The organism is Halomonas garicola, from assembly GCF_031935715.1.
GTDB lineage: Bacteria > Pseudomonadota > Gammaproteobacteria > Pseudomonadales > Halomonadaceae > Vreelandella > Vreelandella garicola.
The window spans coordinates 1-112429 of the sequence record NZ_JASSZF010000004.1 but is presented as its reverse complement, the minus strand read 5'-3'; the positions used below and the strand labels follow the sequence as shown (position 1 = coordinate 112429).

The window sequence follows — 112429 nt, the reverse complement described above, 5'->3', positions numbered from 1 at the left end:
GAGCGTCAAAAACGGTATAACAACACGTTTGTGTCTATCACTCCCTATAAAGAAACAAACGTTTCATACCCAATCATAGCCGCGCTCTCAGCGCGGGTCAACACGGCTGTGCCATGCTTCTTATTTCAGGTACAGTCGTGCTGAAACCGCGTGCCGCCATCAGCACGCCCGCCTTTTATCCACCCGGCCAACCCAACCCCATGACGCCCAGCACCGATAACGACCTGACCGCCGAAGACCGCCTGAGCGAGGTGTCCCGCCGCCTGGCGGATGCCTGCCCCGGCCTTAGCCCCCAGCTGCGCCAGGCGGCGGGCTACGTGCTCGATCACCCGGGCGAAGTGGCCTTCCAGTCGGTGCGCGGCTCGGCCAGCGCCGCCGGGGTCACGCCCTCCACTCTGGTACGGCTGGCGCAAAAGCTGGGCTTTGGCAGCTACGAGCCCTTCCGCCAGGTGTTCCAGGCCGCGCTGCAGGCAGGCTCAAGCGAGCTCTCCGGCCGCGCCACCCGGCTCAAGCACCGCCCCCAAACGCGCCCCGGCAGCGTCTTCGGCGACATCGGCGACTCCGCCCTGGCCAACCTCGGCGCGCTGCTCACCGCGGACAACCAGGCCCGGGTGGAAGCCGCCGCCAAGCGCCTGCTGGGCGCCCGGCGCGTTGCCGCCATCGGCTTTCGCGATACCTTTGCCTGCGCCTACCACTTTGCCTATGTGGGGCGTATTGCCATGCCGCACATCGAGCTGATCCGCGGGCTTGAGGGCGGCCTGCTCACCGAGCTTGCCCCCTTCGGCGATGAGGATATCGCCGTGGTGTTCGGCTTTGCCCCCTACTGCGCCGACACCCTCCGCGCCCTGGACGTGGTCCGCCAGAGCGGCGCCGGCATCGTCGTGATCACCGATACCCTGAGCTCGCCGCTGGTGCCGGGAGCCGACCTGGTGTTCAACCTGGCAAGCGACACCCCGCACTTTTTCCCCTCGATCCTTGCCGCCATCACCCTGATCGAGGCCATACTCGCCGAGTGCGTGGCCCGGGGGCCGGCCGAGCTGGTGGATAACGTCACCCGCTTTGAGCAGCGCATGCGCGAACTGGGTGCCTACGTCGAATGAGTCCTGTCGCAGCGCACCCCGCCGCTGCCCTGCCGCCGGTAATCGGCCATCGGGGCTACAGCCGGCGTGCCCCGGAAAACACCCTGGCCGCGGTGCGCGAAGCCCACCGCGCCGGCATTGGCTGGGTCGAGCTCGACGTCCAGCTGCTGGGCGACGGCACGCCGGTGATCTGGCACGACCGCGACGTCAACCGCTGCTCCAACGGTCGCTCCCGGCTTACCCGGCTGGATCGCGAAAGCGCCGCCCGGCTCGACGCCGGCGCCTGGTTCGGCGAGGCCTTTCACGGCGAGCCCGTCGCCACCCTCACCGACATGCTTACCCTGCTGGCACGCCTGAGCATGGGGCTGAACCTTGAGCTCAAGGTCAACCGCGGCCACGACCCCGTCGCGCTTGCCCGGCAGGCCGTGCCCGCCGCGCTTGCCGCACTGCCACCCGAACGCCTGCTGGTGTCATCGTTCAGCCAGCCGGCGCTGGCCGCCGCGCGCGAGATCGCCCCGCCCGAAGCGCTGGCGCTGGGCATGCTGTATAAGCGGCTGCCCGCCGCCTGGGCCAGGCAATGCGCGGCGGTGGAGGCCTTCAGCGTGCATCTGGACTGGCGCTACGCCACCCGGAGCCAGTTCGGCGCGATCCGCCGGGCGGGCTACGCCGTGCTGTGCTATACCGCCAACGACCCGGCGGCGTTTGCCCCCTTCTGGCAGTGGGGCGCGCGCAGCGTGATCAGCGACGACCCGGCGGCCTTTTCGCCGCCCCGATAAGCCGTTAGCCTTGCCTTAGGCGCCTTCTCCGCAGGGCAATCGCAGTTGGAGCCGGGAACAGGTCGAAGAGGGGGTTCTACGCCAAGGATGGCGTAGGTAGCGTCCAGGGATGGATTCATAGCGCCCCCTCGCAGACCTGTTGACGGCTCAATCCGGATGACTGGGGCTAATAACTGCAATAGCCCTGGCCTTCCCCGCCCTTTCTTTGCCGCGCTTCGCGCTTCGCCGTACAATAGCCGCATACCCGACTGCCGGCGCTCCGCCGGCAGCGTTTTTTGCGCTTTTTGTGAATCGTCTGCCCAGCTTTAAGGATCGTTGTCCCCATGCGCGCCAGCCAACTGTTGATTGCCACCCTGAAAGAAACCCCGGCGGATGCCGACGTCATCAGCCATCAGCTGATGCTGCGCGCGGGGATGATCCGCCGGCTGACCTCGGGCCTTTACACCTGGCTTCCGCTGGGGCTCAAGACCCTGCGCAAGGTCGAAGCCGTGGTGCGCGAGGAAATGAACCGCGCCGGCGCTCAGGAGGTGCTGATGCCCGCGGTGCAGCCCGCCGAGCTGTGGGAAGAATCCGGCCGCTGGGAGGAATATGGCCCCGAGCTTCTGCGCCTGAAGGATCGCCACTCCCGGGACTACTGCGTCGGCCCCACCCACGAGGAAGTGATTACCGACCTTGTGCGCAAGGAAATCGCCAGCTACAAGCAGCTGCCGATGAACTTCTACCAGATCCAAACCAAGTTTCGCGACGAGATCCGCCCGCGCTTCGGTGTGATGCGCTCTCGGGAGTTCATCATGAAGGACGCCTACTCCTTCCACGTCGATGAGGCCTCCCTCAAGGACAGCTACCAGGTCATGTACGACGCCTACACGCGCATTTTCACCCGGTTGGGGCTGGAGTTCCGCCCGGTGATTGCCGACAACGGCTCCATCGGCGGCACCGGCTCCCACGAGTTCCACGTGCTGGCCGACTCCGGCGAGGACGATATCGTCTTCTCCACCGGCTCCGACTACGCCGCCAACATGGAAAAGGCCGAAGCGCTGGCCGCGCCCCTGGGCAGCGACCCCGCCCGGGCCACCCCCGCCGAAGCGCTGCGCCTGGTCGACACGCCCAACGTCAAGACCATTGCCGACCTGGTCGAGCAGTTTGATCTGCCCATCGAGAAAACCGTCAAGACGCTAATGGTCCACGGCGCCGACGGCGGGCTCGTCGCCCTGATCATCCGCGGCGACCATACTCTGAACGACGTCAAGGCGGAAAACCTGCCCCAGGTCGCCACTCCGCTGACGCTTGCCGGCGAAGACGAAATTCGCGCCGCGGTGAACGCAGGCCCGGGCTCGCTGGGGCCGGTCAACCTTGATCTGCCGCTCATCATCGACCGCAGCGTGGCGCTGATGAGCGACTTTGCCGCCGGTGCCAACGTGGAAGACAAGCACTACTTCGGCATCTGCTGGGAGCGCGACGCCGCCCTGCCCGAAGTCGCCGACCTGCGCAACGTCGTGGAAGGCGACCCCTCGCCGGACGGCCACGGCACCCTTGCCATCAAGCGCGGCATCGAAGTGGGCCACGTCTTCCAGCTGGGACAGAAGTACTCCGAGGCCATGAACGCCACGGTGCTCGGCGAGAACGGCAAGACCAGCCACCCGTGGATGGGCTGCTACGGCATCGGCATCACCCGGGTGGTGGCCGCCGCCATCGAGCAGAACCACGACGCCGCCGGCATCATCTGGCCCGACGCCATCGCCCCCTTCCAGGTAGCGCTGGTGCCGATGAACGCGCACAAGTCCCAGCGCGTGCGCGAAGAAGCCGAGCGGCTGTATCAGCAGCTCAGCGCCGCCGGCTTCGACGTGCTGCTGGACGATCGCGACACCCGGCCGGGGGTGAAGTTTGCCGACCTGGAGCTGATGGGCATTCCCCACCGCATCGTCATCGGCGACCGCGGCCTGGACAGGGGCGAGCTTGAGTACAAGGGCCGCCGGGACAGCGACGTGACCATGACGCCGGCTGACCGGATCGTGGCGTTTCTGGAAGAAAAGACGGTCTAGCGCCATGCCCCGACCCGCGCGGAGACGACACTCGCAGCGGCGAGGGCCGCGCCTGGCGAAGCGCCTGAGCGGCGCTTTGTGCGGGCTCGCTTTCGGGGCTGGTGTCGCCTTCGCCGAGGTTCAGCCCACTTTCGATGCCGCCAGGCCCGATGCCCAACGGCAGCAGGGGCAGCGGCGCTTTCATGCCGCCATGGACGGCCGGCTGGCGGCGTTCATGGGCGACGTAAAAGCCCGCGAAACGCTGCTGGCGCGCCTTTATCGCGAAGCCCGGCTCGCGGGGCTTCCGCCGTCGCTGGTGCTGGCGCTGATCGAGGTGGAAAGCGCGTTTCGCCCCGGGGCGGTATCGCCTGCCGGCGCGGTGGGGCTGATGCAGATCATGCCGTTCTGGATCGACGAGCTGGGCCTGGCCGCCGACGACCTGAAGGCGCCCGAGCGCAACCTGCGCTACGGCTGCACGATTCTTGCCTACTACCTGGCACAGGAAAACGGCGACTTCACCCGGGCGCTGGCACGCTACAACGGCAGTCTGGGCCGCACCCGCTACCCCGAGCGCGTGCTGAATACCTGGCAGAGGCGCTGGCAGCTGGACTCCCCTTGAGCGTTGCCCGCCCCTTAACAGACTCGCGCCCTGCTCGTACATGCCAAAGCGTACGAGCAGGGCGCGAGGCTATTTGACGCTGCCCCTGGCAAACCCTGCACCTGATTTACCTGGGTACCGGGTACTCCATAGGCGATGACGTCATCGGCGTCCCGTCACCAGCGACACCACGAACAGAATCAGGAAAATGACAAACAGCACCTTGGCAATCGTCGCGGCGACGCCGGCCACGCCACCAAAGCCGAAAAAGGCGGCGACGATGGCGATGATCAAGAAAAGCACAGCGTTGTTCAGCATGGGCAGCTCCTTTGGGTGAGCGCTCGCGTGCGCCCAGATTTGGTTGTATTGTTACTATTAACCGCATTAGTGAACGCTTGTCAATTCTGCCGACGGCCATTGTCCGTCCGCGCATAAAAAAAGCCGGCTCCGAAGAACCGGCGACTGAAAGCCTCGGGATTCTCCCTCGGCCTTCCCCCTGACGACTGGTAGCACCCAGTAACGCTTTTCTTTTTCTCCCCTGTTGCCCCTGACTTACCGCTTTGTTTGCTTAGTTTGTTTGCTTAGCGTTTCCGGCGGTGGTCGCGCACGATGAAAACGACCCACCCAACCATGAAAGCGATCATCATACCGACAGTGATCAGGCCGAAAATGACGGCATCATCCCAATACATAGCCTTGCTCCCGCCGCGATGTGTTGGCTCCATACTAGGCAGGAAACGGCGAACAAAAACTGACGTGGATCAATTACCCCGGCATCGTCATCGCGCTGCGGCGGGGGGAGTTGATCCACGTCATCTTTACTCTTAGCGGGCTACGTTAATCGCCCCGGAGCCAACCGCGCTAGAGCACCTTGCTATCCTCGACGCTTGAGGCGTCGACGTCGGGCGCCAGGGGGTGACCCTTGGCCAGCTCCGCCCGGGTGGCGTCGCGCACGCCCACAATGCGCACGTCGTAGCGCAGGGTGCGGCCGGCCAGCGGGTGGTTGGTATCCACCGTTACCTTATTGCCGTCAACGGCCAGCACGGTAACGACCTGGGGGCCGGCCTCGCCTTCGGTTTGAAAACGGCTGCCCGGCGTCGGCTCGGCGGCGCCAAACGCCTCGCGCCCCACCTCGCGCACCAGCGCTTCGTCGCGCTCACCGTAGGCCTCGGCGGGTGACAGCGTCACGCTCGTCTCGTCGCCCGCCCGATGGCCAGCAAGCGCACGCTCGAGCCCGGGCACGATATTGTCGTGGCCGTGCAGATACTCAAGGGGCTGGTTCCGCGCGGCGGAATCGTCAAGCACCCGGGGGTCCTTGAGAACGTCCGTAAGAACATAGTGCAGGGTGACCACAAGGTGCGCGGCAATCGACATGGAAAACTCCTCTCCGGTAAGCTGTCGGGCGGTTTTGAGCGCCGCGGCAGTATAACATCGGTGCGGCTTGTTCAGCCGTTAGCGATTTCCGTTAAGGAGCCCTATTTCCATGCCCACTCCCGACGCCCGGCGCAGCTGGCGCGAATCCCTGGCCGTTTACGCCCGCGCGCCGGTCGTCGCCATGCTGTTTCTGGGCTTTTCCGCCGGTCTGCCGTTTTTGCTGGTGTTCTCGACGCTCTCGGCCTGGCTGCGAAGCGCTGGGGTGGAGGTCGCGGCCATCGGCTTTTTCGCCTGGATCGGCATGCTCTATTCGATCAAGTTCTTCTGGGCGCCGGTGGTGGACCGCGTGACGCTGCCGCTGCTGACCCGGCTGCTGGGCCAGCGGCGCAGCTGGATGCTGCTCGCCCAGGCGACGATCGCCGCCGGTCTTGTCGGCCTTGCCGCCACGCCGCCGGTGGGCAACCTCGGCTGGGTGGCAGGCTTTGCCCTGCTGGTGGCCTTTGGCTCGGCCACCCAGGACATCGCCATCGACGCCTTTCGCATCGAGTCGGCAAGCGATGACATGCAGGCGGCCATGGCCTCGACCTACATCATCGGCTACCGCGGGGGGCTTCTGGCCGCCGGCGCCGGCGCGCTGTACGTGGCCTCGGCGGTCTCCTGGCACGCCGCCTACCTGACCATGGCAGCGCTTACGGGCGTGGGCATGGTGACGGTGCTGATGCGCCCCGAGCCCCAGCGCCTGGCCGCCGGCAACAAGCCCGTGCTCGAGCCCCGGGTGCGCGCCTTCCTGCGTAAAACCCGCGGCCAGCCGCGAATTTGGCGGCACGTCGGGGCCTGGGTCATCGGCGCGCTGGTGTGTCCGTTTACCGACTTTTTTGTCCGCCACGGCGTGAAGGCGCTGGCGCTGCTGGCGTTTATTGCGGTGTTTCGCATTAGCGACCTGGCCATGGCCTCCATGGCCAACCCGCTTTACATCGACCTGGGCTTTTCCCTGGCGACCATCGCCAACGTCACCAATATTTTCGGCATTGCCATGAGCATCGGCGGCGGCGTGCTCGGGGGGCTTTTGGTGGTGCGCTACGGCATCGGACGGATGCTGGTGGCCGGGGCGCTCATGACCATGCTGACCAACCTTTTATTTGTCGCCCTGGCGCTGATAGGCGACAGGCTGCCCATGCTGGTGGTCACCATCGTCGGCGACAACCTGGCCAACGGCCTGGCAAGCGCGGTATTCATTGCGTTTCTGTCGAGCCTCACGTCCCGGGCCTATACCGCCACCCAGTACGCGCTTTTTTCCTCGCTGATGACGCTGCCCGGCAAGTTTTTAAGCGGCTTTGGCGGGCTGGTGGTCGAGGCCCAGGGCTACGCCAGCTTTTTTACCCTGGCTTCGCTGCTGGGCATCCCCGCGGTGCTGCTGGCCGTCTGGGTCAGCCGCGGCATGCCCCGGCGTCCCGGCGCCTAGCGGTGCTCGCCGAGCCACTCGAGCGCCCCGGCAGTGGTGCGCCACTGGTCGCGCATTAGCGTGCGGTACTGCCAGGCCTCGGCCTTGGTGCCGGGGTCGATGCGCCCGGCCTTGTCCGGCAGCGCCGGGCGCGGACTTTCGGCGCAGAGCATGTCCAGCGCGTAGCGGCTGTGGCGCTTGACCTCTGCAAGCGCCGCTTCAGCCTGCTCCCAGCGCTCCAGGCGATACAGCGCCAGAGTGCGCCCCATGAGGATATTGAGCCACAGCGACCCGTCGTCTTCGGCGTTCTCGGCCAGAGCCAGGGCTTCGCGGTTGCGCTCGTCGCGCAGCAGCTGGTCGAGCACCAGCTCGCGCAGCCCGAGGCTATCCTCCTGGTTGATGGCGAGAAGCTGCTCGGCCAGCCGGCGCGAGTGCTCCCGGGCGCCGCGCTCCATGCCCACCACCAGCGCCAGCCCGGTGCGCAGCAGAAAGGCGTTGTCGCCGTCGTCCCAGCACAGGCTGCCCTCGCCTTCGGCCCGGGCCTGCTCCAGCCAGCGCGAGAGCCTTTGCGCCAGCGGCTCAAGCAGGCTCGGCGCCATCCACGGCAGGCTGCCGAAACGGCTGGTCAGCGCAAGCGTCAGATCCTGCACCACCTGGGGACAGTCCAGCCACTCGGGGTTGGCGCAGAGCTCGGACATCCACTCGACGGCGTTGCCCCAGGGGTCGTCGCGAAAGCCCAGCGCCACGTCCTCGTCGACCATGACCTGAAAGGCCGCGTGCCAGGCGGCAAAGAGCGTGCTCTCCCGGGCGCTTTCGCGGTAGACAATGCGCCGGGTATCGGCATCGACGTCAAACGCCAGCTTGGGCGCCACGGGCAGCGCGGCGAGCAGCGACTGCAGGCTGATCAGCGGCGTGGCCAGGTCTTCTTCGGCGCTCAGCAGCTGGTCGGCCAGGGTGGCGCCGGGGTTGTCGGCCAGGGCGGCGAGAAAGTCGAGCTGGTCTTCGTCCAGCTCGCCCTGGCGCAAAAGTCGACGGTACCAGAAGTCCGCTCGCTCCCGGGCCTCTTCCTCGTAGCCTTCGTGGAGCAGCAGCATGGCCTCGATGTAGGCAAGCGTCGGCGAGTCCGGCAGCGCCTGCTGGGCGCGGACAAAGGCGGCCCGGGCACTGTCCAGGTCGTCGTTGTCCAGGTGCGCCAGGCACAGGCGCTCGAGGGCCACGCCGCGCAGAAACAGCGGCCCGCGCTCGAGCACCTCGTCCAAAAGCTCGGTGCGCTTGCGGGTAAAGCCGCGCTCCTGGAAAAGATCGAGCAGGATCTCGAACGCCGGCTCGGCCTGTTCCGGCAGGCGCGACCAGTCCCGGCGGTCGAACAGCGACTCGAGCACCTGCATGGCGCGGCCGGTCTGGCCGCTTTCCGCGGCCACCAGGCCGGCTTCCAGCAGCGCCTGGGCCGGGGCCTCGCCGCTGTCAAGCGCGGCCTTGAGCGTGGCCCCTTTCCACTCGCGCAGCGAGAGCATCCACATCATCTGCTCGGGGATTTCGGTCAGAAACTCCACCCGGGCGCAGCACTGCTTGTACTTGCGCCCGGAGTCGCACCAGCAGGGTTCGCTGGGCCCCGGCTTGGCCAGCGGCTCGCTGGCAAAGCCCCGGCGCTCCAAAGGCGTCTGGGACCATAGCACCGGCGCCAGCGCCTGCGCCGTGGCCACGTCGCCGTTGAAATAGTCGCCGCCCTCGGCGCGCACCCAGATCATGAAGTCCGGGTAATGCTCTTTTTGCCTGATTGCCGCGAGCGCCGCCGAGGCAAAACCCAGCAGCTGATCGACCCATACCGCCAGCATTGCCGTCTCCATTGTCTGTCACCGGCGCAAAAAGCGCGCGGAATAAAGCGCCGTAGTCTAGCATGTCCGCGCGCGGCTACGCAGGTGGCGATGCAGGCGGCGATCGCCGCGGCGCGCCCGGGGCGGCGTGCGCCCACGCCAGCAGCGGCTCGCAGCGTTGGTGCATGCCCAGCCGGGCGCCCAGGCGCACCATGTTCCAGTAGTGGCCGTTGAGCGCCCGGGACAGCAGCAGCGTATCCGCCGGGGGCTGCAGGCGGTCCATGGCTGCCCACACCCGGGGCGAGAGCTCGCGCAGCCGGCGGTGCACGCGCACGTCGGCAAAGTCCTGCTCTCCCGGGGCAAAGAGCGGCGCTACGGCCTCGGCGGCTTCGCGATACAGCGCCAGCGGCGCGCCCTGCCCCTGGCGCCCGCCCAGGGCCAGCATGGCCTCGTCCATGGCCATGGGATCGCCGACAAGGGTGGCCTCCAGCAGCGCCATCATGGTGACGAGGCGGGCTTCGGGCACCGCTATCACCGCGCCGAAGTCGTAGATGATCAGCCGCGACTCGGCGTCCACGGCAAAGTTGCCGGCGTGGGGGTCGGCGTGGAGCTCGCCGTAGGTAAAAAGCTCCTCGGTCAGCCAGTCGGCAAGAGTAGCGGCCACCTGCTGGCGCAGGGCGTCGTCGGCCGCGGTTACTTCGTCAAGGGGCGTGCCCGCCAGGTAGCGCATGGCCAGCACGCGCTCGCCGCACAGCGACTCGATCGGCTCGGGGATGCGCAGCCGCGGCTCGTGGCGGTAGCGCTCCCGGTAGCGGGCCAGGGTTTCCGCCTCGGCGCGGTAGTCCAGCTCGTCGCGAAGCCCGGCGGCCAACTCCTCGAACAGCGCGTCCAGCCGCGCCGGGGAGACGTTGAACCAGCGGCCCAGCCGCATCATCCGCTTGACCTGGCGCAGATCGCCTTCCAGGGCGTCGGCAAGGCCCGGGTACTGCACCTTGAGCACCAGCGTCTCGCCGTCTCGGGTGACGGCCCGGTGCACCTGGCCCATGGAGGCGCTGGCAAAGGGCGCCTCTTCGATATGGCGAAACCGGGCCTCCAGGTCGCCGTACTCGGCCTGAAGCGTCTCGCGGATGCGCGGCCAGGGCATGGGCTCGGCCTGGCGCTGCAGGCGGGCCAGCTGGTCGGCAAGCTCCGGCGGCAGCACGTCGTCCCACTGGGCCACGATCTGCGCCAGCTTCATCGCCGGGCCGCGCAGCTCAGAGAGGCCGTCAAACAGCGCCTCGCCCAGGGAGTCCCAGTTGGCGCTGCCGCCCATGCGGTTTTTCAGCATCGCGCCGCCGGTGCGCGCGCCGAGTCCGAAAAGCCGCCGCGTTCTGCCACGTTCACGCATCGATGAATCCTCTGCACGGAGATATCGTACAAAAGCTATACGAAATTCAACAAAAAGCAAAGCATGGTCAATAGACCGCCGCCGCAGACGGGCCGCCCGGCGGCGCCGGCTCTGCTACCATAACGTTTCGCTTTTTATCCGAGTGCGCCCGATGCGTTTGATCATTGCCGAAAAGCCCAGCCTCGCCCGGGCCATTGCCGATGCGCTACCCGAGCGACCCCGCCGGGACGAAGGCGCGCTGTACGCCGGCGACACCGTGGTGACCTGGTGCTTGGGCCACCTGCTCGAGCAGGCCCCGCCCGAGGCCTACGACGCCGCGGATAAACAATGGCGGCTCGACCGCCTGCCCATTGTGCCCGCGGCGTTCAAGCACGTGCCCAGGCCCAGGGCACGCGGCCAGCTGGCGGTGATCCGCCGGCTGCTGAAAAAGGCCGATACGGTGGTCCACGCCGGCGACCCGGACCGCGAAGGCCAGCTTCTGGTGCAGGAAGTGATCGAGTATCTGGGCTACCGGGGGCCGGTCAAGCGCCTGCTGATCAACGACCTTAACCGGCCGGCGGTGACAAAGGCGCTTGGCCAGCTTGCCGACAACGCCGACTTCGCGCCACTGTACCGCGCCGCCCGGGCACGCTCCCGGGCCGACTGGCTGTACGGCATCAACCTCACCCGGGCGTGGACGCTGCTGGGCCGCCGGGCCGGGCACGACGGCGTGCTTTCCGTGGGCCGGGTGCAAACGCCGGTGCTGGGGCTGATCGTCCGCCGGGACGCGGCTATTCGCGACTTTGTCCCCCGGCCGTTCTATCCGCTGTGGGTGGACGTCCGCGTGGCCGATGGTGAGCTGCGTGCCTGGTGGGTGCCCGGGCCGCCGCACCCGCTGGATGACAAAGGCCGGCTGCTGGACCGCACCCCGGCGGATGCCCTGGCCGAGACCCTGCCCGGCCGCGAAGGCCAGGTAGTTAAACTTAATCAGCAGGAAAAGCGCCAGGCGCCGCCGCTGCCCTATTCGCTGTCGGCGCTGCAGGTCGACGCCGCGAGGCGCTACGGGCTTTCCGCCAAGGCGGTGCTGGACACCTGCCAGGCGCTTTACGAGCGCCACCGGCTGATTACCTACCCGCGCTCGGACTGCCGCTACCTGCCAAAGGCACACCTGGCAGAGGCCCAGCAGACGCTTGCCGGCGCCTGCCGGTCGGACGCCACCCTCAAAGGGTGGTTCGACGACGCCGACTTCGGCCTGCGCTCGAAAGCCTGGAACGATAGCAAGGTTGGCGCCCACCACGCCCTGGCACCCAGCGGCAAGACGCCGAGCTTTGATCAGCTGTCCGCCACTGAGGGCAAGGTGTTTCGGCTGATTGCGCGCAACTTTCTCGCCCAGTTCTACCCGCCGCTTGTCACCTTCGAGACCAAGGCCGAGCTAGCTATCGCCAATGAGGCCTTTCGCGCCGGCGGCCAGCAGGTGCTCGACCCGGGCTGGAAGCCGCTTTTCACCACCCGGGAAGAGGCCCCGCCGCTGCCGGCCATGACCGAGGGCGAGGCGTGCCGGGCGCTTGCCGCCGGCGTGGAGGCGCGCGAAACCCGCCCGCCTGAGCCGTTCACCGACGCCAGCCTGATCAAGGCGATGATGAATATCGGCCGCTACGTCGAGAATCCGGACGTCAAACGCACCCTGCGCGATACCGACGGCCTGGGCACCGAAGCCACCCGGGCGGGCATCATCGAAACCCTGGTCGCTCGCGGCTATCTGGTGCGCCGGCAAAAGGCCCTGCGCGCCACCCGGCTGGGCGCGGCGCTGATCGGCGCGCTGCCCGAGGCCGTGGCCACCCCGGAGCGCACCGCTCTCTGGGAGCAGCGCCTAAGCGCCATCGCCGAGCGTCAGGACGACGACGGCGCCTTTCAACAGGCGCTGCTCGAGGACCTGCGCGGGCTGCTGGCCCAAAGCGACGCCGGCCGGCTGCACCAGAGCCTGCAAAGCGCGCAGGGCGAAGCCGCGCCCGCCCCATCCGCCAGGCCCGGACGGGCGCGCAAGAAGGCCGCCAAGCGGGGGCGCACCGGGTCGCGCCCACCCAAACGCCCCTGACACTGCCCTGCTCTCAGCCATTAACGCCGCGGCAGCGACGCATCGCGGTTGCATCGGGCAGCCCCGCTCCGGCATCCTTGGTGGGTCATCCCGACCCGATACTCGCCAGAGCGGGACGTTGCGTATTGCCCCGGCGTCAGGCACCGTGCCGGCTATTCAGCGCTACCGGCGTCTCTTCCAGGGAAATAAAAAGGACAGGAGAACTTGCTTCATGTTTGATCAACTTGCGTTACGCCTACGCACCGCCGGCCTGCTGGGCCTGCTGGGCCTGATGGCCCTGTCGCCGACGGCGTTCGCCCAGGATGCCGGCCCGGCCATGGACACCGAGACCTTTAAGGACTGGGACGTCAACTGCCCGGTCAATTCAAGCGAAGGCAACTGCGCCATGACCCAGATGATCGAGGACGCAAGCGGCGAGCCGGTGCTGCGCGTGGTCGTCGGCAATCCGCCCCAGCTGGACAGCGCCGCCATGACCATCCTCACGCCGCTGGGCGTGCGCCTCGCCGCCGGCCTGCAGCTCCAGGTCGACAGCAACGAGCCGGTGGGTATGCCCTACCAGGTCTGCCTGCCCCAGGGCTGCCGCGCCGACCTGCCTCTCCCCGCGGAGCTTGTGTCCCAGCTGCGCGGCGGCAGCACGGCAACGATCAGCATGATCGATCCCGACGACCAGCGCGTGGATCTGGACGTCTCGCTGATGGGCTTCACTTCCGCCAAGCAGTACCTCGACCAACATTAAGGCGCATCACGTCATCGTCGGCCCCGGCGCGCTGGGGCGCACGCTCGCCCACACGCTGGCCGGGGCCTTCCCGGTCACGCTGATCGCCCGCCGCTCCCTGCCTGCCCGCCAGGCGCTCACCACCCCCGAGGGAGAGACCGTCACGCGGCGGCTGCCCGCCGCCGGCATGGCGGCGCTTGACGCCACCACCCCGGCGTTTCTCCATCTGACGACCAAAGCCTACGCCGCCGAAGCGGCGGCCGAGGCCGCGGCGGAGCGTATCGCCCCCGGCACGCCGCTGGTGCTGTGGCAAAACGGCTTTGCCGTGCAGCCGCGCCTGACCGCGCGCTGGCCGGGGCCGGTGCTCTGCGCCTCGACCACTGAGGGGGCGTACGTCATTGACGATGCCACCACGGTGCACGCCGGGCGCGGCGCCAGCGTCATCGGCGATCTGGCGGGCCGCCACGCGGGCCTTGCCCGGGCCCTGGCCCGGGCGCTTGACCGAGCTGGCCTGGCGGCAAGCGCTGTGGACGACATCGAGACCCGGCTGTGGCAGAAACTGGCGGTGAACGCCGCCATCAACCCGCTGGCAGCGCTTTACGAAGTGCCCAACGGCGCGCTTGCCGAGGCGCGCTTTGCCGCCGAGCGCGAGGCCGTTATCGCCGAGGTCGCGGCCATCCTTGCCGCCGACGGCGTGCCCCCGCCGAAAGGTGAGGGCAAGGACGGCTGGCGGGACCTGGTGGAAGGGGTAATGAAGACGACCGCCGGCAACCGCGCCTCCATGCTCCAGGACATCGACGCCGGGCGACCCACCGAGCGCGACGCCATTCTGGCACCGCTCATCCGCCGGGCCGACCATCACCGCCTGCCCTGCCCCGAGATTGGCGCGCTGAACGCCCGGCTGGCCGAGAAAGAAGCCCGCTAGTCAAGATCGGCCAGCGGACTTTCCTCCCAGAGATCGGCCAGCATGGTCTCGACAAAGGCCGGCTCCACGTCGGCCAGGCGGGCATAGCGAAACTGCGGATCGCGGTCTTTATCCACCAGCAGCGCGCGCACCCCCTCGGCGAGATCACCCAGACGGCAGCACTGCACCGAGAGCGCCAGCTCCGAGCGCAGCACCTGGGCCAGCGACATGTACCGGGTGCGGGACAGCTGAGCATCGATCAGCTTGATCGACAGCGGGCTGCCGTTGGCCAGCGTCTGCCGGGCACGGGCAAGCCAGTCGGCGTCGCTTTCGTCGTCAAGAATCGCGGCCACCTGCTGCTCCACGGTGTCGTGATCCATCAGCTTGCGCACCCGCTCGGCGTGCTCCGCCGTGGGCGTGGGCATGGCGTCAAAGAGGCCTGCCTCGTCGGCTTCGCGCTCCAGACCGCGGAGCACGTTGCTGACCACGCCGTGAGCGTCGCGCGCCGCCGCGGGCCAGTCGGCGTCAGCCAGCTCCCGAAGCAGCGCCTCCCGGCTATCGCTTGCCAAAAGCCGGTCGGCAAACCCCAGCCGGCGGGCGTCCCGGGCGTTGAGCTGGCTGCCGGTGAGCGCCAGAAAGCGCCCCATGTTCCCCGGGAGAGGGTTAAGAAACCAGCTGGCGGCGACGTCGGGGTAGAGGCCGATGGTCACCTCGGGCATGGCAAGCCGCGTGGTTTCGGTGACCACGCGGTGGCTGCCGCCGCTGAGCAGGCCCATGCCGCCGCCCATGACGATGCCGCTACCCCAGACGATCACCGGCTTGGCATAGGTGTGCAGGGTGTAGTCCAGGCGATACTCCCGGGCAAAGTAGCGCTCGGCGAAGTCCGGCGCCCCCTGCAGCGCCTCGGCGGGCACCTCGTCCGGCGCGGTGATCCCGCGGTACAGCGCCACCACGTCGGCCCCGGCGCACAGGGCCTTGTCGCCGGCGCCGCCGAGCACCACGGCGGCAAGGCCGGGATCGTCTTCCCAGGCCGCCAGCCGCGCCAGCATGGCCTCGATCATCTCAAGCGTCAGGGCGTTGAGCGAGCGCTCGGCGTTGAGCCGAATCTCGCCAATGCGGTAACCATCGCGCGCGGGATGTTCGATAAAATCAACGCTGCTCATTGTGCAACTGCCTCTTTGAAACCGGTGAAAGAATAGATCCTCCGGCCGCTTCTAGCCGGTGTTGCGCAGGCCGGCGGAGATTCCCGCCATGGTTACCATCAGCGCTCGGGAGAGATCCGCGCTGATCGCGCCGTCGGCGTCGCGGTTGCGCTGCAGAAGCTCGGCCTGAAGCCCGTGCAGCGGATCAATATAGGGGTTGCGCACGGCGATGGCCTGGCGGATCAGCGGCGTTTTTTCCAGCAGCTCGTCCTGCTCTAAAAGCGTCAGCACGCTGCCTTCCAGGCGCTCGAAGCGCTCGCGCAGCTTGCGCCCCAGCGTCTTCAGCGACGGCTCGTCCACCAGGCGGTGCTCGTAGTAGGCGGCGATGCCCACGTCGGCCTTGGCCAGCAGCATCTCCAGCATGTCGAGATAGGTGCCGAAAAACGGCCAGCTGTCGCGCATTTCCTTGAGTACCTCAAGCCCGCCGGGCTGCGCCAGGCGCCCGCTGAAGGCCTGTTCGCTGCCAAGCCAGGCGGGCAGCATCAGCCGGGTCTGGGTCCAGGCGAAAATCCACGGAATCGCCCGCAGGGTTTCCACGCCGCCGTCCTGGCGCCGCTTGGTGGGCCGCGAGCCCAGCGGCAGCCGGCCAAGCACGCTCTCCGGGGTCACCGCGCGGAAATACGGCACAAATTCCGGGTCGTCGCGCACCACCTTGGCGTAGACCTCGTGGGAGGTCTGCGCCAGCCGGTCCATTTCCTCGCGCCAGCGGGGCTCGGGCGCCGGCGGCGGCAGCAGCGTGGCCTCGAGCACCGCGCAGGCGTAGATCTCCATGGAGCGCAGGGCGATATCCGGCTGGCCGAACTTGAAGCGAATCATTTCGCCCTGCTCGGTGACTCTGAGGCTGCCGTCCACCGAGCCCGGCGGCTGGGACAGGATCGCCGCGTGGGCCGGGCCGCCGCCGCGCCCTACGGCGCCGCCGCGGCCGTGGAACAGCCGCAGCTTGACGCGGTGGCGGCGGCAGATCTCGACCAGCGCTTCCTGGGCGCGGTACTGAGCCCAGGCGGCGGCCAGCTGGCCGGCGTCCTTGGCCGAGTCGGAGTAGCCGATCATCACTTCCTGGCGGCCCTGCATCAGCTCGCGGTACTGCGGCAGCGCCAGCAGCTGATCGATCACCTCGCCGGCGCGGTTGAGGTCGTTGAGCGTTTCAAACAGCGGCACGATGGGCAGCGACACCCGGCCGCCGACTTCCTGCAGCAAAAGCGCCACGGTAAGCACGTCGGAGGGCTCGGCCGCCATGGAAATGACGTAGCTGCCAAGCGCCTCGGGGTGCTCTTCGGCCACCACGCGGAAGGTTTCCAGCACCTCCCGGGTTTCCGCCGAGCACTGCCAGCGCAGCGGAATCAGCGGCCGGCTGGACTTGAGCTCGGTAAGCAGAAAGGCCTGACGCTCGTCCTCGCTCCAGTCCTGATAGCGGCCCAGGGCCAGCTCGTTGGTGATCTCCTCGAGCACCTGGGCGTGGCGGCTGGCTTCCTGGCGCAGGTCGAGCTTGGTCAACGTGACGCCGAACACTGCCACCCGGCGCAGGGTATCCAGCAGCGCGCCGTTAGCGATGGTCTCAAGCCCGGAGTCGCACAGCGAGCGGTAGCAGGACAGCAGCGGCGCGTAGAGCTGATCCCGGGTGTCGATGATCGGCCCGCCGTCGAAGCTGCGCCCCTCGAGCCGGGCCTCGGCCCAGTCCCGGGTGGCTTCCATCCGCGTGATAATGCGCTTGACCAGCTCGCGGTAAGGCTCGGCCACCTCGCCCACTTCGGCTTTCAGGGCGCTGTTGGCCTTCCACATGGAGAGCTCGTTTTTCAGCTGCTCCAGATCGCGCAGATAGAGATCCGCCGCCATCCAGCGGCCCAGCAGCAGCACTTCCCGAGTGACGCTGGCGGTGACGTTGGGGTTGCCGTCGCGGTCGCCGCCCATCCAGGAGGCGTAGCGGATCGGCGCGGCGTCCAGCGGCAGGCGCTCGCCGGCGGTGTTCAGCAGCAGGTTGTCCAGGTCGCGGTGAAAGTCGGGCACGGCCTGCCACAGCGAGTTTTCGATTACCGCAAAGCCCCACTTGGCCTCGTCTACCGGCGTGGGGCGCTCGTGGCGAATCTCGTCGGTATGCCAGGCCTGGCTGATGAGCTCGGCAAGCCGCCCTCGGGCCCGGGCGGCGCGCTCTTCGCCGGCGTTTGCGTCCTCAATGGCGCCCAGGCAGTCGTCGATGGCGTCGTACTTCTGGATCAGAGTGCGGCGGATGATTTCCGTGGGGTGCGCGGTGAGCACCAGCTCCACGCGCATGTCGGCGAGGGTCTTGACCAGCTCCCGGGGCGAGCGGCCCGAGTCCCGGGCGCGCTGCAGCAGCTCGTCGAGGGTGGGCTGGGTGCCCGGCTTGTAGTCTTCCACGTAGCGAAACCGCGCGCGGTAGTGCTGCTCGGCAATGTTGGAGAGGTTGAGAAACTGGTTGAACGCCCGGGTCACCGGCAGCAGATCCTCGTCGGGCAGGTTGCGCAGGTAGTCGATCAGCTCGCGCTGCTCGAGCGTATCCTGCCGGCGCCCCTGCTTGGCCCGGGAGCGAATGGCTTCGATCTTGTCGACAAACTCCTGCCCCAGGTCGTCGGCAATGGTGTGCCCAAGGTTATCGCCCAGGATGCGAACGTTGTCGCGCAGGGATTCGTGCAGGTCGTGACTCATGTCATGGCCTCCTGAGGACCCGGCCGGCCACCGGATCGCGGCTAATGTTTATCGCTTGCGCGACTCGAGACGTTTGGCCGCCTGCCAGCAGCGCTCCATCTCCTCGGCCGACGCCCGGTGCAGGCGCCGTTCGCCGTCGCCCAGGCGCTGCTCGACGTGGCGAAAGCGAGACTCGAAGCGGGCGCTGGTGGCGCGCAGCGCCTGCTCGGGGTCGGCCTTGAGCCGGCGTGCCAGGTTAGTGACGGCGAACAGCAGATCGCCCACTTCTTCCCCGGCCCGGTCGCTATCGCCCTGGGCAAGCGCCTCCTCCACCTCGGCGAGCTCCTCGTGAATCTTGTCCATGACGCCCCGGGTATCGGCAAAGTCAAAACCCACGCCGGCCGCGCGCTTGCCAAGCTTGGCCGCCCGGGAGAGCGCCGGCAGCGCCCGCGGCACGTCATCCAGCACCGAGGCCGGCGCTCGGGCGCGCTGCTCGCGCTCGGCCGCCTTGAGCGCTTCCCAGTTGTGTTTGACGTGGCGCTGCTCCAGGGCGTCCGGATCCGCTCCCGGCGGGCGGCGCGACCCCAGCGTGCCGGCGGGGAAGACGTGGGGGTGGCGCCTTAGCATCTTGGCGGTCAGGGTGTGAACCACGTCGGCAAAGTCGAAGCGTCCTTCTTCCTCGCCAAAGCGGGCGTAGTACACCACCTGAAACAGCAGGTCGCCGAGCTCGCCGGGCAGCTCGTTAAAAGCGCGCCGCTCGATGGCGTCGGCGACCTCGTAGGCCTCTTCCAGAGTGTGCGGCACGATGCTGTTCCAGTCCTGGCGGATATCCCAGGGACAGCCCTGATCCGGATCGCGCAGTACGGCCATCAGCGTCAGCAGGTCATCCATAGTATAGCGCATCAGGCGCCTCCCTTGCCCGCGACGGTCGGCGCGGCGTTTCGCAGCCGGCGCACTTCGATCACGTTTTGCAGCTGCTGGATGCGCGAGAACAGCCGTCCCAGGGTTTCCAGACCGTCCACTTCCAGGGTAATGCGCAGCCGCGCGGTGCCCTCATCCGTGTCGGTGGCGGTGTTGACCGCCAGCACGTTGACTTTCTCGTGGCTCAAAAGGCCGGTGACGTCGCGCAGCAGACCGGAGCGATCCCAGGCCTGGATCTCGACGGTCACCGGATAGCGGGTCTGTTCGCGCTCGCCCCATTCGGCCTCGATAATGCGCTGGGGCTCCTCGGCGCGCAGCTGCAGAAGGTTGGGGCAGTCCTGGCGGTGAACGGTCACCCCGCGCCCCTGGGTGATGAAGCCGGCAATGGGCTCGCCGGGCACCGGGCGGCAGCAGTTGGCCATGCTGGTCTTTAGGTTACCCACCCCCAGCACGGTGATGTCGTTCTGGGCCTTCTGGCTCGACTGGCGCCGGGGCTTGGCCAGCAGCCGGTTGAGCTTTTCCTGATCGTCGTTTTCGCCGAACAGATGCTGGGCCTGGTTAAGCACCTGGCCGATGCGCAGGTCGCCGGCCCCCAGGGCGGCGTACATGTCGTCGGCACCGGCGTAGTTGACCGCAGCGGCCAGCCGGGAAAGGTCAAGGCCTTCCACCGCCAGGCGCCGCATTTCCCGGTCGAACAGCGCGCGCCCTTCTTCCAGGTTCTGATCGCGCGCCTGAAACTTGAACCAGGCCTGGATCTTGGCCCGGGCCCTCGAGGTGCACACGTAGCCCAGGCTCGGGTTCAGCCAGTCGCGGCTGGGGCCGCCCTTGCTGGCGGTCAGGATTTCAACCTGCTGGCTGGTCCTGAGCCGGTAGGTCAGCGGCACGATGCGCCCGTCGACCTTGGCGCCCCGGCAGCGGTGGCCGACCTCGGTGTGCACCCGGTAGGCAAAGTCGATGGGCGTGGAAACGCTTGGCAGGTCAATGACGTGCCCTTCCGGGGTGAAGACGTAAATGCGGTCGGGGGCGACGTCGCTTGCCAGGCCTTCGCGCAGATCGCCCAGGTCGCCGACTTCGTCCTGCCACTCGAGCACGTGGCGCAGCCAGGCGATCTTTTCTTCGTAGCCGCGGCTCTTGCCCCGGGAGTCGTGGCCCTTGTAGCGCCAGTGGGCACAGACGCCAAGCTCGGCTTCGTCGTGCATGGCAAAGGTGCGAATCTGGATCTCCAGCACCTTGTTTTCCGGCCCGAGCACCGCGGTGTGCAGCGACTGATAGCCGTTCTGCTTGGGATTGGCGATGTAGTCGTCAAACTCGTCGGGCACGTGGTGCCAGCGCGAATGGACAATGCCCAGCACGGTGTAGCAGTCGGCCACGTTGGGCACCAGGATGCGCACCGCGCGGATGTCGTTAACCTGGGAAAAATCGATCCCCTTGCGCTTCATCTTGCGCCAGATGGAATAGATGTGCTTGGCCCGGCCGCTGACGTCATAGTCGCGGATGCCCTGATCGCTCATCAGGTACTTGAGCGTCTCGACCACGTCGCTGATGTAGCGGGTGCGATCCAAGCGCTTTTCCGCCAGCTGTTTGGCAATGGCCTTATAGTCGTCGGCGTGCCGGTAGCGAAACGCCAGGTCCTCAAGCTCCCACTTGACCTGGCCGATGCCCAGCCGGTGGGCCAGCGGGGCATAGATCTCGGCCACTTCGTTGGCCACTTCCAGGCATTTTTCCCGGGGCGCATCGCGCACCTGTCGCAGCGCGCAGGTGCGCTCGGCAATCTTGATCAGCGCCACGCGCACGTCGTCGACCATGTTGACCAGCATCTTGCGCAGGTTTTCCTGCTGGTTGTGCTGGCCCATGTCCTGGTGCGGCGCGTGGGGATGGCTGATGGCGGCCATTTGCAGCACGCCGTCGATCAGCCCCGCCACTTCGTCGCCGAAGCGTTTGGCAACGGCCTCCAGCGTCATCAGCCGTTCGCGCACTGAGCGATAGAGCACGGCCGCTTCCAGCGCCGCCTGGTCAAGCTTGAGCTCGCCGAGGATGTCCGCCATCTCAAGCCCCATGCGAAAGCTCGAGCCCGGCGTCAGAAAGCCGCGCGGCGCGTCGGGGGATTCCCACTCCAGCCTGTCGGCAAGCTCGCAGGCCTCGCGCAAGCGCTCGGCGTCGTCAAGGCGCACGTCCTGCTGCAGGCGCTTGAGCCATTGAGGTATGTCGACCCTGCCGTCGGGCGTCAGCGGTTGGTCTTCACGCACTTTGACCATGTCGTTCACTTATCCTTCGGCCGCTGCCGCCAGCCTCTGCTCGTGACGGCCCTGCGCCGGTAGTTGCCTTTGCCTTGCCGCCCTGACCGGGCGGCTCAAACGATCCTTCAAGCCCTGTGACCACGCCTTAGCTGGCGCCGGGCTCCCGGGTATCCTCCAGCAGCATCAGCGTTTCCATATGGGCAGTGTGCACAAACATGTCGGCGACGGCCACTTGGCCGATGCGATAGCCGCCGGCCGTGAGCAGCGCGACGTCTCGGGCAAGCGTCGCCGGGTCGCAGGACACGTAGGCCAGCCGCCCGGGGCGCCGGGCGGCGTCGGCAAGCGCCCGGCAGGCGGCCTCGGCCCCGGCTCGGGGCGGGTCAAGAATCAGGGTATCGGCCGCGGTCTCGTCGAGCAGCGCAGCCGCGCTACCCGGGGCGTTGAGATCAACCCGGGTGGCGCGCACTTCAAGGCCGTTACGCCGGGCGTTGGCCGCCAGGCGCTCGACCATGGCCGGGTGGCCTTCGACCGCGGTGACGCTGGCGCCGGCCGCCGCGGCGGGGAGGCTGAAGTTGCCGATACCGGCGAAGAGGTCGAGGTAGCGCTCGCCGGGCGCCGGCTTAAGCCACGCCATGACTCGGGCCACCATCTGCGCGTTGACCGCGGCGTTGGCCTGGAGAAAGTCACCCGACGCCGCCCCCAGCGTCAGCGGCGCAAGGCCCGGCAGCGCCAGCGTGTCGGCCAGAGCCGGCGGCTCGCTCAGCCACTCGAGCCGCGGGGTATCGCGGCCCTCGAGCAGGCCAAGCGCCACTCGGTGCTCGGCGAGCCGGTGAGCAAAGGCCCGCCAGCGCTCGGCATCCCGGGCGTGGGGCTTTAGCTGGCGCACCGTGATCGCGCTGCCGCCGGCGGTGGCGACCAGCTCGACGTGGCCCACCTGGCGCGGCGCTTCAAGCGTGCCGATTACCTCGCGCAGCGGCGCCAGCAGCGCGGCAAGCTCGGGCACTAGCACGTAGCAGCGCTCGATATCCACCAGCCGCTGGCTGCCCGCCGCGCGAAAACCCACCAGCACGCGCCCCTGGCCGTCGACGTTGACACCCAGCCGCGCCCGGCGGCGGTAGTCTTCTGCCGGAGTGGCGAGCATGGCGATATCGTCGGGAAGCTCAAGGCCCTGGCGGGCGAACAGCTCGCGCACGACCGCGATCTTGTGCTCGCGCTGGGCGTTAAGGGTCATGTGCTGCAGGTCGCAGCCGCCGCAGCGGCCGAAATACGCGCAGGGCGGGGTGACCCGCTTGGGCGAGTCGCTCAGCCGCTGCCTGACGTGCGCTTCGTCAAAGCGCTTGCGGGTGCGGTGCACCGCGACCTCGACCTCTTCACCGGGTAGCGCGCGCTCCACAAACAGGGTCTTGCCCGCGGCGGAGCGCGCCACGCCGCGCCCGTCGTGGGCCAGCCGCTCGACGGTCACGGTAGGTGCATCGGTATCGGCCGGCGCTTTCTCGCCGTGCGGCGCCCGCGCCAGCCCCGAGACGCCGGATTTGCGGCGCGGCGGGCGCTTTTTGCCCAGCATGGCCATCTACACCTCCGGGGCGTAAAGGCCGGTGGACAGGTAGCGGTCGCCGCGGTCGCAGACGATAAACACGATCACCGCGTTTTCCACCCGCTCGGCGATGCGCAGCGCCCCGGCGAGGCTGCCGCCGGAGGAAACGCCGGCAAAAATGCCCTCTTCCCGGGCCAGCCGGCGCATGTGCTCTTCGGCTTCGAACTGGCCGATATCCAGGGTGGTATCCACCCGCGAGGCGTCGAATATCGACGGCAGGTAGGCCTCGGGCCAGCGGCGAATGCCGGCAATGCTGGCGCCGTCCTCGGGCTGCAGGCCGACGATTTCCACCTCGGGATTGCGCTCCTTGAGGTAGCGCGACACGCCCATGATGGTGCCGGTGGTGCCCATGGAGCTGACGAAATGCGTTACCTCACCGCCGGTCTGCTCCCAGATTTCCGCGCCGGTGGTGCGGTAGTGGGAGAGCGGGTTATCCGGGTTGGCGAACTGGTCCAGGGGCTTGCCTTCGCCCCGGGCAATCATCGCCTCGGCAATATCCCGGGCCTCTTCCATGCCGCCCTCCTTGCTTGCCGAAATCAGCGTCGCGCCGTAGGCCGCCATGGCGTGCTTGCGCTCTTCGGAGGCGCTTTCCGGCATTACCAGCACCATGCGGTAGCCAAGGATCGCCGCGGCCATGGCCAGCGCAATGCCGGTGTTGCCCGAGGTGGCTTCGACCAGGGTATCGCCGGGGGCAATGTCACCGCGCTTTTGCGCCTCGGCGAGCATCGCCATGGCCGGCCGGTCCTTGACCGAGCCCGCCGGGTTGTCGCCTTCAAGCTTGGCAAGCAGGGTGTTGTTGCGCCCGGCGCCGATACGCTTCAGGCGCACCAGCGGCGTGTTGCCAACGGTATCTTCCAGGGTCGGGTATTCCATGGTGCCTTCCTTCTTGTCATCGTTAGCCGGCATTGTATCGCGGCAAGTGCGGACGAGACAGGTACGCCGCTGGGCCGATTAGCGCTCCAGCACCACAAAGGCCAGGGCGTATTCGGCCTCGTCGCTTAGCGTGAGGTGGCTGAGCTGCACGCCGGCCGTTTGCGCCACCGCCTCTGCCTGGCCGCTCAGGGCGAGCTCGGGCTTGCCCAGCGAGTCGTTGAGCACCTGGATATCGTGCAGCTGAATCCCCCAGCGAAAGCCGGTACCCAGCGCCTTGACGAAGGCCTCCTTGGCGGCAAAGTGCTTGGCCAGAAACGCCGCCGGAAAAGCATGGCGCGTAAAGCGCCAGTACTCGTCGTCGCCCAGCAGGCGCCGAGGAAAGCGCTCGCCGTGGCGCTCGAGCGCCGCCTCGAAGCGGGGCACCCGGGCAATGTCCGAACCGATGCCGATGATCACCTCAGCGCTCCCGGCCGTGATCGTGATCGCCGTGGTCGTGGGCGTCCAGCGCCGCCATGAGCCCGGCTTCCTGGCCGGCGATGATCAGGCGCTTCATCTCGCCCACCGCGTCCTTCAGCCCGGTAAACAGCGCCCGGGCGATAATCGCGTGGCCGATGTTGAGCTCGTTGATGCCGGGAAGCGCGGCCACGGCCTCGGCGTTGTGGTAGTGCAGGCCGTGGCCGGCGTTGACGGTAAGCCCCTGCTCGCCTGCGTGCACGGCGGCGGCGGTGAGGCGCTGGTATTCGGCGTTGGCGGCGGCGCTTCCGGGTGCCGCCTCGGCAAAGCCGCCGGTGTGCAGCTCGACGGTCGAGGCGCCGGCGCGCACGGCGGCGTCGATCTGGGTGAACTCGGGGTCGATGAACAGCGATACGTCGCTGCCGGCGGCGGCCAGGCGGCGGCAGGCGCTGGCGCAGGCGTCAAACCCGCCGGCGACGTCGAGCCCGCCTTCGGTGGTCAGCTCTTCGCGCTTTTCCGGCACCAGGCAAGCGTGGGCCGGGCGGACCTCTTCGGCCAGCGCCAGCATCTCCTCGGTAATCGCCATTTCCAGGTTCATCCGGGTGTTGAGCACCTGGGCGATCAGGCGCACGTCCCGGGGCTGGATGTGGCGGCGGTCTTCGCGCGGGTGGACGGTAATGCCGTCCGCGCCGGCCTCCTCGGCCAGCAGCGCGGCCTGCACCGGGTCAGGATAGCGCGTGCCGCGCGCCTGGCGCAGCGTGGCCACGTGGTCGATATTGACACCCAACAGGATACGCGGGGGATGCATAAAACCTCCAAAACGTGACAAGAGCGCCGCGCCTCAGTCGGTACCGCGGGCGCGGCGGCGATGAATCAGATCCTGCAGCAGGCGCCGGGAGCGAAGCTCGGTATGGCCGAGATGCGGCGCCAGAGCCTGGCGCATCAGCGCCTTGAGGGCCCCGGCAAGCCCCGGCTGGTGCCACCCGCCCCGGGCCAGGTAACGCAGGGCACGGCCGTCGATACCGCCGGCGGCGGGGATAAAGGCGCCGCTTGGCGCATCAAAGGCGTAGCGCGTCTGCCCGTCGAGTGCCGCCCCGTCCGGGGTGGCAAAGCGCGGCGTGGCGCCCAGCGCCTCAAGCAGCGCCCACTCGTAGCGGCGCAGCGCCAGCATGCGCTCGGCCGGGCGCGGCAACGCGTCCAGCAGCGCAGTATAGAACGCAAATACCTCGGCGGCGGGCATTTCCGGCGGCAGTAGCCGGGTCGCCAGCTCGTTGGCATAAAGCCCGCACAAAAGCCCTTCCCCGGCCAAAAGCGCCACCTGCCCGCGAGTCTCCATGAGCCTCAGGCGCTTGAGCTCGCGCTCGCCCCGCCAGGTCACAAACAGCGGCGCAAACGGCTGCAGGCGCTGGCGGGACTTCGCGCCCGGGCGCTGAACGCCCCGGGCCACGGCGCGTATGCGGCCGTGGTCAAGGGTCAGCAGATCCACCAGCGCGCTGGTTTCGCGATACGGCCGGCGGTGGAGCAGAAAAGCCGGCTCGGGCGACATCTGCCGGGTTACCAAGCGCGTCAGTCCAGGTCGTAGCCAAGGCTCTTGAGCGCTCGGCTATCGTCGGACCAGCCGCGCTTGATCTTGACCCAGAGGTTGAGCATCACCTTGCCGTCGAGCACGCGTTCGATATCCAGCCGGGCATCGCGGCCGATGCTCTTGATGCGCTCGCCGCGATCGCCGATGAGGATGACCTTCTGCCCCTGGCGCTCGACCAGAATCAGCGCGCTGATGTGGGTGACATTGCCGGCTTCGCGAAACTCTTCGATTTCCACGGTCATCTGGTACGGCAGCTCGTCGCCGAGCTGGCGGGTGATCTTTTCGCGCACCAGCTCCGCGGCCATGAAGCGCAGGCTGCGATCGGTGACCTGGTCGTCGGGGAAATAGTGCACGCTTTCCGGCAGCCGGGACATCACCTCGCCTTCCAGCGCCGCCACGTTGGTGCCGTGCTTGGCGGAGATCGGCACAATGGCGGCAAACTCGCGCCGGGCGCCCACGGATTCGAGCCAGGGCAGAAGCTCGCTCTTGTCCTGGAGGCGATCCACCTTGTTGACCGCCAGAATCACCGGGGCGGTGACGTGCTCCAGACGCTCGAGCACGGCCTGGTCTTCATCACTCCAGCGGGTGCGGTCAATGATGAACACCACGCAGTCCACGTCGCGCAGAGCCCGGCCTGCCGCCTGGTTCATGAAGCGGTTGATGGCCTTGTTGCGATCCTTGGACATGATGTGCATGCCCGGCGTGTCCACGTAGATGCACTGGGCCTCGTCCTGGGTCTTGATGCCCATGACCTGGTGGCGCGTCGTCTGGGGGCGGCGCGACGTGATCGACACTTTCTGCCCCAGAATGCGGTTCATCAGCGTGGACTTGCCCACGTTGGGGCGCCCGACAATGGCCGCGAATCCACAGGTTTGGGTCATGCGTTTTCTCCAGGGCGTTTTTCCAGGTAGCCAAGGGCGTCGCCGGCCGCCTGCTGTTCGGCGTGACGGCGGCTGGCGCCCTTGCCGGTAGTGTGCTGCTCAAGCAGCTCGACGTGACACTCCACGGTAAAGGTCTGGGCGTGGGCTTCGCCTTTGACCGACACCACCTCGTAGTGCGGCAGCGCCGCCTGGCGGGACTGCAGGAACTCCTGCAGGCGGGTCTTGGGGTCTTTTTGCGTATCCTGCAGGGAGATGTTGGCCAGGCGCTCGCTGAACCAGGCAAGAATGCGCTCGCTGACCGCGGCCATGCCGGTGTCCAGATAGATCGCCCCGATCACCGCCTCGACGGCGTCGGCGAGGATCGAGTCGCGCCGGTGGCCGCCGCTTTTCATCTCGCCGGATCCCAGCCGCAAACACTCGCCAAAGCTCATTTCGCGGGCCAGCTCGGCCAGGGTCTGGCCTTTTACCAGCCGCGCCCGGAGCCTGGAAAGCTGGCCCTCCCGGGCCTCGGGAAAGCGCTCGAAAAGCGCCTGGGCGATGACAAAATTGACGATCGAGTCACCCAAAAACTCCAGGCGCTCGTTGTTGCGACCGCCGTAGCTGCGATGCGTCATGGCAAGCTCCAGCAGCGCCGTATCGTTGAATTCGTAGCCGATACGTCGGCTAAAGGCGTTCAGGGTCTGACTCACGGGACTCCCAGGTCACAGACGTTGATGCGTGAATGAGGCATAGGCGATGTGTAAAACGTTGAGCACACGCTTACTCGATGTGCCTGATACTGGTAAAGCTCGGCAGTCCGCCGTCCCAGTGCATCCATACGGCAAAGGCGCGGCCGACGATGTTCTCCTCCGGCACAAAGCCCCAGTAGCGGCTGTCGTTGGAGTGGTCGCGGTTATCGCCCATCATGAAATAGTGGCCTTCGGGCACCTCGACTTCGCGCACCTGGGGGCCGGGGTCCAGCGGATTATTATAGATGTCGTGACGGGTTTCGCCCAGCGTTTCGCCCAGCAGCAGCTGGCGGGGCGAGGCCTCGGGCCCCTTTTCTACCAGCGTTTTGGCCACCGCTTCGCCGTTGACGTAAAGCTGCTTGCCCTCGTAGCGGATCCGGTCGCCGGGAAGCCCAATTACGCGCTTGATGAAGTTGACCGACGGCTCTTCGGGGTAGCGAAACACCATCACATCGCCGCGCTCGGGATCCGCCACGTCGAGAAACTTGGTGTTGATTACCGGCAGGCGCAGGCCGTAGGCGTACTTGTTGACCAGGATGAAATCCCCGACCTTGAGCGTGGGGCGCATGGAGCCCGAGGGAATCTGGAACGGCTCGATGATAAAGCTGCGCACCACCAGCACCACCAGCAGCACGGGGAAAAAAGACCGCGCATAGTCGACGGGCCAGGGCTCCTTGTAGAGCTTCGCGCGCTCGGCCGCGCCCAGCCCGCCATCGCTTGTCGCCTCGGCGCGGGCCGCTCGGGCGCGGCGGCGCGGACGCCAGATGACAATGTCCAGCAAACAGATCACGCCGGACAGCGCTACGGCCAGAACCAGCAGTAAGGAAAAATTCATGGGTAGCGTCTGTCCTAGTCGTTGACTCTGAGCACGGCGAGAAAGGCATCCTGAGGAATCTCCACGCGCCCTACCTGCTTCATGCGTTTTTTACCGGCCTTCTGCTTTTCCAGCAGCTTTTTCTTACGCGTAATGTCGCCGCCGTAGCACTTGGCGGTAACGTTCTTGCGCAGCGCCTTGACCGTGGAACGCGCCACCACCTGGCCGCCGATGGCGGCCTGGATCGCCACGTCAAACATCTGTCGGGGGATAAGCTCTTTCATCTTCTCCACCAGCGCCCGCCCCCGAGGGTGGGCCTGATCGCGGTGAATGATCACCGCCAAGGCGTCGACCTTGTCACCGTTGATCAGCACGTCCAGGCGCACCAGCTTCGCCGCCTCGAAGCGCTCGAAGTTGTACTCAAGCGACGCATAGCCCTTGGACAGCGACTTGAGACGGTCAAAGAAGTCCATGACTACCTCGGACATGGGCAGCTCGTAGGTGAGCTGGATCTGGTTGCCGAGAAACTGCATGTCGAGCTGGCTGCCCCGGCGCTGCTCGCACTCGGCAATGACGTTGCCGACAAACTCCTGGGGCACAAGGATGCTCGCGCGCACGATGGGCTCGCGCATTTCTTCCACGTCCGCAAGATCGGGCAGCTTCGACGGGTTGGACACGTAGCGCACGTCGCCGTCTTCCATCATCAGCTCGTAAATCACCGTGGGGGCCGTGGTCAGCAGGTCGAGATCGTATTCGCGCTCCAGGCGTTCCTGGACGATCTCCATGTGCAGGGTACCGAGGAAGCCGACGCGAAAGCCAAAACCCAGCGCATCGGAGTTTTCCGGCTCGTAGGCCAGCGACGCGTCGTTGAGCGAGAGCTTTTCCAGGGCGTCGCGAAAACCCTCGTAGTCGTCGGCGCTCACCGGGAACATCCCCGCATAAACCTGGGGCTTGACCTGCTGGAAGCCCGGCAGCCGGGGCACATCGGGCGTCTTGCTGTGGGTGATGGTGTCGCCCACCGGCGCGCCCTGGATATCCTTGATGCCGGCCACCAGAAACCCCACCTCGCCGGCGCGCAGCACGTCGGTCTGCTTGCGCAGCGGGGTAAAAATGCCCACCTCGGTGGACACCCAGTCGCCGCCGGTGGATGAGATCCGTACTTTATCGCCCTTGCGCAGGGTGCCGTCAAAAAGCCGCACCAGCGACACCACGCCCAGGTAGTTGTCGAACCAGGAGTCGATGATCAGCGCCTGCAGCGGCGCCTCGACGTCGCCTTTGGGCGGCGGCACGTCGCGCACCAGGCGCTCCAGCAGCTCTTCGATACCCAGGCCGCTCTTGGCCGAGACCTGGCAGGCATCGGCGGCGTCGATGCCGATGATTTCCTCGATCTCCTGGGCCACGCTGTCCGGGTCGGCCTGGGGCAGATCGATTTTATTGAGCACCGGCAGCACTTCCAGGTCCTGCTCCACCGCGGTATAGCAGTTGGCCACAGACTGGGCCTCGACGCCCTGGGCGGCGTCCACCACCAGCAGCGCGCCCTCGCAGGCGTAGAGCGAGCGCGACACTTCGTAGGAAAAATCCACGTGGCCGGGGGTGTCGATGAAGTTGAGCTGATAGACCTCGCCGTCGGCGGCCCGATAATCCAGGGTGACCGACTGCGCCTTGATGGTGATACCGCGCTCGCGCTCGATATCCATGGAGTCCAGCACCTGCTCTTTCAGCTCGCGGTCGGTGAGCCCGCCGCAGACCTGGATCAGCCGATCCGACAGCGTAGATTTGCCGTGGTCGATGTGCGCGATGATGGAGAAATTTCGTATATGATTGATAGTGCTTCGTTTTTTATCTGTCATCAGGTGCCACAATCCGATTCATGGTCACGCCCTTGGCGACATTTAGCGCAGCGTGCGTAAATAATGACGGTCATTGTACCGCTCCCGGATGCGCCGTGCTATGGCAGGTCGGGGCCGGCAGGTGCAATAAAAAAGCCCGGCGCGAAGCCGGGCATCAGATACACGGGCTCGGGCGTTTAGTCCAGGCGCAAAGCCACGAACAGCGAGCGGCCGTCCCGGTAGAGCCGCAGCGGAATCGCGCGGTCGTCGGGCAGCGCCTCGACCCGCTCGCTGAGCTCTTTGGCTGTGGATACGCTCTGGTGGTCGATGCTGACCAGGATATCGCCGGGGCGAATGCCCGCGCGGGCGGCAGCGCTGCCCGGTTCGACGTCGCGCACTTCCACGCCGCCGTCGACGTTGAGCCGCTCGCGCAGGGCGTCGTCGATTTCACCGACTTCCACACCTAGGCGGGCCTGGCTGTCGTTTCGGCTCTGATCGCGGGACGGCTGATCGCTGTCGGGCCAGCTGCCTAACGCCACCTTTTCGGTCATTTTCTCCCCGTCGCGCATCAGCGAGAGCTCGACCGTTTCATCCGGCGCCACCCGGCCAATCAGACGCGGCAGCGTGCTCGAGCGCGTCACTTCCTGATCGTTCACCGCGAGGATAATATCGCCGGCCTGCAGGCCACCTTTGGCCGCCGGGCCGTCGGGATCAAGGTCGGCAATCAGCGCGCCGCCGGGCTTGTCCATGCCGAAGGACTCGGCCAGATCCCGGGACACCGGCTGGATCATCACCCCGAGCCAGCCGCGGTCGACGCGGCCCTCGTCGCGCAGCTGATCGGCCACGTCCATGGCCACGTTGATGGGAATGGCGAACGACAGCCCCATGAAGCCGCCGCTGCGGGTGAATATCTGCGAGTTGATGCCGATCACCTCGCCGTCCAGGTTGAACAGCGGGCCGCCGGAGTTGCCCGGGTTGATGGCCACGTCGGTCTGGATGAACGGCACGTAGGCGTCCCGCGGCAGGGTGCGGTTCATCGCGCTGATGATGCCCGACGTCACCGAATGGTCGAAGCCGAAGGGCGAGCCGATGGCGGCCACCCAGGCGCCGACTTCAAGCGCGTCGGAATCGCCGAGCGTAAGCGTCGGCAGATCGTCGGCGTCGACGCTCAGCAGCGCAATATCGGTCTTGGGGTCGCTGCCAACGACTTCCGCTGCCATCTCGCGGCGGTCGTTGAAGCGCACCAGGATTTCATCGGCGTCTTCCACCACGTGGGCGTTGGTGAGGATGTAGCCGTCTTCGCTGATGACAAACCCGGAGCCCAGCGACTGGCGCTCCTGGCTGCGACCGCGCCCACCGCCGTGCCCCGGCGGCACCGGCGAACGGTCGCCGAAGAAATGGCGAAAGATTTCCGGAATGTCCTGGCCTTCAAAGCCGTGCAGCGGCGAGCCGCCCCGCCGCTCGATCGTGCGGCTGGTGGCGATGTTCACCACCCCCGGCGCGGCGTCCTTGACCAGCTGGGTGAAGTCCGGCAGGTCCCGCGCCTGAGCGGCGCTGCCGGCGGTAACCACGAACAGCAAACATAGCCACAGCGTGGCCGGGAGGATCAAGCGCTTCATGCAAGAACTCCTTGGGTGATGGGACATCTTTCTTCCTACGCCGGGCCATCGGCGTCCGAGCTTTCGGTATCCGCCTCGGTGCGCGTTACCGAACGGGCGATGCGGCCAAGCAGCTTGGGCGGCACTTCGCCGATGGCAATGACCTGCCAGGAATCAGCGGTATCATGGCGCTCCACGGCAATCGCCGAGGCGCCCAGCCGGTGCACGCCGGTGGCAAGGGCCGTGGTGGCCGCGGGCGCTTCGACAAACACGCTGACGGTGGAGAGCCCGTCGCTGTAAAGCCGCCGGGTGCGGCCTTCGTGTTCTTCTTTCACCGTATCGGGCTGCTCTACCATACCTTCGGGCAGCCAGCCGGTTTGCCAGTCCGGCCCTTCATCGCGCTGGGGCGGCGCTACCGTCACATCGCGGGTGTAGCGCTTGGGCGTTTTCAGCCGGGTAATCTGGAAGGTCTCCAAAATGGCGTCGTCGTTATCGCGCAGCACGTGCTTGAGCAAAAGCCCGGTGTCCCGGTCAAGCCACCACTGGTGGCGGTAACGATCGCCGCTTTTGGGGGTAAAGGTCAGCGCCACCGCATCGCGGCCGGCTACGCGCTTGTCCGCGTCGAGCGTTATGTCGTAAACCGAGGCTACGTGCTCGGCCCAGCGCCTGGGCATGGGGGCGGGGTTATCAGCGCTGTCGGCGCCCTCGCCGGGGCTGCTTGCGTCGTCTGCCGGCGCCGGACGGCCGCCGGGCCAGCCCCAAAGGCCGGCCCGGGCGTGGCGCTCGACGTTGACTGACGGCCCGTCGAGGTGCTGAATCACCTGCTGGCGGACGCCGTCCTGAATGCGGTGGGAAAGCGCCAGGGTGCGCACGTTGAGCGCGTCGATCGCCACGGCCCGGGCCTGAAAGCTGTAGCAGTGGCTCGCCTGCAGGCTTTCGGTGAGCCACGCCACCGGCGTTTGCGGCCTGTTATCGTCCAGCGCCTCGCAGCGAAGCGTCGCCTCGCCTGTCGGGTCGTCGGCGTCTTCCGCCGCGGCCGGCGCTGCGATCAAGGCACCGCACACTATCAGCAGCCCCAGGGCGGCACCCCGGCCGCTGCGCCGCCGGGAAGGAAGCGAGCGGCAGGTAAGGGCTTCAGGCACGGCGGAAAACGAGTTGCGTGGTGTACGGCGCATCGGCAGTTAGCGCCCCAGCGCGTCAGACATGGCCGATGAGCGCGAAAGCGGCAGCCAGCTATCGCTGTTGCTGTAGGCCGCGCCGTGGGCGTGCTCCTGAAGGTAGGACTGCAGCAGGTGGATCTGCTCGCTGTCGACCTGGGCGGCCGCCCGGGACGCGCTAGCCTGACCGGCCGATGCGGCCATGCTGCCGCCGTCGCTTACGGTCATTAGCCCCTGGCGGCGACTTTCCTGGCTCAGCTGGAACGGCGTGGGCTCAAACATCGGCGTGCCGCTGCCTGTTCCGGAGGCAGCCAGGTTAACCGGCTGGGGAACGGCACGGGCGCCTTCATCCGAGCTCGCCATGGGCTCGTCGGCAGGCTCGGGCGTGCCGGCGATATTGCTGCCGCTATTGCCGAAATACTGCACGCCGGTAATCACCATCAGCGACACGGCGGCGGCGACGCCGGCACCGCGCATCAGCGAAACCCGGGACGACGCCCTCGCAGCGGGAGCAGCCGAGGCGGCAGGCGCCTCGACCACCGGCGCCGGTTCGTCCTGCAGCCGAGCCATGATGCCCGCCGACAGGTCGGCGCCGGTATCCACGCCGTGGTCGCGCTGCATCAGGCTGCGCGCCAGGTGGTAGCGCCGCCAGGCATCCGCCGCGCCGGCATCGTCGGGCAGTGCTTTCAGCACCCGCCGCAGTTCCAGTTCGTCACCTTCGCCGTCCATTAACGCCGAAAGAGTTTCCCGTGTGTCTTGACTCATGCTTCACACCCTCACACTGATTGGAGAAAGCCGACGCCAGTTCGGCTTTAGCTGAGGCGTTTGCCGGCTTCCCTGCGGCGCCTGTCTGACCCTATGACGCGAGCAGGCGCCAACAGTTCAGAAATCGGGGAAAAACAGTAACGTTTTGTTGGCCAAACGCTGCTTCGCCACTCATCTATGACCGCTAATCTTCGCGACTGTTCCGCGTCGTTGCCATCAGCGGCCGGATGTGTTCGTCCACGGCCTCCCGGGCGCGGAAGATGCGCGAACGCACGGTGCCCACCGGACACTGCATGATGTGGGCGATATCCTCATAGGCCAGGCCGTCGAACTCGCGCAGGGTAATCGCCGTGCGCAGGTCGTCGGGGAGCTTATCGATGGCCTCGAACACCGCCGCTTCCAGCTGGTCCCGGGCAATCGCCGCTTCCGGCGACTCGCTGTCGGCCAGGCGCCCGCTCTGGTCGACGATTTCCGCATCGACGATGTCGACGTCGCTGCCCGGCGGGCGGCGGCCCCGGGACACCAGGTGGTTCTTGGCCGTGTTGATGGCGATTCGGTACATCCAGGTATAAAACGCGCTTTCGGCACGAAAGTTACCCAGCGCCCGGTAGGCCTTGATGAAGGCCTCCTGTGCTACGTCCTGCACTTCGGCGTGGTCGTGCACGTAGCGGCCGATCAGACCGATGATCTTGTGCTGATACTTTTTTACCAGCAGATCAAACGCGCTGTTATCGCCGTTGCGGGCCCGCTCCACCAGCTGCTGATCCGTTTCCCGAGTGCCCATTTACACGCTCCTCACGCCCGCACAACCGGCGTGGCGACCTACTATATCAAGCCCCCTGGTACGGGTGGCATTCACGGCAAAACGCATAGTGTCCCTTGGGCAGTTTTCATTTCACATTCACATCGAGCACCCTGTGCCGCTACGCGCCCCGCGCATCCGGCAGCCTTCAGGCACGCCGCATCCTGACAGCCCGCACCGGCAAAAGCACGCCAGTGTTGCGCGTTCCACCGCGCGCATCAAGCACCTGGCTCTCTCCGTGGGCGCCGGCAAGGCCGCCTTGCCAGCGGTAAAGCGATTGATTTTTACCGCGCCGGCGGGCGATAGTAGACGCACTGACGATACACGCAACACGTTTTCGAATCCCCGCGCATGCACAGGTAGCAAGATGCCCGAACAACAGGTCAATAACCTCAACGTCCTCGCTCAGGACGTGCTTACCAACCCGGACGATCTCAAGCAGGCGGTTCCGCTTACGGCCAAGGCCGAACGCACCGTCATCGACGGCCGCCATACCATCCAGAACATCCTCGACGGCAAGGACCCGCGCCTTTTGGTCGTGGTAGGCCCGTGCTCGATTCACGACGTCGACGCCGCCATTGACTACGCCAAGCGCCTGCGCGAGCTGGCCGACAAGGTCAGCGACAGCCTCTATATCGTGATGCGCGTCTACTTCGAGAAGCCCCGCACCACCACAGGCTGGAAAGGCCTGATCAACGATCCGCGCCTGAACGGCTCGTTTGAAATCGAGGAAGGCCTACACAAGGCCCGCCGGCTGCTGGTGGAGCTTTCCGAAATCGGCCTGCCGCTGGCAACCGAGGCGCTTGACCCGATTTCGCCCCAGTACATCCAGGACTGCATCAGCTGGTCTGCCGTAGGCGCACGCACCACCGAGTCCCAGACCCACCGCGAAATGGCCTCGGGCCTGTCCGGCCCCGTGGGCTTTAAAAACGGCACCGACGGCAGCCTTGACGTGGCCATCAACGCGCTCAAGTCGGTCGCAAGCCCGCACAACTTCCTCGGCATCAACCACGCCGGCCAGGTCGCGATCATCCGCACCCGGGGCAACGCCTACGGCCACGTGGTGCTGCGCGGCGGCAACGGCAAGCCCAACTACGACAGCGTAAGCGTCGCCCTTGCCGAGCAGGAGCTCGCCAGCGCCGGGCTCTCGGCCAACATCATGATCGACTGCTCCCACGCCAACTCCAACAAGGATGCCGGGCTGCAGCCGCTGGTGCTGGAAAACGTCACCAACCAGATTCTCGACGGCAACACCTCGATCATCGGGCTGATGGTGGAATCCAACATCGGCTGGGGCAATCAAAAGGTGCCCGAGGACCTCAGCCAGCTGGAATACGGCGTGTCAATCACCGATGCCTGCATCGACTGGAACACTACCCTCGATTCTTTCGTCCGCATGAACGAGCAGCTGGCCTCTGCCCTGGCCAAACGCAGCGCCGCCTGATCGGCCCAGCGGCCTCGCTTACGCCCCGGCACCTGCCGGGGCGTTTTTGTTTCCGAGTGCCCCGCTCAGGCGATCTCCCGGGTAAACGGCGGCAGCGCGTCCAGCAGCGCCTGGCCGTAGCGCCGGGTCAGCACCCGCCGGTCCAGCAGCGTAATGCGCCCAGTATCGCTTTCCTTGCGAATCAGCCGCCCGCAGGCCTGCACCAGCTTCACCGAGGCATCGGGGACGCTGATGCGCATAAAAGGGTTGCCGCCCTGGCTTTCGATCCACTCGGCAAGGGTGGCGCCCACCGGGTCATCGGGCACGGCGAAGGGCAGCCGGGTAATCACCACGTGGGTGAGGTAGTCGCCGGGGAGATCGATCCCTTCGGCGAAGCTTGCCAGGCCGAAGATCACGCTGCCCTCGCCGCGATCCACCGCGGCGCGGTGGCGCTTCAATAGCTCCGCCTTGGGCATCGCGTCCTGGGCCAGCAGGCGCTGCTCCACCGCCGCCGGCAACGCCTTGCGCACCGCGCGCAGCTGGGCCCGGGAGGAGAACAGCACCAGCGCCGCCTCCTTTGCCGCCAGGGCGCTGATAAAGGCCACAATGGCGCGCTCGTGCCCTTCCCGATCGGCCGGGTCGGCGGCCTCCGCCGGCACGCTGAGCACGGCGCTGGCGTAGTCGAAGGGGCTGGGCAGCGCTTGATAGCGGTAGCGCCCGGCAAGACCGGCCCGCTCCTGAATGCGCTCGAAGCGCCCAAGGGCGGTGAGCGTAGCCGAAGTCACCACCGCGCCGTGGCAGCGCCCCCAGAGGTTTTTGGCCAGAGTATGCGCCGCCGACACCGGGCTTGCGGAAAACTCGATTTCGGCCTCGTCCCCCGCGCGGGAAAGCGTCAGCCAGCGCGCCTGGGGCGGCGCGCCCGGCGGATCCTCGGCGGCAAACGCCTGCCACAGCGCATGGGCCTCGAGCGCCCGGCCGTGAAGCAGCGCCACCAGCGGCAGCCAGGCCTCGGCCTGCTCGCGCTCAAGGCCGGTCTGTTTGTCCGGGTCGAGGCTTTCGCGCAGGATATCGCTGATGCTTTCGAGGCTGCGCGAGAGCTCGGCGAACATGATCAGAAGCTGCCCGGCCTGTTCGCGCAGCGCCTCCGGCACCGCGCCCTTGGCAAAGCGCTGCTGGTAGGTGGTTTCGCCGTCGCCAAGCCCGTTGGGCCGCTCGGCCAGCTGATGGCCGCTGGTGAACACTTCCTTGAGCGCCGGCTCCACGGCCTGCAGGGTTTGCGGCAGCCCGGCCAAAAGCCGCGCGACGGCGGGCTGGGCGCCCAGCGCCTGGTGAAGCTCGGTCAGGCTCGTGCGCAGGGTGTTCAGCCAGCGCAAACAGCCGTGCACGGCAAAGCGGTGGGCGAAGTGGGACAGCGCCTTGTCCGGCAGGTGGTGGCCTTCGTCAAAGATGAAAACGCACTCTTCCGGGTCGGGCAGGATCGCCCCGCCGCCCAGCGCCAGATCGGCCAGCACCAGGTCATGGTTGGCGACGATAACGTCGGCGTTTTCCAGCTCCCGACGGGAGCGGAAAAACGCGCAGGCGGAGAAGTGCCCGCAGCGCCGGCCGGTGCACTGGCGGTGATCCACGGTCAGCCGCCGCCAGGTGGCGTCGTCGATGGTGTCCGGCCAGCTGTCGCGGTCGCCCTCCCAGTCGCCGCGGCCGTAAGCCTCGGCCATGTCGGTTGCCAGGCGGGTAAAGTCGCCGCTTTTGGCGATCAGGTCCTGCTCAAACAGCGACTGGGTAGGGTTGGGCTCGCTGTCGCCCATGGCGTCGTCCAGCCGGGCCACGCAGACGTAGCGCCCGCGGCCTTTGGCCAGCGCGTAGCGAAACCCCAGGCCGCTATGGGCAGAAAGCGACGGCAGATCCTGGTGGAGCACCTGCTCCTGCAGCGCCACGGTGGCGGTAGAAACCACCAGCCGCTTGCCCCGGGCCCTGGCCACCGGCAGCGCCGCCACCAGATAGGCCAGCGTCTTGCCGGTGCCGGTGCCGGCTTCGAGCACGCAGACGTGGGTGTCGTTCTGGCGCTTGCCGGCCTCGTCGACTTCAATACCGCCAAGCGTACGGGCAATTTCGGCGATCATCAGCCGCTGGCCGTAGCGCGGCGTCAGCGAAAGCGCTTCGACCATGTGCCGGTACGCGGTCTGGATTTCGCCCTTGAGCGCATTGTCGAGCATAACGGCTAGAGCAGGCCTTCCGGCGGGCGCTCGCAGGGCAGCTTGTCGCCGGTGTAGCGTTCGATTTCGGGCAGCGAAAAGGCGTCCTCTTCGCCGACAAGGCTGACAATGCCTTTGCCACCGGCGCGGCCGATACGCCCGAGGCGATGAACGTAGTCCTCGGGGTCTTCCGGCAGGGTGTAGTTGACCACGTGGCTGACGTCGTCAATCTGCATGCCGCGCCCGGCCACGTCGGTGGCCACCAGCACCTGGAGCTTGCCTTCGCGAAACTGCTCGAGGGTGGCGATCCGCTCGGCCTGGGGCACGTCGCCGGAAAGGGGCGCCGCGCTGATGCCGGCCTGCCTGAGCTCGCCCTCGAGCTTGCGCACCAGGTCCCGGCGGTTGCCGAAGACGATGACCCGCTCAAAGCCTTCCTGCTGCAGAAGCTTCACCAGCAGCCGCGGTTTGTCGGCGTCTGCGACCCGATAGGCCAGCTGGTCGACATCCGCCTGGCCGTCGGCGCTGCCCTGGAGGCTTACCCGGGCCGGGGACTGCGCCCACTGGTCGGCAAGGGTCAGAACGTCGTCGCTGAAGGCGGTCGAAAACAGCCAGGTCTGGCGCTCGTCACGGGCCGGCATGTGCTGAATGATGCGCTTGACGTCGGGAATGAAGCCCATGGACAGCATGCGCTCGGCCTCGTCCAGCACCAGCACTTCGGTCTGGGACAGATCAAGCTCGCCCTTCTGCTGGAAATCCAGCAGGCGCCCTGGGGTTGCAACCAGCAGGTCGACGTTTTTATCCAGCTGCTCGCGCTGCTGCTGGTAGTCAATGCCGCTGACCGCACTGGTTATGCTCAGATGAGTATAGCGGGCTAGTCCCTTGGCATCCTTTTCGATCTGCAGCGTAAGCTCCCGGGTGGGCGCGACCACCAGGGCTCGGGGCGCCCGCTTTTTCTGCCCGTCCGGCGCCTTTTCTTCCAGAAAATAGGCCAGAATCGAAATCAGGAAAGCCGCCGTCTTGCCGGTGCCGGTCTGCGCCTTGCCCAGGATATCGCCGCCCAGCAGCGTATGGCGCAGGGTTTCCGCCTGGATCGGCGTGCAGTACTCAAAGCCCTGGGCCTGAATGCCGCGCATCAGGGGCAGCGGCAGGTCAAAATCATGGAAGCGCCACTTGCCGGCAACGGCGGGCACCTTGAACTGGCGAAGATCCCAGCCCGACTGGCGACGACGCGGCTTGCGGCGACGGCGCTTGGGCTTGCGCGCCGCGGCCTCTTGTGTGGTCTTTTCCGACTCGCTCATAGGCTTTCTATCTATCCGTTACGGTGGATGAGTGACATCACGACAGGCGTCGCGTACCCGCCAACGCGCGTACACGAACTCCCTAGTGTAACAGGGCTTGGCGCCCGAGGCGCGACGTTGCTGTATGCCCGGCGTTGGCGCCTGTTAGAATACCCCACAACGTAAGGCTACAGGTTAATCAGGAGCGCCCCCATGACGCGTCGCAAAAAGACCCGCTCGCTTGCCGACAAGGTATCCATCCGCACCGGCCGGCGTAAGGATTACAAACAATGGCGCCACGAGAACCCCGATCAGGTGGGGCAGTCGAAGCGCTTTGCCGCTAAAAAAGAGAAGCAGCGCAAGCTGCAGGCGCAACGCCGCCTGGCGCGCCAGCAAAGTGCGCCGGACATCGAGATTCATCCCGCCACGAAAGACTCGCCCAACACCGGGGAGACGCGCTGATGCGGCTGGTTTCGTTCAACGTCAACGGCATCCGCGCGCGGCCCCACCAGCTGCAAGCGCTCGTCGACACCCATCGGCCAGACGTCATCGGCCTGCAGGAAACCAAGGTGCAGGACAGCGAGTTTCCCCTGGCAAGCGTCGAGGCGCTGGGCTATCACGTCGTCTACTACGGCCAGAAAGGCCACTACGGCGTGGCGCTGATGTGCCGCCAGGCACCCGAAGCGGTATTCTACGGCTTTCCCGATGACGAGGTCGACGCCCAGCGGCGGATGATCGGGGTGCGCCTGCGCGGCGCCGAGGGCGAGGCGGTCACGGTGTGGAACGGCTACTTCCCCCAGGGGGAAAACGTCGACCACCCGACCAAGTTTCCACACAAGGCGCGCTTTTATACCCAGCTCTCGCGGCTGCTCCACGACCACCACTCCCCCGACGAACGCGTGGCGGTGATGGGCGACTTCAACGTGTCTCCCGAGGATCGCGACATCGGCATCGGCGAGGCCAACCGCAAGCGCTGGCTGCGCGAGGGCAAGACCAGCTTTCAGCCCATAGAGCGCGAATGGCTCGGCGGCATCAAGGCCTGGGGGCTTACCGACAGCTATCGGCTGTGCCACCCCGAGCGCGACGACCTTTTCAGCTGGTTTGACTACCGCTCCAAAGGCTTTGACCGCGACCCTCGGCGCGGGCTGCGCATCGACTATATCCTCGTTAGCTCACCCCTTGCCGAGCGCGTCCGGGAGTCGGGCATCGACTATGCGCTGCGCGGCATGGAAAAGCCCTCCGACCACGCGCCGGTGTGGACCCAGTTCGACCTGCCGCTGGCCTGAGCGCCGACCTTACTCTCGGGCCTTATAGCCGGGGGCTTTTAACAGAGTCTTATAGCGCCGCCAGCCACTGTTCCGCCTGCTCGTCGCCCAGGGCGACGGCGCGCTCAAAGGCCGTTTTGGCCCGAGCGTCCTTCCCCCAGGCGTAGGCCAGCTGGCCAAGCGTACGCCACTGGTCGGCGCTCTGGGTATATCGAGCCAGCGCTTCCCGGGCGGCCAGCGCTCGGGGAACATCCCCGGCCTGCTGCCAGGCCGCCGCTCGCTGCTCAAGGGCCAGCCCGCTGCGCACTACCCGCCCTTCTGCCAGGCCTTCCTCCAGCAGCTCCGCGGCGCGGGCCGGCGTGCCGCCTGCCATGTGCAGGTCCACCAGCTGCCAGTAGTCGTCCGGCCGCTCGAGCCGGCCCAGCCGCCAGCCGGTATCCCAGAGCCCGGCGGCCACCCCCGGCTGGCCGGCGCGCTGGGCGACCCCGGCGGCCCGGCGCCAGTCCGCGGCCGGGCTTGTCTCATCCAGCCCCGCGGCAAGCTCCCCCAGCGCCTTATCCATTCGCCCGGCGTTGAGGTTCACCGCCAGCGCCAGCCTGCGCCGGCGATCGTCAGCCGGCGCGCCTTCGGCGGCGACGCTGTCCAGCTGCGCCGCCGCGTCCTGCCAGCGCGTCTCCCGGGCCAGCCAGCCGATCAGGCGCCAGCGCGCGTCGCGGCACTCGGCGCCGGCCGGGGCCGTCTCGAGCCACACGCTCAGCCGGGCAATGGCCCGGTCGTGCTCCCCGGCGGCCCGGTGAAGCCGGGCCTGCTCGCGCAGCCAGCGCCGGCTCAGCTCGCTTTTAGGCCCCAGCCCCTGCCGCGCCCGGGCAAGCTGGCCGGCGGCCTCGGCGTAGCGCTCCTGCCTGGTCAGGGCGCTTGCGACCAGCTGGCGGTAGAGCGCGCTGGCGTAGCGATCGGCGGCGTTGCCCGAGGCAAAGCGGTCGGCCTGGCGCCTGCCGTGGCTCACCACCCGCTCAAGCTTGTCCTGCTCAAGAGACCGCTCGACCGCCTCCAGATCGCGGATCACGCCGCCGGCAAGCGAGGGCGCGCCCCAGGCCGAAGCGCTCGGCGCCCCGAAAAGTACCAGGTACAGCGCGATACACAGCAGGCGGACAGGACAACGCGACGACATAGGGGCTACCTCAACTGGAACTGGATACGCTGGGTGGCGCGCCGCCGCCGGTCTCCCGGCTCGAACTGCCACTGGCGAATGGCCTCGCGCGCGGCCTTGTCGAATATCCGGCGCGGCTTGGCTTGGGTAACGTCGATAGAGCCCGGCTCCACGCCGCCGTCGCGGCGGATGATAAAGCTGACCTCGACAAAGCCTTCCATCCCCCGACGCTGGGCCCGGGACGGATACGTCGGGTTCACCCGGCTGGTGGGGGTCGCCTGGCCGACGTTGACCGGCTCGTTGGAGGCGGACTCGCTCGCTGCCGCCTCGGCCGGGGCCGCCCTGTCTGCCTCGGCGCGAGAAGGCGCGGGGTCAGGGCTTGCCTCGGGCGCCGGCTCCGGGTCGGGCTCGGGGGCGGGCTGCGGCTCTGGCTCGGGCTCTGGCTCGGGTTCTGGCTCGGGTTCGGGGCGAGCTTCGGTCAGCTCGGGCAGTCGGCTGTCCAGCGCCACGGCTTCCGCCTTGGCCTCCGGCAGCGGCGCGTCGGGCAGCGCAATCGCGCTGTTTGCCGTCGGCGACGGCGCCGGGGCGGGCGGCGGGGGTGCCGCGCTTTCCACCGGTGCCGGCGGCGCTTTCGCCGGGGAGCTTGCGCTCGGCGTTGGCGGCGGCGCCTGGGTAATCGACAGGGTCATGTCTTCGACGGGCTTGTGCGTATCGGCGCTTGGCGGCATCACCAGCAGCGCCAGCAGCCAGAATAGCCCCAGCGCCAGCCCCGCGCCGCCAAGCGTTGAGAAGACGCTTCGCCCCAGGCGCCCTCCCCGACGCCTGGCTGCCGGCATGCCCGGCCTATCGCCTCGGTTGGTCACGGCGCTACCCATGGTCGGCCTCACGACTGGCCGCGGCTGGCGGCCACGGCGATCTGCTCGACGCCGGCCTTCTTGAGCCGGTCCATCACCTCGATCAGCAGGCCGGTTTCGGCGCTTTTGTCGGCCTGGATCACTACGCCGCCGTCATTGCTGACCATCTCGGCCACCGTCTGCCCCACGCGGTGGGTATCCACGGGGCTTCCGTCCACCCAGACCGCGCCTTCCGACGTCAGCGCGACCAGCACCTGGGCCTCCGGACGCGGCGTCGCGGCGCTGGATTCGGGCCGCTCGATCTCGACCCCGCTTTCCTTGACGAAGCTGGTGGTGACGATAAAAAAAATCAGCATGATAAAGACCACGTCGAGCATCGGCGTGAGGTTGACTTCGTTGCTGTCATCAGCGATGTCCCGCGAGCGGCGTCTACGCATCCTTTTCCTCCCGGGCCTGTGTCGCCAGGTCCCGATTCTCCAGCGCCTGTGCCAGGCGATCGTGCAGCCGCTGGTCTTCCCGGCGGATCACGTGCTCAAGGCGGCTGATAAACAAAAGCCCCACCACGGCAATGGCCATGCCGGTGAGCGTGGGCAGCGTCGCCCGGGCCACGCCGTCGGCCATGGCTCGGGCCTGGCCGGTATCGCTGAGCGCCAGGCTGTCGAATACGCTGATCATGCCGGTCACCGTGCCCAGAAGCCCCAGCAGCGGGCACATCGCCACCAGCAGCTTGAGCCACGGCAGCGGCCGGCCCAGCCGGGCGATAAGGGCATCGGCCCAGACGTCGCGCAGGGTGCGCGCGCTCCAGCTGTGGTGGTCGCGACGCGCCGCCCAGTAGCGCACCAGCTGCTTGCGCGCCGGACGCCAGCTCAGGCGGTAAAACCAGAAGCGCTCGACCGCCATGCTGAACACCAGCACCGCCACACAGGCGAGCACCACCAGCACGATGCCGCCGGCATCGACCAGGCGCTCGACCGGCTCAAGCCAGGGGGGGAGCAGGGTCATGCCCGGCCTCCGCTAGGTGTTCCGGCTGCTGCGCTTCCAGATGGGTGGCAAGTGCGGCACTCGCCTGGCCTTCGATGAGCTGGGTCAGCGCGCGGCTGCGGCTCGACAGCGCCGTCTGGGCAAACAGCAGCGGCACCGCGGTCACCAGCCCCAGCACGGTGGTCACCAGCGCCTGGCTGATGCCCCCGGCCATGAGCTGGGGGTCGCCGGTGCCGAACACGGTAATCGCCTGAAAGGTGACGATCATGCCGGTGACAGTGCCCAACAGCCCCAAAAGCGGCGCGATAGCCGCGAGCAGCTTGACCAGCGGCTGGCCGCGCTCGAGCCGCGGAAGCTCGGCCAGCACGGCTTCGTCCAGCCGGGCCTCCAACGCTTCGGGCGGCTGGGCTTTATCCAGGCGCGCGAAGCGCAGCAGCACCCGGCCCAGCGGGTTATTCGGCTGCAGCGCGTCGGGCGCACGGCGCTGGCGGCGCACCCGGGCGCTGACCAGCAGCAGATAGGCGTACTGTAAAGCGGCGGCCAGCAGGCCAAGCACGCCAAGCGTCACCACGACGTAGCCCACATAGCCGCCCTGGTGGAAGCGCTGCCAAAGGGTCGGGCGCTGGGTCAGCGCATCGAGCACGCTGCCCCGGGTGGGGTCCACGGCCAGGGTGCGGCCGTCGCCGTTGGCGTAATCGGCCAGCCAGCGGCTGACTTCCTTCGGCGTGTCGGGCTCCAGTGCCGGGCTGTCGCCGGCGCCCCGACGCGCCAGCAGGGCATTCGGGGTAAAGGCGCCAAAGTCGCCCAGCCGCACGACCTCGCGCTCGCGGACGTCGCCGCCGGGCTCGACCACGGGCAGCGTCATCGCCGCGGCCTGCCCGGTGGCCCGGGTCAGCGCGGCAAGGCTGTCCACCACGTCTTCGAGGTGGCGCTGCTCGAGCACTTCGGCATCGTCCAGGCGCGGCGGCAGCGGCGTATCGCCAAGGGTCAGCCAGCTGTCATCGCCCAGGGCATTGCGCACCTCGGAGCTGTGCCGGGCGAGCGTCGACAGCAGGCCGGCGAGGGTGTCGTCCTGCTCGCTTTGGCGGCTTTTCAGTCGGGCCCCGTTGAGCGCCCGGGCCGCCGCCTCGATGCGCAGCGCGGCGTCTTCGCGGCTGGCCTGAGCGTGCGCCTCCCGAGCGTCGGCCAGCGCGCTTTCCAGCGCCTGCTGATCGTCGAGCAGCTCCAGCAGACGCTGGCGATCGCGCATTTCTGCCGCCTGGCGCGCCTGGCGCAGCGAATCGATGCCGGGCTCCGTTTGCGCCTGAGCAGCCCCCGACAGAGAGACCAACAGTGCGGCGGCGCCGGCGAGCAGAGCCATCAAGCGAAATCGTCTCATGCGTCATCCCCCTTGGCGTCCGCTTTGTCTTCGCCCGGCATCGCGGACACCTTGACCGACAGCGGCACGGTCAAAAGCTCCGGCGCGCGCTGATCCCTGGCCATCAGCAGGCCGTGGCGCACTTCGCGCCGGCCGGCCTCGTCAAGCGGCTGCCATTCGCCGCTCTCGGCCTGCCAGACGCCGCCTTCGCGGCCGTCCGGCGTGAGGTAGTACCAGCCGATGCGGCCCAGGCGCAGAAAGTCTACCTCGCGGGCGTCGCCGTCGGCATCGCCGAGCCGGTCAAGTCGGCCGCGCCAGCGGTCGACTTCGCGGCCGTACTCAAGCTCGGTGCGCCAGGCTTCCAGCAGCCGGCGAATCCGCGCGGCGGGCGCAAGCGCCTCGTCATCCTCCACCCGCGCCAGGCGCTCCTGATCCAGAAACGGCATGTCGCGCTCGATGAAGCCGCGCAGCTGGCGGGCCATGTTCTGCTCGATGCCCGGCAGCGCCTCCCGGGTGTGGGCCAGAGTATCCAGCGCCCGGGCAAGCGCCAGCTGCCGCTCGGCCTCGTCGGCCAGCCGGTGCGTACGGGTGCGGTTTTGCTGGCGCAGCGTGCGGGTTTCGCTTTCCAGGTCGCGCAGTTCGGCAAGCGCTTCCCGGGTCTGGTCGCTGGCCTGGTCGATCTGCGCCTGCAGCGCCGCCTGGGTATGCTGGGCGTCCACGCCGTCGAGCGCCAGGCGGGGCGTAGCCGGGTCATCAGCGGCAAGCGACTGGCCTGCCGGCAGCAGCATCGCCGTGCTGCCGGCCATGATCAGTCCATACGCCGCCGCGCGAAAGGGTTTACTCAAGGGACATCTCCGCTGCGGGGGTCAGCGTTGCTTATATATTAGCCGCTCAATAGGTGAGAACGTCCAAGATATAAGAACGGTTTACGTTTACGCGCTACAGCCTATCATCCTCAGCTCAGATGACAATATTTATCATTCAATAAGGAAAAATCGGCGGTGCCCCGCCCATAAAAAAACGCTTCCGGTGCGTCCGGAAGCGTTTCCCGGCGGGCCGACGCCCGCCCCGCGGCCGGGGCGTCAGAACGCCCAGTCGTCGTCTTCGGTGGCTTCGGCGCGGCCAATCACGTAGGACGACCCGGACCCCGAGAAAAAGTCGTGGTTTTCATCGGCGTTGGGCGCCAATGCCGCCATGATGGTGGGATCCACGTCGGTCACGCTTTCCGGGAACAGCGCCTCGAAACCGAGGTTCATCAGCGCCTTGTTGGCATTGTAGTGAAGGAACTTCTTGACGTCCTCGGTGAGCCCGACGCCGTCGTACAGCGACTCGGTGTATTTCACCTCGTTGTCGTAAAGCTCCATCAGCAGATCAAAGGCGTAGTCTTTGACTTCGGCCTGCCGCTCGGGCGATGCCTCTTCGTAGGCCAGCTGGAACTTGTAGCCGATGTAGTAGCCGTGCACCGCCTCGTCGCGGATGATCAGGCGGATCAGATCGGCGGTGTTGGTCAGCTTGGCGTGGCTTGACCAGTACATGGGCAGGAAAAAGCCCGAGTAGAACAGAAACGACTCGAGAAAGACGCTCGCCACCTTGCGCATCAGCGGGTCGTCGGAATAGTAGCGGTCAAGGATCAGCGTGGACTTGGCCTGCAGCGTGGGGTTTTCTTCGCTCCAGCGAAAGGCGTCGTCCACGTCCCGGGTGGCGCACAGCGTGGAGAAAATCGAGCTGTAGGAGCGCGCGTGCACCGCCTCCATGAAGGTGATGTTGGCGTATACCGCCTCCTCGTGGGGCGTGCGCGCATCGGGCATCAGCGCAGGTGCCCCGACGCTGCTCTGGATGGTGTCCAGAAGCGTCAGCCCGGTAAACACGCGGATGGTCAGCTGCTGCTCTTCGGCGGTCAGCGTATGCCACGACGGCAGATCGTTGGACAGCGGGACCTTTTCCGGCAGCCAGAAGTTGCTGGTCAGGCGGTTCCACACCTCCAGATCCTTGTCGTCCTGAAGGCGGTTCCAGTTGATCGCGTCAACCCGGGAAATCCGCGGCGCGGCGGGCGTTTGCATAACGGTCATGTTCTCCTCCTTTACAGCGTGCAGGACACGCAGCCTTCGACTTCGGTGCCGGCAAGCGCGCTCTGACGCAGACGAATGTAGTAAAGCGTCTTGATGCCCTTGCGCCAGGCGTAGATCTGGGTTCGGTTGATGTCTCGCGTGGTCGCGGTATCGGGGAAAAACAGCGTAAGCGACAGCCCCTGATCCACGTGCTTTGTGGCCTCGGCGTAGGTATCGATGATTTTTTCCGCGCCGATTTCGTAGGCGTCCTGGAAATACGCCATGTTTTCGTCGTTCAGATACGGCGCCGGGTAGTAGGCCCGCCCGAGCTTGCCTTCCTTGCGGATCTCGATCTTGGCCGCCACCGGATGAATGCTCGACGTCGAGTGGTTGATATACGAAATCGACCCCGTGGGCGGTATCGCCTGGAGATTGCGGTTATAAAGGCCGTGGGCCATGATCGAGGCTTTCAGATCGCGCCAGTCGTCCTGAGTCGGCAGCGCTATGCCGGCCTGGTCAAACAGTTCCCTGACCCTGGCCGTGCGCGGCGCCCAGGCCTGATCGGTATATTTATCGAAAAAGCTGCCGTCGGCGTAGCGCGAGTCGGCAAACCCCCTGAAGGTATCGCCGTTTTCCATGGCCAGGCGATTGGACGCGCGCAGGGCGTGATAGGCCACGGTGTAGAAGTAGAGGTTGGTAAAGTCGAGCCCTTCTTCCGAGCCGTAGTGGATATGCTCGCGGGCGAGAAACCCATGGAGGTTCATCTGCCCAAGGCCAATCGCTCGGGACTGGGCGTTGCCGTTGGCCACCGACGGCACCGAGGTCAGGTTGCTCATCTCGGAAACGGCGGTGAGGCCGCGCACCGCGGTCTCCACGCTTCGGCCGATATCGCCGGCATCCATCACCTTGGCGATGTTCATCGAGCCTAGATTGCAGGAAATGTCCTCGCCCACGTGCGCGTAGCCAAGATCCTCGTCGTAGCGGCTGGGCGTGTTGACCTGGAGAATCTCCGAGCAGAGATTGCTCATGTTGATGCGCCCGGCGATGGGGTTGTCGCGGTTGGCGCTGTCTTCAAACAAGACGTAGGGATAGCCGGATTCAAACTGCAGCTCGGCAAGCGTCTGGAAAAACGCCCGGGCGTTGATCTTGGTCTTGTGGATGCGCTTGTCGGCGACCATTTCATGGTAGCGGTCGCTGACGCTGATATCGCCGAACGGCACGCCGTAGACGCGCTCGACGTCGTAGGGCGAAAACAGATACATCTCCTCGTTGCTTTTGGCAAGTTCAAAGGTGATGTCGGGGATGGACACCCCCATGGACAGCGTCTTGATGCGGATTTTCTCGTCGGCGTTTTCCCGCTTGGTGTCCATGAAGCGCAGGATGTCCGGGTGGTGGGCGTTCAGGTAAACCGCCCCGGCGCCCTGCCGCGCGCCCAGCTGGTTGGCGTAGGAAAACGCGTCTTCCAGCAGCTTCATGATGGGGATGATGCCCGACGACTGATCCTCGATGCGCTTGATCGGCGCGCCCTGCTCACGGATGTTGCTGAGCAGAAACGCCACCCCGCCGCCGCGCTTGGACAGCTGCAGCGCCGAGTTGATCGAGCGGCCGATGGACTCCATGTTGTCTTCGATACGCATCAGAAAGCACGACACCAGCTCGCCGCGCTGGCGCTTGCCGCAGTTGAGAAACGTCGGCGTGGCGGGCTGGAAGCGGCCGTTGATGATGTCGTCGACCAGCGCTTTTGCCAGCGCCTCATCGCCCCGGGCAAGCGTCAGCGCCACCATGCAGACGCGGTCCTCGAAGCGCTCCAGGTAGCGCTTGCCGTCAAAGGTCTTGAGCGTGTAGCTGGTGTAATACTTGAACGCGCCGAGAAAGCTCGAAAAGCGAAATTTCCAGGCGTAGGCCTGCTCAAAAAGCGCCTTGATAAACGCCGCATCGTACTGCTCGAGCATCTCGGCTTCGTAGTAGCCTTCCTCCATGAGATAGTCGAGCTTTTCTTCCAGCGAATGGAAAAACACCGTGTTCTGGTTAACGTGCTGGAGAAAATACTGGCGCGCCGCCTCGCGGTCCTTGTCCAGCTGCAGGCGGCCGTCGGCGCCGTACAGATTGAGCATGGCGTTGAGCGCGTGGTAGTCCAGCGTTTTTGCTGCCTGCTGGGAAGGCGCCGGTGCTACAGATGTGGTTGCCAAAACGAGGTAACTCCCTGACGAACGTTGACGACGTCTTGCGGCGTGCCGAAAAGCTCAAAGCGATATAAAAGCGGCACGTCGCACTTCTCCGCGACGATGCGACCGGCAATGCCGTAGGCGGTGCCGAAGTTGGTATTGCCCGCGGCGATGACGCCGCGGATAAAGCGCCGGTTGTGCGCATCGTTCAAAAAATGAATGACCGGTTTGGGGACGGCTCCCGCTACCTTGCCGCCGCCGTAGCTCGGCACCAGAAGGATGTAGGGTGTTGCCACCTGGAGCGGCTGCGCGTCGTGCTCGTAGGGGATGCGCGCCGCCGGCAGGTCGAGCTTCTCGACAAAGCGGCGGGTATTGCCCGACTTGGTCGAGAAATACACCAGCTGGGGCGAGGTGCTCATGCCGTCGCGGCGGCAAGTTCGCGAATGCGATCCGGGCGAAAGCCCGACCAGTGCGACTCGCCCGCGGTGACCACCGGCAGCTGGCGATAGCCCAGGCGCGCGAGGTCTTCCCGAGCGACGGGCGTTTCGTCGACGTTAATAACGGTATAAGAAAGGCCCCGCTTTTCCATTTCCCGGTAGGTCGCCGAGCACTGCACGCAGGCCGCAGCGCTATACACCGTAATGGCCATGATTGTCTCCTCTGTCCTTATCAGATCGCCTTGTCAAATCGCGTAGGCAGAAGCCGGTGGCGCCCGCCGACTCCACACAATATATAGTATATATATGCGACTTCAACCCGTATTTGGCACTATATATAGATTTTATCCGGTAGCAAAAGATTGCCCGATGTCAAGCTACCGAGACGGTGGATTTTGTGCTAGGCAGGCGGAACGGCGAGGCCAGAAAAGCCATTGCCCCAACATAAAAAAACCGCCCGCTGGGAGCCAGCGGGCGGTCGAATAGCGCTACCGTGGAAGTAGCGTCACGGCGTCATTCAGGCAACGGCGGCCTGGTAGCGACGCTCGACGTCTTCCCAGTTGATGACGTTGAAGAAAGCGTCGATATAGTCCGGACGCTTGTTCTGGTACTTGAGGTAGTAGGCGTGCTCCCAGACGTCCAGCCCCAGGATCGGCGTGTTGCCGTGGGAAATCGGGCTGTCCTGGTTAAGGGTGTTTTCCACCACCAGCTTTTTGTCGCCGGTGACGGAGAGCCATGCCCAGCCGCTGCCGAAGCGACCCAGCGCGGCTTTCTTCAGCGCGTCCTGGAAGGCTTCATAGCCGCCAAGCTCGGCGTCGATGGCTTTGGCCACGTCACCCTGGGGCTGGCCGCCGCCGTTGGGCGACATCATCTGCCAGAACATGCTGTGGTTGTGCACGCCGCCGCCGTTGTTGATCACGGCCTGGCGCTTGTCGTCGGGGACGCGGTCAAGGCTTGCCAGCAGCTCATCGACCGGTACGTCTTCAAGGCCGGTGCCTTCAAGCGCGGCGTTGAGGTTGTTGACATAGGTGTTGTGGTGACGCGAATGGTGGATTTCCATGGTCAGCGCGTCGATGTGCGGTTCCAGCGCATCGTAGGCATAGGGTAGTTCGGGCAGTTTATGTGCCATATTGCATCCTCTCCTTGCGTTATGGTTTTACCGTTGCTCTTGCCAACGCTTTCTAAGGTGCGGCCTTGGCGGCAGGATTTCAACCACGTCCTGCCCGCCGGCGCCTTCCCCTGGCGGCGTTGTCAGCTACTGGGAGTGTATCGAATACGCCGCCGGGACAAAAGCCGTAAGGCGCTTTTGCCCGGCGCGCGGCTTTTTCGAAAAGAAAGGATATTCAAATGCTTATAGCTTGCCCTCAAGCTCGGGAAGGACGTCGAACAGGTCACCCACCAGGCCATAGTCGGCGATCTGGAAAATCGGCGCCTCCGCGTCGTTGTTGATCGCGACGATTACCCGGGAGTCTTTCATCCCGGCCAGGTGCTGGATGGCCCCGGAGATGCCCACGGCGATATAAAGCTCCGGGGCGACGATCTTCCCGGTCTGGCCGACCTGCATGTCGTTGGGCACATAGCCGGCGTCTACCGCCGCCCGGGAGGCGCCGATGGCGGCGTCGAGCTTGTCGGCAATGCCGCCCAGCAGCCTGAAGTTCTCGCCGTTGCCCATGCCGCGCCCGCCGGACACGATCACGCTGGCGCCGCCAAGCTCGGGACGCTCGCTTGCGGCCAGCTGCTCGTCGACAAACTGCGCCAGGGTGTTTTCCACGACGATATCCAGCGCTTCCACCGGCGCCGGCTCCGATGCCGGCGCCACCGCATCAAAGGCGCTGGGGCGCACGCTGATGACCTTGAGCGCTTCGTGATTTTTCACCCGCGCCACGGCGTTGCCGGCGTAGATCGGACGCTTGAAGGTATCGGCGCTCTCCACGGCAATGATATCGGACACCTGGCCCACGCCCTTTAGCGCGGCCAGGCGCGGCAGCACGTTCTTGCCCGCCGAGGAGGTGCTTGCCAGCACATGGGTGTAGTCGTCGGCAAGGGCGACCAGCAGTGCGCCCACCGGCTCGGCCAGGCGGTGGGCGTAAACGTCGTGATCTGCCACGCGCACCCGGCGCACGCCGTCAAGGGCGGCGGCCTCCCTGGCGGCGGCCTGCACTTCCTTGCCCGCGACCAGCACGTCCACGCTTTCGCCGATGGCCCGGGCGGCCGCCAGCACGTGGGCTGTCTCGCCGGCCAGCCGGCCGGCATCCAGATCGGCGAGTACCAGAATGCTCATGAAATCACCTTTGCTTCATTCCTGAGTTTTTCCACCAGCTCATCCACCGAGGCTACCTTCACGCCGCCCCGGCGCTCTTCCGGCGGCTCAACGCCCAGCAGCTCGATGTTCGACGCCACGCTGACCCCGAGCGCTTCGGGGGTGGTGTCCTCCAGCGGCTTTTTCTTGGCCTTCATGATCGCCGGCAGCTTGGCATAGCGCGGCTCGTTCAGGCGCAGGTCGGCGGTAATCACTGCCGGCAGCGTAAGCCGCAGCGTCTGCAGGCCGCCGTCGACTTCCCGGGTGACCGTGACCGCCTGGCCGTCGACCTCGACCGCCGAGGCAAAGGCCCCCTGAGCGGCGCCCATCAGCGCAGCCAGCATCTGGCCGGTCTGGTTGTTGTCGCTGTCGATGGCCTGCTTGCCCAGCAGCACAAGGCCGGGCTGCTCCTGCTCGGCCACCCGCGCCAGCACCCTGGCCGCACAGTGGGAATCCACGCGCTCATCGGTTCGGACGTGAATGGCGCGATCGGCGCCCAGCGCAATGGCCGAACGCAGCTGCTCCTGAGCCGCCTTGGGGCCAATGGTCACGGCGACGATTTCGCTGGCCATGCCCTGCTCTTTCAGCCGCACGGCCTCTTCCACGGCAATTTCGCAAAACGGGTTCATGGCCATTTTGACATGGGTAAGTTCCACGTCCGAACCGTCCGGCTTGACCCGGATCTGGACGTTGTGGTCGACGACGCGTTTCACCGCGACGAGTACTTTCATAGGTGCCTCGCTTGACCTGAAGGGAATGCCGACTCCCCGTCGTTATCCGCGCGTCGCGGGGCAGCCGCTTAAGGCACGCCGATAAAGATCAAGGGAGTGTTCATACGCCGATATTATGCCTGCCATGCCCCGCAATCAGAAGCCGGCGCCTGCGGAAAAGCGGGCGGGCCGCGCTACCCGGGCGAGTCGCCGGTGGCCACGGGGTGCGACGCCACGGTGATCCACTCGCTCCAGGAGCCGGCGTAAAGCGCCGGCAGCGCTCGCCCGGCCACCGCGTAGGCCAGCACGTTATGGCAGGCGGTAATGCCGGAGCCGCAGTAGGCCGCGACGGCCGGTGCCCGGGGTAGCTCGGCGTCGAGCGCGGCGGCGGATTTGAAATAACCCTCGGCGGTAAGGTTGTCGGCGCTTGGCCGGCTGCGCGCGCCGGGAATATGCCCGGCCACCGGGTCCACGGGCTCGCTCTCGCCGCGAAAGCGCGCCGACGCCCGGGCATCCACCGGCAGCACTTCGCCGCCGGCGACGGTATCGGCATCCACCCAGGCGGCGTCGTTGAAGCGCGGCTGCCAGGCGCTCGGGGCCGGCGCTGCCGTTGCCGTCACCAGCGCGCCGCCGTGCGCCTCCCAGGCATAGAGCCCGCCGTCGAGCACGCGCACGTCCGGGTGGCCGGCCCATACGGCCAGCATCCACCAGGCCCTCGCCGCTGCCAGCTGGCCGCCGCGGTCGTCATACACCACCACCGGTTTCTCAGGAGCAATGCCCAGGCGCTGCACGGTGCGGGTAAACGCCTCGGCCGACGGCAGCGGATGGCGCCCGCCGGCGCCCGGGGCACCGGCCAAGTCGCCTTCCAGCGCCAGGTGCCGAGCCCCGGGGATATGGCCTTCGCCCCACAGCGTCTCGCCGGCAGCGGCGTCATCAAGGCGCGCGCGGCAGTCCAGCACCAGCGGCGCCGTGCCGGCAAGGGCGGTATCAAGGGCGATCTCAAGGGCTTCGGCGCTAATCAGCGGAGGTGACATGGCATGGCTCCCGTGGTGGCTGAGTACAGGCAGGCTGGCGCTCAGGGCGCGGCGCTGTCCAGGGATTCAATTGGCGCGCGCCGGGCCATCAGGCGCCGGCGGCCGGCCCGCAGAAAGCGCACGTCGATCACCGGGTCGTCGGGATTGCCCTCCACGGCGGCGACCTCGCCTTCGCCAAACACCGCATGGCGCAGCCGCTGGCCGGGAAAGAAGCCGCCGGATACCGGCGCCGCGGCGGCCGCTTCCTGGGGCAGCGCCTCGAGCGCTATGTCACTGCGCTCCACGCCTTCCAGGTAGCGCCGGGCAATAGCCGGCGAGCCCACGGTCAGCGGCGCGGCGGGCGGTGTCTCGGCGGCCAGCTGACCGGCAACGACCATGGCATCCTGCCAGGCGCACTCGGCCAGAAAGCGGCTGGGGCGGTGCTCGCCGCCGTCGTGAATAAGCCGCAGCTCTTCCCGGGCCCGGGTAATACCCACATAGAACAGCCGGCGCTCTTCTTCCAGACGCTCGTCGGTGAGGGGGTTGTCGCGGCTGTAGTGGGGAAAGTCTTCTTCGTTGATCCCAGCTACCGCCACCAGCGGCCACTCAAGGCCCTTGGCGGCATGTACCGTGCTGATCAGCACGCCGCCGGCCTGGTTATGCACCGGCCGCTGCAGAAGCTCGATAAAGGCGTCGGGGTCCGGCACGCTTTGCGCCTGTTCGATCAGCACGTCGAGCAGGCGCACGTCTTCCTCGCCCTTGTCGCGCCGGGCGGCCGCGCGCCTGAGCACCTTTTCCGCTTCCACGGCGTCCACCACGTGGCGTAACAGCTTCGCCGGCGGCCAGGCGCCGAGCCTTGGCAGCTCGCACAGCAGCCCCCAGCGCTTTTTCAGCGTGCGCCGCTGCATCGGCTTGAGCTCGGTGAGCAGTGGATCGCCGCGCTCGGGCCAGCGCTGGGTCTCGGCCAGACGGCAGGCCAGCCGCCAGAGCCTTTCCCGGGCGACAAAGGTCGTCGGCTGAGAGAGCAGCAGCAGCAGCAGCGAGGGGTCGTGAAGCAGCCCCGGCTGGCGGGCGAGCTTAAGATAGCCGGCCAGCGCCTGCACCAGCGGCAGGCGAAAGACAAAGCGGTCTTCCCGGGAGAGGCGAAACGGCAAGCCGGCCTGCAGAAGCGCCAGCTGGAACGGCACCGACAGCGCCCAGCTGCGCACCAGAAGACAGGCCTCGGCGAGCGGCCGCCCCCGGGCCTGCCAGTCCATCAGCGTATCCAGCAGCGCGCGGCTGCCCTGCCCTGCGGTGACCCGGGTCGCCGGATTGGCCGGGCCGGCCAGGCACAGCTGATCGGGCCGGCGGCGGTTGGCGGCAATGGCGTAGTTGGCCGCCAGCGCCAGGGCGTGGCCGTGGCGAAAGGTGATCGACAGCGGGTAGTCCCGGGCTGTGCCAAAGGTCGCGGTAAAGTCGGCCAGCATGGTGTCGGGATGGGCGCCGCGCCACTCATAGATACACTGGTTGGCATCGCCCACCGCCATGACGTCGGCTTTTCCGCCGGCAAGGAGTGCCAGCAGACGCTGCTGGGCGGCGTTGATGTCCTGGTACTCGTCGACGATGACGTGATCGAGAAAGCCCTCTACCCGAGCGCGCAGGGTATCGTCGGCCTCCAGCGCCCGCAGCGGTCGGTACAAGAGGTCGGCGTAGGTCATCACGCCGTCGTCGCGCAGCAGGCGCTCGGCTTCGTGGAAGGCGGCGGGAAAATAGTCCGTGTCGGGATCCAGATCGAGACGCGGATAGAGCGCTTCCGGGGAGATCATCTCGGCCTTGACCAGGGCGCAGTAGTGCGCCAGGGTTTCCAGCCGCTCGCCCTCCAGGGCCGCATCCCGGCGCTCGCGCTCGTGCTCCAGCACGCTCAGGCTTGCCTGGCGCAGCAGGCGCTCGAGCTGCCAGTCGGCCGAGAGCAGGCGGCGCGGCTCGAGCACGCCCCAGCGGCACAGGCTCTGGGTTAGCCGGTGGCCCAGCGAATGAAAGGTGCGCACGTCGGGCAGCGCCTGCCCGGGCGGCGCCATAGCGGCCAGACGGCGCTGGAAATCTTCCCGGGCCGAGCGGTTGAACATCAGCACTAGCATGCGCCTGGGGGCCACGCCGCTGGCCAGCAGATGCAGCACTCGGGCCGCCATGGTGGTGGTCTTGCCCGCCCCCGCTACCGCCGCCACCCGGGCGTGACCGCCGGCGTGATGAATCACCGCCTGCTGCTGCGCGGTGAGCTTCACAGCGCCTCGTCGTCGTCGAGCGTGCCCAGCACGTGCCAGACCCCGCCGCTTTCGATTCCGACCTGGGTGTGATCATCGCTCTGGCGCAGGCTGGCGGCGTCCACCAGCTGATAGTAGACGTTGCAGTTGAGCCTGGCCGTCAGGCCAAAACGTACCGGGACTTCCGGCGCCTCGTCGCCGGCGGGCGTGCGCGTCATCGTCAGCTGATGGTCAGCGTCCAGCGCAAACTCGTCGCCCTGCCCGGTGGTCAGCCACCAGCCGTCGCCCTCCTGCCGGGCGGCGACGACCATCAGCGGGCGGTCTTCCACTTCGATGCGCACGCGTTCGGCGGGGGTGACCAGGCACACCCCTTCCGGATCGCGGCGCATCAGGCTTGCCAACAGCCGCACAAGCTCCGGACGGGTAAACGGCTCGCCCTGGTGCCACCAGCTACCGTCGGCGCGGATGGTCAGCGGCATGTCGCCGCAAAACGGCGGCTGCCACTGGTCTACCGGCGGTATCTTCGCGGCGCTCTCGCCGTGTTTCAGCAAATGCTCAAGGTGCATGCTAACCTCCCGTGATTCCCACCCCGGCGCCGGTCCCTGTCCCGGCGCGGGGTTAGCGTCAATGGCGCCCGGCAGCGCCGCTATACCAGCCCGGCCCGGCTCAGCGAGTCGCGCTGCTCGGCCGTCACCTCGGGCGCGGCGGCGCGAAACAGGCGATAGAAGTTGGCCGTGGTCTGCATCGCCACTTCGTCTACGCTGATGCCGCGCGCTTCGGCGATGCACTCGGCGACTTCGACCACCCAGGCCGGCTCGTTGGGCTTGCCCCGATGCGGCACCGGGGCGAGATAGGGGCTGTCGGTTTCGATCAGCAAACGATCCAACGGCAGCCGGCGCGCCACGTCGCGCAGGGCCTTGGCGCTGGCAAAGGTAACAATGCCGGAAAGCGAAATATAAAGCCCCAGTGTCACCGCCCGGCGGGCCATGTCAAGGTCTTCGGTGAAGCAGTGAAGTGCGCCGCCGACGCTTGGGTCCAGGTGCTTTTCCAGCAGGGCCAGGGTGTCCTCCTGGGCGTCGCGGGTATGCACGATCACCGGCAGCCCCAGCTTGCGGGCGGCGATCAGGTGGCGCTCAAAGCGCGCGTGCTGTACGTCCGCGGGTACGCTTTCGCGGTAGTGGTAATCCAGCCCGGTTTCGCCGATGGCCACCGCGTCAAAGCGGGTGGCGGCGTCCATGATAGCGTCGATGTCAGGTTCGTCGGCCGAGGTATGTAGCGGGTGCAGACCCGCCGAGATCACCACGTCGTCGTGCTCCCGGGACAGCGCGGCAAGCCCCGGCATGTCATCCAGACTCACGCAGACGGCGAGAAACTGGCTGACCTGCGCCCGGCGGGCCACGTCAAGCGTGGCGGCAACGTCGCCGCCGTGGGTCTTGTCGGAAAGGCGGTCGAGATGGCAGTGGGAATCAACAAACATGGGGCACTTCGCCTGGGTAAAAATGGACGTTTACAGCGTGCAGGTAGCGGCGGCGCCGTCCAGCTGGCCGGCAAGCAGCGTCTCAATGCGGTCGCGCACGTTGTAGTCCTGCTGGCTGAAGTGCACGCCGACGCCGGGCTGGCGTCGTCCGGTGACGCCGTCGGGCGAAATCCATACCACGCTGCCGTTTACCGTCAGCTCCTGGTCATCACCGGGCAGGGTCAGCATCAGGATAACCGGATCGCCCAGCATGCAGCGCTCGGGGGTGGCCACAAAAAGGCCGCCGCGCTCGAGAAACGGCATGTACATCGACAGCAGCGCAGGTACGTCGGGCAGCGCCGTTGTCAGCAGTTTTTGCGTGCTCACAGCAAGCCTCCTTCAAGAGCGCAGCAGCGCCGACCAGCGCACCAGCCAGGCTTCCAGCACCAGCTGCGGATTGGGGTTGGCGCCTACCGCCAGCAGGCGCCGCTGCTCCCGGGCGTAGTCGAGCAGCCGGAACCAGTCCTGCACCCGGGCGTTCTTCGCCGCCTGACGATACAGCGGCACCAGATCGGGATTGCGCAGCCGCCGGCTGTCGCCGGACAGGCCAAAGCCGATCAGATCCTCAAGCCAGGCGATACCGTACCACAGGATGGCATCTGCCGCCTGGCGGTCAAACCGTGCCGCCTCGGAGATCGGCTCGGCGCCGCGCACCAGCTGCTCGAAGCAGTCGTGGAGCTGCTGACGCAGGGCCCGGGCTTCCGGGCCGGCAAGCTCGAGGGCGAGCAGCGGCAGGCCCCCCGCCACCTGCCACCAGAAGCGCGCCTCGTCGTCGTCCCCCTGCAGCTGCCCGGCAAGCCAGGCGCGGCAGTCGTCAAGCGCCACCGGCTTAAGCGACCACTGCTGACAGCGCGAGCGAATCGTGGGCAGCAGCCGCGAGGGCACGTCGGAGAGCAGCACGAAAAGGGTATTGCGCCCCGGCTCCTCCAGGCTTTTCAGCAGCGCGTTGCTGGCCGCCACGTTCATCGCTTCGGCCGGGGCAATGATGATCACCCGGTAGCCGCTTTGCTGGGCGGTCTGGGCGACAAAGCGGTTGACCTCGCGCACGCTGTCGATGCGGATCTGGCGCTTGCCCTCGTCGGGGACAATGCGCATGAGGTCGGGGTGATAGCCCGCGCCCAGCATCCGGCAGGCGTGGCACCGCCCGCAGGCCGTGGCCGTGTCGGCGGCGCACAGAAGACGCGCCACCAGCGCCTCGGCCAGCACCTGCTTGCCCACGCCTCGGGGGCCGCTTAGCAAAAGCGCATGGGGCAGCCGGCCGCTTTGCTCGAGCTGCCACAAACGCTCCCAGAGCGGCCGGTGCCAGGGCAGCGGCAGCCTGTCCTCCGGCGCTAGCGCCATGGTGCCGTCCGCCGGTCGAGGACGGTGGCAAGCTCGCACTGTACCGCCGACAGTGGCTGGGCGGCATCAATCAGGGCAAAACGCTCGGGCTCGGCCTCGGCTCGCCTGCGGTAGGCGTGGCGCACCGCGGCAAAAAACGCCCCGCGCTCGCGCTCAAATCGGTCACGCGCCCCGCCCCCGGCATCCGCTCTTTGGCTGACCCGGCGCGACGCAGCGTCAACGGGCATATCCAGCAGCAGGGTTAAATCCGGCGTCATGCCCCGCTGGACAAAACGCTCGAGTACGGCGATACGTTCGGCGTCAAGCCCGCGCCCGCCGCCCTGGTAGGCGTAGGTGGCGTCGGTGAAGCGGTCACACACCACCCAGGCGCCGCGCTCAAGCACCGGGCGAATTTTCTCCGCCAGATGCTGGGCCCGGGCGGCAAACATCAGCAGCAGTTCGGCGTCCGCGGCCAGCGGCTCGGCGGGAGCCGGATCGAGCAGCAGCTCGCGAATGGCCTCGGCGCGCGGCGTGCCGCCCGGCTCCCGGGTGCGCACCACCTCGATCCCCCGGGCCTCAAGCCAGGCGCTAACAAAGGCCATGTTGGTTGACTTGCCTACGCCTTCTCCGCCTTCCAGGGTGATCAGGCGCCCGCGCTGGGTCATGGATACCTCGCCGCCGTTTGTCAGGCCGGGTGTCAGGCCATGTGTCAAGTTAGTCATCGCTGCCCGAGTCGTCCTCGCGCTCGCTGCGAATAAAGCGATTCACCGCGTTGTTGTGCTCGCGCAGGCTGCCCGAAAAATGATGCGAGCCGTCGCCCTTGGCCACAAAGTACAGCGATTTGCCGTCCTCGGGGCTCACCGCGGCCTCAAGGGCTGCCTTCCCCGGCATGGCAATGGGCGTGGGCGGCAGCCCCTTGATCACGTAGGTGTTATAGGGCGTTGGTTCCTGCAGGTCGGCCCGGGTAATGTTGCCGTCGTAGCGGCTGCCCATGCCGTAGATGACCGTAGGGTCGGTCTGCAGACGCATGCCCTTCTCCAGGCGACGGGCGAACACGCCGGCGATTTCCCGGCGCTCGGCGGGTACGCCGGTTTCCCGTTCGATCAGCGACGCCATGATCAGCGCCTCATAAGCCGACTCGAACGGCAGCGCGTCATCTCGGCTCTCCCACGCGGCCTTGAGCATGCGCTGCATGCGCCGGTGGGCCTGGCGCAGAATGTCTGTATCGCTCATCCCCAGGTGATAGCGATAGGTATCGGGGAAAAACCAGCCTTCGGGATGTTCCTTGTCGGCATTGATCAGCGCCATCACCTCATCGTCGCTCATCTCGGCGGTGCGGTGCTCAAGCTTATCGGCGCTGTCCAGCAGGCGGCGCATCTGGGCGAATGTCCAGCCCTCGGGCACGGTGAGGGGGTACGTCACTACGTTGCTGCTGCCCAGCAGCGTCACCAGTTCGCGGCTGTCCATCTCCGGCGTCAGCCGGTATTCACCCACCCGCAGCGAGGGCACCTTGTCAGGCTCGGCCCGGGCCAGCACCTTCAGCGCCCAGGGATCGGCAATCACCCCGCGCCGGCCAAGCTCGTCCACTACCTGATTGAAGCCGGCGCCCTCGGGCACCTGGTACAGCAGGGGCTTGTCCAGCGCCAGCGGCGCAGCCAGCCGGCTTTGCCAGTAGGCGTAGCCGCCCGCTGCCGCGGCGGCCCCCAGCAGGATCAGCACGACCAAAGCTTTCAGGATACGTTTCACGTCAGTCCTCCCGGGACAGAGTTGGATACCCCAGCAGGCCGTGGGCGTCGGCCTGCAGCGGCGCGCCGGCGGCTCCGGCAAAGCGCCGCAGGGGCCGGCCCTGGGTCGTGACCAGGGCGTTGACCGGCCACAGGCCCTGGACCGAGTTACCCACAAACAGCTGCTCGACGGCGGGCGACTCGAGCAGCGCCTCGGCGCCGAGCGGCGCCTCCTGTACCCGGCCCTGATCCAGCAGCGCGGCGCGCAGGGTGCCGGCGACGCCGCTGGCGTCGAGCGGCGGCGTCCAGTAGGCGCCCTCCGCTCGCCAGAAAACGTTCATGGCGGTGGCCTCGACGAGGTTGCCGTCGGTATCGGCGAGCAGCCCTTCGGCGATGTCGGCGCTCTGCCACTCCCGGCGCGCCAACACGTTTTCCAGCCGATTGAGGTGTTTGATGCCGGCAAGCGCCGGCTGGCGGGCCAGGCGCAGCGCGCAAAAGCAGACGTCGACGCCCTGCCAGCGGGAGCGCGCCGGGGCAAACGCCGTGCGCCGGTGCAGCAGCCGCGGCCGCTGGCAATCCGGCAGCGCATAGCCGCGCCCGCCGCTGCCCCGGGTCACCATGATCTTGAGTACTTCAAGCCCGCTTGCCGGGGCCTGCCAGCAGGCCTCGAGCGCGGCGTCGTCGGGGGGCGGGATGCCCAGCGCCTGACAGCCGTGGCGCAGCCGCGCGCGGTGCCGGGGCCACAGCAGCGGGACGCCGTCGCGCATCAGCACGGTTTCAAACACGCCGTCGCCGAAGGCCAGGCCGCGATCGTCAAGCGGCACCTGATCCGCTGATGCCATTGGCTCCTCCGTATCCTGGACGGCCTGAAGCGGCTGCCCCTAGACCCTCTGAAACTTAAACCTTCTGAAACAGCAGCGACCCGTTGGTGCCGCCAAAGCCGAAGGAGTTGGATAGCGCCACGTCGATGCGCATGTCCCGGGCGGTATGCGGCACGTAGTCCAGGCGGCAGCCTTCCTGGGGGTTATCCAGGTTGATGGTCGGCGGCGCGACCTGGTCGCGAAGGGAGAGCACACTGAACACCGCCTCCACCGCGCCGGCCGCGCCCAGCAGATGGCCGATCATCGACTTGGTCGAGCTCACCGCCACCCGGGACGAGGCCTCGCCCAGCACCTGCTCGATGGCGCGGCTCTCGGCCAGATCGCCGGAAGCCGTCGAGGTGCCGTGGGCGTTGATGTAGTCCACACGGGAAGGATCGATACCGGCATCCTTGATGGCGTTGCGCATGGACAGCGCCGCCCCGCTGCCGTCCACGGGTGGGGCGGTCATGTGGAAGGCGTCGTCGCTCATGCCAAAGCCGCTCATTTCGGCGTAGATCGTCGCGCCGCGGGCTTTGGCATGCTCGTACTCTTCCAGCACCAGCACGCCGGCGCCGTCCGAGAGCACAAAGCCGTCGCGGTCGACGTCCCAGGGGCGGCTGGCCGCTTCGGGGTCGTCGTTGCGGGTGGAAAGCGCCCGGGCCGCGGAAAAGCCGCCCAGTCCCAGCGGCGTGGTGGCCATTTCGGCGCCGCCGCAGACCATCACGTCAGCGTCGCCGTAGGCAATGGTCCGCGCGCTGTAGCCGATGTTGTGGGTGCCCGTGGTGCAGGCGGTGGTAATGGCAATATTGGGACCCTTGAAGCCATGCTGGATCGCCATGTTGCCGGAAATCATGTTGATGATGGACCCGGGCACGAAAAACGGCGAGATACGCCGCGGGCCGCTCTTTTCCAGCGCCTTGTGGTTGTGCTCGATCATCGGCAGCCCGCCGATGCCGGAGCCGATGGCCACGCCGATGCGCTCGGCGTTGTCCTCGCGGCACTCGATGCCCGAATCGGCGATCGCCTGGGCCCCGGCGACCATGCCGTACTGGATAAAGAGGTCCATCTTGCGAGCGTCCTTGGGGTTGAGATAGGCCGACACGTCAAACTCCTTGATCGACCCCCCAAAGCGCGTGTTGAACCCTTCGGTATCGAAGTGCTCGATGGGAGCGATGCCGCTCTTGCCGGCCACGATGTTGGCCCATGACCGGTCAACGGTATTCCCGACCGGGGTCACCAGGCCTAGCCCGGTTACCACTACCCTTTTTCGTGCCATCAGCTTTCCTCCAGGCATCCTTGGTGACGTAACCCGCTTGGGGGGCACTGGCTGCAGCGTAAACAGCGCAGATATCAAGCGCCACAGTATAACGAAATTTATCTGCTGTATTCAGCCGGCAAACAAAAAGCCGCCCATGACAGGACGGCTTTTATGTGGGCGACTGCACCGCCCCGGTTTGTCACTGCGACACGACCCTTACTGGTGGGTGTTCACGTAGTCGACAGCTTCCTGAACCGTGGTGATCTTTTCCGCTTCTTCATCGGGAATTTCAGTGTCGAATTCCTCCTCCAGCGCCATGACCAGCTCGACGGTGTCCAGCGAGTCCGCGCCCAGATCTTCGGTAAAGGAAGAGCTGCTCTGAATGTCTTCTTCCTTGACGTTCAGACGCTCGGCCACAACTTTCTTTACGCGCTCTTCAATAGTACTCATCAACGTACTCCAGTCATTCTCGTCAGCCGTGTCAGTGCCGGCTATTGGGAAACCGCAAGCCAAAAGCTGCGGGTAGTTTATAGACGCCCTTGAGCTGACGCAACCGCCATTTCAAAGGGCATCAACGCATATTCATACCGCCGTTGACGTGCAGCGTTTCACCGGTGATATAGCCGGCGCCGTCGCTGGTCAAAAAGCCCACGGCCGCGGCAATTTCATCGGGTTCACCCAGGCGCGCCAGCGGAATTTGCGCCAGCAGCGCCTCTTTCTGCACTTCAGGCAGCGACTCGGTCATGTCGGTGGCGACAAACCCCGGCGCCACGGCGTTGACCGTGATCGCCCGCGAGGCCACTTCCCTGGCGAGCGCGCGGCTGAAGCCTTCCATGCCTGCCTTGGCCGCCGCATAGTTGCTCTGCCCCAGGTTGCCCATGGTGGCGACCACCGAGCTGATCGAGACAATGCGCCCGAAACGCGCCTTGGTCATGCCGCGCAGGCAGGCCTTGCTCAGGCGATAGACCGACGTCAGGTTGGTGTCCATCACCTCGCCCCACTGATCCTCTTTCATCCGCATCAGCAGATTGTCCCGGGTAATGCCGGCGTTGTTGATCAGGATAGTCGGCGCGCCGAAGCGCTCGCCAATCGCCTTGAGCACGGCGTCGATGCTTGCCTGGTCGGTAACGTTGAGGCACATACCGGCCCCTTCAATGCCCTGCTCTGCCAGAGCGGCATTGATTTTTTCCGCGCCGGCGTCGCTGGTCGCCGTGCCCACAACGATGCGCCCCTGGCGGCCAAGCTCGTATGCCACGGCACGGCCAATACCCCGGGTGGCCCCGGTTACCAGCGCTACCCGGCGCTGCCGGGTGGTCTCTTCCTGTGTCATTGCACTATGCCCTACTCAAGAATCAGAGGATGGTCAGCCTTCGCCGGCAACGTCGGCGCGGGCCAGCTCCAGCGCGGCATCGAGGCTCTCCGGATCGTTGACCGCAAGCCCTTTGCTGCCGCGCACGATACGCTTGTTAAGGCCGGTCAGCACCTTGCCCGGCCCGCACTCGACGAATACCCCGGCACCCTGCTCCTGCATCGCCAGCACGCACTCGCTCCAGCGCACCGGCTGATAGAGCTGCTCGATCAGGCGGGTGCGCAGCGCGTCGGTGTCGCTATGGGCGCGGGCATCGACGTTCTGGATCACGGTATAGCGCGGCGCCCGCAGCGTGACCTTGCCCAGAGCGTCGGCCAGCTGCTCGGCTGCCGGACGCATCAGCTCGCAGTGCGACGGGACCGATACCGGCAGCGCCAGCGCCCGCTTGGCACCGGCCTGCTGGCAGGCGCCAATGGCACGCTCCACCGCCGCCTTGCTCCCGGCGATAACCACCTGGCCCGGGGCATTATAGTTGACCGCGGACACGACTTCGCCCTGGGCGGCCTCGGCGCAGGCCGCTTCCACCGCCTGGTCGTCAAGGCCCAGAATCGCCGCCATGCCGCCTTCGCCCTGGGGCACGGCTTGCTGCATGGCATCGCCGCGCAGGCGCACCAGGCGCACCCCTTCGGCAAAGCTCATCACGCCGGCGCAGACCATGGCGCTGTATTCGCCCAGGCTGTGCCCGGCCATGACGTCGGGCCGCGGGCCTTCCAGCTCCTGCCACACGCGCCACACCGCCACGCTTGCCGCGAGCAGCGCCGGCTGCGTGCAGGCGGTGGCGTTCAGCGAGGCCTCCGGCCCCTCCTGAACGACCTTCCACAGGTTATAGCCCAGCGCGTCCGACGCTTCGTTAAACGTGGTTCCCACCACGCTGTAGCGTTCCGCCAGCTCTCGCAGCATGCCCAGCTGCTGAGAGCCTTGCCCGGGAAACATGAGGGCAAGGGGTTGAGACATGTCGTTTCACCTTTGCTCTTGTTGGCTTTTCTCGGCATTCGCGCCTGGCGCGTTCCCGCTTGAGCGCAGCGGGTCGGCTAAGGCATCGACTGCCAGCGTTCGGCGAGGCGGCCGGGCAGGTCGTGCTCAACTTCCTGCATCGCCCGCCGTATCGCATAGTAGAAGCCTTCCGCATGGGCACCGCCGTGGCTTTTGACCACAATGCGCGATAGCCCCAGCAGGCTGGCACCGTTATAGCGCACGGGGTCGAGCTCGCGCTTCAGCCGCCTGAGCACCGGCCGGGCCAAAAGGCTAGCCAGCCGGCCGCTGAGCCGGGCTTCGAACGCCTCCTGCACGCGCTCGACCAGCATGCCGGCAAGGCCTTCGCTTGCCTTGAGCACGGCGTTCCCCACCAGGCCGTCGCATACCATGACGTCAAGCGAGCCGCTGTAAAGATCGCCGCCTTCGGCGTAGCCGCGGTAGTCAAACGCCCCGGCGGCGGCGTAGCGGCGCAGGATAGCATCGGCTTCGCGCAGCTCGGCGCTGCCCTTGGTCGCCTCGGCGCCCACGTTCAAAAGAGCGACGCGCGGCCTCTCCAGGTCGTCCACGCTTTGCGCCATGGCGGCCCCCATGAGGGCAAAGTCCGCCAAGCGGCGCGCCGGCGAATCGACGTTGGCGCCCAGATCCAGCAGGTAGCACTGCCGCCGGCGGCGGGCCGGTATGGCCGTGCTGATAGCCGGCCGGCTGACGCCCGGAAGCGTGCCCAGAGAGCGACGCGACAGCGCCACCAGCGCCGCGGTGTTGCCGGCGCTGACGGCGGCATCAAGCCCTTCGCGGCTGTCGCCGAGGGCGTCGAGCATGCAGGCCATACTGGTATCGCGGCCGTGGCGCAGCGCCCAGGCCGCCGTGGCCTCCGCCGGCACGCCGTCGGCGGCATCCCGGGGTATTAAACGCGACGCTGCCGCAGCCAGGGGCTGCGGCAAGCGTGAAAGCTCGGCCTGTATGTGCTGACGAGGGCCGAACAGTTCAAGCACCAGCGCGGGGTCTTCCCGCGCCGCGCGCGCAGCGCCGTGAATGATGGCGCGGGAGCCGTGATCGCCTCCCATGACATCAATGGCTATGCGCACGCGTCGCCGGGCTTTCTTCGCGCATCAGACACTGGATCTTATACCTCGACGACCTTGCGGCCGCGGTAGTAACCGTCAGACGCCACGTGGTGACGCAGGTGCTTGGTGCCGGTTTCCTTGTCCTCGGAAATCGTCGGTGCGCTCAGCGAGTCGTGGCTGCGACGCATGCCGCGGGCGGAACGGGTTTTACGGTTCTTTTGAACTGCCATGGGACATTACTCCAGGAAGGGTAAAAGGGAGTTATTGCTTGTCTTTCAGGGTGCGAAGCACCGCAAAAGGATTCTCGTCAGACGCCGAGGCGTCTTCTTCGGGTTCGTCCGCCTTGCTGACCAGCTGCTCCGCGGGTACAAGGCAGTCGGCTTCATCGTGATAGATCACCTGGGGCAGGCTCAGAATCAGCTCGTCCTCAACCAGCGTCAGCAAGTTAAGCTGCTCGTTTTCTACCAGCACCGGCTCGTGGCTTGCGGGCAGCTCGCCGGCGAGCGCCTCGTCGGCCACCATGCCCAGCAGAAAATCGCTCTCTACCGGCTGCTCGATGGGCGCCAGGCAGCGCCGGCAGGCGAGCATCAGCGCGGCGTCGAGCGAGCCGTGTATTTCGCGGCGACCCTGGGCGTCAATGCCGAACTCAAGCACGACGCGGCAGTCACCCGACTGCGGGCCGGCTTCTTCGGCTAGACGGGCAAGGCCGCTGAGCGCTACCAGGCCTTCGAGTCGTTCGTGGCGGGCAGCAAGCTTGTAAGGCTCTACCCGGCTAGGAAGTCGTGAGGTCAACATAGGCGCGCAATGATAGGCACTCCCCCCGCCGGTGTCAAAGCCTGAGCGGGGGTTCGAGGCCGCAGCGCTTCCCGTCAGCGATCGACGGAGAACTGCAGCGGTGACGGCGAGGTGGAAACGCCGAGCACCCGGGCCGCGGTACGAGCAAAGCGGCGCGACAGCTGGTCAAGCGGGCCAAGCGCCGGGGTGTAATCCTCCCGGTGCACGCCGTCGGTATAGTCGCGCGCCACCTCTTCGATATTGGCCAGGCGGTCGACCAGCCCCAGCTCGATGGCCTGCTCGCCGCTCCACACCAGCCCCGAGAACAGCCGCGGATCCTCGCTCAGGCGCTCGCCGCGGCCGGCCTTCACGTCGGCCACGAACTGCTGATGGGTGGTATTCAGCACCGACTGCCAGAACGCCTCGGTGTCCTCGTCAAGCGGCTGAAACGGATCAAGAAACGCCTTGTTTTCCCCGGCGGTCATTACCCGGCGCTCGACGCCCAGCTTGTTGATGGCCTGCTGCAGGCCAAAACCCGAGTAGATCACGCCGATGGAGCCCACCAGGCTCGCCGGCGACGCCACCACCTCATCGGCGGCCGCGGCAATATAGTAGGCGCCGCTGGCGCCGATATCTTCAATCACCGCGATGATCGGCTTGTTGCCCGCCTCGCGCAGGCGCATGACTTCGGCGAAGACGCGCTGGGACTGCACCGGGCTGCCGCCGGGGCTATTGATGTGCAGCACCACCGCCCTGGCGTTATTCGCCTCCCAGGCGCGATTGAGCCCGCGAATAAGCCGCTCGGCGTTGGCCGGCGAATCGTCGGCAATGGCGCCCTCGACCTCGACCACGCCCAGGTGCGGCTGCGCGCTCACCGCCGTTGCCGACCTGTCGCCGAACAGGCTGTAGACGCTAAGCAGCACCGACGCCAGCACCAGCGCCAGCAGCATAAGTCGCAGGGCGATCTTCCAGCGCCGGCTGCGGCGCTGCTCGGTCAGCACCCCGCCGATCCAGCGGTCCATCATTTCCAGCTGCTGCAAGCGCTGGCGCTCGCGCAGCGTGGCGGCATCATCGCCCGGGTGGCCCGCCTCGGCAGATGCCTTGTCAGACACCGCTTCGTTTTCGGTCCAGGGGTCAGAAGTAGCCCCGCGGGGCCCCTCTCCCCTGCCGTTGCCGGTTGGCTCGTCGCTCATGCTGCCTCCTTTGTCAGGTCGCGGCTGTTACGGCGCCGTCGCGGGCGCTGCCTTTACCGCTGACGCGTCCAGCCAATCAAACAGCCCGTCAATATCGTGGGCAATATGCAGCGGCTCAAAGGCCGCCAGGCGCTCGCTTTCGTGCACGCCGTAGCTCACCCCCACCCGGGGCATATTCAGCGCGCGCGCCATGGCCATGTCGTATTCGGTATCGCCGATCATGAGCGCCCGGCTGGCGGACACGCCGAGCTCGTCGAGCAGCTCGTCAAGCATCAGCGGGTCCGGCTTGGAGCGGGTCTCATCGGCGGTACGGCTTGAGTGAAACCAGCGGGCGCTTCCGGTCTCGGTGAAAATCCGGTCGAGGCCGCGGCGGGTCTTGCCCGTGGCCACGGCAAGCCGAGGAGCCCCCTGGCGATGCAGGCGCTCGAGACGGGCCTCAACGCCGTCGAAAAATGCCATGGGGGTGGCATCGGCGTGAACGAAGTAGTGCGCGTAGCGCTCGCGCAGGCGCGCCGAGTGCGCCGCGGTAATGCCCGGACAAAGGATATCCACCGCTTCGGGCAGCCCCAGCCCGACGATGTTTTCCACGGCTTCGGGGGCAAGCTCGCCCCACTCGGCGTCCCGGGCGGCCGCCTGCATGCTGGAAACAATACGCGGCACCGAGTCCATCAGGGTGCCGTCCCAGTCAAAAATCATCAGGTCAAACGACGGTGTTGTCGACATGTTGTGTCCTATCCACGAAGAGGGGTCAGCACGCTCTCCAGCGCCTCGGGAAGGGGCGCCTTGACCGTGATCATGCGCCCGCTGCCGGGCTCAGGGAAGCTCAGCGAACGGGCGTGCAAAAACAGCCGCCCCGCGCCCAGGCGGCGGGAAACCGCCGTACTTTCCCGGGTGAAATACTTGTCGTCGCCCAGCAGCGGATGCCCGGCATGGGCGGCGTGCACGCGAATCTGGTGGGTGCGCCCGGTGACCGGCTCGGCCTCGATCAGCGTGGCGCGGGCAAAGGCCTCCTCGACGGCAAAGCGCGTCCGCGCAAACTTGCCGTCGGCCGCGACCCGCACGCGACGCTCGCCGTTGCCCGCGTCAAAGCGATCCAGCCGCGCGCTGACAAAAGTCTTGCGCGCCGGCCAGCGGCCGCTGACCAGGGCCAGGTAGCGCTTTTCCATGCCGTGCTCCTTGAGCGCCCGATTGAGCGACAGGAGCGCCTCCCGGGACTTGGCCAGCAGCAAACAGCCCGAGGTGTCGCGGTCCAGCCGATGCACCAGCTCCAGAAAATCAAGGTCGTCACGCACCTGGCGCAGCGCCTCGATCAGACCGATCTTGACGCCGCTGCCGCCGTGCACCGCCAGCCCCGACGGCTTGTTGAGCACCAGCCAGTCGGCGCTTTCGCGCAGCACGCTGCCCAGCAGCAGATCGCGCAGGCTGTCGCTGACTTCCTTGACCGCCTCCTTGGGCGCCAGCCGCAGCGGCGGCACTCGCACCCGGTCACCGGCCTGCACGCGATAGCCGGCCTTGACGCGTTTTTTGTTCACCCGCACTTCGCCCTTGCGCACAATGCGGTAAATCAGCGCCCGGGGGGCGCCCTTCAGCCGGGTCATGAGAAAGTTGTCGATGCGCTGCCCCGCCTGCTCTGGGGCGATGTCCACCCACTGTACGTCTCGCCCTTCGGCCATGGCGGTGTACTCCTTGCGCCGGGAAAAGCGCCATTCTATCGCACACGCCCGGACAATGCGCCCCGGACAGGCGAACCCGGCATCATTTGCCGGCGGGTAAATTGCTGGCCGGTGGCTTTACTGTTATATTCCGGAACGCTCGCCCTCCAAGCGTTTCCACGCTTCTGTGTGCCACGCCTCTGCGCACGATTGACAAGTGCCATAGCGCCAGACCAGCGCCACCACAGAAAGCCCGCAAGGCCGGAAAACGCTTGCCTGGGACAAAGCGCCTGCCCGACCGACACGCAGGCCAGAGCCGGACGACGCCGTGTACGCATGGCCGCCGTCGTCTGCGCGCCACGGCAATGATACCCGCGCGCAGCCGTTGTGATCCGCGCAGCACAGCTGCCGCCGGCGACAAGGTTGCCGGCACAGAACACAGGCGCCCGGGGTTTTCCCCGCGCGTCCGCCGGGCGGCGCTGACGATTCAGCGCCTGCCCAGGCAAGGACAAGACAACACGCTACGCCCGGCGCCGCCGTGCTTTTACGTCACCGGGCACGCCCGGCGGCGGGCGAAAACAAGTTCAACGTTGTGCCGGTAGCGCCCGCGCTTATCCGCACCGTTTTTGACGGGCACCGGCACGCAACGCTATGCGAGACAACATGAAACGGATGCTCATCAATGCGACCCAGCCTGAAGAGCTGCGCGTCGCCCTTGTCGATGGTCAACGCCTTTACGATCTGGATATTGAATCCGGCGCCCGCGAGCAGAAAAAAGCCAACATCTACCGCGGCCGGATCACCCGAGTCGAACCTTCCCTGGAAGCCGCCTTTGTCGATTTCGGCGCCGAGCGCCACGGCTTTCTCCCGCTGAAGGAAATCTCCCGGGAATACTTCGTCAAGGACGTCAGCGGCCGCCCCAGCATCAAGGAAGTGATCAAGGAAGGCCAGGAAGTCACCGTCCAGGTGGACAAGGAAGAGCGCGGCAACAAGGGCGCCGCACTCACCACCTTCATCAGCCTGGCCGGGCGCTTTCTGGTCCTCATGCCCAACAACCCCCGCGCCGGCGGCATTTCCCGGCGCATCGAGGGCGAAGACCGCAGCCAGCTCAAAAGCGCCATGAGCCAGCTCACCGTGCCGGATAAAATGGGCCTGATCGTGCGTACCGCGGGCATCGGCCGCACGCCCGAAGAGCTCCAGTGGGATCTGGACTATCTGGTGCAGGTGTGGGAGTCGATCACCGCGGAAGCCGGCAAGCACGCCACGCCCTTTCTGATTTACCGCGAGTCCAACGTCATCATCCGCGCCATGCGCGACTACCTGCGCCAGGATATCGGCGAGGTGCTGATCGACAGCCCCGAGATCCACGCCGAAGCCCTGGGCTTTATCCGCCAGGTGATGCCCTCCTATCAGCAGAAGATCAAGCTTTACGCTGACGAGGTGCCGCTGTTCTCGCGCTTTCAGATCGAGTCGCAGATCGAGACCGCCTACCAGCGCGAAGTCAAACTGCCCTCGGGCGGCTCGATTGTCATCGACCACACCGAAGCGCTGGTGTCCATCGACATCAACTCGGCCCGAGCGACCCGGGGCAGCGACATCGAGGAAACCGCGCTGCAAACCAACAGCGAAGCCGCCGACGAAATCGCCCGCCAGCTGCGCCTGCGCGACATCGGCGGCCTGGTGGTCATCGACTTCATCGACATGGGCCCGGCGCGCAACCAGCGCGAAGTGGAAAACCGCACCCGGGACGCGCTCAAGATCGACCGCGCCCGGGTGCAGATCGGGCGGATTTCGCGCTTTGGCCTGATGGAAATGTCGCGCCAGCGCCTGCGCCCCTCGCTTGGCGAAACCAGCGGCGTGGTCTGCCCGCGCTGTAACGGCCAGGGCACCATCCGCGACGTGCGCTCGCTGTCGCTTTCGGTGATGCGCCTGCTCGAAGAAGAGGCCATGAAAGAGCGCAGCGCCCAGATCCGCGCCATCCTGCCCGTACCGGTCGCCACCTACCTGCTCAACGAAAAGCGCAGCGTGCTGGCCGATATCGAAGCGCGCCAGGACGTTCGCGTGGTGCTGCTGCCGAATCCGGAAATGGACACCCCGCACTATGACGTCCAGCGCCTGCGCGACGACCATCTGGACGGCGGCGATCTGACCGCGGCTTCAAGCTTCGAGCTGTCCGTAGAAAGCGAAGCCGGCAAGGAATCCGACGCCGGCATGACCCCGCCGGCCCAGCGCGACGTTGCCGCGGTCAAGAGCGTGACGCACAACGCGCCGGCCCCCGCTTCGCTGCAAAGCGACGGCCACAGCGCCCCTCGGATGCCCGCTGAAGCCACCCCCGACGCCTCGTCCGGCGTAGTGGGCCGCTTTATCCGCGGCTTTGCCAAGTTCCTGGGGGCCGAAGAGGCGGAACAGGCGCCGGAAACGGCGCAGAGCCGGCCGACATCGGGCTCGAACGAGCGCCCGTCGCGCCCGGCACCGGCCCGGGACAAGCCGGCCGTCGAGCGCCGCCCCTCCAGCGAACGCAGCACGGGCCAGCAGCAAAGCCGTTCAAACAAGAGCGGCAGCGCCGGCAATAACAGCGCTTCGCGTCAAAGCCCGCGCCAGGACACTCGTCAAGACGCTCGCCAGGACACTCGCCAGAACACTCGCCAGGACAAGGGCTCGGCAAAAGACGCCGGCACCAGCGCCAACAACAAGTCCCGCAGTAGCGCGGGCAGCAGTAACGCGAGCGATAACGCGGCAAAAACCGACGCCGCAAGCAAGAGCGCGTCAAACGACCGGCGTAGCAATGCGCCGCGCAGCGACAAGAGCGATGCCGAGCGCAAGCCCGCCGCCGACGAGGACAGTCAGCGGGCAGGTCCCAGCCGCTCGCGCAGCCGTCGCCGTCACCCCCAGCAGGACGGTCAAGGGCAGCAAGACGCGGCGGCCGCGCCGCAGGCGGACAAACCCGCGGACACGCCCGCGGCTCCGCCAAAAGACGCCGAGCCCCAGGCCGGCAAGCAGCGCGACGAGGCCAAAGCCGATCCGGCGGAAGCAGCGCCGGCCGTCACCATGGACAGCACGCCCAAGCGCACGCGCAACAACCCGCGCAAGCGCAGCCGCAAGCAGGCGCTGAACCCCAAGGCCGAGGCCGAGCAGCTCAGGCTCCAGGCCGAAGCCGAGGCGCCGGCGGCCGAAAAGCCGGCCGAGCCGGAAAAGGCAGCCGAAAAGGCCCCGGAGAAAACCGCGGAAAAGGCGCCGGCCAAGGCAGAGAAAAAAGCCGAGGCCCCGGCAGTCGAAAAGCCGGCGGAGCCGGAAAAGGCAGCCGAGAAGGCCCCGGAGAAAACCGCGGAAAAGGCGCCGGCCAAGGCAGAGGAAAAAGCCGACGCCCCGGTAGCCGAAAAGCCCGCGGAGCCGGAAAAGGCGCCGGCCAAGGCAGCGGAAAAAGCCGACGCCCCGGTAGCCGAAAAGCCGGCGGAGCCGGAAAAGGCGGCCGAGAAGGCCCCGGAGAAAACGGCGGAAAAGGCGCCGGCCAAGCCGCGCCGCCGCCGGGCGCATAACGACCCCCGCGAACAGCGTCGTCGCCAGCAGCAGGACAACAGCGCCGAATAAATAGCGCTCGTCCGCCCATGAAAAAGCCCGGTACCCTGGAAAAGGTATCGGGCTTTTTTTATGACGGCGCCTGTGGCGTCACGCCCGGATCGTACGCGGCTCCACTTCCAGCGCCACGCCAAAGCGTTCCCTGACCGCACCGGCCACCTGCCCGGCAGCGCGCTTGAGCCCGGTGCGATCGCCGCCGCCAAAGTGTACCAGCACCAGCGCCTGACGCTCGTGCACGCCAAAGGCGCCAAAGCGCTGCCCTTTTAATCCGCAGCGATCCACCAGCCAGCCGGCGGCCAGCTTGCAGCCGCCGCCCGCCTGGGGGAAGTGCGGCATGTCGGGATGCTGCTCAAGAAGCCGTCGGGCAACGGCATCCGCCACCACCGGATTCTTGAAAAAGCTGCCGGCGTTGGGCAGGCGCTGGGGGTCCGGCAGCTTTTCCCGGCGGATGGCGCTCACCGTTTGCGCGACCTCAAGGGCCGTGGGATCCGGCCCCACCCGGGCGGCCAGGCCGCCGTACCCGAGCACCGGCCGGGGCTTGCGGCCAAGCTCGAGCACCAGGCGGGTGATCACCACCTCGCCTGCCAGCTCGTGCTTGAAAACGCTGTCGCGATAGCCAAACCGGCACTCGCCGGGGGAAAGCCGGCGGGTGCGCCCGCTGGCCAGGTACATGACGTCGACAGCGCGCAGCGCGTCGGCCAGTTCGACGCCGTAGGCGCCGATGTTCTGCACCGGGGCAGCGCCGCAGTCGCCGGGGATCAGCGCCAGGTTTTCCAGCCCCCAGAGCCCGCGTGCGGCAAGGGTCATCACCAGCTCATGCCAGTTGACGCCGGCGCCCACATGGGCCTGAACTTTATCGCCGTCGCGCTCGAGCCACCACTGGCGAAGCGCCGGGCGCACCACTACCCCACCGAGCCTGGGCGGCAGCAGCACGTTGCTGCCGCCGCCGAGCAAGGTAATGCGGTGCCCCACCCGGCGCGCCTCGCCCAGGCAGTCGCGCAGCGCGGATAGCGTTGCCGGCGCGGCAAAAAACGCCGCCCGGCACGGCAGGCCCAGGGTGTTGGCCCGGATAAGCTCGCAGTCGGGCTGCCACGCAGCGGGGGCCGGCGGGCGCATTACCCGGCTGCCTGAATGTGCTCGACAAGCCCCTGGGAGGCGGCTTCGATCATGTCGAGCACCTCTTCAAAGCCCTGCTCGCCGCCGTAATACGGGTCCGGCACCTCGCCCTGGGGCATGCCGGCAAACGCCAGAAAGAGCTCGATATGCGCGTCGTGCGCGTCCGGCTCCATGGCGCGAATGTCGCGCAGGTTGCCGTAGTCCATGGGCAGGATGTAGTCGAACTCGGCAAAGTCCTCGCGGCCAAGCTGGCGGGCCCGAAGATCGCTGATATCGATTCCCCGACGTTTGGCCGCCGCCTGCGCCCGCTCGTCGGGCGGGTTGCCCGCGTGCCAGTCGCCGATACCGCACGAATCCACGGTGATACGCTGCTCAAGCCCTGCCTGCTCCACCGCCCGGCGAAACACGCCTTCGGCGCTCGGCGAACGGCAGATATTGCCCAGACAGACGAATAGCACCTTCATGGTGACTCCCTATCAGAATGGTGATCGCGGGTTGCCGTCAGCCGGCGCACCCGCTCCAGATCATCCGGCGTATCCACGCCGGGTGGGTTGACCGTGCAGGCCAGCGCCACCTGCACGATATGCCCGCGCTGCAGCGCGCGCAGCTGCTCGAGCTGCTCAAGCTGCTCAAGGACGGCCGGTGGCCAGTCGCGAAAGGCGTGTAGAAAGGCCGCGCGGTAGGCATAGATACCGATATGGCGAAGCCAGGCGTCGGTGGTTAACAGCGCCGGCGGGTCGCTGAAGTGCTCGCGGTCCCAGGGCACCGGCGCCCGGGAAAAATACAGCGCCCGGCCGTCGAAGGCGCGAACCACCTTGACTACGTTGGGGTTGAAAAGCGACTCGACCTCGGTGAGCGGCTCGGCAAGCGTGGCGATCGACGCCTCGGGATCATCGGCCAGCCGCCTGGCCACCTGGTCAATCAGCGCCGGAGGCATCAGCGGCTCGTCCCCCTGGACGTTGACCACCAGCGCCTCATCCTCGAGCGCCAGCGCCTCCGTCACTTCGGCCAGCCGGTCGGTGCCCGTGGCGTGATCGGCCCGGGTCATGACCACTTCGGCCCCGTAGGGGGCCAGCGCTTCGCCAATGCGCGCGTCGTCGGTGGCAACCACCACCCGGACGGCACCGCTTTGCCAGGCGCGCCGCCAGACGTGAGCGATCATCGGCTCGCCGGCAATGGGCAAAAGCGGTTTGCCCGGCAGCCGCGTGGAGGCGTAGCGCGCCGGGATCACCGCGGTAAATTCGGGCACGGCCACCTAGGCGTCTCCCGGGCTGCCGGTTGACGCCGGCAGCTTTTCATCCACGCTCAGCTGGCGCGCCTCGTCGGGCAGCATCACCGGAATGTCGTCTTTTATCGGGTAGGCCAGGCCGTCGTAGCGGCAGTGAAGCTCGCCTTCCTCGCGCACGTAGTCAAGCTTGCCCTGGCACTGGGGGCATACCAGCATCGCCAGCAGTTGTTTATCCATGAGCCTGTCTCCTGCAGGTAAGAGCTGCCAGCCATGCGGCCAGCCAGCGTTCAAAATCGGCGGGCAGGACGGCTTCGACGTCCAGTACCCAGCTATCCGGCGGGGCAAGCGCCGCGCACTTCACCGCGTCCTTGGCGGTCATCACGAGCGCCTGCCCGCGCTCTGTTTCAAGATCCCCGGCGCTGAAGCGGTGGTGATCAGCGTAGCCCTGCCAGGTGCCGTGCACGCCCAGCGCCTCCAGAGTGGCAAAAAACCGCGCCGGCCGGCCGATGCCGGCGATGCCGCGCACCGGCAGAGCAAACGGCAGCGGCTCAAGCGCTGAGGGCTTCCCGGTAGCAAGCCGTCGCCAGCGGGCAGGCGCCAGCCGCATGGCAACGGTATCCACGCCCAGCGGCCGTCGGGCCTCGCCGTTCACCAGCACGGCGTCGACGTCCGCAAGCCGCCGAGGCGGCTCGCGCAGGGGGCCGGCCGGCAGGCACTGGCCGTTGCCCAGGCCGCGGGCGCCGTCCACTACCGCAAGCTCCAGGTCGCGCCCCAGCGCCAGATGCTGCAGCCCGTCGTCGCTTATGATGATGTCGCAGCCGGCTTCCACCAGCGCCCGGGCACCCCGGGCGCGCTCGGGGTCGGCCACCACGGCGACGCCGGTCTGCTGGGCGAGCATCAGCGGCTCGTCGCCGCTTTGCGCAACCGGCGTCGCCGATGTAACTCGCAGCGGGTAGCCCTCGGCGCGGCCGCCGTAGCCCCGAGTGATAATCCCCGGCGTATAGCCCCGCTCGCCAAGCCAGCGCGAAAGCCAGGCTACCAGCGGCGACTTGCCGGTGCCGCCCAGGGTGATGTTGCCTACCACTATCACCGGCACCGGCGCGCGCCACACGGCCTTTTTGCCGCGGGCATACGCCCGTCGGCGCCGCTCCATCGCCAGGCGGTAAAGGGCCGCCAGGGGGCGCAGCGGATAAAGCCAAAGGCTGCCGCGGTAGGCCGCCCGAACCCAGCGTTCGGCCAGGCTCACGCCGCGTCCTGAAACTGCAGCCGGTGCAGCGCGGCGTAGGCGCCGTCGGCGTTCAGCAGCTCGCGGTGAGTGCCCTGCTCGATAATACGGCCCTGCTCCATGACCACGATGCGATCGGCGCGCTCGATGGTGGAAAGCCGGTGGGCAATGACCAGAGTCGTGCGCCCTTCGCACACTCGCTCGAGGGCTTTCTGAATATAGCGCTCAGACTCTGTGTCCAGCGCCGAGGTGGCCTCGTCCAGCACCAGGATCGGCGCATCCTTGAAAATCGCCCGAGCAATGGCCAGCCGCTGGCGCTGCCCGCCCGACAGCATGACGCCGTTATCACCCACCCGGGTAGCGTAGCCGTGGGGCAGCGTGTCGATGAACTCGTGGGCGTAAGCCGCCCGGGCCGCGGCTTCGATGGCGGCCGGATCGGGGTCAACGGAGCCGTAGGCAATGTTGTCGGCAACGCTTGCGTTGAATAGGGTCACCTGCTGGGACACCAGGGCTACCTGGCGGCGCAGCGGGGCCAGCTGGTAGTCGCGCACGTCGACGCCGTCGATGGCGATATGCCCGCCGGTGCAGGTATAAAAGCGCGGCAGCAGGCTGGCTAGGGTCGACTTGCCGCTGCCCGAACGCCCGACGATGGCGATGAGCTCGCCGGCCGCGACGTCAAGGTCAATGCCGTGGAGCACGTCGGGCTGGTCGTCGGCGTAGTGGAAGCTGACGCCACGAAAGGCGATGTCGCCGCGCAGGCGATGGGGCAAGCGCTCGCCGCTGTCCTCTTCGGCGGGCTCGTCCATCAGACCGAACAGTTCGATGGAGGCGGCGATGCCCTTCTGGATCTGGCTGTTGATTTCGGTGAGCTGGCGCACCGGCTTGACCATCAGCGCGGCGGCGGTAATGAAGGCGACAAACTCCCCCGGGGTCATGTCGTTGAGCAGCGAAGGCGCCATGGCTACCCAGACAAGCCCCGCCATGGACACGGCCACCAGCATAAGAATCACCGGCGAGCTTGCCGCCTTGGTTACCGCTTCTTTCATGCTCTGGCGGCGGTTTTCTTCGCTGACGCGCTCAAAGCGGCGCTTCTCGTGGGCCTCGGCGCCGTGGGTGCGCACCACGCGATAGCCGGACAGCGCCTCCGAGGCCACGTGGGTAACATCGCCCATGGAGTGCTGTATACGCTTGGAAATGCGCCGGAAGCGCTTGCTGACGTAGCCCACCACCAGCGCAATCAGCGGCGTCACGGCGAGAAACAGCAGCGTCAAAAGCCAGTTGGTCCACAGCAGATAGCCCAGCAGCCCCACCACAAATAGCCCTTCGCGCAGCAGGATGGTCACCGCCTTGGTCGCGGCCCCCGCCACCTGCTCCACGTGATAGGTCACCCGGGACACCAGATGGCCGCTGGAATGGTGGTCAAAAAACACCCCGGGCAGGTGAAGCATATGGGCAAAAACGTCGCAGCGCAGCGTATGAATAACGTAGCGCCCGACGTAAGCCATGAAGTAGGTGCTCAGAAAAGTCCCCAGCCCCCGGGCGGCGAACATGCCGATCACAAACAGCGGCAGAAATACACGGAAGGCGGCGTCGGGGTTCTGGATACCGTCGATCAGGCGCTTCATCAGCTCGGCCAGGGCCGTGCTCGATGCGGCATAGATGGCAAACCCCGTCACTGCCAGGGAAAAGGCGCGCCAGTGCGGCCTGACATAGCCCAGCAGGCGTTTATAAATGGCCAAACCTGTTTCGTTCACGCGGACTCCCGGCGCTAATACACGATGCGCCGATTCTACCTCAAGCCGGCGCCCATCAACACCGCCCGCCTTGCGGGACATCGCGCTCGGTCTTTACTCTGATCGCCTCGCCCGGGATCAGCCAGAACGTCAGCGCCCCGTCGTGGGCGGTATTCCACAGGCAGCTTGCCTGGCGGCGAAAGCGCCTCACCACCGTATCCACCGGGTGCCCAAAGCGGTTGTCGCGCCCGGCGCTGAACACCGCGTGCCGGGGAGCAGTAGCGCGCACGAACTGCACGCCGGAGCTCGTCGCGCTGCCGTGATGCCCGGCTATCAGTACGCTCACCGGCGCGTCGACGACCGACAGAAGCCGGCGCTCGACCCGGGCGCCCACGTCGCCGGTGATCAGCAGCCGGTGCTCGCCTGCCGCTGCCTGCAGCACGCAGGAGCCGTCGTTGGGCGACAGCTCGCCCTGCGCTTCTGCCGGCGGCCAGAGGTGGGCAAACGCCACGCCGTCCCGCTGCCAGCGCTGGCCGCCGCGGCACGGCTGCTGCCCGGCCACCACGGCGTCCCCGGCCGGCGCCAGCCAGCGGGCCACCCGATGCTCTGCCTGCAAAGCGCGAATGCCGCCGGCGTGGTCGGTATCCCGGTGGCTGACTATCACCCGGTCGAAGCGCTGCCCCGGCGGCCACAGGCCCTCAAGGGGCATGAACCCCGAGCGAAACCGCGGACCGGTATCGTAGAGCGTGCGCGAATGGCGGGTGCGAAGCTCAATCAGCTGCCCCTGCCCCACGTCGTAAACCCGCACCCGCAGCGCGCCCTCGGGCAGCGCCGGCGGCGCGGCGGTCATCACCGCCAGCGGCACCAGCAGCAGGCTCAGGGCCCGCAGCGTCCGGGGCACCGCGGGCAGCCCCCAGCACAGCGCGGCCAGGCCAAGGGCAGCGGCCATGGCCGTGATCTGCCCGGCTTCCGGCTCCCACAGCGGCGCCGCGGCAACGGCAAATTCGAGCAGCCCGCGCAGCAGATCGAGCGCCAGGCCAAACAGCCACCAGATCGCCTGGCTGGCGTAGGGTATCGGCGCTGCCAGCCAGCCAAAAAGCGCCAGCGGCACCATGATCATGCTCACCCAGGGGACGGCCAGCAGGTTGATCAGCGGGGCCAGCGGCGCAACCCGGCCAAAGGCCAGCAGCACCGCTCCGGCCATGGCCGGGGCGAGCAGCAGCTGGGAGCGGCACAGCGCCCGCAGCCAGCCGCGCCAGCCTTCCGGCCGGCGGCGGCCCTGCCAGATCACGATCAGCCAGGCCACGGCGACAAACGAAAGCCAAAAGCCGGGGCGCCACACGGCCAGGGGATCGGCCATCGCGATAATTGCCATGGCCAGCCACCACGCCTGCCAGGCGCCGGGGGCATGGCGCCCGGCCAGGGCCCAGAGCCCCACCAGCGCCATGATCAGCGCCCGGGTCGCCGGCGGCGTCAGCCCGGCGAGCAGCGCATAGGCCAAGGCGCAGCCCGCCGCCACCCACCAGGGCCAGAGGCGCAGCCGCCAGCTAAGCGGCGTCAGCCGGCGGGCCCCCGCCCGGGAAAGCCATAGGCCAAACCCCGCCACCAGGCCCACATGGAGCCCCGAAATCACCACCAGATGCGTAGTGCCGCTGGCGTTTAACAGATTCCAGTCGTCCTGGGTAAGGCGGCCGCTTTCGCCAAGCGTGAGCGCGGCCAGCCAGCGGCGGGTGGCCGCATCGCCTGCGTGGCGGTCAATGAAGGCAAGCGCCCGGGGTTTGAGCGACGGCGCGGCGGCGTCGGTTCGCACCGGCGCCGGGGTCTGGCGCACGTAGCCGGTGGCGTGAATGCCTTCGCGCCACAGCCAGGCCTGGTAGTCGAAGGCGCCGGGGTTGCGAAACCCGTGCGGCGGACGCAGGCGCAGGGTCATTTGCCAGCGCTCGCCCCGACGCATGGGTGCCTCGCCGTAAACGCTGACCCGGACCTTGCCCAGCTCGTCGCAGCGCGGCAGGCCGGGCGGCGACTGGCAGCGCTCAACGCTCAGCAGCAAGCGGGGGATGCCGGCGCTGTCGCTCGTCTCGGTCACCCGGGCGCTCACGCTCAGGTCGGCGCCGCTGAGCCCGGCGGGCAGCCGGCTCGCCCGCTCCTGCAAAACGCCGCTCCAGGTCAAAAGCCACACGGCCAGCAGCACCGGCCATAGCGGTCGTCGCCGGCCGACCAGCCCCGCCAGCAGCAGGGCCGCCCCAGGCACAACCGCGGCGAGCAGCGGGTAGTGGCCCGCCGCCCCCGAAGCCCCCATGCCAGCACCGCCCAGGGCCGCGGCGGCCAGGGGCCAGGCCAGGCCCGCACGCCGGCACTTAACGCTCTTGAGACCCCGCTTTTTCGCCGCCATCGCCTGCCCGCTCCCCGGGCCCGCTGTGCGGCGTCACGCTCGCATAGCCGAAGCCACCCAGTATATGGATAATGGTTAGCTTCAAAGGCCAGAGACATCAACATGCCGCGCCGTTTCCTGCAGCGCTACATGCCTCGACCCGACACCCTGAAGCGCCGGCGCTCGCTGCGTTTCATGGCGCCGCTGATCGCCGATCCGAGGCTTTGGGTGCTCACCCGTCGAAGCGTCGCCAACGCCTTCAGCGTCGGCATATTCTGCGCGCTTTTGCCCATCCCCTTTCAGATGGTAGCCGCTGCCGTGGGCGCGCGCCTGAGCCGCTGCAACCTGGCGCTGGCGGTAGGTCTGGTATGGATCACCAACCCGCTGACCATGCCGCTGATCTTTTACGCCAACTACCGGCTGGGGTCGCTGTTTTTCGACACGCCGGTGCGCGAAGCTCCGGTGCGCCTCTCGACCCGCTGGATCGCCGAACAGATGCACGACATCCTGCCGGCTCTGTTTGTCGGCTCGCTGATCTCCGCCGTCATCCTGGCGGCGCTAGCCAACGTCGCCATTCGCCTCATCTGGCGCTGGCACGTCTCCCGGCACTGGCGGCGCCGGCAGCGCAAACGCCGCCAGCGCCGAGCGCGTATCGAGGCCGAATTCGACGACTGAGCCTGACGCCGAGCTTCAGGCGTCAGCGTCCGCCACCAGGTGCCCGCCGTCCAGGCGCAGCACCCGGTCCTGGTGGGCGGCCAGGTCGGTGTCGTGGGTGACGATGACAAAGGCGCAGGCGCTTTCCCGGGCAAGCTCGTCCATCAGCCCGAGAATGGTAGCCGCCGTGGTCTGATCGAGGTTGCCGGTAGGCTCGTCCATCAGCACCAGGCTGGGGTCGGTGACCAGCGCCCGGGCGATGGCCACGCGCTGGCGCTCGCCGCCGGAAAGCTCGCCCGGCTTGTGGTCAGCGCGGGGGGCCATGCCGACGCGCTCGAGCAGCGCCCGAGCGCGCTTTTCCGCCTCGCGCTTGCGCTGGCCGCGAATAATCAGCGGCAGCGCGGCGTTTTCCAGCGCGGTAAACTCCGCCAGCAGATGGTGGAACTGGTAAACAAAGCCGATATAGCGGTTGCGAAAGCGCCCCAGCGCGGCCTCGTTCAGCCCCGCCAGCGGCTCGTCGGCAATCACGATCTGCCCCTGGCTTGGGCGGTCGAGTCCGCCCAGCAGGTTCAAAAGCGTCGTCTTGCCCGAGCCGGAGCTGCCGACAATGGCAACGCGCTCGCCGGCGCGCACGCTGAGCGAGAGCCCGTCGAGCACGGTCAAGTCTTCCGGCCCTTCGCTATAGGTGCGGGTCACGTCCCGGCACTCCAGCATCACCCGGGCCTCGGCGGCGTTGGCGGTTGTCGCGGTCGTCATGGCGGATTCCTTACTCATAGCGCAGCACGTCGGCGGGCTGCACCCGGGCAGCGCGCCAGGCGGGGTACAGCGTGGATAAAAACGTCAGGCCAAACGCCGCCGCGACGATGTTGAGCACGTCGCTGCCGCGCAGCTGCGAGGGCAGTTCGCTGATGAAATACACGCCGGCATCGAGAAAGTGAATGCCGAACGCGCCTTCCACCCAGCCGATCAGATCGGACACCGTAAGCGCCAGCAGCACGCCCGCGGCCACGCCGATGGCAATACCGATCACCCCGATGGCCATGCCCTGCACGATGAAAATGCCCATGATCGAGCGCGGCGTGGCGCCAATGGTGCGCAGAATGGCGATATCGGCGCGCTTGTCGGTGACCACCATCACCAGGGTGGACACGATATTGAACGCCGCCACCGCAATGATCACCGTCAGCAGCAGGCCGATCATGCGCTTTTCCATCTGGATGGCCTGAAACAGGTTGCCCTGGGTGAAGGTCCAGTCGCGACCGCGGTAGCCCGCGCCCAGCTCGTTGACAATGGCCTGGGTCTCGCTGCTGGCGGCGAAGAGGTCATCCAGCTCCAGACGCAGCCCGCCCACCGTGTCGCCCATCCGGGCCAGGGTCTGCATGTCGGCAATGTTGGCGTAGGCCAGGCGGGCATCGAGCTCGGCGCCGACGCTGAAGATGCCGCTCACGGTAAAGCGCTTGAGCCGCGGGAAGACCCCGGCCGGGGTAATCGAGGCCTCGGGCACCAGCAGAGTCACCCGGTCACCCACGCCAACCCCCAGGTTGCGCGCCAGCGCCGACCCCAGCACCACCTTCCAGGTGCCGGGCTGGAGGTCATCGAGGCTGCCGCGCTCCATGTGCTCGTCGATGATCGAGACCTTGCCTTCCCAGCCGGGCTTGATGCCGGTCACCATGCCGCCCTGGTTGCGCCCGCCGGCGGAAAACATGCCCTGCTGCTCGACGTAGGGCGCCGCGCCCACCACGCGCTCGCGCCCGGTCAGCCGCTCGGCGAGCCCTTCCCAGTCCTTGAGGCCGTCGGTGGCTTCGATCTTGGTATGCGGCACCATGCCCAGGATGCGCGTGCGCAGCTCGTGGTCAAAGCCGTTCATCACCGACAGCACCAGGATCAGCACCGCCACGCCGAGCATCAGGCCCAGCATCGAGGTCAGCGAAATAAACGAAATAAAGTGGTTGCGGCGTTTGGCGCGCACGTAGCGCAGCCCCACCAGAAAAGGTAAGCGGTCAAGCATGACGTGCTCCTTGTCGGCAAGCGCTCAGGCAAGCCCGGCGTGCATAAAAACGCCTGCCGAGGCAGGCGCGCGTTGGCTCAGCGCCAGAAGTCACGGATCGAGGCAATGCCCTGGGCCCCGACCGCACGGGCCCGGTTGGCATGCTGGCGCGTCATCCCACCCAGCGCAAACACCGGCATGCCGGCGTGCTCCACGTGCTGCTGAAAGTCATGCCAGCCCATCAGCACCGCATCCGGGTGCGAAGGCGTGGGCGCCAGCGGCGACAGCGTGACCAGGTCGCAGCCAAGCACCGCGGCCTTGTCCAGCTGCTCGGCGCTGTGGGTCGAGGCGCCCAGCCACTTGCCGGCGGGTATCGGCCGCCGGTCAAGCTGGACCAGCCGCTCGCTGGTCAGGTGAGCGCCGTCGGCATCGACCTGCTCGAGCAAGGCGGGGTCGCCGTTGAGCAGCAGCCGGGCGCCGTATTCCCGGCATAGCGAAAGCGCCCGGCGGGCGCGGGCCAGATACTGCTCGCCGTCCAGTATCTTGGCCCGCAGCTGCACCAGCCGCACGCCGTCTTCCTCCAGCGCCCGGGTCAGGCGCTGGTGAAAGACCTCGTCGTCTTCCTCCTCGGCGGTAATCAGGTATTCGGCGGGCAGCATGACCGCCCGCAAAATGGGCAGGTTGGCCGCCGGAAACGCATAGCCCGAGAGCTCATCCATGGGCACCCAGCGCACCGCCTGGCCTTCGCGGCCGAACGGCTCGCCGGAAAACGCGTGGACCTGCCATACGTCGAGCAGAATATGCTTGTCGGGGTATTCGTGGTGCACGCGGATCAGCGGCTGGGCCCGGGAGATTTCTATCCCCAGCTCTTCGTGCAGCTCACGCTTTAAGCCCTCGAGGCCGGTTTCGTAAGGGGCCAGCTTGCCGCCGGGAAACTCCCACAGGCCGCCCTGATCGAAGCTTGAGGGCCGGCGTGCAATCAGCACCTTCTTCTTGTCGTCGCTGATGATTGCCGCGGCGGCAACGTGAACCCGTCGTTTTACCATTGCTTTCATTGCGTCTTTTTCCACTGTTTTGCTGATCGGCCAGAAGCCGACGCCCTCTTGCTGCACGAATCATTGTCGACGCGGATCTCTGCCCGGTCGGGAGGATCAGCTGCGATAGTCGGCGTTGATGGACACGTACTCGTGGGAAAGATCCGAGGTCCACACTCTGGCGTCGCTATCGCCGCGTCCCAGATCAATATGGATGCCGATTTCCTCGCGCGCCATTACCGCGCTGCCGGCGGCTTCGGTATAGCCCGGCGCGCGGCCGCCGCCTTCTACCAAACGCACTTCGTCAAGGTCAATGGTGACACGCCCGACGTCGAAGTCGGCCACCGGCGCGCGCCCCACCGCTGCCAGGATCCGCCCCCAGTTGGCGTCCGAGGCGTAGAGCGCGGTCTTGACCAGCGGCGAATGGGCCACGGTAAAGGCCACGCCCAGCGCCTCCTGACGATCGGTGGCACCGCTTACGTCGAGGGTGACGAACTTGGTGGCGCCCTCGCCGTCGCGGATGATCGACTGGGCGAGCGCCACCAGCACCTGCTCGAGGCCGTCGGCAAAGGCGCGGATTTCGTCATCGGTGGCAACGTCCGCGCCCTGCCCGGTGGCGGCCAGCAGGCAGGCGTCGTTGGTCGAGGTATCGCTGTCCACGGTGATGCAGTTGAACGAGCGGTCAACCGCCTGGCGCAGAAGCCGCTCAAGCAGCGGCTGCTCGATAGCGGCGTCGGTCACCACGAAGCCGAGCATGGTCGCCATGTCCGGGCGGATCATGCCCGAGCCCTTGGCAATGCCGTTGATCGTTACCCGCCGGTCGCCCAGGGGCACCTTAACGCTTGCCCCCTTGAGCCGCGTATCGGTGGTGAGGATACCGGCCGCCGCCTGCTCCCAGGCCTCGCTCTGACCGTCCCGGGCGGCAAACGCCGGGGCAATGCCGGCAAGCAGGGCCTCCATGGGCAGCGTCTCGCCGATCACGCCGGTGGAAAACGGCAGTATCCGGTGGGGCGCCACCCCGGCCTCGGCGGCCAGCGCGCGGCAGCTTTCCCGGGCATCATTAAGCCCCTGGGCGCCGGTGCCGGCGTTGGCGTTGCCGGTATTGATCAGCCAGTAGCGCGGCGCCTGACCCTGCTGGCGGCAGGCGGCCAGATGCTCTCTGGCGACCTCCACCGGCGCGGCGCAAAAGGCGTTGCGGGTGAAAACGCCGGCTACGCTTGCCGTATCGGGCAGCTCGATGACCACCAGATCCCGCCGGCCGGCCTTGCCGATACCGGCCATGGTGGTGCCCAGGCGTACGCCGTCAAGCGCCGGCATTGCGGGAAAGGGTATATTGCCCACCGCCATAGGATGTCCTCCTCTCATCAGCCCGGGCCGTCAGCCGGGGGTTATCAACCTGGGGCATTGCCGCTCAGTTCAGCTTGCCGCAGCAGTGCTTGTACTTCTTGCCCGAGCCGCAGGGACAGAGGTCGTTACGCCCGACCTTGGGCCCTTCCCGGCGCACCGGCTGATCCTCAGCCGCCGCGGCGTCGGGGGCCTCGGACGCGGCTTCATCGGCGCTGGCCTCGGGCTCGTCGTGGCGGCTGGCGGCGGTGGCCTGTTCGCGCTCGAGGGCTTCGCGGCGCTCGCGCTCCAGCGCATCGACCTCTTCGGGCTGGCGCACCTGAACGTGGCTCAGAATCCGCGTGACGTCGGCCTTGATGTTGGACAGCAGCTGCTGAAACAGATCGAAGGACTCGCGCTTGTATTCCTGCTTGGGGTTCTTCTGGGCGTAGCCGCGCAGGTGAATGCCCCGGCGCAGGTGGTCCATGGACTGCAGGTGCTCTTTCCAGCGGGTATCCAGCACCTGCAGCATAACCTGCTTTTCAAACCGCCGGATCAGAACTTCGCCGGCCGCTTCGATCTTGGCCTCGTAGGCCTCCCGGTGCATGGTCTGCAGCCGCTCGCGGAGCTTTTCCTCGCTCAGCCGCTGGTCTTCCCGGGCCCACTCAACCACCGGCGCTTCCAGGTTAAGCTCGGTCTTGAGGTGGGTTTCAAGCCCTGCCAGGTCCCACTGCTCGGCGAGGCTCTGGGGCGGCACGAAGCTGCTGATCGCCTCGTCCATGACTTCTTCCCGGATGCCCGCCACGGCGTCGGCCACGTCTTCGGACTTGAGGATGTCGTTGCGCTGCTCGTAGATCACCCGGCGCTGGTCGTTGGACACGTCGTCGTATTCCAGCAGCTGCTTGCGGATGTCGAAGTTGCGCCCCTCGACCTTCTTCTGGGCCCGCTCCACGGCGTTGGACACCATCTTGTGCTCGATGGCCTCGCCTTCCTCGAGGCCCAGCGCCTTCATCATCCGCTTGACGCGATCAGAGCCGAACAGCCGCATCAGGCTGTCTTCCAGGGAGAGGAAAAACCGCGTGGAGCCGGGGTCGCCCTGGCGTCCGGAGCGCCCGCGCAGCTGGTTGTCGATACGCCGGGATTCGTGGCGCTCGGAGCCCACCACGTGCAGGCCGCCGGCTTCCAGCACCGCGTCGTGGCGCTTTTGCCATTCGCCCTTGAGCGCCTCGACATCCGCCTCGGCGGGATTCTCAAGCCCCGCGGCCTCGGCTTCCCAGTTGCCGCCGAGCACGATGTCCGTTCCCCGGCCGGCCATGTTGGTGGCAATGGTCACGGCCCCGGGGCGCCCGGCCTGGGCGATGATCTCGGCTTCGCTCTGGTGCTGCTTGGCGTTGAGCACGTTAAAGCGCATGCCCGCCTCGCGCATCAGCCGCGCCAGGTACTCGGAGGTGTCAATGGAGGCGGTACCCACCAGCACCGGGCGACCCGCTTCGGTCTGGGCCTGCACGTCCTTGATGATCGCCCGGTATTTTTCCTCGGCGCTCTGGTAGACCAGGTCGTTTTGGTCCTGGCGCGCCTGGGGCCGGTTGGTGGGAATGACGATGACGTCCAGGCCGTAAATCTGGCGAAACTCGAACGCCTCGGTATCCGCCGTGCCGGTCATGCCGGCAAGCTTTTCGTAAAGGCGGAAATAGTTCTGGAAGGTGGTGGAGGCAAGGGTCTGGCTTTCGCGCTGGACGGTAACGCCTTCCTTGGCCTCTACGGCTTGGTGCAGCCCTTCCGACCAGCGCCGCCCGGGCATTGAGCGCCCGGTGTGTTCGTCGACAATGACCACCTGGTCTTCGGCGATGATGTAGTCGACGTCGCGCTGATAGAGGTGGCGCGCGCGCAGCGCCGAATGCATGTGCTGCAAAAGCCCCAGGTTCTGCGCGGCGTACAGCGACTCTTCCTCGCCCAGCAGCCCCTCGGCGCGCATCAGCTCTTCTACGCGGTTGTGCCCCTGCTCGGTGAGCTCTACCTGCTTTTGCTTTTCGTCGAGCAGAAAATCGCCGGTGACCGGAGCGTCTTCCTCTTCCGGCTCCTCACCCTCTTCCAGGTGCTTGGCCAGGCGGTCGACAACGCCGTAGAGCTCGGTGTTTTCATCCACCGCGCCGGAGATGATCAGCGGCGTACGCGCCTCGTCGATGAGAATCGAGTCCACCTCGTCGACGATGGCGTAGTGCAGCGGGCGCTGCACCTTTTCCTCAAGCGAAAAGGCCATGTTGTCGCGCAGGTAGTCAAAGCCGAACTCGTTGTTGGTGCCGTAGGTGATGTCGCAGGCGTAGGCGTGGCGCTTTTCCTCGTTGGCCTGGCCGGAGAATATCACCCCCACCGAAAGCCCCAGGTACTCGTAAAGCGGGCGCATCCAGTCGGCGTCGCGGCGGGCCAGGTAGTCGTTGACCGTGACCACGTGCACGCCCTTGGACGGCAGGGCGTTGAGGTAAACCGCAAGCGTGGCCACCAGGGTCTTGCCCTCGCCGGTTTTCATCTCGGCGATACGCCCGTCGTTGAGCGTCATGCCGCCGACCATCTGCACGTCGAAATGGCGCATTCCCATGACCCGCTTGCTCGCCTCGCGGACGACGGCGAAGGCCTGGGGCAGCAGGCTGTCCAGGGGCTCGCCGTCATCCAGGCGGGCGCGCAGCTCGCCGGTCTTGCCCTGCAGCTCGGCCTCGCTCAGCGCTTCGAATTCGCTTTCCAGCGCGTTGACGTGCTGCACGCTCTTGTGCATGCGTTTGACTTCGCGCTCGTTTTTGGACCCAACGACTTTGCGCAGTACGTTACTGATCATGACCTTTCCACTATGGCTGCCGGAAACGCTATCAGGCGCCCCCGGTAAAAACAGGAAAATGCGCGGCCACCCGCCGGCAGCTGCCGGCCACCGGATTAACCGCGAAGAAACAAGGCGTTGTGGGCAGAGGCGTTGGCGGCCCCCGGCGCGACACCGCATCGAGCGCGGCGACCAGCCCCGGCACCCGGGCAGGCACATGGGGCAGACGGAAGCGGCGGCGACAGCGGCGCCGGCGAGTGACGGCCTGCCGGCGGCGAACCGCGCGGCGCCGAACGCGCATGATGGCCGGCGCCAGCGCCAGCGCATAGACCTGGCGAACGGGCAGCCGCGCGGCCTGACAGGCGTTCAAACCGACGGGGAGCAGGCAGCTGACCAGAAGCCCGGCCAGCCACCAGCGGGCCACGCCGCGCCGGCGGCAGGGCCGCGATGAATTCGCTTGAGGCATCGGCTGGGCGGGCATGCTGGGGTCGCGCTCCTTGGCGTGCTAGGCTTTCATGAATTGGCGCATCCACGCGAGGCAAGCGCATGAGTATAAAGGTTAAGCGTTCCCGCGCACAGCCCATAGGGCAACTGCTCAGGCCCCGGGGCAGCGTCGGCCGGCTGATGCAGATGTCGCGCCTGATCGAACAGGCCCAGTCCCGGCTGCGCGCTGACCTGCCGGAGCCCATGCGCGACCATGTTTTTGTCGGCGGCGTGAGCGAAGGCCGCCTTACGCTGATCTGCGATCGCGCCGCGCTGGTCACCTGGTTGCGCTTTGAGCAGCCGCGCCTTTTGACCCTGCTCCACGGCATCCCCGGGTTTGAAGGCGTGACCGGCCTGCACTTCAAGGTGCGCCCGGTGCGCCCGGTGAAAACGCCCCGCCGTTACTCCCGCACCCTGCCCGAATCCGCCGGCAAGGTGCTCGCCGAATGCGCCGAGGATACCCGCGACCCCAAGCTCAAGGACGCGCTTGAGCGGCTGGCCTCCCACGCGCCCCGCCGCTGACGCGGCCCGAAAGCTGCCGGCAATCGCCAGCGCCTGAACGGCAAAAGGCACCGCCCCGCCCAGGAGTTCTCCTGGCCAGAAGCAGTGCCTTGCTACCCGCCCCGTCATGCCGGCGGCGTTACGCCATGGCCGGCGCGGCGTAGGAAATCGGCGCCACGGCCCTGTCTTCCTCGAAGGTAACGATCTCGTAGGCCTCCGGCCGGGACAGCAGCTCGCGGCACAGCTGGTTATTCAGCGCATGGCCCGACTTCACCCCGCGAAACTCGCCGATGAGGCTGTGACCCAGCTGGTACAGGTCGCCGATGGCATCCAGCACCTTGTGCTTGACGAACTCGTCGTCGTAGCGCAGCCCGCCGTCGTTGACGATGCGGTAGTCGTCCACCACCACGGCGTTTTCCAGGCTGCCCCCGAGGGCCAGATTGTTGGCGCGCAGATGCTCGATATCGCGCATGAAACCAAAGGTCCGCGCCCGGGAGACGTCCTTGACGAAGGAGGTGGTGGAAAAATCGATCAGCGCCGACTGCTTTTGCTGCTCGAATACCGGGTGCGCGAAATCAATGGAAAACGACACCTTGAAGCCTTCGTGGGGAAGAAACACGGCTTCCTTGTCGTCGTCGCCCACGCTCACCCGCTCCTTGATGCGAATAAACTTCTTGGCTGCGTTCTGCTCGCAGATGCCCGCCGACTGGATCAGGAACACGAACGGGCTGGCGCTGCCGTCCATGATCGGCACTTCCCCGGCGCTCAGGTCAACGTAGGCGTTATCGATCCCCAGGCCGGCAAACGCCGACATCAGGTGCTCAACGGTCGCCACCTTGACGCCCCGGTAGGAAAGCGCCGTGCACAGCATGGTGTCTTCCACCAGGTTGGCCCTGGCGGGGACTTCCACCGCCGGCTGCAAATCCGTCCTCACGAACACGATGCCGGTGTTGATGGGCGCCGGACGCAGCGCCATGTGGACTTTGGCGCCAGAGTGCAGCCCCACTCCGGTAGCACGGATAACGTTTTGCAGTGTGCGTTGTTTGATCATGGGGTGAAGTCAGTGCTCCAGTGATGGCCGTGGTGATGGCATAACGGTGATGGCAAAACACGCCGTCTACAGCGCACGCAACCATCATGAACGGGTTACCCCGGGCGCAAAACGCGCCATGACGGCAGGCCATTGTCGCCCGCCGTCTGCCGCGGCTCTGCCTCAGCAAAGCCGCTTTCGCGACTAGTCAGCCTGGCGGCGCAGAAACGCCGGAATATCCAGGTAGTCGTCCGTCTCGGCGGCGCGGCGCTTGTCGGACCGGGGCCGGCTTTCTTTCTCCGGCGCTTCGGCCCGGGCCGCGGCCTGCTGCTGGCGCATGACCGTCGGCTGCTGGAGCGTACGGTAGTCGGCGCCGGCGTCGGCCTGAGCCGCGCGCCGTGCCGGCTCGCGTGCCGCGGCGCGCGCCTGGCCGCCGTCAAGCCCCGCCGCTACAACGGTCACGCGCAGCTCATCAGACATTTCCATGTCGATGGAAGTTCCCACCACGATGGTCGCTTCGTCGGAGGCGAACTCCTGCACCGTGGCACCGACGTCGTTGAACTCGCCGATGGACAGATCCGGGCCGGCGGTAATGTTGACCAGGATACCCCGGGCGCCGTGCAGGTCGATATCTTCCAGCAGCGGGCTGCGGATGGCCTTTTCCGCCGCTTCGCGGGCGCGGTTCTCGCCGGTGGCGCCGCCGGTGCCCATCATCGCCATGCCCATTTCCGACATCACCGTGCGCACGTCGGCAAAGTCGACGTTGATGATGCCGGGGCTGGTGATCAGCTCGGCGATGCCCTGGACGGCGCCCAGCAGCACGTCGTTGGCCGCGCTGAAGGCGGTCAGCAGCGTCGCGCTCTTGCCCAGCACCGACAACAGCTTCTCGTTGGGAATGGTGATCAGCGAGTCAACGTGCTCGGATAGCTCCCTCATGCCCTCTTCGGCAGAGCGCGAGCGTTTGGGACCTTCAAAGGGGAACGGCCGGGTTACCACAGCGACGGTGAGAATCCCCAGCTCCTTGGCAACCTGGGCCACCACCGGCGCGCCGCCGGTGCCGGTGCCGCCGCCCATGCCGGCGGTAATAAAGACCATGTCGGCACCGTCGAGCAGCTCGGCGATGCGTTCGCGGTCTTCCATGGCCGCCTGGCGGCCGACGTCGGGGTTGGCGCCGGCGCCGAGGCCTTTGGTGATTTCGCTGCCCAGCTGCAGGATCGTCTTGGCGGAGACGCGCTTGAGCGCCTGGGCATCGGTATTGGCGCAGATGAACTCGACGCCTTCGATGTTGCTTTCCACCATGTGGTTGACAGCGTTACCGCCGCCGCCGCCAACGCCCACTACCTTGATGACCGCACTGCTCGAGGGTGCGTTATCTACCAGTTCGAACATAAGCCCCGTCTCCTGAGCCGCGTCTGCGACCCTGTCAGAAATTTCTCTTGAACCAGCCCTTGATTCGCGTAAGCGGTGTTTCGGCGGCGGCGTCCTTGCTCTTGTCGCCGCGTCCGGAAGGCGCGGTAACGACGCCGGCATGCGCCTGCTGGCTGCGGCCGTGCTGCGCTTCCTGCAAAGCGTAGTGCAATAAGCCGACGCCTGTGGCATAAATCGGGTTGCGCACGACGTCGGCCAGCCCTTTCACGTTCTGCGGACAGGCAATGCGCACGGGCATGTGGAAGATCTCTTCGGCAAGCTCGCTTGCCCCTTCCATCCGTGACGTTCCGCCCGTAAGGACAATGCCGGCCGCGACCATGTCCTCGTAGCCGCTGCGACGAAGCTCTTCCCGAACCAGGGTATAGAGCTCTTCGTAGCGCGGCTCGACGACCTCGGCCAGCGCCTGGCGTGACAGGTCCCGGGAGGGGCGATCGCCCACGCTCGGGACCTTGATCATTTCATCGCTGGCCGCCAGTTCGGTCAGGGCGCAGGCGTATTTGACCTTGATTTCTTCGGCGTGCTGGGTCGGCGTACGCAGCGCCATGGCGATGTCGTTGGTGACCTGGTCGCCGGCAATGGGGATCACCGCGGTATGGCGGATGGCGCCTTCGGTAAAGATCGCCATGTCGGTGGTGCCGCCGCCCACATCGACCATGCACACCCCGAGCTCGCGCTCGTCTTCGGTGAGCACGGCCATGCTGGATGCCAGCTGCTCAAGGATGGTGGCGTCCACGTCCAGATGGCAGCGGCGCACGCACTTTTCGATATTTTGTACGGCGTTGGCAGCGGCGGTGACCAGGTGTACCTGAGCTTCAAGGCGCACGCCCGACATGCCCAGCGGCTCGCGGATCCCGCCCTGGGCGTCGATCGAGAACTCCTGGGGCAGCACGTGGAGCACGCGCTGGCCCTCGGACACGGCGCGCGCCCGGGCCGAATCGATCACGCGATCGATATCCGAGGTGCTGACCTCGCGCTCCTTGATGGCAACGACGCCGTCGGAGTTCATGGAGCTGATGTGACTGCCGGCAATCCCCACATAAACCGAGTGTATATCACAACCGGCCATCAGTTCAGCTTCCTCCACGGCGCGCTGGATGGATTGCACCGTGGATTCAATATTGATCACCACGCCGCGCTTCATGCCGTGCGAGGGGTGGGAACCGATCCCGGCAATCTCGATGCCACCGTCGTCGGTGGGCTGGCCGACAATCGCAACGACCTTGGACGTTCCGATGTCCAACCCGACCACCATGCTGGATGCACTGGATGAGCCTGCCATGAGCCGGGTGATCTCCTTGTAACCTTGGAATACGTAAGTAAGCTGTCGTGCCTTGATGACACCGGGTCGCGGGACAGACTTGTCGGACGTTATAATATCGGAATAAAGATGGTATAACGACTATCAGGCGCCACAATACTGAGAACCATACAGAAATTAAACCCCGAGCACAGTATTTGCACCGTTGGCAACCGCTTACCGGTTAAGCCGCCGCTCAGGGCGAATCGTCCGTTTCAGCGTCGTCGGCCTTGGGCGAGTCGCCGTGCCAGGCGACGGCAACGCCGTTGGGATAGCGCAGATCGATATAGCGGATCGCCCCGGCGTACCGCTCTAGCTCGTGCTGCCAGGAGGCCATCAGCCGCGCCAGGCGGGCGTCGTGCTGGCGGCGGCCAAGCATGATCCAGGCGCCGTCATCAAGCTGCAGCCGCCAGGCGCCCCGGGGCTCGAGGCGCAGCTGATCAAGAGCCAGATCAAGCGTGCCCAGGCGCTTGTCCAGCGTGCGGTAATAGGCCAGCACTTCCTTGCTGCTGCCTTCCGGCCCTGCCAGGTCGGGCAGCCCGTCCGGCGCGGCAAGCGGTGCAAAGACGAAGGGCGCCCCTTCGGCGTTGAGCAGCTGGTCATCGTTCCAGCGCGTGACCGGCGTCTGCTCAACCAGCTCGAACGCCAGCGCATCGGGCCACTGGCGCGACACCCGCACCTCCTTGACCCAGCCAATCTCCAGCGCCGCCCGGCGCAGCTCGGCGAGATCCACCGACAGCCAGCGGGTATCGCGCACCAGCGGCGCCAGCTGGCCCCGCAGGTAGTCGGCGTTGGCGTAGTCCCAGTCGCCGCGCACCGAGACGCGCTCGACCGGGGTATCCAGCCACAGCCACAGCGCCCGGCCGCCGGCGCCGAGCATCAGCGCCAGCAGCACAAGGCCAAGCCAGGCGTTACGCTTCTGCATCCTGCCTCACATGCCCGGCGGTTGCCAGAATCTCGAGCACCAGCCGGTCAAAGTCCATGCCCGTGTGGGCCGCGGCCTGGGGCACCAGGCTGTGGTCGGTCATGCCCGGCACGGTGTTGACCTCGATCAGCCAGAAGCGCCCCCGGGCGTCGCGCATGACGTCAACGCGCCCCCAGCCGGCCCCGCCGATCGCCGCAAACGCCTTCTGGCAAAGCCCGGCAAGCTCGGCTTCGCCGGCGTCATCGAGCCCGCAGGGCAGATGATACTGCGTGGTGTCGGACAGGTACTTGGCTTCGTAGTCGTAAAAGCCGCCCGGCACCTCGACCCGGATCGCCGGCAGCGCGCGGTCGCCAAGGATCGATACGGTATATTCGTCGCCCTGGATAAAACGCTCGGCCATGACCCGGGCATCAAAGCGCGCGGCTTCGTGATACGCGGCCTCAAGCTCGGCGACGCTTGCGACGATGCTGATGCCAAGTGTGGAGCCCTCGTGTACCGGCTTGACGATCAGCGGCAGCCCCAGCCGATCGGCCACCGCCTGCCAGTCGGCGGCGCCGTTCAGCATGATGCTTTCCGGCGTGGGCAGGTCGAGCGCCTGCCAGATCTGCTTGGTACGCTCCTTGTCCATGCCCAGCGCCGAGGCCAGCACGCCGCTGCCGGTATAGGGAATGCCCAGTAGCTCGAGCGCACCCTGCAGCGAGCCGTCCTCGCCGCCGCGGCCGTGCAGCGCAATAAACACCGTGGACGGCGCCAGCCGCTCAAGGCCGACAAGGCCGTGGTCGTAGGGGTCGTAGCCCACGGCCTCGACGCCGCTGCGCTTGAGGGCGGCGAGTATCGCCGCCCCGCTTGCAAGCGACACCTCGCGCTCGGCAGAGGTGCCGCCATAGATCACTACCACCGGCGGCGCGGAAGCCGCGGGCGCGCCCGGCGTGGCGGTATCAGACGTCAGGGGTTGATTCACAGTGTCACCTCGTCAAGCAGCAGCTCGGCCCGGGCCAGGCGCTGGGCAATGCCGCCGATGTCCCCGGCCCCTTGGGTTATCAGGATATCGCCGGGGCGCAGCACGTTGGCCAGCAGCCCCGGCAGCTCGCTTTTATGTTCGATAAACAGCGGGTCGACCTCGCCGCGCTGGCGCAGCGAACCCGCCAGCGCTCGGCCGTCGGCTCCGGGGATAACCGCTTCGCCGGCGCTGTAAACGTCCAGCAGCAGCAGCGTGTCCACCCCCGAGAGCACGCGCACGAAGTCGTCGTACAGATCCCGCGTGCGGCTATAGCGGTGCGGCTGATAGAGCATCACCAGCCGCCGTTCGGGCCAGCCGTCGCGCACCGCGCGGATGCCGACCTCCACTTCCCGGGGGTGATGGCCGTAGTCGTCCACCAGCATCACCGGGTCCCCGCCGCCGGGCAGCGGATAGTCGCCGTGCACCTGAAAGCGTCGGCCGACGCCGGCAAAGCCGGCAAGGCCGCGCAGAATCGCCGCGTCGCTGACGCCGGCATCGCTTGCCACCACAATCGCGGCCATGGCGTTTTGCGCGTTGTGTCGCCCGGGCATGGCCAGGCGTATATCCAGCGGCGCGCCTTCCGGGCGCAGCGCGGTAAAGCGCACTTCGCCGGCCTGCTGGACAAAATCCACGATGCGATAGTCGGCGTCGGCGTCAAAGCCGTAGGTGACAAAGTGGCGCTGAAGATGCGGGCTCAGCTCGCGCACCTGGGGGTCGTCCAGGCACAGCACGGCCAGGCCGTAAAACGGCAGGTTGTGCAAAAACTCGAGGAAGGTGCCCTTCAGCTGTTCGAAGTCGTTGCCGTAGGTGGCCATATGGTCGGCGTCGATATTGGTCACAATCGACACCAGCGGCTGCAGATGCAGAAACGAGGCGTCGGACTCGTCCGCTTCGGCCACCAGGTAGTCGCCCTCACCCAGGCGCGCGTTGGTGCCGGCGCTGGTGAGCTTGCCGCCGATGACAAAGGTCGGGTCCAGCCCGCCCTCGGCGAGCAGCGTCGCTGTGAGGCTGGTGGTCGTGGTCTTGCCGTGGGTGCCGGCCACCGCGATACCGTGACGAAAGCGCATCAGTTCGGCGAGCATTTCCGCCCGGCGCACCACCGGCACCCGGTTATCCCGGGCCCAGACGATTTCCGGATTGGCGTCGTCCACGGCGCTGGACACCACCACCACGTCGGCCCCCTCAACGTTTTCTCGGGCGTGGCCCAGGCTCACGCTGACGCCGCATTCGCGCAGGCGCTCCACCACCGGCGTCACCTTGACGTCGCTGCCGCTGACGCAATAGCCCTGGTTGGCCAGCACCTCGGCGATACCGCACATGCCGGCACCGCCGATGCCGATAAAATGCAGGCGCCGGATACGCCGCATACCCGGCCCCCGGGGGCGCTTGCGCGCCTCGGACCCGGCATTGTCTGTCCACTCAGTCACGCACTTTCTCCTTCCGGGCAAGGCGTAGACAGCCTTGCATTAACTGCTCGGTGGCATCCAGATGCGCCGCCTGCCGCGCCCGGGCGGCCATGTCGGCCAGCACCTCAGCGGACAAGAGCTCGGCAAGCGCCTGCGCCAGATTTGTTCGGGTCAGGTCATTCTGAACCATGCAGCGCGCCGCGCCGGCCTCGACCAGCACCTGGGCGTTGTGCCGCTGATGATCGTCGACGGCGTGGGGAAACGGCACGAAAAGCGCCGGCTTCGCCGCCGCGGCGAGCTCGGCCACGGTGAGCGCGCCGGCCCGGCAGACCAGCACATCGGCCCAGTCGTAGGCCGCCGCCATGTCGTCGATGAAGGCGCTGACCCGGGCCTCGACGCCCCGCCGCCGGTAGCCATCGCGCGTGGCCTCGTCGCGGTTTTGCCCGGCCTGGTGCCAAACCTCCGGGCGCGCCGCTTCGTCCAGCTCGGCAAGCGCCTCGGGCAGGCGTTCGTTAAGCGCCACGGCGCCCAGCGAGCCGCCCACGACCAGAAGCCGCAGCCGTCTTGTTTGCATCTCCCGGGCACTGCGCGGCACTTCGCCAAGCGCGGCGATGTCGTCGCGCACCGGGTTACCCACCACTGTGGCCCGCTCGCCAAACGCCTGGGGAAACGCCGCGTAGGTATGCCCGGCAAGGCGCGACAGCACGCGGTTGGTCAACCCGGCGACGGCGTTTTGTTCGTGAATCATCAGCGGCACGCCGCATAGCCTCGCGGCAAGCCCCCCGGGGCCGCTGGCAAAGCCGCCCAGCCCCACCGCCAGCTGGGGGTTAAAGCGGCGCACCACCCGGCGCGCCTGGCAGACCGCCCGGGTCAGGTTGAACGGAGCCTTCAGCCAGCCCGCCAGGCCGTTGCCGCGAAGCCCGCCGATGCGCAGCTGATGCAGCGGGAAGCCCGCCTCGGGCACCAGGCGGTTTTCAATGCCGCGGGGGCTGCCCAGCCACTCCACCGTCACGCCCCGGGCCGCCAGCGCCCGGGCGAGCGACAGCGCAGGAATCACGTGGCCGCCGGTCCCACCGGCCATGATCAAAACACGTTGAGGGGTTGGTTGCGACACGCGCGGCTCCCTGATAATGGCAGGCCCGCAAAAGGCGGGCCGGACGGTCCCTGTTAAAGGCGTGGCTGCCGGCGCTCGCGGGCCGGCGTCGGTGTACGTCGAGGCGAGTGCCGGGTTTCGTGATCGGCACGCAGCAGAAGGCCGATCATCACCCCGGTCACCAGCAGGCTCGAGCCGCCGTAGCTGATCAGCGGCAGCGTCAGCCCCTTGGTTGGCAGCAGCCCCGAGCTCACCGCCATGTTGATAAACGCCTGGGCGGCAATAATGAAGCCGATGCCGTAGCTCATGTAGGCGGCGAACAGGTGACCGGCAAGCTCCGCCCGCCGGCCGACCAGCATGGCGCGCACGATGAGCAGCGTAAACAGCAGCACCACGATCACCGCCCCCAGCATGCCCAGCTCTTCGGCGATCACCGCAAAGATAAAGTCGGTATGCGCCTCGGGCAAAAAGTGCAGCTTCTGGATGCTATTGCCCAGGCCAGTGCCGGTAACGTGGCCGCGGCCGAAGGCAATCAGCGCCTGGGTGAGCTGGTAGCCGGTGGCAAACTGATCGGCCCAGGGGTCAAGAAAGCTCGTCCACCGCGCCAGCCGGTAAGGCTCCATCGCTACCATCAGCGTGGCGCCGGCGGTGAGCAGCCCTCCGGCCCCCACCAGCAGCACCAGCGAGGCGCCGGCCATCATCAGCATGCCCACCACGCAGACCGTATAAACCACCATGCCGCCAAAGTCCGGCGCGGCGAACAAAAGCCCCGCCGGCAGCGCCAGCACCGCCAGCGGGCGTAACAGGGTGAACATCCGCGTGCGCAGGGGCTCGGCAAAGCGCGCCATGAACGCCGCCATGTAGAACACCAGGCCGACCTTACCCACCTCGGACACCTGCAGGCTGGGCAGAGGCCCGGGCAGCGCAATCCAGCGCTTGCTGCCGTTGATGTCCTGGCCCACCAGCAGCACCAGCGCCAGCAATACCAGGCTCAGAGCGAGGATCATGCCGGCATTCTGGCGCCATAGCTCCAGGGGCAGGCTGACCATGAGCGCTGCCGCCAGTATCGCTGCGAGCAAAAACACGCCGTGGCGAAGCGCATAGCGGTAGCTGTCGTCAACAAGCTCGACCGAGGCCGAGCTGACCATCACCCAGCCCAGACCGGCCAGCAATAGCGTCACCAGCAGCAGCCAGACGTCGCACGGCATCTGCCGGGTATCGAGCGCTTCGCGCAGGCGCTTGACGCGGTGTTTCATGGCGCGCTTACTCCGTATCCGGCGTCCTGTTTGAGCTGCTCGGCCAGCCGGCAAAAGGCGTCGCCGCGCGCCCGATAGTCGGTAAACTGGTCAAGGCTTGCGCAGGCCGGCGAAAGCAACACGCAGTCGCCGGGGGCGGCCAGCGCCGCGGCGGCGCGGGTGGCGTCCGCCAGGTCGGCAAAGCGCCTGACCGGCACCCGGTCGCCGAGCGCCTCGGCCAGGCGGCCGGCGTCGGCGCCGTAAAGCATCACGCCGCGCGCATAGGCGGCCAGCGGCTCAGTCAGCGGGGTAAAATCGGCGCCCTTGCCCTCGCCCCCGGCGAGCAGCACAAGCCTGCCGTCAAGGGTGGGCCCCAGGCCGTTCACCGCGGCCAGGGTCGCCCCTACGTTGGTGCCCTTGGAATCGTTCACCCAGAGCACGCCGTTCACCGAAGCCACGGTTTCGCTGCGGTGGGCAAGGCCGGCAAAGCGGCGCAGCACCGCCGTCATGGCCGCCGGGGCCAGCCCCAGTATCTGGCCCATAGCCAGCGCCGCCAGGGCGTTTTGCTGATTGTGCCGCCCGGCAAGACCCATCTCGTCGGCGGCAAGCCAAGGGTCTGCCCCTTGAACCAGCCAGGTGCGGCCCCCGCGCCGGGCAAGGCCCCAGTTCGTTCCTTCCGGCGGCGTAACGCCGAAGCGCACGACCTGGCGATCGGCCAGCGCGTACGGCGCCGCCGGCCAGGTATCGGCGTCGTCGCCGTTGACTACGGCGCGGCGGACGCCGGCAAAAATGCGCTGCTTGGCGGCGCGGTAGGCCGCCATATCGCCGTGGCGGTCGAGGTGGTCTTCGCTTAGGTTGAGAAACGCCGCGCACTCGGCGTTGAGCCGCGGCGTGGTCTCCAGCTGAAAGCTGGAAAGCTCCAGCACGTAAAGCTCGGCCTCGGGGCTTGCGGCCAGCAGGTCCAGCGCCGGCGTGCCCAGGTTGCCGCCCACGGCCACCCGCACGCCGGCCTCGGCGGCCATCTCGCCAAGCAGGGTCACCACCGTGGACTTGGCGTTGGAGCCGGTCACCGCCGCCACTCGCCCGCGCGCGGCGCGGCAGAAAAGCGCTATTTCCCCGATCAGCCGCGGCTTGCCGGTGGCCGGATTGTGCGCTTCAACCAGGCCGGCAAACGCCGGGGCATGCGGGTCAACGCCGGGGCTCAGCACCACTTCCTCGGCCGCGCTCATGTCCAGCGTTTCAAGCGGGCCGCAGTGTACGGCAACGCCCGGGTGCGCCTGGCGAAACGCCTCCAGCCCCGGCGGCGCCCAGCGGGTATCGGCGACCATGAAGGGCGCCCCCAAGCGGGCCAGATGGCGGCAGATCGCGCGGCCGGAAAGCCCCAACCCGACGACCAGCGTTGTGCCGCGCGGAACAGCTGTCATGCATCCCCTCCGTCAGCGGACCTTGAGCGTGGCAAGCCCCAGCAGCACCAGTACTACGGTGATGATCCAGAAGCGCACGATAACGCGCGGCTCCGGCCAGCCCTTGAGCTCGTAATGATGATGAAGCGGCGCCATGCGGAAGATGCGCCGCCCGGTGAGCTTGTAAAAGCCCACCTGGAGGATCACCGAGAGCGTCTCGACGACGAAGATGCCGCCCATGATAAAGAGCACAAACTCCTGGCGTATGACCACCGCCACCGCGCCGAGCGCCGCCCCCAGCGCCAGTGAGCCGACGTCGCCCATGAACACTTGGGCGGGGTAGGTGTTGAACCACAGAAACCCGAGCCCCGCCCCGGCGATGGTGGCGCAAAACACCGCCAGCTCCCCGGTGCCGGCAATAAAGGGCATGTGCAGATAGTCGGCAAATACCGCGTTGCCGCTGGCGTAGGCGAATATCGCCAGGCCCATGGCCACCAGCACGGTAGGCATGATGGCAAGCCCGTCGAGCCCATCGGTCAGGTTAACGGCGTTGGAGCTGCCGACGATGACAAAGTAGCTGAGCACGATAAAAAAGGCGCCCAGGGGCAGCATCACGCCCTTGACCATGGGCAGCAGCAGGCTGATTTCCACCGCGCTTGCCGCGGTGAAATAGAGAATGCAGGCCGCCCCCAGCCCGATCACCGACTGCCAGAAATACTTCCACCTGGCCGGCAGGCCCCGAGGGTTCTTCTCTACCACCTTGCGGTAGTCGTCGATCCAGCCGATGGTGCCAAAGCCCAGGGTGACGCCCAGCACCACCCACACGTAGTGGTTGGTCAGGTCACCCCAGACCAGGGTGCTGATGGCAATTGCTATCAGCATCATCACCCCGCCCATGGTCGGCGTTCCCGCCTTGGACAGGTGCGACTGCGGGCCGTCGTCGCGCACGGCCTGGCCGATCTGGCCCTCTACCAGCCGGCGAATAACCCAGGGGCCCAGCCACAGGCACAGCAGCAAGGCGGTGAGCGCCCCCAGAATGACGCGCAGCGTCAGATAGTTGAAAACCTGAAAGGCGCTTTGATACTGCGCCAGAAAATTCGCCAGATGAAGTAACATGAACGGCGCTTACCTTAGTGTTGGTTCATGCGCAGGGCGGCAACCAGCCGCTCCATGCCTGCGCTCCGAGAGCCCTTGACCAGCAGGCTCGCCCCGTTGGGCAGCGCGCGCCGGAGATGATCTTCCAGCGCGGCGTAATTATCAAAATGCCGGCTGCCGCCATGCCGACTATCTCCGCCGGCGGCGTCGGCAAACGCCGTACTCGCAGGCCTTGCCGCCCCGCCCAGGGTATAAAGGGCCTCAATGCCCAGCTCGGCGGCGTGACAGCCGATTTCGGCGTGCAGCGCGTCGGACGCCTCGCCAAGCTCGCCCATAGCGCCAAGCGCGCACCAGCGCGGCCCGGGGAAGCGCGCCAGGGTATCAAGCGCTGCCTTTACCGCGCCGGGGTTGGCATTGTACGAATCGTCCAGCAGCGCGGTATCGCGCACGCCGGGCAGCACGCTGAGCCTTCCCTCAAGCGCCTGCGCCCGGCACAGCCCGTCCACCACTGCAGAGGCACTGACGCCCAGCGCCAGGGCGGCCGCCGCCGCTGCCAAAGCGTTGCTGACGTTGTGCTGCCCGCAAAGCCTGAGGCGAACCTCGCCGACGGCGCTGCCGCCAACGGCGAGCGTGAAAGCATAACGCCCCTGGGCATCCCAGGAAAGCGCCCGGGCCTGGACGTCGGCCTGGGGATGCAGGCCAAAGCTCGACACCGCCGCCGGCGCGGCGCAGCACGCCCAAAACGCATAGTAGGGATCGTCGCGATTGAGCACCGCCACGCCGTCCGGCGGCAAGCCCTGGAAAATCTCGCTTTTGGCCTGGGCAATCTGCCCCATGCCGCCAAACTCGCCCACGTGGGCCCCGGTGACGTTGGTCACCACGGCAACCGCGGGCATCGCCAGCCGGGTCGTCCAGGCAATTTCACCCAGGTGATTGGCCCCAAGCTCCACCACCGCCGCGCGGTGCTCGGCCTCGAGCCCCAAAAGCGTCAGCGGCGCGCCAATGTCGTTGTTCAGGTTGCCCCGGGTGGCGTGCACCGGCCCCAGCGGCGCCAGCAGCTCGGTCAAAAGCTCCTTGACCGTGGTCTTGCCGCTGTTGCCGGTGACGCCCACCAGCGGGCAGCCAAAGCCGCGCCGCCACGCCCGGGCCAAAAGCCCCAACGCCAGGCGGGTATCGGCGCAGACGATCTGGGGCAGCGCGTCGTCAACGGGACGTTCGACCAGGGCAGCGGCGGCGCCCTGCTCCCGCGCCTCGGCCACAAAGTCGTGACCGTCGAAGCGCTCCCCGGCAAGCGCGACGAACAGAGTCCCCGGCGCCGGGGCGCGGGTATCGGTCACCACGCGGCCAAGGGGCAGGTCCGCTGCCGCCCCGGCAAGCTCGCCGCCCACGGCCCGGGCCACGCGGCCTGCGGTCAGCAGCGTCATGACTGGCTCCGGGCGGCAAGCGCGCGCTCGACTTCGTCGCCGTCCAGGTAGGCATGGCGCACGCCGTCGATTTCCTGGTAGGCCTCGTGCCCCTTGCCGGCTATCAGCACCACGTCATCGGCATCGGCCCGGGCGATCACTTCGGCGATGGCCCGGCGGCGCTCGCCGATATCCAGCACCGCGGACGAATCCTCGAACCCGGCCACGATGCCCTGGCGGATGACCGCCGGAGACTCGCTGCGCGGGTTGTCGTCGGTGACCACGCAGCGGTCCGCCCCCGCCTCGGCCGCCCTAGCCATGGGCGCGCGCTTGCCGCGATCGCGGTCGCCGCCGCAGCCGAACACGCACCACAGCTGCCCGGCGCTGCCCAGGTGGGCGCGCAGCGCCGTCAGCGCGCTCTCAAGCGCCCCCGGCGTATGCGCATAGTCGACCACCACGCTGGGCGCCCCGGCGGTGCGGTAAAGCGCCATGCGCCCGGGCACCGGCTGCAGGCGGGCGGCCGCTTCGACCAGCGCGTCCAGCGGCTTGCCCAGCCCGTAAAGCACGGCCATGGCCAGCAGGACGTTATCCAGGTTGAAGCGCCCCATCAGGCCAAGCGAGAGCACCTTTTCCTCGTCGGGGGTGGCAATCAGCGCCTGCTGCCCGGCGGCGTGGAGCGAGCACTCGAGCACCCGCAGCGTTACCGCCTCGTCCCGGCCGGTGGCCAGCACGCGCACGCCCTCGCCGCAGCCGGCAAGCATCAGCCGCGTCAGGGCGTCGTCGGCGTTGACCACCGCAAGCGCAAGCTCAGGGCGGCGAAACAGCCTGGCCTTGGTCGCGGCGTAGGCGGCCATGCTGCCGTGATAGTCCAGATGGTCTCGGCTCAGGTTAGTGAACACCCCGGCCTTGACGCTGAGGCCGTCGAGGCGCTCTTGATCCAGGGCGTGGGACGACGCCTCCAGCGCGACGCGCTTGACCCCTTGCCGAGCCATGTTGCCAAGTGCGGCCTGTAGCTCGAGCGTCCCCGGCGTGGTCAGCCCGGTATCGGCAAGGGCGCCGATGCGCCCGGCACCCAGGGTGCCGACCACCCCGGCCGGGGTACCCAGCGCTTCGCTCAGCGCGGCCACGTAGTGCGTCACCGAGCTCTTGCCGTTGGTGCCGGTGACGGCGATGACTTCGAGCGTGTCGGGTACGGCATAAAGCTTGCGACCCAGCTCGCCCAGGCGCGATGCCAGATGCGGCAGCGTCAATACGCGCCCGTTAAGCGCCGCCTCTGCGTCGTCGGTGTGGCTGAGCACCAGCGCCGCGCCGGCCTCCAGGGCCCGGTCGACAAAATCCCGGCCGTCGGCCGAGCTGCCGGGCACGGCGACGAACACCTCGCCCGCCGCCACCCGGCGCGAATCGGTGCGCAGCTGCACCGGCTCGGGAAGATGCTGCGCCACGCCTGAGATATCGCTGACGGGCCAGACTTTCTTGAGTGCCTCAATCAGATCGCTTGCGCTAAGCGTCATGCTGTCTCCTTAATCGGTGGCGGCTCGTCCTCATGACGACGACTCATCGGCATCGGGCGGCACGTCCAGCAGCCGCAGCGCGTTGCCGGCAACGTCGGAAAACACCGGCGCGGCCACGGCGCCGCCGTAAAACTCCCCGGCCTTGGGGTGATCAATCATTATCGCGGTGACGATGCGCGGCTCGGAGGCCGGGGCGATGCCCACAAAGACGCTGCGATAGGCGTCCTCGTCGTAGCCGCTCTGGCCGGTCTTGCGCACGGTGCCGGTCTTGCCCGCCACCCGGTAGCCTTCGACCCGGGCGCGGCGGCCGCCGGTACCCGGCGCGACCACCGCTTCCAGCATCTCCATCAGCTCATCCGCGACCGCCGGTTCGATGACCGGCTCGCCGGGCGGCGCTTCGTCGAGCTTCAGCAGCGACGGCGGCATACGCTGGCCGTGATTGGCAATGGCGGTAAAGGCGCTTGCCAGCTGCACGGCCGAGACCGAAAGCCCGTAGCCGTAGGCCAGCGAAGCGCGCTCGCTGCGCGAGAAGTTCACGGTGTCGGGCAGGTTGCCGCCGGCCTCGCCGGGGAAGCCGGTGCTCGGGCTGTGGGAAAAGCCCAGCTGGTTATAGCGCTCCCAGATGGCTGTGTCGTCAAGCTCAAGCGCCAGGCGCGACATGCCGATGTTCGACGACTTGACCAGCACGTTGGTCAGGCTAAGCTCGCCGTAGTTGCGAAAGTCGCGAATGGTATAGCCGTCGATACGCATCCAGCCGGGCGCGGTATCCATCACCGTGTCGGGGGTGAAGCCCGTCTGCTCGAGCACCGTCGACATCGCCAGCGGCTTGACCACCGAGCCGGGTTCGAAGACGTCCACCAGCGCCTGGTTGCGCAGCCCGCCGGGGTCGAGCCCGGCGCGGTTGTTGGGGTTGTAGGAGGGCAGGTTGACCATGGCCAGCACTTCGCCGGTGCGCGAATCGAGCATCACCAGCGAGCCGCCGGTGGCGTCGTTGTCTTCCACCGCGGCGCGCAGCTCGCGGTAGGCCATGTACTGCAGGCGCTGGTCGATGGCGAGCGTCAGGTCACCGCCGGGCTGGGCTTCGCGCACCACGCCGAGCTCGCGCACCAGGCGCCCGCGACGGTCCTGGATAATACGCCGCTGGCCGGGGCGGCCCGAGAGGTACGGCTGGTAGGCAAGCTCGAGCCCCTCCTGCCCGGCATCGTCCACGTCGGTCACGCCGATCAGCTGGGCGGCGACTTCGCCCGCGGGATAGTAGCGCTTGTATTCCTGCTGGGAATAGACCCCGGCCACGCGCAGGTCGAGGACTTCCTGGGCCGCCCGGGGCGTCATCTGACGGCGCAGGTACATGAATTCGTGCTCGCCGTAGCGGGCAATCCGGGCGTCGAGATCAAACAGGCTCATGCCCAGCGCCTGGGCGAGCATCACCCGCCTGACCGGGTCTTCGGGCAGCTCCTGGGGGTTGGCCCAGAGCGTAACCACCGGCGTCGAGATGGCAAGCGGCTCCCCGTAGCGGTCGGTGACCATGCCCCGGTGGGCCGGAATGGCCTCGTGGCGCAGGGTGCGGGCGTCGCCCTGGCTTTGCAAAAACGGCCGGTCAATCACCTGCAGCAGGGTGATCCGCCCGATCAGCACCGCCGCCACCGCGGCGATCCCCAGCAGGACAAAGCCAAAGCGCCACCGGGCGAGCGGCGGCGCTACCGACGCCGAAGCGGGCCGACCGCGCGAATGCCTGGCGCTCACGGGGCAATGACCTCGACATCGTGGACATCGGGGATGCGCATATCCAGTCGCTCCGTGGCAATTTTTTCGATGCGGGCAGGCGTTGACCAGGCGCCGTCTTCCAGGAGCAGCCGGCCCCATTCGGTATTCAGCTGATTTTTTTCCTGCTCCAGGGTCTGCAGCTTGGCGTACTGGGCGCGGGTCTCATGGGTCATGCCCACAACGGCCAGGCCGCTGAGCAGGCACGCCGCCATTAGCCCGGCCACCAGCAGCGTCCCCGGGCGCAGGCAGGCGCGCAGCGAAAACGGCCGCTCGGCGCGCTTCAGCCACTGGCTCGGCCCTTTCCGGCGCCGGACGTGCGGCGGCCTCGGCGTGACCTGCCTGGCCATCATGCCTCTCGCTTGCGCGCGGCACGCATCACCGCGCTGCGCGCTCGCGGGTTGCCGGCCACTTCGTCGGCACCGGCGCGCTGCGCCTTGCCCAGCGACTCGAGGCGGCGGTTGAGCTGGTCGTCGCGCAGCGGCATGCCCCGGGGCACGTGGGTGTCGCCGCGCACGTGGTGGCGGATGAAGCGTTTGACCCGGCGATCTTCCAGCGAGTGAAAGCTGATCACCACCAGGTGGCCTCCCGGCGCCAGCGCCTCGAGGGCGGCGTCCAGAGCGGCGTCGAGCTGATCGAGCTCGCCGTTGAGGTAAATCCGCAGCCCCTGAAAAGCCTTGGTCGCCGGGTGCCGGCCTTTTTCCCAGGCCGGATGGGCGGTTTTCAGCACCTCGGCCAGGTCCACCGTGCGGGTAAACGGCGCCTCCTTGCGCCGGGTGACGACGGCACGCGCCAGGCGTTTGGCAAAGCGCTCTTCGCCGTAGGCCTTGAAGACGTGGGCAATATCCGCCTCCTTTGCCCGGGCGAGAAACTCGGCCGCGCTTTCGCCCCGGGTGGGATCCATGCGCATGTCCAGCGGGCCGTCGCGCATGAAGCTAAAGCCGCGCTCGGGGTCGTCCAGCTGGGGCGACGAGACGCCGATGTCCAGCAGCACGCCGGAGAGCTTGCCGTCAACGCCCTGCTCCCGGGCAAAATCGCCGAGCTCGGCAAACGCCTGGCGGGTGATGTGAAAGCGCGCGTCGTCGATCTCGCCGGCGGCTTCGATGGCCTGGGGGTCGCGGTCCATGGCCAGCAGGCGCCCGGCCGGGCCGAGGCGCTGAAGAATGGCGCGGGAGTGTCCGCCGCGGCCAAAGGTGCCGTCCAGATACACGCCGTCTGCCTTATGCACCAGAGTCTCCACGGCGCCGTCCAGCAAAACGCTTGCATGGCGAAAAGCCTCGGCTTCCGGGGCCGCATCGGGTAAGGACTTGTGACGCTCGCGCATAGAACTGTCAACCGGGTTAGCGGGCAAGGACGCGCTGGCGCCCTGCGCTTGATGGGGGGAGTCGGCCGATAAGCCGGGTTCTGTCGTGGACAGCCATTCCTCTAGGCGCTGCGTCGCCGCAGCGCTCAAGCAACCTACCCGAACCCAGCGCGGGCCACGCCGTCGGGTTCCTATTTGGTTTTGCTCCGAGTGGGGTTTACCGTGCCACGCGCTGTTACCAGCCGTGCGGTGCGCTCTTACCGCACCCTTTCACCCTTACCGGCCTCGCAAGGCCCGGCGGTCTACTCTCTGTTGCACTTTCCGTCGGCTCGCGCCGCCCAGGCGTTACCTGGCACTCTGCCCTGTGGAGCCCGGACTTTCCTCCCCCGCGCAAGCGCGGCAGCGGCTGCCTGGCCAACTCCGCGGGCAAGCATACCAGCGCGCCCGCCCGGCCTCAATCGCCATCTGGCGTTATCCGCCGCCGGCGCGCTCAGGCCTCCTTGAGCGCCTGCAAGCGCGCATACCAGTCCTTCTTGCGCCCGCCCAGCAGACGCGCCGCCAGCGCCGCACCCTGCTTGACGCCCACGCCTTCCGCCAGAAGCGCCGCCAGCAGCGCCCCGGCCGACACTTCCCGGCACTCGTTATCGGTGGCGGGGGCGGCGCCCTCTACCATGATGACAAACTCGCCCCGGGCCTGGTTGGCGTCGCGTTGCAGCCGCTCGCCAAGCTCCGCCGGCGTGCCGGACAAAAACGTCTCGAACGTCTTGGTCAGCTCCCGGGCCAGCACCGTGCGGCGCTCGGGCATCACCTCTCCCAGGGTGTCGAGGGTGTGCCCGATACGGTGCGGCGACTCGTAGAACACCAGCGTCTCGTCGCGCTCGCGAAGCGCCTCGAGCGCCTGCTTGCGGGCGCCGGGCTTGGCCGGCAAAAAGCCGCCGAAGCGAAAGCGGTCCGTGGGTAGCCCAGCAGCGCTCAGCGCGGTAATCAGCGCCGCCGGGCCGGGTATCGGCACCACCGGATAGTCCAGCGCGCGCAGCTCGCGCACCAGCAAAAAGCCGGGATCGCTGATCAGCGGCGTGCCCGCATCGCTGATCAGGGCAATATCCTCGCCGGCGGCCAGGTACTGCGTCAGCTGTGCCACCCGCGCGGCCTCGTTATGCTCGTGCAGGGACAGCATCGGCACGCTGATGCCCAGATGCCCGAGCAGGCGGCTGCTGTGGCGGGTGTCCTCGGCGGCCACCCGGGCGACCTGGCCAAGCACCTGCGTTGCCCGCGCGCTCAGGTCGTCCAAGTTCCCAATGGGTGTAGCTACCACGTACAATATGCCCGTACGCCTCTGTGTCATCGTGACTCCCGGTTCATTATGGCTGACGTATTAGCTGGTTTACCGGCTCGCTCTGGCGATACGCGGCGCGCCATTGTAGCCTTGGGCCTGATATCTCGGGCATCGCATCACGATGACTCTCCGCCGTATCAGCGAGCCAATGCCGCAAGCGACGCATCCGCGCCAATACCAACGAAGGAAGGATACATGAAACCGATATCTCGTGGCCTGCTGGCCACTGCGCTCACGGCATTGCTGCTGGCAGGCTGCGCCACCCAGCAACCGTCCTCCCCGAGCGTGGTAGACCGCGCCTCCGACCGCGACGTCGGCCAGCTGATGGGCGAGGCCGAAAGCCAGTCCCCGGCAGAGGCTGCCCGCACCCGCCTGGAAGCGGCGCACATCGTGGCGCGCCAGGGCAACCGCCAGCGCGCCTACGAGATTACCGACAATCTCGACGAAAGCGCGCTTGCCGAGGACGACCGCGTGCGCTGGGCGATGCTTCACTCGGAGCTCGGCCGGGCGCTTGAGCAGCCCCGCGCCGTTAGCCGGGCGGCCCGGGTGCTGGACGACGAGCTGGCCATGTCGTCGGATCAGCAAAAGACCCTGATCGAGCGGCGCCGCTGGGCGCGCGAGGCGCTTGACCAGCCGGATCTTGAAAGCCTTGCCATCCCCGGGCTCGCCGGCCGCCGGGTCGAGCGCATCGCCGTCTTCCTCCCGGAATCCGGCCCCCTGAGCAGCGTGGCCGACACCCTGAAAGACGCCATCCAGACCCATCAGGACGTCTCCGGAGACAGCACCAGCCTGCGCTTTTTTGACACCTCAGAGGCGTCTCTAAGCGAGCTTTACGACCGCGCCCAGGCCATGGACGCCCAAATCGTCATCGGCCCTCTGTCCAAGGATCGCGTCACTCGGCTCGAGCAGCGCGGAAGCGTGCCGCTGCCCACGCTTGCCCTCAACTACGGCGAGAGCGAACATAACCAGGCCAAGCAGCTGTTTCAGTACGGCCTCTCTGCCGAAGACGAGGCACGCCAGGTAGCCAAACGCGCAAGCGAAGAGGGCCACCGGCAGATGTCGCTGATGGTGCCGGACAACAGCTGGGGCCAGCGCGTCGGCGAGGCCTTCCTTGACGCCTGGCAGAATGAGGGCGGAAGCGTCGCCAACGCCATTCGCTATAACCCCGAGGGCAACGCCAACAACGCGGTGAAAAAGGCGCTCAGCGTCAGCGGCGAACGCGCGCGCCTGGACAGCATCGACGGGCTTTTCCTGCTCGCGGTGCCCGAATACGCCCGCCAGGTGCCGTCGCTGCTGGACTACTACTACGCCTCCGAGCTGCCGACGTATGCCACCTCGCACCTGCACGAAGGCATTGACCAGCCGCGCCAGGACAAGAACCTCGACGGTATCAACTTCGTCGATATCCCCTGGCAGATTCCCGACGCCGCCGTCGGCGGTGAAGAGGCCCTGCCCTTCTACGACAGCTACCGGGCGCTGAGCGACGACGCCGACGCCTCCATGTTCCGGCTGCTGGCCATGGGCGTGGATGCCTACGAAGCCGGCATCCGGCTGGCCGACATCAATGCCCTGCAGAACTTCCAGGGCGCTACCGGGCAGCTTTACCTGACCGCCGACGGGCGCATTTACCGCAGGCTGCCCTGGGCGCAGTTCAAAAACGGCGTGCCCAGCGCCATTCTGTCGTCCGGCCTGTCGGGCGGTGAATAACCGTCCGCAAACGGCGCGGGCGCGCGGTAGCGCCGTCGAAGGCCTGGCCGCCCGCTGGCTCGAACAGCGGGGGCTTTCGCTTGTGGGGCGCAACCAGCATGCCAAAGGCGGCGAGCTGGATCTGGTCATGCGGGACGGCGACACCCTGGTATTTGTCGAGGTAAAACACCGGGAAACCACGCGTTACGGCCATCCGCTGGAAACCGTTACCGCACAGAAACAGCGCCGCCTGATCAAGGCGGCGCGCACGTATCTGGCCCGGGAGCCGCACCCAGGCCCCTGCCGTTTTGATATTCTTGCCGTCCTCGGGACGCCTCCGGCGCTGACTTTTGAATGGGTTCAGGCCGCCTTTGACGCCTTTTGATCCACACCGTTTTCGGCAAAAACGGTCTTCGCAAACAGGACGCCCAATGGATTTTCAGACCCGCATACTCGATCACTTCAACTCAAGTATCGACACCAAGACCTACTCAAGCGAAGTGCTGCCGCCTTTCATCGAGGTCGCAAGCCAGATGATGGTGCAAAGCCTGGTCAACGAGGGCAAGATCGTTGCCTGCGGCAACGGCGGCAGCGCCGGCGACAGCCAGCACTTTTCCTCGGAGCTTTTGAATCGCTTCGAGCGCGAACGCCCGAGCCTGCCGGCGCTGGCCCTGACCACGGACTCGTCAACGCTTACCTCCATTGCCAACGACTATAGCTACAACGAGGTGTTCTCCAAGCAGATTCGCGCGCTGGGCCAGCCCGGCGACATTCTGCTGGCGATTTCCACCAGCGGCAACTCGGCCAATATCGTCCAGGCCATTCAGGCCGCCCACGACCGGGAGATGACCGTGGTGGCGCTCACCGGCCGCGACGGCGGTGACATGGCGGCGCTGCTGAGCCAGGACGACTGCGAAATCCGCGTGCCGGCCACCTCCACCGCGCGCATCCAGGAAGTCCACCTGCTGGCCATTCACTGCCTTTGCGATCTGATCGATGAACAGCTGTTCGGCGGCGCCTGAGCCGCCTTCGGCCGCGCCCGGCTATCGCTCTGCCGCGCAGCGCGGTATTCTCGCTGGGCGAGCGCTTTTCCCCTTGAAACTCTTCTGACTACCGGGAGCCAACACCCATGTTAAACGCCTTTGCCGCCACGCTGCGCTCATTCGCCACGCCGCGCGCCTGCGCCGCGGCACTGCTCACCGGCGGCCTGCTGCTGCTTGGCGGGTGCGCCACCAGCTCAGCCACCAACCAGTCCCAGTACGGCCAGCGCGCAGGCGACGTCAAGGCCGTGGATGCCACCATCGAAGATCAGGTGGAAAAGTCGCTGGACCAGGCTGACGCCCGGCTCGGCGATGCCCGCATTCGCGCCCACAGCTACAACGGCCGGGTGCTGCTGGTCGGCCAGGTGCCAAGCGAAGAGCTGCAGAAAAAGGCCGCCCAGGTGGCCGAGCAGCTGCGAGGCGTGGAGACCGTGCACAACGAGCTCACCGTCGCCGCCCGCCTGCCCGCCAGCCAGCGGCTTACCGATACCTGGCTGACCACCAACGTGGTGAGCCAGCTTGCCACCAACGATCATATCGACTCGTCAAAGCTCAAGGTCACCACGGAAAACGCCAGCGTCTACCTGATGGGCATCGTCTCGCGCCAGGAAGCCGAGCGCATTGTCGCCGCGGTATCCGGGGTGTCCGGCGTGCAGCGTATCGTGAAGGTCTTTGAGTATCTGGATGGAAGTACCGCAGCCAACTAGGCCGGCCTCACGCCACGCAAAAAAAACGCCTCGGCTGCTGCCGAGGCGTTTTGCGTTTCGCCGGGTCTATTTTCGCCGGACCTGTTTTTCGCTGGACCTAGGGGGCGTTAACAATTAGGCCAGCCATATGGCGGCTGACACGAGGCAGAGGAGTGACTGGTAGTTTCTTGCCAGTCGCTCATAGCGTGTAGATAACCGCCGGAACTTCTTGATTTTCTGAAAGAACCTCTCCACCAGATTGCGATCTTGGTAACAGTGCCAGTCTACTTCAATGCGCGCCAAACGATTCTTTTTCGGAGGAATCACCGGCTCGGCACCTGCGGCCTGAATCATGTCCCGCAGAGCAGTGGAG

The 112429-nt window shown here is 67.1% G+C and carries 104 protein-coding genes and 1 other RNA gene; 18 read left to right on the top strand and 87 right to left on the bottom strand.

Going from position 1 to position 112429, the window contains the following annotated elements; genetic code table 11:
• The first annotated feature begins 137 nt into the window (after positions 1 to 137).
• From RS027_RS03020 to RS027_RS03005, 4 genes are all read left to right on the top strand, one after another.
• Entirely contained in the window at positions 138 to 1100 is a 963-nt protein-coding gene (locus tag RS027_RS03020; RefSeq protein ID WP_311953913.1) for a MurR/RpiR family transcriptional regulator, read from the top strand.
• On the top strand, positions 1097 to 1855 hold the full coding sequence (locus tag RS027_RS03015; protein WP_311953911.1) for a glycerophosphodiester phosphodiesterase family protein: 759 nt from the start codon (positions 1097 to 1099) through the stop codon (positions 1853 to 1855). The genes RS027_RS03020 and RS027_RS03015 overlap by 4 nt, the downstream gene beginning before the upstream one ends.
• A gap of 323 nt (positions 1856 to 2178) precedes the next feature.
• On the top strand, positions 2179 to 3897 hold the full coding sequence (locus tag RS027_RS03010) for a proline--tRNA ligase (RefSeq protein ID WP_311953909.1): 1719 nt from the start codon (positions 2179 to 2181) through the stop codon (positions 3895 to 3897).
• A 4-nt stretch (positions 3898 to 3901) separates the two neighbouring features.
• Entirely contained in the window at positions 3902 to 4495 is a 594-nt protein-coding gene (locus tag RS027_RS03005) for a lytic transglycosylase domain-containing protein (protein WP_311953902.1), read from the top strand.
• Between the two features lie 141 nt (positions 4496 to 4636).
• Here RS027_RS03005 and RS027_RS03000 read toward each other — a convergent pair whose 3' ends face one another.
• From RS027_RS03000 to RS027_RS02990, 3 genes are all read right to left on the bottom strand, one after another.
• The gene (locus RS027_RS03000; protein ID WP_311953898.1) at positions 4637 to 4792 is read right to left on the bottom strand and encodes a DUF1328 domain-containing protein; all 156 of its coding nucleotides are present in this window, start codon (positions 4790 to 4792) and stop codon (positions 4637 to 4639) included.
• 263 nt (positions 4793 to 5055) lie between these two features.
• Complete coding sequence (gene ccoM / locus RS027_RS02995; RefSeq protein WP_311953895.1) at positions 5056 to 5166, bottom strand: cytochrome c oxidase subunit CcoM; 111 nt, start codon at positions 5164 to 5166, stop codon at positions 5056 to 5058.
• A gap of 169 nt (positions 5167 to 5335) precedes the next feature.
• Entirely contained in the window at positions 5336 to 5848 is a 513-nt protein-coding gene (locus RS027_RS02990) for an FKBP-type peptidyl-prolyl cis-trans isomerase (protein ID WP_311953892.1), read from the bottom strand.
• Between the two features lie 109 nt (positions 5849 to 5957).
• On the opposite strand from RS027_RS02990, the gene RS027_RS02985 reads away from it, so the two are divergent.
• Complete coding sequence (locus RS027_RS02985) at positions 5958 to 7310, top strand: AmpG family muropeptide MFS transporter (protein ID WP_311953889.1); 1353 nt, start codon at positions 5958 to 5960, stop codon at positions 7308 to 7310.
• On the opposite strand, the gene RS027_RS02980 is transcribed toward RS027_RS02985, so the two are convergent.
• Both RS027_RS02980 and RS027_RS02975 read right to left on the bottom strand, forming a co-directional pair.
• Positions 7307 to 9124, bottom strand: a complete 1818-nt coding sequence (locus RS027_RS02980; RefSeq protein ID WP_311953884.1) for an SEC-C metal-binding domain-containing protein — start codon at positions 9122 to 9124, stop codon at positions 7307 to 7309. The two genes, RS027_RS02985 and RS027_RS02980, sit on opposite strands and share 4 nt — an antisense overlap.
• Positions 9125 to 9200: 76 nt before the next feature.
• Positions 9201 to 10490, bottom strand: coding sequence for an ABC1 kinase family protein (locus RS027_RS02975; protein ID WP_311953878.1), 1290 nt, complete (start codon positions 10488 to 10490; stop codon positions 9201 to 9203).
• A gap of 151 nt (positions 10491 to 10641) precedes the next feature.
• Between RS027_RS02975 and RS027_RS02970 the strand changes: the two genes are divergently transcribed.
• The 3 genes from RS027_RS02970 (at position 10642) to RS027_RS02960 (ending at position 14204) form a co-directional block, all read left to right on the top strand.
• Positions 10642 to 12564 (top strand): DNA topoisomerase III, encoded by a 1923-nt coding sequence (locus RS027_RS02970; protein ID WP_311953873.1) that lies wholly within the window; start codon positions 10642 to 10644, stop codon positions 12562 to 12564.
• 211 nt (positions 12565 to 12775) lie between these two features.
• Entirely contained in the window at positions 12776 to 13300 is a 525-nt protein-coding gene (locus RS027_RS02965; RefSeq protein WP_311953869.1) for an invasion associated locus B family protein, read from the top strand.
• Positions 13296 to 14204, top strand: coding sequence for a ketopantoate reductase family protein (locus tag RS027_RS02960; RefSeq protein ID WP_311954023.1), 909 nt, complete (start codon positions 13296 to 13298; stop codon positions 14202 to 14204). Before RS027_RS02965 ends, RS027_RS02960 begins: the two co-directional genes overlap by 5 nt.
• Here the strand turns inward: RS027_RS02960 and RS027_RS02955 are convergent.
• From RS027_RS02955 to rpoE, 17 genes are all read right to left on the bottom strand, one after another.
• Positions 14201 to 15346 (bottom strand): enoyl-CoA hydratase/isomerase family protein, encoded by a 1146-nt coding sequence (locus tag RS027_RS02955; RefSeq protein ID WP_311953862.1) that lies wholly within the window; start codon positions 15344 to 15346, stop codon positions 14201 to 14203. The two genes, RS027_RS02960 and RS027_RS02955, sit on opposite strands and share 4 nt — an antisense overlap.
• 51 nt (positions 15347 to 15397) lie before the next feature.
• Positions 15398 to 18046 (bottom strand): phosphoenolpyruvate carboxylase, encoded by a 2649-nt coding sequence (ppc, locus tag RS027_RS02950; RefSeq protein WP_311953857.1) that lies wholly within the window; start codon positions 18044 to 18046, stop codon positions 15398 to 15400.
• Between the two features lie 48 nt (positions 18047 to 18094).
• Complete coding sequence (mazG, locus tag RS027_RS02945) at positions 18095 to 18928, bottom strand: nucleoside triphosphate pyrophosphohydrolase (RefSeq protein ID WP_311953853.1); 834 nt, start codon at positions 18926 to 18928, stop codon at positions 18095 to 18097.
• Positions 18928 to 21201 carry a GTP diphosphokinase gene (gene relA / locus RS027_RS02940; protein WP_311953851.1) on the bottom strand — a complete coding sequence of 758 codons (2274 nt, stop codon included), beginning with the start codon at positions 21199 to 21201 and terminating at the stop codon, positions 18928 to 18930. The genes mazG and relA overlap by 1 nt, the downstream gene beginning before the upstream one ends.
• Before the next feature lie 127 nt (positions 21202 to 21328).
• Complete coding sequence (locus tag RS027_RS02935; RefSeq protein ID WP_311953849.1) at positions 21329 to 22753, bottom strand: TRAM domain-containing protein; 1425 nt, start codon at positions 22751 to 22753, stop codon at positions 21329 to 21331.
• Positions 22754 to 23650 carry a cysteine synthase CysM gene (gene cysM / locus RS027_RS02930; protein WP_311953846.1) on the bottom strand — a complete coding sequence of 299 codons (897 nt, stop codon included), beginning with the start codon at positions 23648 to 23650 and terminating at the stop codon, positions 22754 to 22756. It abuts the gene before it with no gap.
• A 78-nt stretch (positions 23651 to 23728) separates the two neighbouring features.
• Positions 23729 to 24106, bottom strand: a complete 378-nt coding sequence (gene acpS / locus RS027_RS02925; protein ID WP_311953840.1) for a holo-ACP synthase — start codon at positions 24104 to 24106, stop codon at positions 23729 to 23731.
• Between the two features lies 1 nt (position 24107).
• Complete coding sequence (pdxJ, locus tag RS027_RS02920) at positions 24108 to 24911, bottom strand: pyridoxine 5'-phosphate synthase (protein ID WP_311953837.1); 804 nt, start codon at positions 24909 to 24911, stop codon at positions 24108 to 24110.
• Between the two features lie 33 nt (positions 24912 to 24944).
• On the bottom strand, positions 24945 to 25649 hold the full coding sequence (gene recO / locus RS027_RS02915; protein WP_311954020.1) for a DNA repair protein RecO: 705 nt from the start codon (positions 25647 to 25649) through the stop codon (positions 24945 to 24947).
• A gap of 20 nt (positions 25650 to 25669) precedes the next feature.
• On the bottom strand, positions 25670 to 26569 hold the full coding sequence (gene era / locus RS027_RS02910; RefSeq protein ID WP_311953834.1) for a GTPase Era: 900 nt from the start codon (positions 26567 to 26569) through the stop codon (positions 25670 to 25672).
• On the bottom strand, positions 26566 to 27258 hold the full coding sequence (gene rnc / locus RS027_RS02905; RefSeq protein WP_311953831.1) for a ribonuclease III: 693 nt from the start codon (positions 27256 to 27258) through the stop codon (positions 26566 to 26568). The genes era and rnc overlap by 4 nt, the downstream gene beginning before the upstream one ends.
• A 70-nt stretch (positions 27259 to 27328) precedes the next feature.
• Positions 27329 to 28132: a signal peptidase I gene (lepB, locus tag RS027_RS02900; RefSeq protein WP_311953828.1), complete on the bottom strand. Its 804-nt coding sequence runs from the start codon at positions 28130 to 28132 to the stop codon at positions 27329 to 27331.
• 14 nt (positions 28133 to 28146) lie between these two features.
• A complete protein-coding gene (gene lepA, locus RS027_RS02895) occupies positions 28147 to 29961 on the bottom strand; it encodes a translation elongation factor 4 (protein WP_311953825.1) in 1815 nt (604 codons plus the stop codon).
• A 176-nt stretch (positions 29962 to 30137) separates the two neighbouring features.
• A complete protein-coding gene (locus RS027_RS02890) occupies positions 30138 to 31559 on the bottom strand; it encodes a DegQ family serine endoprotease (RefSeq protein ID WP_311953822.1) in 1422 nt (473 codons plus the stop codon).
• Positions 31560 to 31594: 35 nt separating this feature from the next.
• Positions 31595 to 32713 carry a MucB/RseB C-terminal domain-containing protein gene (locus tag RS027_RS02885; protein ID WP_311953818.1) on the bottom strand — a complete coding sequence of 373 codons (1119 nt, stop codon included), beginning with the start codon at positions 32711 to 32713 and terminating at the stop codon, positions 31595 to 31597.
• 6 nt (positions 32714 to 32719) lie between these two features.
• Positions 32720 to 33460, bottom strand: a complete 741-nt coding sequence (locus tag RS027_RS02880) for a sigma-E factor negative regulatory protein (RefSeq protein ID WP_311953815.1) — start codon at positions 33458 to 33460, stop codon at positions 32720 to 32722.
• 184 nt (positions 33461 to 33644) lie between these two features.
• Positions 33645 to 34244 (bottom strand): RNA polymerase sigma factor RpoE, encoded by a 600-nt coding sequence (gene rpoE / locus RS027_RS02875; RefSeq protein ID WP_311953810.1) that lies wholly within the window; start codon positions 34242 to 34244, stop codon positions 33645 to 33647.
• A 385-nt stretch (positions 34245 to 34629) separates the two neighbouring features.
• Between rpoE and RS027_RS02870 the strand changes: the two genes are divergently transcribed.
• Positions 34630 to 35706, top strand: a complete 1077-nt coding sequence (locus RS027_RS02870; protein ID WP_311953807.1) for a 3-deoxy-7-phosphoheptulonate synthase — start codon at positions 34630 to 34632, stop codon at positions 35704 to 35706.
• Between the two features lie 65 nt (positions 35707 to 35771).
• On the opposite strand, the gene dinG is transcribed toward RS027_RS02870, so the two are convergent.
• Together dinG and RS027_RS02860 are read right to left on the bottom strand one after the other, a co-directional pair.
• Positions 35772 to 37898 (bottom strand): ATP-dependent DNA helicase DinG, encoded by a 2127-nt coding sequence (dinG, locus tag RS027_RS02865; protein ID WP_311953804.1) that lies wholly within the window; start codon positions 37896 to 37898, stop codon positions 35772 to 35774.
• A 5-nt stretch (positions 37899 to 37903) separates the two neighbouring features.
• Positions 37904 to 39175: a DEAD/DEAH box helicase gene (locus RS027_RS02860; protein ID WP_311953801.1), complete on the bottom strand. Its 1272-nt coding sequence runs from the start codon at positions 39173 to 39175 to the stop codon at positions 37904 to 37906.
• Between the two features lie 192 nt (positions 39176 to 39367).
• Here RS027_RS02860 and RS027_RS02855 point away from each other — a divergent pair, with 192 nt between their 5' ends.
• Positions 39368 to 39616, top strand: coding sequence for a hypothetical protein (locus RS027_RS02855; RefSeq protein ID WP_311953798.1), 249 nt, complete (start codon positions 39368 to 39370; stop codon positions 39614 to 39616).
• On the top strand, positions 39616 to 40440 hold the full coding sequence (gene xthA, locus RS027_RS02850) for an exodeoxyribonuclease III (protein WP_311953795.1): 825 nt from the start codon (positions 39616 to 39618) through the stop codon (positions 40438 to 40440). Before RS027_RS02855 ends, xthA begins: the two co-directional genes overlap by 1 nt.
• Positions 40441 to 40489: 49 nt before the next feature.
• On the opposite strand, the gene RS027_RS02845 is transcribed toward xthA, so the two are convergent.
• The 32 genes from RS027_RS02845 to RS027_RS02690 all read right to left on the bottom strand — a co-directional run bounded on the left by RS027_RS02845 (position 40490) and on the right by RS027_RS02690 (position 69399).
• Positions 40490 to 41590 carry a hypothetical protein gene (locus RS027_RS02845; protein WP_311953793.1) on the bottom strand — a complete coding sequence of 367 codons (1101 nt, stop codon included), beginning with the start codon at positions 41588 to 41590 and terminating at the stop codon, positions 40490 to 40492.
• Positions 41591 to 41595: 5 nt separating this feature from the next.
• Complete coding sequence (locus RS027_RS02840) at positions 41596 to 42444, bottom strand: energy transducer TonB (RefSeq protein ID WP_311953790.1); 849 nt, start codon at positions 42442 to 42444, stop codon at positions 41596 to 41598.
• Between the two features lie 8 nt (positions 42445 to 42452).
• The gene (locus tag RS027_RS02835; RefSeq protein ID WP_311953787.1) at positions 42453 to 42860 is read right to left on the bottom strand and encodes an ExbD/TolR family protein; all 408 of its coding nucleotides are present in this window, start codon (positions 42858 to 42860) and stop codon (positions 42453 to 42455) included.
• Positions 42853 to 43425 (bottom strand): MotA/TolQ/ExbB proton channel family protein, encoded by a 573-nt coding sequence (locus RS027_RS02830; RefSeq protein WP_311953784.1) that lies wholly within the window; start codon positions 43423 to 43425, stop codon positions 42853 to 42855. Before RS027_RS02830 ends, RS027_RS02835 begins: the two co-directional genes overlap by 8 nt.
• On the bottom strand, positions 43400 to 44782 hold the full coding sequence (locus RS027_RS02825) for a MotA/TolQ/ExbB proton channel family protein (RefSeq protein WP_311953779.1): 1383 nt from the start codon (positions 44780 to 44782) through the stop codon (positions 43400 to 43402). Before RS027_RS02825 ends, RS027_RS02830 begins: the two co-directional genes overlap by 26 nt.
• Complete coding sequence (locus RS027_RS02820; RefSeq protein WP_311953775.1) at positions 44779 to 45606, bottom strand: DUF3450 domain-containing protein; 828 nt, start codon at positions 45604 to 45606, stop codon at positions 44779 to 44781. The genes RS027_RS02825 and RS027_RS02820 overlap by 4 nt, the downstream gene beginning before the upstream one ends.
• 237 nt (positions 45607 to 45843) lie before the next feature.
• Entirely contained in the window at positions 45844 to 46830 is a 987-nt protein-coding gene (nrdF, locus tag RS027_RS02815; protein WP_311953771.1) for a class 1b ribonucleoside-diphosphate reductase subunit beta, read from the bottom strand.
• Between the two features lie 11 nt (positions 46831 to 46841).
• On the bottom strand, positions 46842 to 48998 hold the full coding sequence (gene nrdE / locus RS027_RS02810) for a class 1b ribonucleoside-diphosphate reductase subunit alpha (protein ID WP_311953765.1): 2157 nt from the start codon (positions 48996 to 48998) through the stop codon (positions 46842 to 46844).
• Positions 48980 to 49393: a class Ib ribonucleoside-diphosphate reductase assembly flavoprotein NrdI gene (nrdI, locus tag RS027_RS02805; protein ID WP_311953759.1), complete on the bottom strand. Its 414-nt coding sequence runs from the start codon at positions 49391 to 49393 to the stop codon at positions 48980 to 48982. The genes nrdE and nrdI overlap by 19 nt, the downstream gene beginning before the upstream one ends.
• Positions 49390 to 49623 (bottom strand): glutaredoxin-like protein NrdH, encoded by a 234-nt coding sequence (gene nrdH, locus RS027_RS02800; RefSeq protein ID WP_311953755.1) that lies wholly within the window; start codon positions 49621 to 49623, stop codon positions 49390 to 49392. The genes nrdI and nrdH overlap by 4 nt, the downstream gene beginning before the upstream one ends.
• A 305-nt stretch (positions 49624 to 49928) precedes the next feature.
• Positions 49929 to 50540, bottom strand: coding sequence for a superoxide dismutase (locus tag RS027_RS02795; protein ID WP_311953752.1), 612 nt, complete (start codon positions 50538 to 50540; stop codon positions 49929 to 49931).
• A gap of 222 nt (positions 50541 to 50762) precedes the next feature.
• Positions 50763 to 51692, bottom strand: coding sequence for an electron transfer flavoprotein subunit alpha/FixB family protein (locus RS027_RS02790; RefSeq protein ID WP_311953750.1), 930 nt, complete (start codon positions 51690 to 51692; stop codon positions 50763 to 50765).
• Complete coding sequence (locus RS027_RS02785; RefSeq protein WP_311953748.1) at positions 51689 to 52441, bottom strand: electron transfer flavoprotein subunit beta/FixA family protein; 753 nt, start codon at positions 52439 to 52441, stop codon at positions 51689 to 51691. Before RS027_RS02785 ends, RS027_RS02790 begins: the two co-directional genes overlap by 4 nt.
• Positions 52442 to 52614: 173 nt before the next feature.
• Complete coding sequence (locus RS027_RS02780; protein ID WP_311953746.1) at positions 52615 to 53454, bottom strand: sulfurtransferase; 840 nt, start codon at positions 53452 to 53454, stop codon at positions 52615 to 52617.
• 41 nt (positions 53455 to 53495) lie between these two features.
• The gene (locus tag RS027_RS02775) at positions 53496 to 55694 is read right to left on the bottom strand and encodes an ATP-dependent helicase (protein WP_311953743.1); all 2199 of its coding nucleotides are present in this window, start codon (positions 55692 to 55694) and stop codon (positions 53496 to 53498) included.
• Positions 55691 to 56239 carry a DUF1285 domain-containing protein gene (locus RS027_RS02770; protein ID WP_311953739.1) on the bottom strand — a complete coding sequence of 183 codons (549 nt, stop codon included), beginning with the start codon at positions 56237 to 56239 and terminating at the stop codon, positions 55691 to 55693. Before RS027_RS02770 ends, RS027_RS02775 begins: the two co-directional genes overlap by 4 nt.
• Before the next feature lie 80 nt (positions 56240 to 56319).
• Entirely contained in the window at positions 56320 to 57150 is an 831-nt protein-coding gene (locus tag RS027_RS02765) for a TatD family hydrolase (RefSeq protein ID WP_311953732.1), read from the bottom strand.
• Positions 57151 to 57180: 30 nt separating this feature from the next.
• The gene (locus tag RS027_RS02760) at positions 57181 to 57516 is read right to left on the bottom strand and encodes a PilZ domain-containing protein (protein ID WP_311953730.1); all 336 of its coding nucleotides are present in this window, start codon (positions 57514 to 57516) and stop codon (positions 57181 to 57183) included.
• Between the two features lie 12 nt (positions 57517 to 57528).
• Entirely contained in the window at positions 57529 to 58530 is a 1002-nt protein-coding gene (locus tag RS027_RS02755; protein WP_311953727.1) for a DNA polymerase III subunit delta', read from the bottom strand.
• A complete protein-coding gene (tmk, locus tag RS027_RS02750; RefSeq protein ID WP_311954017.1) occupies positions 58521 to 59174 on the bottom strand; it encodes a dTMP kinase in 654 nt (217 codons plus the stop codon). Before tmk ends, RS027_RS02755 begins: the two co-directional genes overlap by 10 nt.
• Before the next feature lie 49 nt (positions 59175 to 59223).
• Positions 59224 to 60255, bottom strand: coding sequence for an endolytic transglycosylase MltG (gene mltG, locus RS027_RS02745; protein WP_311953723.1), 1032 nt, complete (start codon positions 60253 to 60255; stop codon positions 59224 to 59226).
• Between the two features lies 1 nt (position 60256).
• Positions 60257 to 61075, bottom strand: a complete 819-nt coding sequence (gene pabC / locus RS027_RS02740; protein ID WP_311953718.1) for an aminodeoxychorismate lyase — start codon at positions 61073 to 61075, stop codon at positions 60257 to 60259.
• Positions 61076 to 61130: 55 nt separating this feature from the next.
• Entirely contained in the window at positions 61131 to 62369 is a 1239-nt protein-coding gene (gene fabF, locus RS027_RS02735) for a beta-ketoacyl-ACP synthase II (protein WP_311953714.1), read from the bottom strand.
• Positions 62370 to 62567: 198 nt separating this feature from the next.
• Positions 62568 to 62801, bottom strand: coding sequence for an acyl carrier protein (acpP, locus tag RS027_RS02730; protein ID WP_311953708.1), 234 nt, complete (start codon positions 62799 to 62801; stop codon positions 62568 to 62570).
• A gap of 121 nt (positions 62802 to 62922) precedes the next feature.
• On the bottom strand, positions 62923 to 63681 hold the full coding sequence (fabG, locus tag RS027_RS02725) for a 3-oxoacyl-ACP reductase FabG (protein ID WP_311953704.1): 759 nt from the start codon (positions 63679 to 63681) through the stop codon (positions 62923 to 62925).
• A 33-nt stretch (positions 63682 to 63714) separates the two neighbouring features.
• Positions 63715 to 64674 (bottom strand): ACP S-malonyltransferase, encoded by a 960-nt coding sequence (gene fabD, locus RS027_RS02720; RefSeq protein WP_311953699.1) that lies wholly within the window; start codon positions 64672 to 64674, stop codon positions 63715 to 63717.
• A gap of 77 nt (positions 64675 to 64751) precedes the next feature.
• A complete protein-coding gene (gene plsX / locus RS027_RS02715; RefSeq protein WP_311953691.1) occupies positions 64752 to 65780 on the bottom strand; it encodes a phosphate acyltransferase PlsX in 1029 nt (342 codons plus the stop codon).
• 38 nt (positions 65781 to 65818) lie between these two features.
• The gene (gene rpmF / locus RS027_RS02710) at positions 65819 to 65989 is read right to left on the bottom strand and encodes a 50S ribosomal protein L32 (RefSeq protein ID WP_311953686.1); all 171 of its coding nucleotides are present in this window, start codon (positions 65987 to 65989) and stop codon (positions 65819 to 65821) included.
• Between the two features lie 31 nt (positions 65990 to 66020).
• Complete coding sequence (locus tag RS027_RS02705; protein WP_311953681.1) at positions 66021 to 66554, bottom strand: YceD family protein; 534 nt, start codon at positions 66552 to 66554, stop codon at positions 66021 to 66023.
• A 74-nt stretch (positions 66555 to 66628) separates the two neighbouring features.
• Positions 66629 to 67726, bottom strand: a complete 1098-nt coding sequence (gene sppA / locus RS027_RS02700) for a signal peptide peptidase SppA (protein WP_311953677.1) — start codon at positions 67724 to 67726, stop codon at positions 66629 to 66631.
• Positions 67727 to 67753: 27 nt separating this feature from the next.
• Complete coding sequence (locus RS027_RS02695) at positions 67754 to 68449, bottom strand: HAD-IA family hydrolase (protein ID WP_311953673.1); 696 nt, start codon at positions 68447 to 68449, stop codon at positions 67754 to 67756.
• A gap of 8 nt (positions 68450 to 68457) precedes the next feature.
• Positions 68458 to 69399: an RluA family pseudouridine synthase gene (locus RS027_RS02690; RefSeq protein WP_311953668.1), complete on the bottom strand. Its 942-nt coding sequence runs from the start codon at positions 69397 to 69399 to the stop codon at positions 68458 to 68460.
• Positions 69400 to 70041: 642 nt separating this feature from the next.
• Between RS027_RS02690 and rne the strand changes: the two genes are divergently transcribed.
• Positions 70042 to 72966, top strand: coding sequence for a ribonuclease E (gene rne, locus RS027_RS02685; protein ID WP_311953659.1), 2925 nt, complete (start codon positions 70042 to 70044; stop codon positions 72964 to 72966).
• A gap of 78 nt (positions 72967 to 73044) precedes the next feature.
• Here rne and murB read toward each other — a convergent pair whose 3' ends face one another.
• From murB to RS027_RS02650, 7 genes are read right to left on the bottom strand one after another with little or no spacing between them, the layout of a single operon-like run.
• A complete protein-coding gene (murB, locus tag RS027_RS02680; RefSeq protein WP_311953656.1) occupies positions 73045 to 74070 on the bottom strand; it encodes a UDP-N-acetylmuramate dehydrogenase in 1026 nt (341 codons plus the stop codon).
• Positions 74070 to 74534, bottom strand: a complete 465-nt coding sequence (locus tag RS027_RS02675) for a low molecular weight protein-tyrosine-phosphatase (protein WP_311953652.1) — start codon at positions 74532 to 74534, stop codon at positions 74070 to 74072. The genes murB and RS027_RS02675 overlap by 1 nt, the downstream gene beginning before the upstream one ends.
• A complete protein-coding gene (gene kdsB / locus RS027_RS02670) occupies positions 74531 to 75325 on the bottom strand; it encodes a 3-deoxy-manno-octulosonate cytidylyltransferase (RefSeq protein ID WP_311953641.1) in 795 nt (264 codons plus the stop codon). Before kdsB ends, RS027_RS02675 begins: the two co-directional genes overlap by 4 nt.
• On the bottom strand, positions 75326 to 75535 hold the full coding sequence (locus tag RS027_RS02665) for a Trm112 family protein (RefSeq protein WP_311953639.1): 210 nt from the start codon (positions 75533 to 75535) through the stop codon (positions 75326 to 75328).
• The gene (gene lpxK / locus RS027_RS02660; RefSeq protein ID WP_311953636.1) at positions 75528 to 76544 is read right to left on the bottom strand and encodes a tetraacyldisaccharide 4'-kinase; all 1017 of its coding nucleotides are present in this window, start codon (positions 76542 to 76544) and stop codon (positions 75528 to 75530) included. Before lpxK ends, RS027_RS02665 begins: the two co-directional genes overlap by 8 nt.
• Positions 76541 to 78277: a lipid A export permease/ATP-binding protein MsbA gene (gene msbA / locus RS027_RS02655; RefSeq protein WP_311953633.1), complete on the bottom strand. Its 1737-nt coding sequence runs from the start codon at positions 78275 to 78277 to the stop codon at positions 76541 to 76543. The genes lpxK and msbA overlap by 4 nt, the downstream gene beginning before the upstream one ends.
• Before the next feature lie 55 nt (positions 78278 to 78332).
• A complete protein-coding gene (locus RS027_RS02650; protein WP_311953630.1) occupies positions 78333 to 80648 on the bottom strand; it encodes a DNA internalization-related competence protein ComEC/Rec2 in 2316 nt (771 codons plus the stop codon).
• 102 nt (positions 80649 to 80750) lie between these two features.
• On the opposite strand from RS027_RS02650, the gene RS027_RS02645 reads away from it, so the two are divergent.
• Positions 80751 to 81302: a DUF2062 domain-containing protein gene (locus RS027_RS02645; protein WP_311953627.1), complete on the top strand. Its 552-nt coding sequence runs from the start codon at positions 80751 to 80753 to the stop codon at positions 81300 to 81302.
• Between the two features lie 15 nt (positions 81303 to 81317).
• On the opposite strand, the gene RS027_RS02640 is transcribed toward RS027_RS02645, so the two are convergent.
• The 6 genes from RS027_RS02640 to RS027_RS02615 form a co-directional block, all read right to left on the bottom strand.
• On the bottom strand, positions 81318 to 82037 hold the full coding sequence (locus RS027_RS02640) for an ABC transporter ATP-binding protein (protein ID WP_311953623.1): 720 nt from the start codon (positions 82035 to 82037) through the stop codon (positions 81318 to 81320).
• Positions 82038 to 82047: 10 nt separating this feature from the next.
• Complete coding sequence (locus RS027_RS02635) at positions 82048 to 83289, bottom strand: lipoprotein-releasing ABC transporter permease subunit (RefSeq protein WP_311953620.1); 1242 nt, start codon at positions 83287 to 83289, stop codon at positions 82048 to 82050.
• A gap of 77 nt (positions 83290 to 83366) precedes the next feature.
• Positions 83367 to 84323, bottom strand: coding sequence for a Nudix family hydrolase (locus tag RS027_RS02630; RefSeq protein WP_311953617.1), 957 nt, complete (start codon positions 84321 to 84323; stop codon positions 83367 to 83369).
• A 96-nt stretch (positions 84324 to 84419) separates the two neighbouring features.
• Positions 84420 to 85649: a bifunctional glutamate N-acetyltransferase/amino-acid acetyltransferase ArgJ gene (argJ, locus tag RS027_RS02625; RefSeq protein WP_311953614.1), complete on the bottom strand. Its 1230-nt coding sequence runs from the start codon at positions 85647 to 85649 to the stop codon at positions 84420 to 84422.
• 64 nt (positions 85650 to 85713) lie between these two features.
• Positions 85714 to 88455 (bottom strand): preprotein translocase subunit SecA, encoded by a 2742-nt coding sequence (gene secA / locus RS027_RS02620; RefSeq protein WP_311953611.1) that lies wholly within the window; start codon positions 88453 to 88455, stop codon positions 85714 to 85716.
• A 31-nt stretch (positions 88456 to 88486) separates the two neighbouring features.
• Positions 88487 to 88915 (bottom strand): hypothetical protein, encoded by a 429-nt coding sequence (locus RS027_RS02615; RefSeq protein WP_311953608.1) that lies wholly within the window; start codon positions 88913 to 88915, stop codon positions 88487 to 88489.
• Positions 88916 to 88980: 65 nt separating this feature from the next.
• Between RS027_RS02615 and RS027_RS02610 the strand changes: the two genes are divergently transcribed.
• Positions 88981 to 89439 (top strand): DUF721 domain-containing protein, encoded by a 459-nt coding sequence (locus RS027_RS02610; protein ID WP_311953605.1) that lies wholly within the window; start codon positions 88981 to 88983, stop codon positions 89437 to 89439.
• A gap of 118 nt (positions 89440 to 89557) precedes the next feature.
• On the opposite strand, the gene lpxC is transcribed toward RS027_RS02610, so the two are convergent.
• The 17 genes from lpxC to rsmI form a co-directional block, all read right to left on the bottom strand.
• Positions 89558 to 90469, bottom strand: coding sequence for a UDP-3-O-acyl-N-acetylglucosamine deacetylase (gene lpxC / locus RS027_RS02605; protein ID WP_311953603.1), 912 nt, complete (start codon positions 90467 to 90469; stop codon positions 89558 to 89560).
• A gap of 183 nt (positions 90470 to 90652) precedes the next feature.
• Positions 90653 to 91837 (bottom strand): cell division protein FtsZ, encoded by a 1185-nt coding sequence (gene ftsZ, locus RS027_RS02600; RefSeq protein WP_311953602.1) that lies wholly within the window; start codon positions 91835 to 91837, stop codon positions 90653 to 90655.
• A 34-nt stretch (positions 91838 to 91871) separates the two neighbouring features.
• Entirely contained in the window at positions 91872 to 93155 is a 1284-nt protein-coding gene (gene ftsA, locus RS027_RS02595; protein WP_311953599.1) for a cell division protein FtsA, read from the bottom strand.
• 214 nt (positions 93156 to 93369) lie between these two features.
• Positions 93370 to 94098, bottom strand: a complete 729-nt coding sequence (locus tag RS027_RS02590; protein ID WP_311953596.1) for a cell division protein FtsQ/DivIB — start codon at positions 94096 to 94098, stop codon at positions 93370 to 93372.
• Positions 94085 to 95047: a D-alanine--D-alanine ligase gene (locus tag RS027_RS02585; protein WP_376717572.1), complete on the bottom strand. Its 963-nt coding sequence runs from the start codon at positions 95045 to 95047 to the stop codon at positions 94085 to 94087. The genes RS027_RS02590 and RS027_RS02585 overlap by 14 nt, the downstream gene beginning before the upstream one ends.
• An 8-nt stretch (positions 95048 to 95055) precedes the next feature.
• The gene (gene murC, locus RS027_RS02580; protein WP_311954010.1) at positions 95056 to 96465 is read right to left on the bottom strand and encodes a UDP-N-acetylmuramate--L-alanine ligase; all 1410 of its coding nucleotides are present in this window, start codon (positions 96463 to 96465) and stop codon (positions 95056 to 95058) included.
• A gap of 52 nt (positions 96466 to 96517) precedes the next feature.
• Complete coding sequence (gene murG / locus RS027_RS02575) at positions 96518 to 97618, bottom strand: undecaprenyldiphospho-muramoylpentapeptide beta-N-acetylglucosaminyltransferase (RefSeq protein WP_311953590.1); 1101 nt, start codon at positions 97616 to 97618, stop codon at positions 96518 to 96520.
• Positions 97619 to 97671: 53 nt separating this feature from the next.
• A complete protein-coding gene (ftsW, locus tag RS027_RS02570; protein ID WP_311953588.1) occupies positions 97672 to 98853 on the bottom strand; it encodes a putative lipid II flippase FtsW in 1182 nt (393 codons plus the stop codon).
• Positions 98850 to 100256: a UDP-N-acetylmuramoyl-L-alanine--D-glutamate ligase gene (gene murD, locus RS027_RS02565; RefSeq protein ID WP_311953585.1), complete on the bottom strand. Its 1407-nt coding sequence runs from the start codon at positions 100254 to 100256 to the stop codon at positions 98850 to 98852. The genes ftsW and murD overlap by 4 nt, the downstream gene beginning before the upstream one ends.
• Before the next feature lie 12 nt (positions 100257 to 100268).
• Positions 100269 to 101351: a phospho-N-acetylmuramoyl-pentapeptide-transferase gene (mraY, locus tag RS027_RS02560; RefSeq protein ID WP_311953579.1), complete on the bottom strand. Its 1083-nt coding sequence runs from the start codon at positions 101349 to 101351 to the stop codon at positions 100269 to 100271.
• Between the two features lie 14 nt (positions 101352 to 101365).
• Positions 101366 to 102754, bottom strand: coding sequence for a UDP-N-acetylmuramoyl-tripeptide--D-alanyl-D-alanine ligase (locus RS027_RS02555; RefSeq protein WP_311953576.1), 1389 nt, complete (start codon positions 102752 to 102754; stop codon positions 101366 to 101368).
• Positions 102751 to 104244, bottom strand: a complete 1494-nt coding sequence (locus RS027_RS02550) for a UDP-N-acetylmuramoyl-L-alanyl-D-glutamate--2,6-diaminopimelate ligase (protein ID WP_311953573.1) — start codon at positions 104242 to 104244, stop codon at positions 102751 to 102753. Before RS027_RS02550 ends, RS027_RS02555 begins: the two co-directional genes overlap by 4 nt.
• Positions 104245 to 104274: 30 nt before the next feature.
• Positions 104275 to 105987 carry a peptidoglycan D,D-transpeptidase FtsI family protein gene (locus RS027_RS02545; protein ID WP_311953571.1) on the bottom strand — a complete coding sequence of 571 codons (1713 nt, stop codon included), beginning with the start codon at positions 105985 to 105987 and terminating at the stop codon, positions 104275 to 104277.
• The gene (gene ftsL / locus RS027_RS02540; RefSeq protein ID WP_376717571.1) at positions 105984 to 106355 is read right to left on the bottom strand and encodes a cell division protein FtsL; all 372 of its coding nucleotides are present in this window, start codon (positions 106353 to 106355) and stop codon (positions 105984 to 105986) included. The genes RS027_RS02545 and ftsL overlap by 4 nt, the downstream gene beginning before the upstream one ends.
• Positions 106355 to 107329, bottom strand: a complete 975-nt coding sequence (rsmH, locus tag RS027_RS02535) for a 16S rRNA (cytosine(1402)-N(4))-methyltransferase RsmH (protein WP_311953565.1) — start codon at positions 107327 to 107329, stop codon at positions 106355 to 106357. The genes ftsL and rsmH overlap by 1 nt, the downstream gene beginning before the upstream one ends.
• A 53-nt stretch (positions 107330 to 107382) precedes the next feature.
• Positions 107383 to 107730: RNase P RNA component class A (rnpB, locus tag RS027_RS02530), an RNA gene on the bottom strand.
• 68 nt (positions 107731 to 107798) lie between these two features.
• On the bottom strand, positions 107799 to 108653 hold the full coding sequence (gene rsmI, locus RS027_RS02525; protein WP_311953560.1) for a 16S rRNA (cytidine(1402)-2'-O)-methyltransferase: 855 nt from the start codon (positions 108651 to 108653) through the stop codon (positions 107799 to 107801).
• A 186-nt stretch (positions 108654 to 108839) separates the two neighbouring features.
• Here rsmI and RS027_RS02520 point away from each other — a divergent pair, with 186 nt between their 5' ends.
• The 4 genes from RS027_RS02520 to RS027_RS02505 all read left to right on the top strand — a co-directional run bounded on the left by RS027_RS02520 (position 108840) and on the right by RS027_RS02505 (position 112077).
• The gene (locus tag RS027_RS02520; RefSeq protein WP_311953556.1) at positions 108840 to 110351 is read left to right on the top strand and encodes a penicillin-binding protein activator; all 1512 of its coding nucleotides are present in this window, start codon (positions 108840 to 108842) and stop codon (positions 110349 to 110351) included.
• On the top strand, positions 110344 to 110715 hold the full coding sequence (locus tag RS027_RS02515) for a YraN family protein (protein ID WP_311953552.1): 372 nt from the start codon (positions 110344 to 110346) through the stop codon (positions 110713 to 110715). Before RS027_RS02520 ends, RS027_RS02515 begins: the two co-directional genes overlap by 8 nt.
• Before the next feature lie 46 nt (positions 110716 to 110761).
• Entirely contained in the window at positions 110762 to 111352 is a 591-nt protein-coding gene (locus tag RS027_RS02510; protein ID WP_311953546.1) for a phosphoheptose isomerase, read from the top strand.
• A 107-nt stretch (positions 111353 to 111459) separates the two neighbouring features.
• Entirely contained in the window at positions 111460 to 112077 is a 618-nt protein-coding gene (locus RS027_RS02505) for a BON domain-containing protein (RefSeq protein WP_311953541.1), read from the top strand.
• Between the two features lie 114 nt (positions 112078 to 112191).
• On the opposite strand, the gene RS027_RS02500 is transcribed toward RS027_RS02505, so the two are convergent.
• The coding region (locus RS027_RS02500) for a transposase (RefSeq protein ID WP_311953537.1) at positions 112192 to 112429 on the bottom strand (238 nt) is incomplete at its 5' end.

What these genes read in the sequence shown, in the direction of transcription:
- RS027_RS03015 (WP_311953911.1), top strand. Translation starts at nt 1,097, where the DNA reads ATGAGTCCTGTCGCAGCGCACCCCGCCGCTGCCCTGCCGCCGGTAATC.
- RS027_RS03010 (WP_311953909.1), top strand. Translation starts at nt 2,179, where the DNA reads ATGCGCGCCAGCCAACTGTTGATTGCCACCCTGAAAGAAACCCCGGCG.
- RS027_RS03005 (WP_311953902.1), top strand. Translation starts at nt 3,902, where the DNA reads ATGCCCCGACCCGCGCGGAGACGACACTCGCAGCGGCGAGGGCCGCGC.
- RS027_RS03000 (WP_311953898.1), bottom strand. Translation starts at nt 4,792, where the DNA reads ATGCTGAACAACGCTGTGCTTTTCTTGATCATCGCCATCGTCGCCGCC.
- ccoM (WP_311953895.1), bottom strand. Translation starts at nt 5,166, where the DNA reads ATGTATTGGGATGATGCCGTCATTTTCGGCCTGATCACTGTCGGTATG.
- RS027_RS02990 (WP_311953892.1), bottom strand. Translation starts at nt 5,848, where the DNA reads ATGTCGATTGCCGCGCACCTTGTGGTCACCCTGCACTATGTTCTTACG.
- RS027_RS02985 (WP_311953889.1), top strand. Translation starts at nt 5,958, where the DNA reads ATGCCCACTCCCGACGCCCGGCGCAGCTGGCGCGAATCCCTGGCCGTT.
- RS027_RS02980 (WP_311953884.1), bottom strand. Translation starts at nt 9,124, where the DNA reads ATGCTGGCGGTATGGGTCGATCAGCTGCTGGGTTTTGCCTCGGCGGCG.
- RS027_RS02975 (WP_311953878.1), bottom strand. Translation starts at nt 10,490, where the DNA reads ATGCGTGAACGTGGCAGAACGCGGCGGCTTTTCGGACTCGGCGCGCGC.
- RS027_RS02970 (WP_311953873.1), top strand. Translation starts at nt 10,642, where the DNA reads ATGCGTTTGATCATTGCCGAAAAGCCCAGCCTCGCCCGGGCCATTGCC.
- RS027_RS02965 (WP_311953869.1), top strand. Translation starts at nt 12,776, where the DNA reads ATGTTTGATCAACTTGCGTTACGCCTACGCACCGCCGGCCTGCTGGGC.
- RS027_RS02955 (WP_311953862.1), bottom strand. Translation starts at nt 15,346, where the DNA reads ATGAGCAGCGTTGATTTTATCGAACATCCCGCGCGCGATGGTTACCGC.
- ppc (WP_311953857.1), bottom strand. Translation starts at nt 18,046, where the DNA reads ATGAGTCACGACCTGCACGAATCCCTGCGCGACAACGTTCGCATCCTG.
- mazG (WP_311953853.1), bottom strand. Translation starts at nt 18,928, where the DNA reads ATGCGCTATACTATGGATGACCTGCTGACGCTGATGGCCGTACTGCGC.
- relA (WP_311953851.1), bottom strand. Translation starts at nt 21,201, where the DNA reads ATGGTCAAAGTGCGTGAAGACCAACCGCTGACGCCCGACGGCAGGGTC.
- RS027_RS02935 (WP_311953849.1), bottom strand. Translation starts at nt 22,753, where the DNA reads ATGGCCATGCTGGGCAAAAAGCGCCCGCCGCGCCGCAAATCCGGCGTC.
- cysM (WP_311953846.1), bottom strand. Translation starts at nt 23,650, where the DNA reads ATGGAATACCCGACCCTGGAAGATACCGTTGGCAACACGCCGCTGGTG.
- pdxJ (WP_311953837.1), bottom strand. Translation starts at nt 24,911, where the DNA reads ATGCATCCCCCGCGTATCCTGTTGGGTGTCAATATCGACCACGTGGCC.
- recO (WP_311954020.1), bottom strand. Translation starts at nt 25,649, where the DNA reads ATGTCGCCCGAGCCGGCTTTTCTGCTCCACCGCCGGCCGTATCGCGAA.
- era (WP_311953834.1), bottom strand. Translation starts at nt 26,569, where the DNA reads ATGACCCAAACCTGTGGATTCGCGGCCATTGTCGGGCGCCCCAACGTG.
- lepB (WP_311953828.1), bottom strand. Translation starts at nt 28,132, where the DNA reads ATGAATTTTTCCTTACTGCTGGTTCTGGCCGTAGCGCTGTCCGGCGTG.
- lepA (WP_311953825.1), bottom strand. Translation starts at nt 29,961, where the DNA reads ATGACAGATAAAAAACGAAGCACTATCAATCATATACGAAATTTCTCC.
- RS027_RS02890 (WP_311953822.1), bottom strand. Translation starts at nt 31,559, where the DNA reads ATGAAGCGCTTGATCCTCCCGGCCACGCTGTGGCTATGTTTGCTGTTC.
- RS027_RS02885 (WP_311953818.1), bottom strand. Translation starts at nt 32,713, where the DNA reads ATGCGCCGTACACCACGCAACTCGTTTTCCGCCGTGCCTGAAGCCCTT.
- RS027_RS02880 (WP_311953815.1), bottom strand. Translation starts at nt 33,460, where the DNA reads ATGAGTCAAGACACACGGGAAACTCTTTCGGCGTTAATGGACGGCGAA.
- rpoE (WP_311953810.1), bottom strand. Translation starts at nt 34,244, where the DNA reads ATGGGCACTCGGGAAACGGATCAGCAGCTGGTGGAGCGGGCCCGCAAC.
- RS027_RS02870 (WP_311953807.1), top strand. Translation starts at nt 34,630, where the DNA reads ATGCCCGAACAACAGGTCAATAACCTCAACGTCCTCGCTCAGGACGTG.
- dinG (WP_311953804.1), bottom strand. Translation starts at nt 37,898, where the DNA reads ATGCTCGACAATGCGCTCAAGGGCGAAATCCAGACCGCGTACCGGCAC.
- RS027_RS02860 (WP_311953801.1), bottom strand. Translation starts at nt 39,175, where the DNA reads ATGAGCGAGTCGGAAAAGACCACACAAGAGGCCGCGGCGCGCAAGCCC.
- RS027_RS02855 (WP_311953798.1), top strand. Translation starts at nt 39,368, where the DNA reads ATGACGCGTCGCAAAAAGACCCGCTCGCTTGCCGACAAGGTATCCATC.
- xthA (WP_311953795.1), top strand. Translation starts at nt 39,616, where the DNA reads ATGCGGCTGGTTTCGTTCAACGTCAACGGCATCCGCGCGCGGCCCCAC.
- RS027_RS02845 (WP_311953793.1), bottom strand. Translation starts at nt 41,590, where the DNA reads ATGTCGTCGCGTTGTCCTGTCCGCCTGCTGTGTATCGCGCTGTACCTG.
- RS027_RS02840 (WP_311953790.1), bottom strand. Translation starts at nt 42,444, where the DNA reads ATGGGTAGCGCCGTGACCAACCGAGGCGATAGGCCGGGCATGCCGGCA.
- RS027_RS02835 (WP_311953787.1), bottom strand. Translation starts at nt 42,860, where the DNA reads ATGCGTAGACGCCGCTCGCGGGACATCGCTGATGACAGCAACGAAGTC.
- RS027_RS02830 (WP_311953784.1), bottom strand. Translation starts at nt 43,425, where the DNA reads ATGACCCTGCTCCCCCCCTGGCTTGAGCCGGTCGAGCGCCTGGTCGAT.
- RS027_RS02825 (WP_311953779.1), bottom strand. Translation starts at nt 44,782, where the DNA reads ATGAGACGATTTCGCTTGATGGCTCTGCTCGCCGGCGCCGCCGCACTG.
- nrdF (WP_311953771.1), bottom strand. Translation starts at nt 46,830, where the DNA reads ATGACCGTTATGCAAACGCCCGCCGCGCCGCGGATTTCCCGGGTTGAC.
- nrdI (WP_311953759.1), bottom strand. Translation starts at nt 49,393, where the DNA reads ATGAGCACCTCGCCCCAGCTGGTGTATTTCTCGACCAAGTCGGGCAAT.
- nrdH (WP_311953755.1), bottom strand. Translation starts at nt 49,623, where the DNA reads ATGGCCATTACGGTGTATAGCGCTGCGGCCTGCGTGCAGTGCTCGGCG.
- RS027_RS02795 (WP_311953752.1), bottom strand. Translation starts at nt 50,540, where the DNA reads ATGGCACATAAACTGCCCGAACTACCCTATGCCTACGATGCGCTGGAA.
- RS027_RS02790 (WP_311953750.1), bottom strand. Translation starts at nt 51,692, where the DNA reads ATGAGCATTCTGGTACTCGCCGATCTGGATGCCGGCCGGCTGGCCGGC.
- RS027_RS02785 (WP_311953748.1), bottom strand. Translation starts at nt 52,441, where the DNA reads ATGAAAGTACTCGTCGCGGTGAAACGCGTCGTCGACCACAACGTCCAG.
- RS027_RS02780 (WP_311953746.1), bottom strand. Translation starts at nt 53,454, where the DNA reads ATGTCACCTCCGCTGATTAGCGCCGAAGCCCTTGAGATCGCCCTTGAT.
- RS027_RS02770 (WP_311953739.1), bottom strand. Translation starts at nt 56,239, where the DNA reads ATGCACCTTGAGCATTTGCTGAAACACGGCGAGAGCGCCGCGAAGATA.
- RS027_RS02765 (WP_311953732.1), bottom strand. Translation starts at nt 57,150, where the DNA reads ATGTTTGTTGATTCCCACTGCCATCTCGACCGCCTTTCCGACAAGACC.
- RS027_RS02755 (WP_311953727.1), bottom strand. Translation starts at nt 58,530, where the DNA reads ATGGCGCTAGCGCCGGAGGACAGGCTGCCGCTGCCCTGGCACCGGCCG.
- tmk (WP_311954017.1), bottom strand. Translation starts at nt 59,174, where the DNA reads ATGACCCAGCGCGGGCGCCTGATCACCCTGGAAGGCGGAGAAGGCGTA.
- pabC (WP_311953718.1), bottom strand. Translation starts at nt 61,075, where the DNA reads ATGGCATCAGCGGATCAGGTGCCGCTTGACGATCGCGGCCTGGCCTTC.
- fabF (WP_311953714.1), bottom strand. Translation starts at nt 62,369, where the DNA reads ATGGCACGAAAAAGGGTAGTGGTAACCGGGCTAGGCCTGGTGACCCCG.
- acpP (WP_311953708.1), bottom strand. Translation starts at nt 62,801, where the DNA reads ATGAGTACTATTGAAGAGCGCGTAAAGAAAGTTGTGGCCGAGCGTCTG.
- fabG (WP_311953704.1), bottom strand. Translation starts at nt 63,681, where the DNA reads ATGACACAGGAAGAGACCACCCGGCAGCGCCGGGTAGCGCTGGTAACC.
- fabD (WP_311953699.1), bottom strand. Translation starts at nt 64,674, where the DNA reads ATGTCTCAACCCCTTGCCCTCATGTTTCCCGGGCAAGGCTCTCAGCAG.
- rpmF (WP_311953686.1), bottom strand. Translation starts at nt 65,989, where the DNA reads ATGGCAGTTCAAAAGAACCGTAAAACCCGTTCCGCCCGCGGCATGCGT.
- RS027_RS02705 (WP_311953681.1), bottom strand. Translation starts at nt 66,554, where the DNA reads ATGTTGACCTCACGACTTCCTAGCCGGGTAGAGCCTTACAAGCTTGCT.
- sppA (WP_311953677.1), bottom strand. Translation starts at nt 67,726, where the DNA reads ATGAGCGACGAGCCAACCGGCAACGGCAGGGGAGAGGGGCCCCGCGGG.
- RS027_RS02695 (WP_311953673.1), bottom strand. Translation starts at nt 68,449, where the DNA reads ATGTCGACAACACCGTCGTTTGACCTGATGATTTTTGACTGGGACGGC.
- RS027_RS02690 (WP_311953668.1), bottom strand. Translation starts at nt 69,399, where the DNA reads ATGGCCGAAGGGCGAGACGTACAGTGGGTGGACATCGCCCCAGAGCAG.
- rne (WP_311953659.1), top strand. Translation starts at nt 70,042, where the DNA reads ATGAAACGGATGCTCATCAATGCGACCCAGCCTGAAGAGCTGCGCGTC.
- murB (WP_311953656.1), bottom strand. Translation starts at nt 74,070, where the DNA reads ATGCGCCCGCCGGCCCCCGCTGCGTGGCAGCCCGACTGCGAGCTTATC.
- RS027_RS02675 (WP_311953652.1), bottom strand. Translation starts at nt 74,534, where the DNA reads ATGAAGGTGCTATTCGTCTGTCTGGGCAATATCTGCCGTTCGCCGAGC.
- RS027_RS02665 (WP_311953639.1), bottom strand. Translation starts at nt 75,535, where the DNA reads ATGGATAAACAACTGCTGGCGATGCTGGTATGCCCCCAGTGCCAGGGC.
- RS027_RS02650 (WP_311953630.1), bottom strand. Translation starts at nt 80,648, where the DNA reads ATGGCGGCGAAAAAGCGGGGTCTCAAGAGCGTTAAGTGCCGGCGTGCG.
- RS027_RS02645 (WP_311953627.1), top strand. Translation starts at nt 80,751, where the DNA reads ATGCCGCGCCGTTTCCTGCAGCGCTACATGCCTCGACCCGACACCCTG.
- RS027_RS02640 (WP_311953623.1), bottom strand. Translation starts at nt 82,037, where the DNA reads ATGACGACCGCGACAACCGCCAACGCCGCCGAGGCCCGGGTGATGCTG.
- RS027_RS02635 (WP_311953620.1), bottom strand. Translation starts at nt 83,289, where the DNA reads ATGCTTGACCGCTTACCTTTTCTGGTGGGGCTGCGCTACGTGCGCGCC.
- RS027_RS02630 (WP_311953617.1), bottom strand. Translation starts at nt 84,323, where the DNA reads ATGAAAGCAATGGTAAAACGACGGGTTCACGTTGCCGCCGCGGCAATC.
- argJ (WP_311953614.1), bottom strand. Translation starts at nt 85,649, where the DNA reads ATGGCGGTGGGCAATATACCCTTTCCCGCAATGCCGGCGCTTGACGGC.
- secA (WP_311953611.1), bottom strand. Translation starts at nt 88,455, where the DNA reads ATGATCAGTAACGTACTGCGCAAAGTCGTTGGGTCCAAAAACGAGCGC.
- RS027_RS02615 (WP_311953608.1), bottom strand. Translation starts at nt 88,915, where the DNA reads ATGCCCGCCCAGCCGATGCCTCAAGCGAATTCATCGCGGCCCTGCCGC.
- RS027_RS02610 (WP_311953605.1), top strand. Translation starts at nt 88,981, where the DNA reads ATGAGTATAAAGGTTAAGCGTTCCCGCGCACAGCCCATAGGGCAACTG.
- lpxC (WP_311953603.1), bottom strand. Translation starts at nt 90,469, where the DNA reads ATGATCAAACAACGCACACTGCAAAACGTTATCCGTGCTACCGGAGTG.
- ftsZ (WP_311953602.1), bottom strand. Translation starts at nt 91,837, where the DNA reads ATGTTCGAACTGGTAGATAACGCACCCTCGAGCAGTGCGGTCATCAAG.
- ftsA (WP_311953599.1), bottom strand. Translation starts at nt 93,155, where the DNA reads ATGGCAGGCTCATCCAGTGCATCCAGCATGGTGGTCGGGTTGGACATC.
- RS027_RS02590 (WP_311953596.1), bottom strand. Translation starts at nt 94,098, where the DNA reads ATGCAGAAGCGTAACGCCTGGCTTGGCCTTGTGCTGCTGGCGCTGATG.
- murC (WP_311954010.1), bottom strand. Translation starts at nt 96,465, where the DNA reads ATGCGGCGTATCCGGCGCCTGCATTTTATCGGCATCGGCGGTGCCGGC.
- ftsW (WP_311953588.1), bottom strand. Translation starts at nt 98,853, where the DNA reads ATGAAACACCGCGTCAAGCGCCTGCGCGAAGCGCTCGATACCCGGCAG.
- murD (WP_311953585.1), bottom strand. Translation starts at nt 100,256, where the DNA reads ATGACAGCTGTTCCGCGCGGCACAACGCTGGTCGTCGGGTTGGGGCTT.
- mraY (WP_311953579.1), bottom strand. Translation starts at nt 101,351, where the DNA reads ATGTTACTTCATCTGGCGAATTTTCTGGCGCAGTATCAAAGCGCCTTT.
- RS027_RS02555 (WP_311953576.1), bottom strand. Translation starts at nt 102,754, where the DNA reads ATGACGCTGCTGACCGCAGGCCGCGTGGCCCGGGCCGTGGGCGGCGAG.
- RS027_RS02550 (WP_311953573.1), bottom strand. Translation starts at nt 104,244, where the DNA reads ATGACGCTTAGCGCAAGCGATCTGATTGAGGCACTCAAGAAAGTCTGG.
- ftsL (WP_376717571.1), bottom strand. Translation starts at nt 106,355, where the DNA reads ATGGCCAGGCAGGTCACGCCGAGGCCGCCGCACGTCCGGCGCCGGAAA.
- rsmH (WP_311953565.1), bottom strand. Translation starts at nt 107,329, where the DNA reads ATGCGCGAGCGTCACAAGTCCTTACCCGATGCGGCCCCGGAAGCCGAG.
- rsmI (WP_311953560.1), bottom strand. Translation starts at nt 108,653, where the DNA reads ATGACACAGAGGCGTACGGGCATATTGTACGTGGTAGCTACACCCATT.
- RS027_RS02520 (WP_311953556.1), top strand. Translation starts at nt 108,840, where the DNA reads ATGAAACCGATATCTCGTGGCCTGCTGGCCACTGCGCTCACGGCATTG.
- RS027_RS02510 (WP_311953546.1), top strand. Translation starts at nt 110,762, where the DNA reads ATGGATTTTCAGACCCGCATACTCGATCACTTCAACTCAAGTATCGAC.
- RS027_RS02505 (WP_311953541.1), top strand. Translation starts at nt 111,460, where the DNA reads ATGTTAAACGCCTTTGCCGCCACGCTGCGCTCATTCGCCACGCCGCGC.